The sequence below is a fragment of the Streptomyces sp. NPDC055966 genome, assembly GCF_042269865.1.
Taxonomy (GTDB): Bacteria; Actinomycetota; Actinomycetes; order Streptomycetales; family Streptomycetaceae; genus Streptomyces.
The window spans coordinates 57672-173014 of the sequence record NZ_JBHJYK010000007.1 but is presented as its reverse complement, the minus strand read 5'-3'; the positions used below and the strand labels follow the sequence as shown (position 1 = coordinate 173014).

97 protein-coding genes and 6 pseudogenes (1 of these 103 only partly in view) are annotated in these 115343 nt (G+C 69.4%); 56 read left to right on the top strand and 47 right to left on the bottom strand.

Annotated features, from left to right (window positions below):
- Window positions 1–806 precede the first annotated feature (806 nt).
- Complete coding sequence (locus ACFC8N_RS17120) at window positions 807–1436, top strand: hypothetical protein (RefSeq protein ID WP_376288628.1); 630 nt, start codon at window positions 807–809, stop codon at window positions 1434–1436.
- Here the strand turns inward: ACFC8N_RS17120 and ACFC8N_RS17115 are convergent.
- Window positions 1412–2377, bottom strand: coding sequence for a hypothetical protein (locus ACFC8N_RS17115; RefSeq protein ID WP_376288627.1), 966 nt, complete (start codon window positions 2375–2377; stop codon window positions 1412–1414). The two genes, ACFC8N_RS17120 and ACFC8N_RS17115, sit on opposite strands and share 25 nt — an antisense overlap.
- 539 nt (window positions 2378–2916) lie before the next feature.
- On the opposite strand from ACFC8N_RS17115, the gene ACFC8N_RS17110 reads away from it, so the two are divergent.
- The 4 genes from ACFC8N_RS17110 to ACFC8N_RS17095 are packed head-to-tail and all read left to right on the top strand — an operon-like array spanning window position 2917 to window position 13098.
- Window positions 2917–6840, top strand: coding sequence for a PglY protein (locus tag ACFC8N_RS17110; protein ID WP_376288626.1), 3924 nt, complete (start codon window positions 2917–2919; stop codon window positions 6838–6840).
- Window positions 6840–9638, top strand: coding sequence for a BREX-2 system phosphatase PglZ (gene pglZ, locus ACFC8N_RS17105; RefSeq protein WP_376288625.1), 2799 nt, complete (start codon window positions 6840–6842; stop codon window positions 9636–9638). The genes ACFC8N_RS17110 and pglZ overlap by 1 nt, the downstream gene beginning before the upstream one ends.
- The gene (gene brxD / locus ACFC8N_RS17100) at window positions 9635–10969 is read left to right on the top strand and encodes a BREX system ATP-binding protein BrxD (protein ID WP_376288624.1); all 1335 of its coding nucleotides are present in this window, start codon (window positions 9635–9637) and stop codon (window positions 10967–10969) included. Before pglZ ends, brxD begins: the two co-directional genes overlap by 4 nt.
- Window positions 10966–13098, top strand: coding sequence for a DEAD/DEAH box helicase (locus tag ACFC8N_RS17095; protein ID WP_376288623.1), 2133 nt, complete (start codon window positions 10966–10968; stop codon window positions 13096–13098). The genes brxD and ACFC8N_RS17095 overlap by 4 nt, the downstream gene beginning before the upstream one ends.
- A 492-nt stretch (window positions 13099–13590) precedes the next feature.
- On the opposite strand, the gene ACFC8N_RS17090 is transcribed toward ACFC8N_RS17095, so the two are convergent.
- The 6 genes from ACFC8N_RS17090 to ACFC8N_RS17065 all read right to left on the bottom strand — a co-directional run bounded on the left by ACFC8N_RS17090 (window position 13591) and on the right by ACFC8N_RS17065 (window position 17806).
- A complete protein-coding gene (locus ACFC8N_RS17090; protein WP_376288622.1) occupies window positions 13591–14286 on the bottom strand; it encodes a contact-dependent growth inhibition system immunity protein in 696 nt (231 codons plus the stop codon).
- 36 nt (window positions 14287–14322) lie between these two features.
- On the bottom strand, window positions 14323–14622 hold the full coding sequence (locus ACFC8N_RS17085) for an RNase A-like domain-containing protein (RefSeq protein ID WP_376288621.1): 300 nt from the start codon (window positions 14620–14622) through the stop codon (window positions 14323–14325).
- Between the two features lie 15 nt (window positions 14623–14637).
- Complete coding sequence (locus ACFC8N_RS17080) at window positions 14638–15123, bottom strand: hypothetical protein (protein WP_376288620.1); 486 nt, start codon at window positions 15121–15123, stop codon at window positions 14638–14640.
- 90 nt (window positions 15124–15213) lie between these two features.
- Entirely contained in the window at window positions 15214–17001 is a 1788-nt protein-coding gene (locus ACFC8N_RS17075) for an RNase A-like domain-containing protein (protein ID WP_376288619.1), read from the bottom strand.
- A complete protein-coding gene (locus ACFC8N_RS17070; RefSeq protein ID WP_376288618.1) occupies window positions 17001–17315 on the bottom strand; it encodes a WXG100 family type VII secretion target in 315 nt (104 codons plus the stop codon). Before ACFC8N_RS17070 ends, ACFC8N_RS17075 begins: the two co-directional genes overlap by 1 nt.
- A 56-nt stretch (window positions 17316–17371) precedes the next feature.
- The gene (locus ACFC8N_RS17065) at window positions 17372–17806 is read right to left on the bottom strand and encodes a WXG100 family type VII secretion target (RefSeq protein WP_376288617.1); all 435 of its coding nucleotides are present in this window, start codon (window positions 17804–17806) and stop codon (window positions 17372–17374) included.
- 1126 nt (window positions 17807–18932) lie between these two features.
- Between ACFC8N_RS17065 and ACFC8N_RS17060 the strand changes: the two genes are divergently transcribed.
- The 6 genes from ACFC8N_RS17060 to ACFC8N_RS17035 all read left to right on the top strand — a co-directional run bounded on the left by ACFC8N_RS17060 (window position 18933) and on the right by ACFC8N_RS17035 (window position 26249).
- Window positions 18933–19487 carry a hypothetical protein gene (locus ACFC8N_RS17060; protein ID WP_376288616.1) on the top strand — a complete coding sequence of 185 codons (555 nt, stop codon included), beginning with the start codon at window positions 18933–18935 and terminating at the stop codon, window positions 19485–19487.
- Between the two features lie 1745 nt (window positions 19488–21232).
- A complete protein-coding gene (gene mycP, locus ACFC8N_RS17055) occupies window positions 21233–22546 on the top strand; it encodes a type VII secretion-associated serine protease mycosin (protein ID WP_376288615.1) in 1314 nt (437 codons plus the stop codon).
- A gap of 1 nt (window position 22547) precedes the next feature.
- Window positions 22548–22985 (top strand): hypothetical protein, encoded by a 438-nt coding sequence (locus ACFC8N_RS17050; protein WP_376288614.1) that lies wholly within the window; start codon window positions 22548–22550, stop codon window positions 22983–22985.
- 36 nt (window positions 22986–23021) lie between these two features.
- Entirely contained in the window at window positions 23022–25286 is a 2265-nt protein-coding gene (locus ACFC8N_RS17045; RefSeq protein ID WP_376288613.1) for a hypothetical protein, read from the top strand.
- The gene (locus ACFC8N_RS17040; RefSeq protein WP_376288612.1) at window positions 25286–25813 is read left to right on the top strand and encodes a hypothetical protein; all 528 of its coding nucleotides are present in this window, start codon (window positions 25286–25288) and stop codon (window positions 25811–25813) included. The genes ACFC8N_RS17045 and ACFC8N_RS17040 overlap by 1 nt, the downstream gene beginning before the upstream one ends.
- A 28-nt stretch (window positions 25814–25841) precedes the next feature.
- Complete coding sequence (locus tag ACFC8N_RS17035) at window positions 25842–26249, top strand: hypothetical protein (protein ID WP_376288611.1); 408 nt, start codon at window positions 25842–25844, stop codon at window positions 26247–26249.
- Between the two features lie 92 nt (window positions 26250–26341).
- Here the strand turns inward: ACFC8N_RS17035 and ACFC8N_RS17030 are convergent, their stop codons facing one another.
- Both ACFC8N_RS17030 and ACFC8N_RS17025 read right to left on the bottom strand, forming a co-directional pair.
- A complete protein-coding gene (locus ACFC8N_RS17030; protein WP_376288610.1) occupies window positions 26342–27043 on the bottom strand; it encodes a hypothetical protein in 702 nt (233 codons plus the stop codon).
- 122 nt (window positions 27044–27165) lie between these two features.
- Window positions 27166–28335, bottom strand: a complete 1170-nt coding sequence (locus tag ACFC8N_RS17025; protein WP_376288609.1) for an SGNH/GDSL hydrolase family protein — start codon at window positions 28333–28335, stop codon at window positions 27166–27168.
- 45 nt (window positions 28336–28380) lie between these two features.
- Here ACFC8N_RS17025 and ACFC8N_RS17020 point away from each other — a divergent pair, with 45 nt between their 5' ends.
- Window positions 28381–28833, top strand: coding sequence for a hypothetical protein (locus tag ACFC8N_RS17020; protein ID WP_376288608.1), 453 nt, complete (start codon window positions 28381–28383; stop codon window positions 28831–28833).
- 16 nt (window positions 28834–28849) lie between these two features.
- Here the strand turns inward: ACFC8N_RS17020 and ACFC8N_RS17015 are convergent.
- Window positions 28850–29620: pseudogene (locus tag ACFC8N_RS17015) on the bottom strand (IS256 family transposase); the annotation flags it as partial.
- Between the two features lies 1 nt (window position 29621).
- Here ACFC8N_RS17015 and ACFC8N_RS17010 point away from each other — a divergent pair.
- The 3 genes from ACFC8N_RS17010 to ACFC8N_RS17000 are packed head-to-tail and all read left to right on the top strand — an operon-like array spanning window position 29622 to window position 30527.
- Window positions 29622–29981, top strand: coding sequence for a hypothetical protein (locus tag ACFC8N_RS17010; protein ID WP_376288607.1), 360 nt, complete (start codon window positions 29622–29624; stop codon window positions 29979–29981).
- Window positions 29982–29987: 6 nt separating this feature from the next.
- A complete protein-coding gene (locus tag ACFC8N_RS17005) occupies window positions 29988–30365 on the top strand; it encodes a hypothetical protein (protein WP_376288606.1) in 378 nt (125 codons plus the stop codon).
- A 9-nt stretch (window positions 30366–30374) separates the two neighbouring features.
- Complete coding sequence (locus tag ACFC8N_RS17000) at window positions 30375–30527, top strand: hypothetical protein (protein ID WP_376288605.1); 153 nt, start codon at window positions 30375–30377, stop codon at window positions 30525–30527.
- Between the two features lie 470 nt (window positions 30528–30997).
- Here the strand turns inward: ACFC8N_RS17000 and ACFC8N_RS16995 are convergent, their stop codons facing one another.
- The 14 genes and pseudogenes from ACFC8N_RS16995 to ACFC8N_RS16930 all read right to left on the bottom strand — a co-directional run.
- Window positions 30998–32230, bottom strand: a complete 1233-nt coding sequence (locus ACFC8N_RS16995; protein WP_376288604.1) for an acetyl-CoA carboxylase biotin carboxylase subunit family protein — start codon at window positions 32228–32230, stop codon at window positions 30998–31000.
- Between the two features lie 30 nt (window positions 32231–32260).
- Window positions 32261–32761, bottom strand: coding sequence for a flavin reductase family protein (locus tag ACFC8N_RS16990; protein WP_362820339.1), 501 nt, complete (start codon window positions 32759–32761; stop codon window positions 32261–32263).
- A complete protein-coding gene (locus ACFC8N_RS16985; protein ID WP_362820338.1) occupies window positions 32758–34119 on the bottom strand; it encodes an LLM class flavin-dependent oxidoreductase in 1362 nt (453 codons plus the stop codon). The genes ACFC8N_RS16990 and ACFC8N_RS16985 overlap by 4 nt, the downstream gene beginning before the upstream one ends.
- Window positions 34120–34208: 89 nt before the next feature.
- Window positions 34209–35168, bottom strand: coding sequence for a D-2-hydroxyacid dehydrogenase family protein (locus ACFC8N_RS16980; protein ID WP_376288603.1), 960 nt, complete (start codon window positions 35166–35168; stop codon window positions 34209–34211).
- Between the two features lies 1 nt (window position 35169).
- A complete protein-coding gene (locus ACFC8N_RS16975) occupies window positions 35170–36207 on the bottom strand; it encodes a mandelate racemase/muconate lactonizing enzyme family protein (protein WP_376288602.1) in 1038 nt (345 codons plus the stop codon).
- The gene (locus ACFC8N_RS16970) at window positions 36204–37604 is read right to left on the bottom strand and encodes a DUF6025 family protein (protein ID WP_376288601.1); all 1401 of its coding nucleotides are present in this window, start codon (window positions 37602–37604) and stop codon (window positions 36204–36206) included. The genes ACFC8N_RS16975 and ACFC8N_RS16970 overlap by 4 nt, the downstream gene beginning before the upstream one ends.
- Window positions 37601–40168: an aconitate hydratase AcnA gene (gene acnA, locus ACFC8N_RS16965; protein ID WP_376288600.1), complete on the bottom strand. Its 2568-nt coding sequence runs from the start codon at window positions 40166–40168 to the stop codon at window positions 37601–37603. Before acnA ends, ACFC8N_RS16970 begins: the two co-directional genes overlap by 4 nt.
- Before the next feature lie 70 nt (window positions 40169–40238).
- Window positions 40239–41429, bottom strand: coding sequence for an ATP-grasp domain-containing protein (locus ACFC8N_RS16960; RefSeq protein ID WP_376288599.1), 1191 nt, complete (start codon window positions 41427–41429; stop codon window positions 40239–40241).
- Window positions 41426–42838: a citrate/2-methylcitrate synthase gene (locus ACFC8N_RS16955; RefSeq protein WP_376288598.1), complete on the bottom strand. Its 1413-nt coding sequence runs from the start codon at window positions 42836–42838 to the stop codon at window positions 41426–41428. The genes ACFC8N_RS16960 and ACFC8N_RS16955 overlap by 4 nt, the downstream gene beginning before the upstream one ends.
- Before the next feature lie 40 nt (window positions 42839–42878).
- Window positions 42879–44465, bottom strand: a complete 1587-nt coding sequence (locus ACFC8N_RS16950; protein WP_376288597.1) for an amino acid adenylation domain-containing protein — start codon at window positions 44463–44465, stop codon at window positions 42879–42881.
- Between the two features lie 192 nt (window positions 44466–44657).
- On the bottom strand, window positions 44658–45884 hold the full coding sequence (locus ACFC8N_RS16945; protein WP_376288596.1) for an MFS transporter: 1227 nt from the start codon (window positions 45882–45884) through the stop codon (window positions 44658–44660).
- A gap of 226 nt (window positions 45885–46110) precedes the next feature.
- On the bottom strand, window positions 46111–46806 hold the full coding sequence (locus ACFC8N_RS16940) for a response regulator (protein ID WP_362820328.1): 696 nt from the start codon (window positions 46804–46806) through the stop codon (window positions 46111–46113).
- A complete protein-coding gene (locus tag ACFC8N_RS16935) occupies window positions 46803–47264 on the bottom strand; it encodes a sensor histidine kinase (protein ID WP_376288776.1) in 462 nt (153 codons plus the stop codon). Before ACFC8N_RS16935 ends, ACFC8N_RS16940 begins: the two co-directional genes overlap by 4 nt.
- A 54-nt stretch (window positions 47265–47318) precedes the next feature.
- Window positions 47319–47453, bottom strand: a pseudogene (locus tag ACFC8N_RS16930) (Spo0B domain-containing protein); the annotation flags it as partial.
- 236 nt (window positions 47454–47689) lie between these two features.
- On the opposite strand from ACFC8N_RS16930, the gene ACFC8N_RS16925 reads away from it, so the two are divergent.
- Window positions 47690–48163, top strand: coding sequence for a hypothetical protein (locus ACFC8N_RS16925; RefSeq protein ID WP_376288595.1), 474 nt, complete (start codon window positions 47690–47692; stop codon window positions 48161–48163).
- 78 nt (window positions 48164–48241) lie between these two features.
- Here ACFC8N_RS16925 and ACFC8N_RS16920 read toward each other — a convergent pair whose 3' ends face one another.
- The gene (locus ACFC8N_RS16920) at window positions 48242–48919 is read right to left on the bottom strand and encodes an HAD family hydrolase (RefSeq protein ID WP_376288775.1); all 678 of its coding nucleotides are present in this window, start codon (window positions 48917–48919) and stop codon (window positions 48242–48244) included.
- Window positions 48920–49034: 115 nt separating this feature from the next.
- On the opposite strand from ACFC8N_RS16920, the gene ACFC8N_RS16915 reads away from it, so the two are divergent.
- From ACFC8N_RS16915 to ACFC8N_RS16900, 4 genes and pseudogenes are all read left to right on the top strand, one after another.
- Window positions 49035–49343 (top strand): helix-turn-helix domain-containing protein, encoded by a 309-nt coding sequence (locus ACFC8N_RS16915; protein WP_376288594.1) that lies wholly within the window; start codon window positions 49035–49037, stop codon window positions 49341–49343.
- A 242-nt stretch (window positions 49344–49585) separates the two neighbouring features.
- Window positions 49586–49972 (top strand): hypothetical protein, encoded by a 387-nt coding sequence (locus ACFC8N_RS16910; RefSeq protein ID WP_376288593.1) that lies wholly within the window; start codon window positions 49586–49588, stop codon window positions 49970–49972.
- Window positions 49950–50837 carry an ATP-binding protein gene (locus ACFC8N_RS16905; protein WP_376288592.1) on the top strand — a complete coding sequence of 296 codons (888 nt, stop codon included), beginning with the start codon at window positions 49950–49952 and terminating at the stop codon, window positions 50835–50837. The genes ACFC8N_RS16910 and ACFC8N_RS16905 overlap by 23 nt, the downstream gene beginning before the upstream one ends.
- Before the next feature lie 134 nt (window positions 50838–50971).
- Window positions 50972–51227 (top strand): annotated as a pseudogene (locus tag ACFC8N_RS16900) (transposase); the annotation flags it as partial.
- Here ACFC8N_RS16900 and ACFC8N_RS16895 read toward each other — a convergent pair.
- The 3 genes and pseudogenes from ACFC8N_RS16895 to ACFC8N_RS16885 form a co-directional block, all read right to left on the bottom strand.
- Window positions 51136–51510, bottom strand: a pseudogene (locus ACFC8N_RS16895) (IS1380 family transposase); the annotation flags it as partial. The pseudogenes ACFC8N_RS16900 and ACFC8N_RS16895 overlap by 92 nt on opposite strands.
- Window positions 51511–51797: 287 nt before the next feature.
- The gene (locus ACFC8N_RS16890; protein WP_376288774.1) at window positions 51798–52370 is read right to left on the bottom strand and encodes an HD family hydrolase; all 573 of its coding nucleotides are present in this window, start codon (window positions 52368–52370) and stop codon (window positions 51798–51800) included.
- 25 nt (window positions 52371–52395) lie between these two features.
- The gene (locus tag ACFC8N_RS16885; protein ID WP_376288591.1) at window positions 52396–53511 is read right to left on the bottom strand and encodes a helix-turn-helix domain-containing protein; all 1116 of its coding nucleotides are present in this window, start codon (window positions 53509–53511) and stop codon (window positions 52396–52398) included.
- A gap of 123 nt (window positions 53512–53634) precedes the next feature.
- Here ACFC8N_RS16885 and ACFC8N_RS16880 point away from each other — a divergent pair, with 123 nt between their 5' ends.
- The 22 genes and pseudogenes from ACFC8N_RS16880 to ACFC8N_RS16775 all read left to right on the top strand — a co-directional run bounded on the left by ACFC8N_RS16880 (window position 53635) and on the right by ACFC8N_RS16775 (window position 75206).
- Window positions 53635–54243: a hypothetical protein gene (locus tag ACFC8N_RS16880; protein ID WP_362820320.1), complete on the top strand. Its 609-nt coding sequence runs from the start codon at window positions 53635–53637 to the stop codon at window positions 54241–54243.
- A pseudogene (locus ACFC8N_RS16875) lies at window positions 54155–54616 on the top strand (ATP-binding protein); the annotation flags it as partial. The gene ACFC8N_RS16880 and the pseudogene ACFC8N_RS16875, both read left to right, overlap by 89 nt.
- A 595-nt stretch (window positions 54617–55211) precedes the next feature.
- A complete protein-coding gene (locus ACFC8N_RS16870; RefSeq protein ID WP_376288773.1) occupies window positions 55212–56426 on the top strand; it encodes a hypothetical protein in 1215 nt (404 codons plus the stop codon).
- The gene (locus ACFC8N_RS16865) at window positions 56384–57349 is read left to right on the top strand and encodes a lactate dehydrogenase (RefSeq protein ID WP_376288590.1); all 966 of its coding nucleotides are present in this window, start codon (window positions 56384–56386) and stop codon (window positions 57347–57349) included. Before ACFC8N_RS16870 ends, ACFC8N_RS16865 begins: the two co-directional genes overlap by 43 nt.
- On the top strand, window positions 57346–58482 hold the full coding sequence (locus tag ACFC8N_RS16860) for a hypothetical protein (protein WP_376288589.1): 1137 nt from the start codon (window positions 57346–57348) through the stop codon (window positions 58480–58482). Before ACFC8N_RS16865 ends, ACFC8N_RS16860 begins: the two co-directional genes overlap by 4 nt.
- 375 nt (window positions 58483–58857) lie before the next feature.
- Complete coding sequence (locus ACFC8N_RS16855; RefSeq protein WP_376288588.1) at window positions 58858–59349, top strand: ATP-binding protein; 492 nt, start codon at window positions 58858–58860, stop codon at window positions 59347–59349.
- Between the two features lie 200 nt (window positions 59350–59549).
- Window positions 59550–60092 carry a hypothetical protein gene (locus tag ACFC8N_RS16850; RefSeq protein ID WP_376288587.1) on the top strand — a complete coding sequence of 181 codons (543 nt, stop codon included), beginning with the start codon at window positions 59550–59552 and terminating at the stop codon, window positions 60090–60092.
- A gap of 281 nt (window positions 60093–60373) precedes the next feature.
- On the top strand, window positions 60374–60937 hold the full coding sequence (locus ACFC8N_RS16845) for a hypothetical protein (RefSeq protein ID WP_376288586.1): 564 nt from the start codon (window positions 60374–60376) through the stop codon (window positions 60935–60937).
- Window positions 60938–61160: 223 nt separating this feature from the next.
- Window positions 61161–61715, top strand: a complete 555-nt coding sequence (locus tag ACFC8N_RS16840) for an SAF domain-containing protein (RefSeq protein WP_376288772.1) — start codon at window positions 61161–61163, stop codon at window positions 61713–61715.
- Window positions 61712–62569: a hypothetical protein gene (locus ACFC8N_RS16835; RefSeq protein ID WP_376288585.1), complete on the top strand. Its 858-nt coding sequence runs from the start codon at window positions 61712–61714 to the stop codon at window positions 62567–62569. The genes ACFC8N_RS16840 and ACFC8N_RS16835 overlap by 4 nt, the downstream gene beginning before the upstream one ends.
- Window positions 62563–63915: a CpaF family protein gene (locus ACFC8N_RS16830; protein ID WP_376288584.1), complete on the top strand. Its 1353-nt coding sequence runs from the start codon at window positions 62563–62565 to the stop codon at window positions 63913–63915. The genes ACFC8N_RS16835 and ACFC8N_RS16830 overlap by 7 nt, the downstream gene beginning before the upstream one ends.
- A complete protein-coding gene (locus ACFC8N_RS16825) occupies window positions 63915–64829 on the top strand; it encodes a type II secretion system F family protein (RefSeq protein ID WP_376288583.1) in 915 nt (304 codons plus the stop codon). The genes ACFC8N_RS16830 and ACFC8N_RS16825 overlap by 1 nt, the downstream gene beginning before the upstream one ends.
- Entirely contained in the window at window positions 64826–65716 is an 891-nt protein-coding gene (locus ACFC8N_RS16820; RefSeq protein ID WP_376288582.1) for a type II secretion system F family protein, read from the top strand. The genes ACFC8N_RS16825 and ACFC8N_RS16820 overlap by 4 nt, the downstream gene beginning before the upstream one ends.
- Window positions 65717–65752: 36 nt before the next feature.
- Window positions 65753–65947 (top strand): hypothetical protein, encoded by a 195-nt coding sequence (locus ACFC8N_RS16815; RefSeq protein WP_376288581.1) that lies wholly within the window; start codon window positions 65753–65755, stop codon window positions 65945–65947.
- 3 nt (window positions 65948–65950) lie between these two features.
- On the top strand, window positions 65951–66364 hold the full coding sequence (locus ACFC8N_RS16810; RefSeq protein ID WP_376288580.1) for a TadE/TadG family type IV pilus assembly protein: 414 nt from the start codon (window positions 65951–65953) through the stop codon (window positions 66362–66364).
- Between the two features lie 50 nt (window positions 66365–66414).
- Window positions 66415–66795, top strand: a complete 381-nt coding sequence (locus tag ACFC8N_RS16805) for a TadE/TadG family type IV pilus assembly protein (RefSeq protein WP_376288771.1) — start codon at window positions 66415–66417, stop codon at window positions 66793–66795.
- Window positions 66792–67250 carry a pilus assembly protein TadG-related protein gene (locus ACFC8N_RS16800; RefSeq protein ID WP_376288579.1) on the top strand — a complete coding sequence of 153 codons (459 nt, stop codon included), beginning with the start codon at window positions 66792–66794 and terminating at the stop codon, window positions 67248–67250. The genes ACFC8N_RS16805 and ACFC8N_RS16800 overlap by 4 nt, the downstream gene beginning before the upstream one ends.
- 42 nt (window positions 67251–67292) lie before the next feature.
- Window positions 67293–70100: a BTAD domain-containing putative transcriptional regulator gene (locus tag ACFC8N_RS16795; protein WP_376288578.1), complete on the top strand. Its 2808-nt coding sequence runs from the start codon at window positions 67293–67295 to the stop codon at window positions 70098–70100.
- A 916-nt stretch (window positions 70101–71016) separates the two neighbouring features.
- Window positions 71017–72117 (top strand): AAA family ATPase, encoded by a 1101-nt coding sequence (locus ACFC8N_RS16790; RefSeq protein WP_376288770.1) that lies wholly within the window; start codon window positions 71017–71019, stop codon window positions 72115–72117.
- A gap of 84 nt (window positions 72118–72201) precedes the next feature.
- A complete protein-coding gene (locus tag ACFC8N_RS16785; RefSeq protein WP_376288577.1) occupies window positions 72202–74043 on the top strand; it encodes a VWA domain-containing protein in 1842 nt (613 codons plus the stop codon).
- 184 nt (window positions 74044–74227) lie between these two features.
- Window positions 74228–74704, top strand: coding sequence for a hypothetical protein (locus tag ACFC8N_RS16780; protein ID WP_376288576.1), 477 nt, complete (start codon window positions 74228–74230; stop codon window positions 74702–74704).
- A 40-nt stretch (window positions 74705–74744) separates the two neighbouring features.
- Window positions 74745–75206, top strand: a complete 462-nt coding sequence (locus ACFC8N_RS16775; protein WP_376288575.1) for a hypothetical protein — start codon at window positions 74745–74747, stop codon at window positions 75204–75206.
- Between the two features lie 539 nt (window positions 75207–75745).
- Here the strand turns inward: ACFC8N_RS16775 and ACFC8N_RS16770 are convergent.
- Window positions 75746–76717: a phosphotransferase family protein gene (locus ACFC8N_RS16770; protein ID WP_376288574.1), complete on the bottom strand. Its 972-nt coding sequence runs from the start codon at window positions 76715–76717 to the stop codon at window positions 75746–75748.
- A 718-nt stretch (window positions 76718–77435) separates the two neighbouring features.
- Between ACFC8N_RS16770 and ACFC8N_RS16765 the strand changes: the two genes are divergently transcribed.
- The 4 genes from ACFC8N_RS16765 (at window position 77436) to ACFC8N_RS16750 (ending at window position 84198) form a co-directional block, all read left to right on the top strand.
- Complete coding sequence (locus tag ACFC8N_RS16765) at window positions 77436–82325, top strand: RICIN domain-containing protein (RefSeq protein ID WP_376288573.1); 4890 nt, start codon at window positions 77436–77438, stop codon at window positions 82323–82325.
- Window positions 82326–82335: 10 nt separating this feature from the next.
- Window positions 82336–82962 carry a hypothetical protein gene (locus ACFC8N_RS16760; protein ID WP_376288572.1) on the top strand — a complete coding sequence of 209 codons (627 nt, stop codon included), beginning with the start codon at window positions 82336–82338 and terminating at the stop codon, window positions 82960–82962.
- 358 nt (window positions 82963–83320) lie between these two features.
- The gene (locus tag ACFC8N_RS16755) at window positions 83321–83542 is read left to right on the top strand and encodes a hypothetical protein (RefSeq protein WP_376288571.1); all 222 of its coding nucleotides are present in this window, start codon (window positions 83321–83323) and stop codon (window positions 83540–83542) included.
- A gap of 116 nt (window positions 83543–83658) precedes the next feature.
- Window positions 83659–84198 carry a hypothetical protein gene (locus ACFC8N_RS16750; RefSeq protein ID WP_376288570.1) on the top strand — a complete coding sequence of 180 codons (540 nt, stop codon included), beginning with the start codon at window positions 83659–83661 and terminating at the stop codon, window positions 84196–84198.
- A 2-nt stretch (window positions 84199–84200) separates the two neighbouring features.
- Here the strand turns inward: ACFC8N_RS16750 and ACFC8N_RS16745 are convergent, their stop codons facing one another.
- From ACFC8N_RS16745 to ACFC8N_RS16695, 11 genes are all read right to left on the bottom strand, one after another.
- Window positions 84201–84728 (bottom strand): NUDIX hydrolase, encoded by a 528-nt coding sequence (locus ACFC8N_RS16745; RefSeq protein ID WP_376288569.1) that lies wholly within the window; start codon window positions 84726–84728, stop codon window positions 84201–84203.
- Between the two features lie 150 nt (window positions 84729–84878).
- A complete protein-coding gene (locus tag ACFC8N_RS16740) occupies window positions 84879–85751 on the bottom strand; it encodes a helix-turn-helix domain-containing protein (protein WP_376288568.1) in 873 nt (290 codons plus the stop codon).
- 372 nt (window positions 85752–86123) lie between these two features.
- On the bottom strand, window positions 86124–87008 hold the full coding sequence (locus ACFC8N_RS16735; RefSeq protein WP_376288567.1) for an extensin: 885 nt from the start codon (window positions 87006–87008) through the stop codon (window positions 86124–86126).
- Complete coding sequence (locus ACFC8N_RS16730) at window positions 87005–87940, bottom strand: NlpC/P60 family protein (protein ID WP_376288566.1); 936 nt, start codon at window positions 87938–87940, stop codon at window positions 87005–87007. Before ACFC8N_RS16730 ends, ACFC8N_RS16735 begins: the two co-directional genes overlap by 4 nt.
- Complete coding sequence (locus ACFC8N_RS16725; protein WP_376288565.1) at window positions 87937–88926, bottom strand: replication-relaxation family protein; 990 nt, start codon at window positions 88924–88926, stop codon at window positions 87937–87939. Before ACFC8N_RS16725 ends, ACFC8N_RS16730 begins: the two co-directional genes overlap by 4 nt.
- Before the next feature lie 43 nt (window positions 88927–88969).
- The gene (locus tag ACFC8N_RS16720) at window positions 88970–91375 is read right to left on the bottom strand and encodes a type IV secretory system conjugative DNA transfer family protein (protein WP_376288564.1); all 2406 of its coding nucleotides are present in this window, start codon (window positions 91373–91375) and stop codon (window positions 88970–88972) included.
- The gene (locus tag ACFC8N_RS16715) at window positions 91372–93234 is read right to left on the bottom strand and encodes a VirB4 family type IV secretion system protein (protein WP_376288563.1); all 1863 of its coding nucleotides are present in this window, start codon (window positions 93232–93234) and stop codon (window positions 91372–91374) included. The genes ACFC8N_RS16720 and ACFC8N_RS16715 overlap by 4 nt, the downstream gene beginning before the upstream one ends.
- Window positions 93231–94181, bottom strand: a complete 951-nt coding sequence (locus tag ACFC8N_RS16710; RefSeq protein ID WP_376288562.1) for a PrgI family protein — start codon at window positions 94179–94181, stop codon at window positions 93231–93233. Before ACFC8N_RS16710 ends, ACFC8N_RS16715 begins: the two co-directional genes overlap by 4 nt.
- A 4-nt stretch (window positions 94182–94185) precedes the next feature.
- Complete coding sequence (locus ACFC8N_RS16705; RefSeq protein ID WP_376288561.1) at window positions 94186–96201, bottom strand: hypothetical protein; 2016 nt, start codon at window positions 96199–96201, stop codon at window positions 94186–94188.
- The gene (locus ACFC8N_RS16700; protein WP_376288560.1) at window positions 96201–96578 is read right to left on the bottom strand and encodes a pilin; all 378 of its coding nucleotides are present in this window, start codon (window positions 96576–96578) and stop codon (window positions 96201–96203) included. The genes ACFC8N_RS16705 and ACFC8N_RS16700 overlap by 1 nt, the downstream gene beginning before the upstream one ends.
- A 344-nt stretch (window positions 96579–96922) precedes the next feature.
- A complete protein-coding gene (locus tag ACFC8N_RS16695; RefSeq protein WP_376288559.1) occupies window positions 96923–97714 on the bottom strand; it encodes a hypothetical protein in 792 nt (263 codons plus the stop codon).
- A 469-nt stretch (window positions 97715–98183) separates the two neighbouring features.
- On the opposite strand from ACFC8N_RS16695, the gene ACFC8N_RS16690 reads away from it, so the two are divergent.
- The 3 genes from ACFC8N_RS16690 (at window position 98184) to ACFC8N_RS16680 (ending at window position 100499) form a co-directional block, all read left to right on the top strand.
- Entirely contained in the window at window positions 98184–98840 is a 657-nt protein-coding gene (locus ACFC8N_RS16690; RefSeq protein WP_376288558.1) for a hypothetical protein, read from the top strand.
- A gap of 22 nt (window positions 98841–98862) precedes the next feature.
- Window positions 98863–99816, top strand: coding sequence for a TRM11 family SAM-dependent methyltransferase (locus tag ACFC8N_RS16685; RefSeq protein ID WP_376288557.1), 954 nt, complete (start codon window positions 98863–98865; stop codon window positions 99814–99816).
- Window positions 99817–100067: 251 nt separating this feature from the next.
- Window positions 100068–100499 (top strand): hypothetical protein, encoded by a 432-nt coding sequence (locus ACFC8N_RS16680; RefSeq protein ID WP_376288556.1) that lies wholly within the window; start codon window positions 100068–100070, stop codon window positions 100497–100499.
- A gap of 13 nt (window positions 100500–100512) precedes the next feature.
- On the opposite strand, the pseudogene ACFC8N_RS16675 reads toward ACFC8N_RS16680, so the two are convergent.
- Window positions 100513–101375: pseudogene (locus ACFC8N_RS16675) on the bottom strand (IS5 family transposase).
- Window positions 101376–101575: 200 nt separating this feature from the next.
- On the opposite strand from ACFC8N_RS16675, the gene ACFC8N_RS16670 reads away from it, so the two are divergent.
- Complete coding sequence (locus ACFC8N_RS16670; RefSeq protein ID WP_376288555.1) at window positions 101576–102070, top strand: MarR family winged helix-turn-helix transcriptional regulator; 495 nt, start codon at window positions 101576–101578, stop codon at window positions 102068–102070.
- Window positions 102067–102525: a MarR family transcriptional regulator gene (locus tag ACFC8N_RS16665; protein ID WP_376288554.1), complete on the top strand. Its 459-nt coding sequence runs from the start codon at window positions 102067–102069 to the stop codon at window positions 102523–102525. The genes ACFC8N_RS16670 and ACFC8N_RS16665 overlap by 4 nt, the downstream gene beginning before the upstream one ends.
- A gap of 339 nt (window positions 102526–102864) precedes the next feature.
- Here the strand turns inward: ACFC8N_RS16665 and ACFC8N_RS16660 are convergent, their stop codons facing one another.
- Together ACFC8N_RS16660 and ACFC8N_RS16655 are read right to left on the bottom strand one after the other, a co-directional pair.
- Complete coding sequence (locus ACFC8N_RS16660; RefSeq protein ID WP_376288553.1) at window positions 102865–103707, bottom strand: patatin-like phospholipase family protein; 843 nt, start codon at window positions 103705–103707, stop codon at window positions 102865–102867.
- Between the two features lie 652 nt (window positions 103708–104359).
- A complete protein-coding gene (locus ACFC8N_RS16655; protein ID WP_376288552.1) occupies window positions 104360–105334 on the bottom strand; it encodes a helix-turn-helix domain-containing protein in 975 nt (324 codons plus the stop codon).
- 274 nt (window positions 105335–105608) lie between these two features.
- Here ACFC8N_RS16655 and ACFC8N_RS16650 point away from each other — a divergent pair, with 274 nt between their 5' ends.
- Entirely contained in the window at window positions 105609–105995 is a 387-nt protein-coding gene (locus tag ACFC8N_RS16650) for a peptidoglycan-binding protein (RefSeq protein WP_376288551.1), read from the top strand.
- Window positions 105996–106239: 244 nt separating this feature from the next.
- Window positions 106240–106728, top strand: a complete 489-nt coding sequence (locus tag ACFC8N_RS16645) for a carboxymuconolactone decarboxylase family protein (protein ID WP_376288550.1) — start codon at window positions 106240–106242, stop codon at window positions 106726–106728.
- A gap of 574 nt (window positions 106729–107302) precedes the next feature.
- On the opposite strand, the gene ACFC8N_RS16640 is transcribed toward ACFC8N_RS16645, so the two are convergent.
- Window positions 107303–108376 carry a pentapeptide repeat-containing protein gene (locus ACFC8N_RS16640; protein ID WP_351623407.1) on the bottom strand — a complete coding sequence of 358 codons (1074 nt, stop codon included), beginning with the start codon at window positions 108374–108376 and terminating at the stop codon, window positions 107303–107305.
- Between the two features lie 275 nt (window positions 108377–108651).
- Between ACFC8N_RS16640 and ACFC8N_RS16635 the strand changes: the two genes are divergently transcribed.
- From ACFC8N_RS16635 to ACFC8N_RS16625, 3 genes are read left to right on the top strand one after another with little or no spacing between them, the layout of a single operon-like run.
- Window positions 108652–110196 carry a circularly permuted type 2 ATP-grasp protein gene (locus ACFC8N_RS16635; protein WP_351607113.1) on the top strand — a complete coding sequence of 515 codons (1545 nt, stop codon included), beginning with the start codon at window positions 108652–108654 and terminating at the stop codon, window positions 110194–110196.
- Complete coding sequence (locus ACFC8N_RS16630; protein WP_356032514.1) at window positions 110193–111125, top strand: alpha-E domain-containing protein; 933 nt, start codon at window positions 110193–110195, stop codon at window positions 111123–111125. The genes ACFC8N_RS16635 and ACFC8N_RS16630 overlap by 4 nt, the downstream gene beginning before the upstream one ends.
- A 2-nt stretch (window positions 111126–111127) precedes the next feature.
- Window positions 111128–111982 carry a transglutaminase domain-containing protein gene (locus tag ACFC8N_RS16625; protein ID WP_376288549.1) on the top strand — a complete coding sequence of 285 codons (855 nt, stop codon included), beginning with the start codon at window positions 111128–111130 and terminating at the stop codon, window positions 111980–111982.
- A gap of 286 nt (window positions 111983–112268) precedes the next feature.
- Here ACFC8N_RS16625 and eutC read toward each other — a convergent pair whose 3' ends face one another.
- The 3 genes in view from eutC to ACFC8N_RS16610 are tightly spaced (at most 46 nt apart) and all read right to left on the bottom strand, a layout consistent with a single transcriptional unit that may run on beyond the window.
- The gene (gene eutC / locus ACFC8N_RS16620) at window positions 112269–113051 is read right to left on the bottom strand and encodes an ethanolamine ammonia-lyase subunit EutC (protein WP_376288548.1); all 783 of its coding nucleotides are present in this window, start codon (window positions 113049–113051) and stop codon (window positions 112269–112271) included.
- Entirely contained in the window at window positions 113048–114481 is a 1434-nt protein-coding gene (gene eutB, locus ACFC8N_RS16615; protein ID WP_376288547.1) for an ethanolamine ammonia-lyase subunit EutB, read from the bottom strand. Before eutB ends, eutC begins: the two co-directional genes overlap by 4 nt.
- Before the next feature lie 46 nt (window positions 114482–114527).
- Window positions 114528–115343, bottom strand: the 3' portion of a protein-coding gene (locus ACFC8N_RS16610) for an APC family permease (RefSeq protein ID WP_376288546.1). 744 nt of this gene lie beyond the right edge of the window; only the last 816 of its 1560 coding nucleotides appear in the window; the start codon falls outside the window, past its right edge — the gene reads right to left on this strand; its stop codon occupies window positions 114528–114530.

Genomic DNA, 115343 nt, shown 5'->3' with positions numbered 1-115343 from the left:
CGCCGACTCGGCAGGCACCGTCGCAGCCATGCGTGTGCTGGAGTCCTTCACCACACGTGCCGACAAGGCTCCTGCCAAGTCGACGCGGGCGGCCTGGCAGAGCCAACTGATCGAGCAGCTCTGGCACGGCTCTCGTACGGCGTGCCCACAGGGAGTCCGCCGGCGCCGTTCCGGGCAGTCGCTTGGACATGAGGCAGAACACCGCACGTGTCGTACGCGCCTTGCGCCACCGTGCCACACTCGTCCACGGCGGCGTCGAAGGTCAAGAGCGGCGAACTCGTGAGCGTGAACTCTGTCTGCTGATCTGCAGCATTCTCCAGTACAGCAGTCGCCCGCGGACGGAGGTCGTGGACTTCCGCGTAGTCGAGGCGGACTGGCTTGCCAGCGTGCCAGATGCAGTCCCTGAGGCGACCGAGGTTCCCTCTACGAAGGCTCGGGTGCTGGTCCCGCTTCTCTTCATCTGCGCTCTCACAGCCGTCGCCGCGGCCCTCGGCGTGACCGGTGCCGCAGGCTAGTTCACCCCGCCGATCGTCGTCGCGCTGGCCATGGCTGCCGCGCCCCTCGCGCGCCGTTTCGGGGTGACCGTCCTCGACGCCTTCGCGGAACCGCCATCTCCGCTTCCGGCTTCCCGGAGAGACGAGTCTCAGCGAGTGCCGGAGGCGGTGCGGCGGGCCGCGTAGTGATGCGCGCATGGTAGGGGGTACGGCGGCCAGGCGGGCACAATCCGCAGGCGGACGTGCTTGGGGTGTACGGGGCTGATAGACAACAGGAGACGAACCGGCTCCGACCGACAGGGACATGAGGAGATGCTGCTTGCCGAGCAGGCGCTGGTCGGTCTGAGGTTGCGTGGACAGCAGGTACAGGCCGCCGTCACCGTGTTCGCCGACGAGGCCCGCCGCCGCTCCCACGCCGGCCTCGGAGCCGTCGACAGCCGGGCTCTCCTCACCGTCCTCTACGGCTTACCAGGGGACCTCCCCGTACCGCTCGGGACGCTGGACGCATACACCGTGCGCATGCTCCACACGGCACCGCCAGGCGTCGTAGACATAGGTATGGACGAGAACCCAACCTCCGCCGTTCGGCGCCTCGTCCCGGCCACCCGAGTCGAGCTGGTCCTCGTCCACGGCCCCGGCGGAGTCCCACCCCGCCAGTGGGACTCCGCCGTCCGGGACGCTTCCCAGTTCGCGCCGTTCTGTGCGCGCGGGGTCGTCGTATCGAAGACCGCGGAATCGCAACATGACGCCGAATCCGCGTCCCCCGACCTCGACCTGTTCCTCCTCAAGGCACGCTTCTACGGCGTAGGCGTCGCCACCCAAAGCCCCCGGGGGCTGCGCTGGCTCCTGGAACCCGCCCCCTACCGCCCCCAGCGGCACTCACCCGCCCAGTGGCTGTTCCACGAGCAGGCCTGGCGTCAGCTCGGTCCGGACTGGTCCTGACGCCGAAGTTTCTCCGTCGTGGGCAACGGCAGAGGGCTCGGTCGGCGCCAGGCCTGAAGCACCTTCGGGAACGAGACCTCCGTGTCCGTCTGTGCTGCCAGTAGCCGGTGGTGTTCCCAGGAGTCCGCGAGTTGCTGCCGCCACCAGTCCTCGCGCTCGTGCCCCGGCAGCGTCGAGTCCAACTCGTCGTGCAGTGCATAGAGTTCGCAGACCGTGTGCTGCAGGGCCGCCAGCACGTCGGCGTCGCTGTCCGTGAACCGGGTGAGGGCCGCTCCCTTGCACACGGCGCAGTCGCACGTCCACGGATCGATATGGGCGAACCAGTCCTGGAGTGTCGCCACGCGCAGGTAGCGCAGCAGCCGCCGTACCAGCACCACCGTGTACGGCTTGTGCCCGCCGCCCCCGTTGTCGGGCCGGGGAGCCACGCCGAAGCGGAGCACGGCCGATGCCCCGATCGCCGCTCCCAGTGCCCCGTGAGCCATCGCATCGAAGGCGGCGAGGTCGGTCCGCCACAGCAGCAGGCGCGGGCACGACCGGCACAGCTGCCGTAAGCCCTCAGGTACATGGGATCGCTTGAGGGGATCCTCGTCCGCCTGCATGATCAAAGCCACCGGGTGCCGGCAGGCCCGTATCTGCTCCACGAGATGCAGCAGCGAAGCGCCCCGCAGCCACCGATAGCTGCACGGCAGCAGCGCCACGGTGTCCTCGCGGCGCAGCCGGTTCGCCTCCCTGATCACCGCCTTGAGCACCGCCGCGTCACCCGTCTCGTCCGCCGGGATGAAACACGTGGGCGTCACCGCGAACGACGCCTTGTTGTCGCGCTGGCCGTCCAGAATCTCGTTCAGGTCCTTCAGGTCCAGAGAGCGCCAGCCGTGGCTGCTCCTGAGACCGAACGGCGCGTCGGTCGTGGCGACCTCCCGGGTGTGGCTCTCGAGGTCCATGACCACGACCATGCCGGGGAATGCGTTGCGGATCTCCCTGCACCTGACCGGTGCGTCGGCGCCGGTCAGGACCAGCCCTCCTGTCCGGGGTCGGACGTGTGGCAGTACATCGATCGCCGACCGGTCCCTCACCATGATCAGCAAACGGTCCCGCAACAGTTCGTCGATCCCTTCGATCCCGCCCGCCATGAGATCGTCCCCCTCACGGTCATCAAGGCCGCCCCGCCGCTCCTCACTGTCAGAGCCGCGAAACGCGGCCCGCAAGACCGCCTGCCTGCGCTGGAGCCGTTCCAAGCCACGCCGCCGGTGCCGTCGGCACAGCTCCTTACGCGGCCCGCGCTCGCCGCATACACCCCTTTCGTCACGCACGGCGACCGCAGTCCGCCCGGTCATCGCCGAACGTGACTGAGGTGTCACTGAACTTGCTCCGGGCCTGGGCGCGAGGCATGCCAAGACTGGCAAGATTGGAGGTCGCGCCCGTGTCAGCGTGGTCCGAGTGCCGTCGAGGCCGTCGAGTGAGTAGAGGGAACGAGAGCCGGATGCCCACCAGTGAACTCTTCCTGCGGGATGTCATCGAGATCAAGGAAGACGTCCATGCCGGCGACTTCAAGATCGAGCTCTCCAGTGGGTTCACCGAAACCGATGCCCGGATCGCGGAGTATGTGGTCACCGACCAGCTCCAGGACGCCTTCCGGGACGCGCTCGGTCTCGTCAAGACGGCCGTCAGGTCGGGCAACTCGCACGCCGCGTATCTCCACGGTTCCTTCGGCGCCGGTAAGAGCCACTTCCTGACCGTGCTGCACGCCGTACTGAACAACCATCCGGCGGCTCGCGCCAAGCCTCGCCTCCAGGAAGTCATCGCGGAGCACGACGACTGGCTGCGCGACCGGCGCTTCCTGATGGTGCCCTACCACCTCGTGGGGGCGACCGACCTGGACTCGGCGCTGCTCGGCGGGTATGTGCAGGCGGTACGCGATCAGGAGCCGGGCAAGCCCACGCCTCCCGTCTACCGGGCCGACGCCATGCTGGCGGACGCCCGACGGCAGCGGGAGTTCCTCGCCGACGACGCGAAGTTCGTGCAGTGGCTGGGGGAGGGCGCCCTCGCGGTCGCCCCGGGCGGCGCCGTCGCTGCCGGGGAGGAGGACGAGGACGACCTGGAGGTCCTCGACGCGGGTGACGCGCCGGCCAGGAGCAGCTGGACCCCGGCCGACCTCGACCGTGCCTTCGAGGCCCCCGCCGGAGACCCGGACCGCGACGCGCTCGTCTCCGCCCTGCTGTCCGGGCCCATGGCCTCGTACGCCCAGGGTGCCCGCGGCGACAGGGAAGCCTTCCTGCCGTTGGAGAACGGGCTGTCGGTCATCTCCCGGCATGCCAAGTCCCTGGGCTATCACGGCGTCGTGCTGTTCCTTGATGAACTGATCCTGTGGCTGCAGGCGCACATGGGTGAGCAGGACTTCGTCCGTGAGCAGGTGCAGAAGCTGGTCAAGCTGATCGAGTCGGGAGACAGCGACCGGCCGGTGCCGATCGTGTCGTTCATCTCCCGGCAGCGTGACCTGTCGCAGCTGATCGGCTCGGACGTGGCAGGCGCCGACGTCCAGAACCTGGAACAGCAGATCACCTACCTTGCGGGCCGCGTCGAGGTCGTGGACCTCGAGGACAGCAACCTCGTGGAGATCATCAAGCACCGTGTGCTCGCGCCCAAGCCGGGGATGGAGCAGGTGCGCGACGACGCCTTCAAGATCGTGGAGTCGTCGAAGGACGAGGTCCGGCAGGTTCTGCTGGACGCCCACGGGCGCACCGACGCCGACTGGGACGACTTCCGCACGGTTTATCCGCTCTCGCCCGCGCTGCTCAACGTGCTCGTCGACCTGTCCGGTGCCCTCCAGCGGGAGCGGACCGGTCTGAAGCTGGTGCAGGAACTGCTGAAGCGGCGCCGCGACGACCTCAAGATGGGCGATCTGATCCCCATAGGTGACCTGTGGGACGTCATCGCCGAGCGCAAGGGCGAGGCGTTCACCGCCAAGCTGCGCAAGGAGTCGGAGATCGCGGACCGGTTCCACGCGCGCGTCCAGGCGCATCTGCTGCAGAAGTACGGATCCACTGATCATCCGCACTACCGGCGTGACGAGCGGCTCATCAAGACCCTGCTCCTCGCCGCGCTCGCGCCCAATGTGCCCGCGCTGGCGCGGCTGACCGGCGGACGCCTCGCCGCCCTCAACCACGGCACCATCAAGACCCGCGTCGGATCGGCCGGCTCGGTGGCGGCGAAGGCGCTGAAGGAGCTGCAGGCCGCGGAGTTCGGTGAGCTGCGCAGCGAGGGCGACAGTACGGGCGACCCCGTCTTCCACCTGCACCTGTCGGACGCCGACGTCGAGCCGCTGCTGGAAGAGGTGCAGGGCAGTGCGGACCAGCCCGGTCTCAGGCGGCAGTGGATCAAGGACCAGCTGTGGGCGGCGCTCGGCATCCGGGACACCCAGGCGTTCGTGTGCGAGCGCGACATCGTGTGGCGGGGGACCAAGCGGACCGCCGAGTTCGTCTTCGGCAACGTACGGGACCCGCACCTTCCGGACGAGCAGTTCCAGCCGCAGACCGACGGCAACATCCGCTTCGTGCTGGACTACCCCTTTGACGACGGCCAGCACTCGCCCATGGACGACGTGCAGCGCATCGAGACGCTGCGGCGGGCGGGCAAGGACGAGGCCACCGTCGTATGGCTGCCGGACTTCTTCTCCGAGCAGAAGCTGACCCAGCTCGGACGACTGCTGAAGATCAACTACCTTCTGGAGAGGGACCGGCTGGACGAGGCCACCGCCACCCGCTCCGCCGACGAGCGTATCCAGATCCGCCACCAGCTCAAGGCGCAGAGCGAGAACCTCACCTCGCAGCTCACCGCCGTATTGCAGCAGTTGTACGGCATTGCCAAGGCGGATGCGGCGAACATCGGCGCGGAGGTGCCCGAGCGCCAGCACCTGTGGTCCCTCAAGTCCGGCTACACCAGGACGCGGCCCGAGGCGGGGGCCGGCTTCGAGCAGAACCTGTTCATCATCGCGGACGAGCTGTACGCCGTGCTCTACCCGAAGCACCCCGACTTCGACCCGGGTGCGGCTCCGGGGCCCGCACGCCGTGCCGTCACCCCGCGCGAGCTCAAGACCGCCCTCGAATGGATCGGGCGCGCCATGGAGGACGGCTCCCGCCGGGTCGTCGTGGACGGGCACCAACTGGCCACCGTCCGGAAGATCGTGCACGCCCTCGGACTTGGTGAAGTCCACGACGGGCCGCTCAACCTGACCTTCGACTGGCGGCTGCGCATCAACCAGAAGGCCGCCGACGCCCAGGCCGGACCGGACCTGTCCGTCGAGGACATCCGCACCTGGATCCGTGAGCTCGGCTACACCGGCCTGGACAAGAACGTCGTCAACCTGATCATCGCGACGTACGCGCTGCTCGACGACCGGACCTGGGTCTACCAGACCTCGCCGCTGCCGCAGGCCCCCGAACTCGAACGCATCGGCCCCGGCTATGGGCTGCGGGCCGTGGAACTGCCCAGCGAGGAGGAGTTCGCCACGGCCCGGGAGCGGGCCGGGAGGATTTTCGGCGTCCCCGTGCCCCCGGTGCGGTTCGCACGGAACGTAGCCAAGCTGGCCAGCGGGGTGCTCAAGGAGGCCGCGGAGTACCGCGAGCACGTCGACGGCATGCGGACCTCGCTGCGCAAGCACGCGGAGGCTCTCGGCCTGAGTGGGCCGCACGGCGCCGACGCCCCGCGCATGAAGTCCACTGACGCGGCCGCCGACCTCATCGCCCGGCTGGTGCGCCTGGGCGAGTCCACCGCGGTCGTACGCGAACTCGCTGCCGCTGCCTATGACGTGACGGACCAGGAAATCGGGACCGCCCTCAAGCAGGCGCCCGAAGTGCTGCGCGCCCTCGACGGCACCAACTGGCGGCTGCTGGCGAGCGTGCGTGCCTTTGCTGAGCGCGACGACAGCGTGGGGGACCGGGCGGCGCGGCTGATCGAGGCCGTGCAGGACACCGCGAACGACCATGAGCAGGTGCGCTCTCTCGTCCCCGTACTCGACCGGCTCCAGGAGCAGGCCCTCGGCCTGGTCAACGAGGTGGCGCGGCTGGCCCAGGTCGCCCAGCCGGTACCGCCCCAGCCCCAGCCGACCGCAGACGACGTCAGCTTCACCCAGCACGGGCAGCCGACGGTCTCCTCCGACCCGGGTGTCATGTCCGACAGGCCGCGGCAGCCGACCACACACGACGAGTCCCAAAGCGGCGGTGCCGTGCGGACGCCGAGCCCTCGCACCCCGCACGTGGTGGAGTCGACGCGGCTCGAAGCGACCCTCGCGGCCACGCTCGCCGACGTACAGGACGAGATCAGGCTGTACGTCGAGGCGCACCCCGGCACCCGGATTCAGGTCTCCTGGCAGCCGGTGCCCGCCGAAACCGAGGAGACCGGGCGCTGATGGCCGCAACCCTGCCGCCGGTCGGCCGCCGTACGGTCGAGGCTCTCCTGACTGCTTACGCCAAGGGCTTGAAGGACCGCAGGCTCGTCCTGGTGCACGGACGGTACGCGGACAATGCTCCGCCCGAATTCAGCGTCAAGCTGGGGGATGAGACCCGGCGGGTTCGGGTGAGCCATCAGTCGTCCGTCCTCGGCATCCTCGGTGAATGGGCGGAGCACCAGGAAAAGTCGGCCGACGCCGATCTGCTCGTCGTGACCACCGGGGTCGATGACGACCACCTCGGGTGGGACCTGCGCGGTCATGCGGTGAAGCGGCAGACCCTCACCGTGGACAACGCCGAGATCGTCATGCAGCGGTTCGGCGCCACGAGCCTCGACCCGCGCATGTACGCGCGTGAGGAGGCATGGCTGCTCGAAGCCCTGCTCGAGGCAGAACCCGGCCAGGGCTGGGAGCGCGGCCGTGCCGTCCTGACCCGCGACGCCGCCGTGCGCGCTCTCGTCGTGGCCAGACTCGGGCTCGGCGGCGACGGGAACGTCGGTACGGCGGGGCAGGACGTCGCTGTCGACGCGGACACCCTGCTCGCCTGGTCCCGCACGCCCGCGGGTCCTCTGCGCTTCGCCGAGCTGGCGCAGACCGAGCGCTCCGAGATCAAGAAGTGGCTCGGCGAGACCGCGGGCCAGGCAGTGCCCGTCCTCATGTCTCTGGTGGAGGCCGGGTGCGGGCAAGACGCGATGGCGCTCGGGCTGCTCGGTGCCGCCCTGCGCGACCCCGCCGCGAGCCCGGACACGGTGCTGGCCCTCGGCGGGCTGTTCGGCCAGGTGATGCCGCGCCGCGGTGAGCTGCAGGCCTTCACCGAGGCGGTCGAGGGAACGCTGATCCGCTGGATCGGCGAGGCGCGTGGCAATCCCGCGGCGCGTCAGCGGGTCTTCGCCGTCCTCGACCGCGCCGACCAGCTCGCCGCGGACGCAGGGCTGACCTCCGGGCTTGTCTCCAACCGCTTCCTGCCGTCGAGTTTCACGGCACAGCTTCGCCACGTCACTGCCGCGGCACGGCAATCACCGACAGCGGCTCAGGCCGCACTCGACGAGCTGAGCGCACACGCGCTCGTGAAGCTGTACGCGGACCGCCATCGGGCAGCCGCCATGGCTGTGCGCATCGCACGCTGGCTCGCTCTCCCCAAGCCCCGAGTTCCGTCTGCCGCGGCAGGCGTGCAGACGCAGCTCGCTGACTGGGGGTGGGTCGACCGGGCGCTGGCCGTGCTGTGGGCCGGCGACCCTGGCGGCGATCATGGCGTGGCACAGGACTTCCGCGTACTGTACGACCTGGCGCAGGCCCAAAGGGAGCGCCTGGACAAGGAGTTCGCCGGGCGGCTGACCACTTGGACGGAAAGCGCCACGGCTCAGTTCCCCAGCGGCTGCCTGGTCGTCGAGAACGTACTGCCCGAAGTGGTCAAGCCGATCGCCGCCACGGGCGCGGCACCCCTGGTCCTCGTCCTGGACGGCATGAGCACCGCGGTTGCCGTCCAGCTCGGTGAGGAAGCCGAGCGCGAAGGCTGGACCGAGGCCGTTACCAGGCCCTCCGAGGGGCAGGCCCTCCGGCGCCTGGCAGCCGTGTCGATGCTGCCCTCGGTCACCAATATCAGCCGCGCCTCGCTGCTCACGGCTTCAGCCACCAAGGGTGGCCAGGCGGCGGAGAGTTCGGGGTTCGCCGCCTTCTGGAAGGCGCAGCGCAGAGAAGCGGTCCTCTTCCACAAGGCCGGCATAGAGGGAGACGCCGGGCGCTATCTGTCCGAGGACGTCGTGGCCGCACTCGCCACCGACGAGGTCGTCGGCGTCGTACTGAACACCATCGACGACGCGCTCGACAAGGGCCAGCAGGGGCAGCGGACTCGCTGGAGCCTCGACGACATCACCTATCTGCGCGAGTTGCTGGCCGCGGCCAAGGGATACGGCCGCCCCGTCGTGCTGGTCGCCGACCACGGCCATGTGCTGGAGCGCGGCATGAGCCATGGTCCGGCGAACAACGGGGGAGCTGCGGCAGCGGCCAGGTGGCGTACGGGGACGGCCCGTGACGGCGAGGTTCAGCTGGCCGGTCCTCGCGTGTGGGAAGGCGGCGGCACCATCGTCGCTCCGTGGCGTGAGGACATCCGCTACACCGGCCGCAGGGCGGGGTATCACGGCGGGGCGTCCCTGGCGGAAGTGACCGTGCCGGTACTCGTACTCCTCCCGGACAAGGCACTGATGCCCAAGGCATGGGAGGTGCTGCCTCGCGAGCAGGCGACGCCGGCGTGGTGGCAGTCGTCGGTGCCCGAGCCGGTGGTCGAGCAGACGGTGACCGTGGTCGAGGAGAGGCCGAAATCCGCGGTCAGGCCCAAGTCCGGCACGAGGCGGGCGCGGCCCGAGGGTGAAGGTCTCTTCGCTGAGACCGACCTCGACGTGGCGGCCAGTGAAAAAGCCGGCGCGCGCGAAACCGCCACCACTCTTGGGGCACGCGTCGTGGCCAGCGAGGTCTACGAAGCCCAGAAGGAATACGTGCGGAAGGCGCCCGAGGCCAACGTGGTGGCTGCCGTCATCGACGCACTGGCCGAGGCAGGCGAGACCATGTCACCGGCCGCGCTCGCCTCTGCCGTCTCCGCGACCGGCCGGGTACGGCGCAACATCGACGGTTTCATCACGACCCTGCAGCGACTGCTGAACGTCGAGGGATACCCCGTACTCGGGTTCATCGACGCCGGGCACACCGTCCGACTCGACGTGAAGCTGCTGCGGGACCAGTTCTTCCCGAAGGAGAGAAAGTGAGCTCCGCACCCGAGGTCAGCGCGGTCCGGCGACGGGAAGTCGTCGACGCGCTGCGTCGTGGCACCGTGCCGCACTCCGGCCTCGACCTCTTCGCCGTCGGTCTCGACCGGTTCACCGGCGCCCTCGAGGGGGACGTGGCCACCGTGGCGCGGGGCGGGGCCGCCTTCCACGCCATTCGCGGCGAGTACGGCTCCGGCAAGACCTTCTTCGCACGCTGGCTCGCCGAGCGGGCCAAACGCGCCGGGCTCGCCACGGCCGAGGTGCAGATCTCCGAGACGGAGACGCCGCTGCACCGGCTGGAGACGGTGTACAGGAGGCTCACGGAACGGCTGTCCACGGCGACGCACCAGCCCAGCGCCCTGCGCGCGATCGTCGACTCCTGGTTCTACACGTTGGAGGAAGAGGTCCTCGACAACGGTGGCGTCGATGAGGAGGACGAGACGGCGCTGGGTGAGGCCGTCGACGTGCTGATGGAGCGCAGGCTTGCCGAAGTCGCACGCACAACACCGGCATTCGCTGCGGCCCTGCGCGGTTATCGGCGTGCGGTCACCGTCGGGGACGCCGTGATGGCGGAAGCCCTCATCGCCTGGCTCGGCGGACAGAAGTCCGTCGCCGCCTCGGCTCGCAGATCCGCCGGTGTGCGGGGCGACCTCGACCACTTCGCGGCGCTCGGCTTCCTGCAGGGACTGCTCACCGTGCTGCGCGACTGCGGCCATCCCGGCCTGCTGGTCGTCCTCGACGAGATCGAGACCCTGCAGCGGGTGCGCGGCGACGTACGGGAGAAGGGGCTCAACGCGCTGCGGCAGCTTCTCGACGAAATCGACGCGGGTCGCTTTCCGGGGCTGTTTCTCGTCATCACCGGAACTCCCGCCTTCTTCGACGGCCAACAGGGCGTGCAGCGGCTTCCGCCACTCGCTCAGCGGCTGGCAACCGACTTCACCACGGATCCGCGTTTCGACTCCCCGCGCGCAGTCCAATTGCGGCTCGCAGGCTTCGACCTGGAGCGGCTCGGCGAGTTGGGCAGGCGTGTGCGTGATCTGTACGAGGGGGCAGCCCGGAATCCGGAGCGAATCGGGCAGCGGGTGGACGACGCGTATCTCATGGAGCTTGCGACGTCCGTCACCGGCGGCCTCGGCGGCAAGGTCGGCATCGCCCCTCGTGTCTTCCTGCGCAAGCTCGTCGCCGATGTGCTGGACCGGGTCGACGAGTTCGACGAGTTCGATCCGCGCAGGCACTACGCGCTCACCATCTCCGACGGTGAGCTGACCGAGGTGGAGCGCAACGCGGCGGTGGGCGCGCGTGCCGACGACATCGACTTGGAGATGCCGTGAGCGGCATCGACGACCTGGAACCCGCGCTCGTCCACCACATTGTCAACACGCTCGGCTGGCCCGGACTGCGTCCGTTGCAGGAGGAGGCCATCGGGCCGCTGCTCGCGGGCGAGGACGCGATCCTGCTCGCGCCCACCGCGGGCGGCAAGACCGAGGCCGCGTCGTTCCCGCTGTTGTCGAAGATGGTGTCGCACAAGTGGTGGGGGACCTCGGTCCTGTACGTGTGTCCGCTGAAGGCGCTGCTGAACAACCTGCTGCCCCGTTTGGAGACGTACACCTCGTGGCTCGGACGCACCGCCGCCCTGTGGCACGGGGACGTCACGTCGACGGCACGGAAGCGGATTCTCGCCGCGCGACCCGACGTACTGCTCACCACGCCGGAGTCGCTGGAGGCGATGCTGGTGAGCGCCAACGTCGACCACGCCTCCTTCTTCTCCGGATTGCACACCGTGGTCGTCGACGAGGTACACGCCTTCGCCGGCGACGACCGGGGCTGGCATCTGCTCGCGGTCCTGGAGCGGTTGCAGCGCGTCGTCGGGCGCCCCGTCCAGCGCGTGGGACTGTCCGCCACTGTCGGGAACCCGGAGGAGCTGCTGGAGTGGCTTCAGGGATCCGGAGCGGGAAAGCGACCGTCGACGGTGGTGGCACCGCACCTGGCCGAGCCGAAGCCGGGGACGTCGGCAGCGGCGGCACCATCCGCGGTGGACATCCAGCTCGACTACGTGGGTTCCGTCGACAATGCCGCTACCATGATCGCGGCCCTGCACGGTGGCGAGAAACGACTCGTCTTCTGCGAGTCCCGCAGGCTTGTCGAGGAACTGGGCGAGAAGCTGCGCGCCAAGGGCGTGACCACCTTCCTCTCGCACGCCTCCCTCTCCGTCGACGAACGCCGACGTGCGGAACAGGCCTTCGCCGAGACCCGCGACTGCGTCATCGTCTCCACGAGCACCCTCGAACTTGGCATCGACGTCGGGGATCTGGACCGGGTCATCCAGATCGACGCCCCACTCACCGTCGCCTCCTTCCTGCAACGGCTCGGCCGAACGGGACGCAGGCCCGGAACGTCACGCAACTGCCTGTTCCTGGCGCTGGACCGCGGCGGACTCCTCGGCGCGGCGGCTCTTCTCCTGCAGTGGTCGCGCGGCTGGGTGGAGCCCGTCCTCGCCCCGCCGGAGCCGCGGCACATCGTGGCTCAGCAGCTTCTCGCGCTGTGCCTGCAGGAATTGCAGGTCGGGGACCGTCTCTGGCAGGAGTGGTGGAACGGCCTCGGACCGTTCGGCCAGTCTGCGGAACCGATCGTCCGCCACCTGGTCGACAACGGCTACCTGGACCAGGACGGCGAACTCCTGTTCATCGGCCCCGAGGCCGAACGGCGTTTCGGGCACCGACACTTCATGAATCTCACGGCGGTCTTCACCGCACCGCCCCAGTTCACCGTGCTGAACGGGCGCAGGGAGATCGGCAGGACGGATCCGAGCCTGCTCACCGAACGGATCGACGGGCCAAGGCGATTGCTCCTGGCCGGGCGGAGCTGGCAGGTCACGTACATCGACTGGAAGCGCAAGCGGTGCTTCGTCGAACCAGTCGACGGCGGCGGCAGAGCGAAGTGGAGCGGTGCCGGGCTTGACTTCGGCATTTCCTTCGAGCTGACGCGCGCGGTACGCGAGGTGCTCCTCGGGGCGAATCCGCCGGTGGACCTCACCGCGCGTGCGGAGAAGTACCTGGCCGAAGCACGGGAGTATTTCATGGAAGAGGTGCACCCCGGAGGCACAGTGATCACCCGCGGCTCCGGCGGATACGTGAGGTGGTGGACATGGGCAGGCCATCGGGCAAACGCCACACTCGCGGCGACGCTTGCCGAAGTCGCCGTGCCTGCCCAGCAGATCAACGACTGCTGGATCCGGCTGCGTGAGGACCTTGCCCCCGACGCTTGGAAACAGGTTTCGGCCGCCGCCCCCGACCATCTGTGCCTGCCGGAGGTCGATGAGCGGGCGGTCAGAGGCCTGAAGTTCGCGGATGCACTGCCACCCAGGCTCGCCGAATCGACGCTGGCGAGGCGGCTGGCGGATCTGGAGCCGGCAGCGCAAGTGCTCTCCGAACCTGTGCGCTTCGTTATGCGTCCACTATGAATACCCGGTTCCTGTAAGGAGTCGCGTCGCGTTGTCAGGCTGCCCTCGCGCAGATCGTTCTCGCGAACCCGTACAGCCCGAATCGTCCACTTTATGCTCTTGACTTGGAGATTTACCTAAGGCAGGTTCATTTTTGTTGGGCGGGGGTTCCTGTGCTACCTGCGAGCACCTGGGAGTTCATCCCAGCCACTGCCGATTGCTCAGCACGCAGGCTCCCACCTGCAGCGATGACTTTGCGAGCCCCACAGGTTGGGAGAGGTCACAGGTTCGAATCCCTGGTAGTGCGTCTGGCTGGGGTTGAGAGAAGTGGTGTACGGGCTCCCACCTGATCCGGGCGTTTGCCCCGGCGTCGGAGTGCGCCACTGTTCGAACTCGGACCGTGACGGGAGGCCCCGCACCAGGCAGGCTGCGCCCGTGCGGGAGGCACGCGGATGCGGCCAAGCAGCGGGCGGACCCGCCAGGCCGTGTTCACCCGCGCAGGGGACACCGGGCTCAGCCAGTGGCTCCCTGGTCCGGAGGCCCGTACTCGGCACGCGGCCCCCTGAACCGCTCCGCGATCACCGCGAGCCAGCCGCTCGGCGAATACGGTGCCGGCGGGTCGACTTCCATCCCCAGCTCGGCGACGGCCAGGGCGTAGTCGGACTCGTCCAGGTCGAGCGCGAGCAGCTCATAAAGTTCCCCGACGAGGCGAGCCACGAGCTGTGGGGCGGCGGAGGTCCGGTAGTCGTCGGCGGCCGCGTCAAGGTCGTCGAACTCGTCAGGCATGTCCTGGGAGAACCATCCGCTGAGGAACTGGCCCAGCTCGGGGAAGCGGGCGTGCCATTCCCAGTGGGTGGCGGGGGCGGCCGGGGGCGGGACCTCGCCTTCCACGATGCTGTGCTTGATGTGGTCGGCGAGGCAGGACAGCCATGGCTGGATCTCGCCGTCGGGCAGGCCGATGTCGGGGAGCGCGTAGAACTCGCCGAGGCGCAGACGCAGCCGGCCCGGCGGATTCTCGGCGTACTCCCGCAGCTGCCGCTCCGCGACGGCGAGCGCCCAGGGCCGACTCTGCCAAGTCTGCCGCAGGTAGGCGGTCAGGGCCTGGCTGGGTTTGTCCGGAGTGTCGTCGGCCGGCTGTCCGGCGTAGGCACGCATCACCTGGTCGAGCTCGCCGTAGCGGCGGTCGTGTTCGAGGGGGCTCAGGGGCACGGATGATCAGCCTCTACGGATCGTCGCTACAGGTGGCTACAGATAGACCGGGAACGTGGCGTGGATAGCGAAGCCGTGCCGCCGGGATGTGTCGCGCTTCAGGACCACCCGGGTCGCGCGGACGTCGACCGGTTCCCGGCCGGCCAGCATCATGGCCTGCAACAGCACCCGCCCGACCGGGTCGGGCCGGGACGGCCAGGACGCCTCGATGGTCAGTCTGGGGCGCGTGGACTGGGCGAGCCAGCGATGAATGACCTGCTCGTTGGCGGTGACGACCTGCTGGGTCGCCCACTGGGCGGTCTCACGGTCGGGATAGGTGGCACTTCGGGTACGCACAGTGTCTGGGCTCCGTCAGATGGGGTTGAACGACCAGAAGACGCCGACCTCGTCCGGTGAGACGACGACGACTCCGTAGTCGCCGTCGTATTGCGTGACTGGTTTCCAGCCGGTGACGCCGGCTGTGAGATCGGGGGAAGGGGACGTGCGGGCTTTGGTGATGTTGCTGTAGCAGGAGATGGCCTCGCCGTACCGGTCGAGCAGGATCCGAGCGTCGGTGAGCGCGCCCGCAGTCTTGTCCTCGGGCTCGGGCGGTCCCCATTCGTAGGTCATGGTCACCAGCAGGCGAGCTGCTGTCTCACTCGTGACCGGGTACAGACACTCGGCCAGCGCTTCGCGGGATAGAGGGAGAAAGGGAAAGGACGGTCTGCTCGGCGTCCGCTCCTCATTCTCCTTGTCCCAGTCGAGTGTGCGCCATCCGCGTGGATCGTCGACGTCCCGGTTCATGACCGCCAGCACATCGCCACGCCAGTCGGAGTGTGTTCGCGGACCGGTCGCCACGAAAACGTAGAGGTCCTCCAGGAGACGCAGGGCAGCTGCCTCCCACGCACTTTTGGTAACAGTTTCCATTCCTGTTCCAGACGGAATCGATCAGCGCGCCGGCATGGAAGTGATGACGACGAACGGGGGATTGAGGTTGGAATCGTACTTCAGGCGCGTATCGATGTTCTTCACATCGACGACCTTGGCATTCATCCCGCCCTGCTTGAAACCGCTCAACGGATCCTGCGGGTCGTACGGTTGCTTCGTGACGCTCGTGCCCGTGATCTCTCCGTTGGGGCCGGGGCCGACGAACTTCTCGACATCTCCGTCTGCGGGCGGAGGCGGGCCCTTCAGCCACGCCGTGATCTGAGCGGAGTGAGCATCGATGTTGTACTGCGTGAACCGCTGTGCGCTGTCGAGGTCCTTGAAGCTGGAGGCACCCCCGATCGAGGGCTTGCCGTGCGGCCACGACTGGGTCGGCGGATCACCCTGGTCGCGCAGGCGTTGTGCGAGTTGCTGAGGGGACTTTCCGACGTGCTTGTCGAGGGTGTGTCCGCCGTCGAGCCACTCCATGCTCGCCAGGTCGATCTTGTAGACGCCGTTCTTGGTGTCCGCCGGATCGGTCCACTTGTACTGATGTTTGAAGGCGTCGAGTGTGCGTGCGCCGAAGGCCTCGGCCCTGGCTTCCTCTGCCGTGAACTGGGGCGCGCTTCTGAGCGCCTCGTCCAGTTCCCATTCCAGGCCGAGGAGTGTGGTGGCTGCGTCGCTGAACTTCTGCTGGTAGATCTCGACGGCCTTGTCCGCGGCCTCCCTGTCCATGTGCCTGCGGAAGGCCATCACCAGCTCGCCGAACATGTCGGTGGCCGCGAGTTTGAGGATTTCCAGCGGGTCGAGCCGGACCGTCAGGTCCTCCACCATCCCCTTGGCCGCCGTCTTGGCGAGGTTTTCGGTAGTCGTCCGGCAGGTGTTCGCGACCTGCGCGAGGTCGTCGCAGGTCTTCTGGATGGTGTCGGCGGTGTGGTGCAGCACCTCCAGGAGAGGGCGGCGCTGCGCGGGCGCCACGTCCCCTGCGGTCTTCCAGCTGCGTCCGCCCTGTTCGTCGATCTGCCCCTGCGCGTTCCGGGTGCGGCCCCAGGCGGTGGTCCCCCAGATCGACTGGCAGAACGCATTCATCGCGCTCTGCCATTCGCTGTGTCCCTGAGGGGGTGTCATGTAGCCGATGGCGGAGGTGAAGCCGTCACCGGCCTTCAGCGCGGTGCTTGCTGCCTGCCGCCACGCGGTGGCCATGCCCTTGAGGTCCTCCTCGCGGGCACCCGGGGTGATCTCGTGCGTCTTGCCTAGGTTGAGCCCGTACTCGATGGCCGGCCGGATGACGCCTGCGAGGAAGTCCGGGATCTCGCCGAGCACGCCGGAGATCGCCCAGGAGTCGGCGTCCTGGCCGGTCCCGGACCACTTGATGTCGTTGATCTTGCCGTAGTCGGGCTCCTTGTCGATGACGACCGGAGGAGTACGGCGCGGCGGCGGGCCATACATACCACGCGAAGACCAGTCCGCCGACTGGTACTTGTTGGCCGTCACGGTCAGACCCACCGCGACGCCACCGACGCTCACCACGCTGGCTGCCCAGACCTTGATGAACTTCTCGGCTATCTGCATGTAGACGTGGGCGAAGGAGTCCGGGCCCCAACCGGTGCCCGCCGACTGGCTGTACTCGTTGAGCGCACTCACCAGTTTCGTGGCGCCCTTGTCGTAGTCGAACTGCCCGTCACGCACAACCGCCGACGAGTAGTACAGGTGCGACGGCTTCACCTCGAACCCGCCACCGGCGTCGGGCGCCGCCGGTTTCAGCTGGTCCCGTTCCTGCTTGCGTTCGGCGTCGCTGGGACGTTCTGCCATCAGGCGGCACCCCAGCCCCGCAGCACCGCCCGGTGCGCCGCCGCGTAGTTGGTGTGGCCGGTGGTGACGTACTCGTGGAGCCACTTCTGGGCAGCCTGGAGGTCCCGCGCCGAGTGGTCCCACTCGTCCAGCTTGTCGATGAAGACCTCGCGGGCCTCGCCCTCCCAGGACAGCACGACCGGGACGACACGGTCGTAGAGGCCCTCCAGCTTGCCGTTGAGCTTCTTGAGGATGTCCTCCAGCTCGGCGGCGAGGTCGTGAAGAGTTGCGAACGAGACGGCTATGTGGTCGTCGGCGGCATCCTCGGTCGACATGATCCCCCTTGGTGTCCAGCAAATTCGGTTATACGGCGGGCCTTGAGAGGCCTTCGTCAGAAGGAGTCCAGCCTGCTGCGCGGAGTCGCGGGCGGCGACGCGGCTGATGCCGCCTCCGGGTTCGGCGTGGAGAGTCTGGACACCTCGCTGGCCACGTCCACGTGGATGCGCCGCATCTTTGCTAGCACGTCCAGCTCCTGCTCCGTGAAACCACCCCGGCTCAGCCGCACGGCCTGTTCCAGGTGCTTCATTACGTCGCGGATGCGTACGGCGTCCTCTGCCGCCGCGCGGTGGAACTCGCGGTACGCGTTCGCCGCCGGGCCCCGCCAGCCCGCCTCAATACGGTCCACGAAAGCGTCCATGCGCTTCACCTGCTGGTCCAGGTGGTCCTGCATGTCGTCGAGATCGTCGGCCAGCTTTTTCAGATCGTGACTGGACACCCGCAGATCGGTATGGCTGCCCTTCTCGGCGCCTGCTCCCTGCGCTCCCATGACGCACCCCCGTCCGTCCCTGTCCCTATCACGTCGCAAGTCCCGTTGCGCTCAGGGAAATCCTACGGGCGGGGGCAACGGTGCGTACGACGGGCCTCTCAACGGGTGCTGTCGCCCGCATCGCCCTCTTCCGTCTCCTCCGCGGGCGCGACGAATCCGGACGTGTGCAGGTCGAAGTCGAAGGCTCGTTCGTGTTCGGCGTGCTGGCGGCGTTCGGTGCGCAGGGCGTGGGCGGGTTTCGAGGAGGTCGGCGGAGGAGCGAAGCCACGGGCGATCTACTGAACGCGCACAACAATGGCCAGGTCGTCTTCCTGGCCGGCTTCACAACTTCACTCGCGCGACTGGACCCACCGTTGTTTCTGCGCGAGCAGGTCGGGTTGCGGGCGGGGGCGATCACACTCCGCGCCCACACCGGCCCGCTCCTCGGCCGTGGCACCGGCTTCGATACCCGCGACCTCGCCTCCCCCGGCGACGCCGGCCTCCGCCCCGGCGAACGCCTTCGCACCGGCGTTGAGGCCGTCGAGACCTGCCCCAGCACTAGCCTGGGGTTCGGCGTCGTCGAATCCGGTGCCCCACGTAGGCGCCGCCGAGATAGCGGTACTCAGCCCCGCCCTTGCACGAGGGCCCGTGCTCCCGCAGGCGTCTCGATGGATCCGGAGATGCCCTTGTCCGTCACGGCGCCGGATGCCGACGCCCGCGTCAGGTCGATGCCTGGGCGTAATGGCCTGACTGGGTGGTGAGGCGATCCCTTCAGCCGATGGCTACGCTCACTATCTCGCTGGCCGGATTTCCCGAACAGTGGGGTAGCGGAGTCCCTTCCAGCGCCGGGACCCGGTGCCGTTCCGTACCAGCCATTCGCAACATGTCCTGTCCGACGGCGGACAACGCACCTGCCTCGTTTCCAGGTGCACCAAGGATATGGATGGAGGCAGCGACGTAGCTGTGACGTACGGCATGGTCACTTTCCAGTCAGTCGCGGGCTATGGGCGGCGTCAAAATTCCGTGACCAGGCAAGATCACGACTATCGTGCCTGGGTTGCTTCTGTTACGGATGGAGATGGCAGGGGCACCACAAGCGAGTGGCTAAGGTGCTACTGAGGGGCTGACCGCACGGGGGGAGGACTCGATGGCCGACAACACGGGGGATCCGCAGGCAACTGCGGCTGCGCTGGAAGCGGCTGCTGGCGCGCTGGCCGCGTCCGGCATAGGCCCGATCGCAAGTGCCGGTGCCGTCATGGCCCAGGAACTGCGGGTCGAGGCCGAAACTCTGACTACCTTCAAGAACCGGGTGAACGACCTTCTGACTCAGCTGGAGAAGTCGAAGGCCGCCCCGCAGAGGATCGCGGACGGCGGCCTGCCGACGGGGCGGTTGGGTAACTTCGACGAAGCCGACGCGCTCCACGGTGCCTACACCCAGGTGCATTCCCAGCTGGAGCGCCTTTCCAAGCTGCTGGCGCTGCAGATCGAGGGGCTGATGGTCACGGTCGATGCGTCGAAGAGCAACTATCACAATCTCGACGCCGACGTTCGCGATCGCCTGCACCGCATCCGTGTCGAGGCCGACAAGCTGGCTGTCAATGAGGCCCGGCCGGAAGTAAAGGGACACGTTGTCGGCGGGGCGGGTGCGTCCAGCCATGGCCGACACGGCTCCACGTCGGACTCGCAGGCAGGCGACTTGTGATGTCCGTGGTGATGAGACAGTGCGACGGGATGGTTTCGACAGGGAAGGCGGTGGGGGTCCATGTCTGACTTTGTCAGCGGCATGTGGGAGACGGTCAGGCAGGAGCGGTTCCTGGTCCAGGACCCCGAACAGCTGTGGGCCATGGTCGAGTCGGCCGACGGGCCGACGGCCAGCGGTCTTGGTGAGCTACTGACGGAGGCCGCCAAGACGATCAAGGAGATCGGCAGCGATCTGCGGACCCACAGCATGGCGGTCGAGTGGGAGGGCGAGGGCGGCGCGGCGTTTAGGACCTGGTGTTACCAAGCAGCGCTGACCACGCTGAGCCTGGGCGATTACAGCGAGAACGCGGGCAAGTGGCTGGGCCACGCGGCGGACACGCTGCACGAGGTCAAGCCGCAGCTGGAGATCCTGCGGAAGCAGAGCGCGGGCCCGCGCTCGGTGCTGGAGGCGCACGCGGCGAAGGCGACGAACGTCGGCGATCACGGCGGCGGTCCGTCGGACTCCGAGGTGACGAAGGCCAAGACCCAGTACGCCAACACGCGTGCCGAGGCCGGCGGGCTGATGATGAAGCTCGCCCAGTCGTACACGGCCTCTACGGAACAGATCCACGCGCTGCAGGCACCGAAGTTTCCCGAGCTGCCGCAACAGTTCGTGCCTACCAATATCCGTGATGGAGCCCCTGTTGCCGTCCCGACCACGCAGGGGAACGCGGGTTCGGCGACTGTTGCCCGCGTGGAGCGGAACGCCCGTGAGGCGGCGGTCCGTTCCCGTTCCGGCGCGACCGGCTCGCTACCTCAGCCATCCACGACGCATCGTCCGAAGGATCAGGTCGACGTCCCTCGTCATGTGCTGCCGAACGTTCATGTGGATGTACCGAACACGGTGATCGACAGCACTGGAACTCTTCCGCCCGCCCCGACGGTGCCCCCCGCCCATTCGGCGCCGCCGGCTGGGCCGAGCGGCCCGGACGTAAGGACGCCGTCAGCGACCGGTGTGTTCCCACCCGTTTTCGGTGTCGGAACAGTGCCGACGCCGGGTGTTCGGGGAGGCGGTGAGCGTCCCGTGTACGGAGGGCGGGGTTCATTTACCACACCATCGGGACCGGGCAGTTCCGGGAGTCCGCGCGTCCCGGGGCGTGGGCCTTTCGGTCCCAACGCGAATGGGAGCGAGCCTGACCCTGAGCGCGGGCCCCTCAGTCCCCTCCCCGCCCGAGGAGCCAATGGCATCACAGGCGGCCGCCCGGTCTCACCGTCGGCGGGAAGGCCCCCCGGCGGGATTCCGCGTGGCAACATCATTGGGGGTACTCCGAACGAGCAGCAGCCTCCAAGGGGCCGTGGCACGACGCCCGGACGCCCTACTGCAAGGACCACGTCGACCCGCGGCGACGACCCCGTCGTGAACCGCGAGGGCGCACCGAGGGGGCGCATGCCTGCCTCGTCCAACGGCATCGTAGGGGGACAGCCCAGACCCTCCCGAGACCGCCGACGGGCAGGGACCACCTCGCAAGGCGTACGTCCCGCTGGTGAAACAACCGCAGACGAGTCACTGCCGCGCCGTGGTGGCCCATCCCGTGGCGCCTCCGCCTCCGCCCGGAAGCGTGATGACCGCTCCTCTCGCGACAGGCGCTCTGACAGCCGAGCAGCCGACCGGGCAGAGGCCAGGGATTTCCGGGAAGAAGCCAGGGAGAGCAGACCGACCCCGCCGCCCCTGCCCAAAGGGCCCGATGGAGACCTAGGACGAGAAGAATGACCATGCGCAGGCGCCGCGAGTGGGCCGGATGGCGCGGCCGGGCCGTGTCCGCAGCCGTCGGGGTCTTGTTGGCGAGCTTCGCCGTCACCCCCGCCCACGCTGAGACCATCAAAGACCAGCAGTGGCACTTGAAGGCCATGCAGGCCGAGCAGATGTGGAAGGTCAGCACAGGCAAGGGCATCACGGTCGCGTTGATCGACACCGGGGTGCAGGCCGACATCCCCGACCTGCGCGGTCAGGTCGTGGCGGGCAAGAACTACTCCAGGCATCCTGGGGACGAACGCAGTGACTACGACGGTCACGGCACCGGTATGGCCGTCCTCATCGCCGGCACCGGCGGGCGAGGCACCGCCAATGGCTCGTACGGCCTGGCCCCAGGCGCGAAGATCCTGCCGATCCGCATCCCGGACTTCATCGAGCAAAGCCGCCCCGACGGCAACCCGGACGACTACCCCACCTACATGGCCAAGGCCATCCGGTTCGCGGCCGACTCGGACGCCCAGATCATCAACATCTCGCAGGGGAGCACCGCGCACTCCAAGGAGCTGACGGACGCCGTCGCCTACGCACTGTCCAAGGGCAAACTGATCTTCGCGGGCGTGGGTAATGACGGCGACGCCCTCAACGAAGTCAATTACCCGGCGGCGACTCTTGGCGTAGTGGGTGTTGGGGCGATCGACGAAAGCGTCAAGGCGACGAAGGAGTCCGAGCACGGCCCCCAGGTCGATCTGGTAGCGCCCGGTGAGGACATGGTGGCTGCGTGCATCGAAAGCAGCACAAAGGTGTGCAAGACGCACGGCACCAGCGACGCCACGGCGATCGCCTCCGCCTCCGCCGCACTGATCTGGTCCAAACACCCGAACTGGACCAACAACCAGGTCCTGCGGGTCATGCTCAACACTGCGAGCAAGCCGACGAGCGGCAAGGAGCGCACCGACTACCTGGGCTACGGCGCCGTCCGCCCCCGCATCGCTCTGACCAGCCCGGGCGACCCCGGCCCGGCCGACGTCTATCCGCTGCCCGACTTCAAGCAAGCCGTGTCCAAGGCACCCAACGGGTCGGCCACGGCCTCCGGGAAGGATGACAGCGGCCCATCGCCGGCAGCATCCGCATCTACGGGTGACGGCTCTGCACTGCCATGGATTCTCGGGGGTGCGGGAGTTGTCGTGGTTGCGGGTGGCGCTCTCGCCGCTGGGGCGGTGCGCAGGCGCCGACGTGCAGCGGCGGTAGCCCAGGCTCACGTAGCCATGCCGCCTGGGCCGGCGCAGACGCCGTGGTACGGAGACAGCAACTACGGGGGGAGGTCCTGAGATGGCGTGGGACGAGTGGGAGCAGCTGAAGGCCGACGCGATGGCCCGTCGGCAGAACGGGATGCAGCTGGACAGTGCTGCGGGTGTGGGAGGAAGCGGCGCCGTGGGTGCCCCTGATCTGAAGACGAACAAGGCGGGGAACGACGCCGCAGTCAAGGCCTTGCAGGATGAGATACCGCGGGACACGGACAAGGCGGGCAGTCACGCCGACGAGTCCACAGCCACGGCCGTGCGGGAGTTCAGCGGCTGGCAGACCGGCTCCGGGCTCAAGGACGCCCACGCGGAATGGGAGTTGCAGGTTAAGAACCTGAAGGGGCGCCTGGAGCAGGACAAGGAGGCGTTGGAGGGCAGCCACCAGCATCTCCAGTACGTCGACTACGGCGTCGGCAGCCGGACGGCGCAGATCAAGGCCGGGCCTCACCAGGGGCGCGAGGTCTAGGAAACCGGGGAAACGGGGACGGGGAGAAGGACGGGCATGCTCAGCTATCAGGACGTGGTCACCATCAAGCTCGGTGCTCTGACAACGGCGGCTACCGACTGGGACGACATGGCCGGCGGCTTCGGGGACCTGGAGACCCTCTACGCCGCGAAGGTGGAGTCGGCCGCGACCGAGGACACGGCAGGCCTCACTGCCGCGGCGAGGGCCGCGCAATTGGCGGCCACTCGGCAGCAGTTCAAAGACGCGCAGACAGAAGCCCGCGCCATCGCCTCCATCCTGCGCGAAGCCCATCAGGAGTTCTCCAAACTGATAGGCCACGTGAACGACGTTGTCGATCAGGTGAAGGCGGACCATATGTCCGTCAACAGCCAGGGCGAGGCGGTCTACGACTTCCGCAAGCTCACCCCCATGCGACACGACGAGGACTACCCCAAGTACGTGTCCCGGGCGAAGGCCGCCGAGGCGGCCTGGACGAAGAAGATCAAGGACGCTGTGCAGGCGGTGGACGACGCCGACCAGGGCGTCAAGCACGCTCTCTACGAAGCGGCCGGCATCAAGAGCTGGATCCAGCGTGCGTTCGACGAGGCGACGGGGCAGGGCGGTCACACCTTCAACGGCTCCGCCATCGGGGACATCGTGGTGTACGAGGCCCGTGAGGCCAAGGGGTACGCGAACGTGATTCTGGCCGGCGACAAGCTGGACGGCGATGACCTGAAGGAGTGGCAGCGCCTCATGCGCGATCACTCCCATGACAAGTTCTTCAGCCAGACCCTCCTCAACTCCCTCGGCGCAGACAAGACCCTCAAGCTCACCAACAAGATCGACGACCTGGCGTACTCCGACGACACGAAGGACAAGAACGCCTACCTGCAGATCAACGGAGGCATAGCCGACTCGCTGGCGACCGCCACCCGTGTCCCGGACTTCAAGGACACGAACGGCAAACACCTGCCCTTCGGATCAAAGGGCTACAACGACGCCTTCGACAACTGGCTGCGGACCGACGACGCCCAGTTCTACGTCAAGTTCGGCAACGACCTGAGAGAACACGGCACCGACAAGTACGACCTCAAGACTGTCGGGGAGGTCGACAGGGTCGCCAAGGAACACGGACAGCAGGTGCGCGGCTACCAGAGCCTGGTCACCCTGATGCAGCAGGGACACAGCAACTACTCACCGCAGTTCCTCTCCGACGTCACCGACGGCGCGATCGCCGCAGAGAAGGACCACCCGCACATCTGGAACCTCTACGGCAACTTCGACAGCAAGCACGGCGACGGCTGGTTCGCCAACGACCCGGTTGACGGTGCCCTGGGCATCATGAGCCGTGACCCTGAGGCGTCCACCGCCTATCTCGATCCGCACGCTGACGGCAGCAACGACCGCCTTCACTACCTCCTCAAGGACCGAGACTGGAACGTCGTCAATACCATCGAATTTCGGGGGGAGCATGAAAGCGACGGGCCCAATGCCCTGGACACGGACGAGCGCAAGGGATTGGGCGACGCCCTGACCGCGGCAGCCACAGGTATCGACCCCCACGGGCCCCGCCCGATGGGAGTGACGTCGCACACGGACGCCAACAACAGGGTGTTCGTGCACGCGCTGGATGACCTGTCCAAACAGGGCGACCACATGCCGGCGTCCCTACGTGACGACATGGCGAAGATCATGACCAATCACGGTCATGAGACGTATGTGGCGATGAGTGATCCGAGCGGCGATCGGCGTATTGCCGACGGCCCGAACCTGAGCCGTGACCAGGTGCTGGAGATGACGAAGCAGATATCGCGGAGCCAGGACTCCTACAACCTGCTTCACACGGGCATGAACTACGCGATCATGGACGACATTCACGACTCTTCGCGGCACCCGGAAGACACCCTCCACGCGGCTGGCACCGCGGTCGGTTTCATGGAGGAGGGGCGGTACCTGGCACTCAAGGGCGACCAGCACGACTACACGTGGGACAAGGCGTGGAGCTACCACCTCACCGGTGGCATGTTGAACTTCGTCCCCATCTACGGCGATGCCTTGCAGCGCGGAGCCGACGTCATCACCACTGCCTGGATCATGGACGAACAGCAGCATCAGGCGGACAAGCTGACCAGCGACAGCCAGGCGACCTTTCACCATCGCCAGAACCAGCTCAACGCCATTGCACACCAGTGGTACGCGACCAACTCCCACTGGGCCGACACCCACACCGACTACTCACACGACCAGGGCATGTACGATCAGATCAACACATCGGCCAATAACGGCAACGCACGGGCCCGCGGCATGGCGGGAGCTCAGTGATGGCGAATCCGAGGCGTAAGGTGGCGGCCCTGTTGTGCGGCACCGTCATGGCAGCGGCGGCGGGCTGCAGCACCCACGCCACCGTCCCCGCGGACTTCTGCAAGGTTCCGGTGCCAAAGGCGGCCTTGTCACCACTCATCCCGGACAACGGATCCGTGAAGCAGACGTACACGGCCTTGGAAGCACAGCAAGGTGCGGGCTGCGCCCTTAGCGTCGGCGGTCACCGAGTGCTGTACGTCGACATCATGCGGTGGGACCGGGCCCCGGACCCGGCGGACTGGAGTGGTGCGGATGCACCGTTCGAGTACGCCGCCGAGCGGTCTGTGCCCTTCCCGGGACACGCGGCGATCGGAAGCAACGGCGCCACGGTACGGGCCACTTGCACCTCTCGGACCGCATACATGACCTTCGGGGTCTATTTCTTCGGCGACCGCGTCGAGAACACCCCCACCGGCTACAAGAAACTCCAGCGATTCGTAAACGACTTCGTCCCTCGCGAAACCAAGAAGTTCCACTGCACCGATTAGGTGGCATGGGATGAAGCCCAGAAGGACCATGCTGGCGAGCAAGGAAGAGATGGCCGTGAATGAGCGAAGGCAGACGCCACCGCCACCCGGAAAACCGCGCGACGAGCAATGCCTGCGAGACGCCGACCGAATAGAAAAATGGTCGCTTGTCTGGGCGCTCGTGACGATGGGCATGTGGGGCTGGTTTCTCTACCTACTCCTTGTCGGGTACGAGGCCGGCGGAGTCGAGTGCCGAGCGCCACTGTTCCATGCCGCCCAGGATTACAGTCCCTGCGACAGCAGCATGCGCCAGTGGCCCGTGCTTCTTGGCGTGCTTGCCCTGGCAGTGATTCCGACTGTCATTGCAGCGTTCACAATGGTGTACGCGAAGCTCCTCTGCCGTATCGCCGGTCCGTCGAACCATAACGCAAACTCATCTGCGGGATCGCCTTTGTGAACTCCCGGGCGAGTGCTTGAACCTGGACCCACCGCGCGACGGTCGTGTCTACGTGTTGAGTGTGGCGTCTACGTAATAGCCATTACTTCCGGTTAGTGCTTCTTCATTATTTTGAAGTAGGTTGTGCCCAGGTTGAGCTGGAATACCATGCCGTACTGTTTGCGGATGGCGGCCACCGTAGCGGAAGACGGTTCGCGCAGACACCGTTTGACCGGTGGATCATTTTCACACGGGCCTGTCGGTTCGCTGATGAAATTGGGTTTCCATTGGCGGTCGCGTACCGGATCCCACTTCAGACTCTGGCTTACGGCGTCACGCGAAGGCACTTCAGGATTGCGTTTGTCATACGGCTTCCGGTAGTAGTCGATGAGCGCTCCGTATGCTGCATGGTTGAACTCAATGCCGGGTACGTTCCGGTCGCCGGCTGTGAGGATCCCGTCGAGGACGGACACGATGTGTTTCGGGTCGGCGCCGAAGTAGGCGGTGACATTCACACCGCAGCTGATCTTGTACAGGTCGCTGTCCCTGGTCTCCAGCCATCCCTTCGCTGTTCCGCCCCAGCAGTTGTCGCGGACCACGACCAGGCCGAGCTTCAAGGGCGTGTGCTCGACGTACGCCTGAACCACTTCTCTGAGCCCAGCTTCCGACTTCTGCCTGGCGTTGACCGCTTCCGGGGTTCCGGCAAGTTTGCGGACGGTCTTCTCCGGTACAGCCCGGTCCTCTGCCGAGCACGCGGACACCGCCAGGGCCAGAAGCATCAATGCCGCTGCCTTGACCTGCTTGACCCGCTTCATGAACGTGGCCTCCTACCGTCTGACCTCAGCATGCGGCGCACGTGCGGCCGGCAGCATGAGTATGTGTACTCAAAAACCGTGTGGGGAAGCCCTGTTGGACTTCCCCACACGGTGTGGCCGGGTTACTTCTTGGGCCAGGAGCCCAGCGCGGCCTCCAGGGTGTCCGCGTACAGTCGCGCCCCGGCGATCTTCGGATGGAACGACTGCGCGGAGATACCGAACTGGAAGAACGGCCAGTCGATCTTCGGTTCGTCGCTGTCTGTCAGATCGGTGACAATGCCGTGAATGCTTTCGGGGTCACCGCAGACGGCCTTGCCGTGGAAGAACGCCTGCGGGTTGGCATAGCCGACGTCCACCCCGTGCTTCCTGACGAGGTCGGCGGTCTCGAACATCGTCTGTGCCAGGTAGTCGGCCACGCCGTTGAGCCACTGCGATTCCTCCGGTGAGATCCCGACGAGAGGGATCTTGTTGAGGCAGGAGGCGTCGTTGGATAGCAGCGGCGGGTAACCCATGAGGACGATCCGGGCATTCTGGGACTTGCCGTGGATTGCCTCGATCGTCTTCTGGATGCTGGGTGCGACGACATCGCTGATGAGGTCCGGGATGGCTTCCGCGAGCGGCTTGCCCTGGTAGGGGCCGTCAGGGACGCCCTTGCCTTCGGCGTTGTCGAATTTCTTCTCCTGGCACGGATTCCCTGGCCCCATGCACTGGGTGATCACGTAGCCGAACCGGGAGTCGTTGCCGCCGATGGAGATGGTGACCAGGTCGGTGTTCTGGTCCAGGTATCCCTGCTCGATCTGCGGCAACTCTCCGCTGTTGTCGTATGTCCCGTCTTTGTTGTCGGCCGGAGCGATCACGTTGTAGGTGCGGGATCCGGAGCAGGCGATGAGGCGGTAGTCCATCCGCGCGCTCCAGTTGTCGTCCAGCTCGCCGATGGAGAGCTGTTCGCCGGGGAGCTTTGCCTGCCGGGACCACGCGTAGGTGGAGCGGTGGCAGCCGTCGCGGTCTCCGCTGACCTTGTTGCGCCAGTTCGTCTCCGGGTAGTAGTCCCGGTGGCCCTCGGAGGCTCCCTCACCACTGGAGAAGGAGTCGCCCATCGCGACGACCGTGTGGTTCGGTTTACCGGGAAGGCCCTGGAAAGCGACCGCGCCCCAGGCAACGTCCTCGTCGCCGCTCCCGTCGGCGGTGGTGTTGGTCAACGTCACGGACGGGGTTCCGGGCTGGAGGTGACCCTCAACTGCATCGGCGACCTCGTTGCCGAGACCCGCCGGGTCCTGGAGGACCACGGCCACCAGCCCGGTTACGCCTCCAGCCGGTTCACGACGGCGGACGCTCTGATGGCCTACCTCGACACCGACCAGACCCCGCCACGCACCTGGATCATGGAAATCCTGTCCCATCCACGGCTTACCGGCATGTCCCGTGCGGAGCTCGACGAGCTCACTCGCCGCCTCGCACCACGCCAGGCTGCCCAGGTCGAACGTGCCTCCTACCAGCGCCGGGGCGCCGATCGCCAGCCGGGCAACCGCGGCGGCGTCTTCCCCCAGAAGCTCGGCGACAGAGAGCGTGTCGTGGTCGCCATCCTCTACCTGCGGAAACTGTGCACCCTGGATGTCCTTGCCGACGCGCTGGGGGACGTGAGCAGGTCCTCGATCGGGAACTTCGTCCGAGAGATCCGGCCCCTGCTCACGGAAGGCGGGCTCCTCCCGCCTCCGGCTGCCACCCGCTACCGCACCGCCCCTGATCTCCTTGCCGCTGTCGGCGAAGAAGCCGTCACACCGACAAGTTGATTCTTTACGGCTTCAAGTGAGTGCGGCATCGCTGCCGGGAAGAACCGGGCAGCACTGCTCCGATGGCGTCGACGAGGCCGGCATGGGCGTCGGAGACGACCAGCTGGACACAGGTCAGGCCGTGGGCGATGAGCGAGCGCAGGAAGGCGAGCCAGCCGGCACCGTCCTCGCAGGTGGCGACGTCGATGCCGAGGATCTCGCGGTGCCCGTCGGCGTTGACCCCGGCCGCGATCAGCGCGTGGACGTTGATGATGCGGCCGCCCTCGCGGACCTTCTGAGTCAGCGCGTCCACCCAGACGAACGCATAGGGACCGGCATCCAGGGGCCGGTTACGGAATGCGGCGACCTGCTCGTCCAGATGCCGGGCCATCGGGCTGACCTGGGACTTCGACAGCTGGGTCACGCCGAGGGACTCGGCGAGCTTCTCGACCCGGCGGGTGGACACTCCCAGCAGGTAGGCGGTCGCGACCACCGAGACGAGAGCCTGCTCGGCCCGGCGACGGCGTTCCAGGAGCCAGTGCGGGAAGTAACTGCCCTGCCGCAGCTTGGGGATGGCCAGTTCGACGGTGCCGGCCCGGGTGTCCCACTCGCGCGGGCGGTAGCTGTTGCGGTGGTTGACGCGTTCGTCGCTGACCTGCCCATATTCGGCGCCGCATAGGGCGTCGGCCTCGGCGGACATCAACGCGTCGGCGAACGTCTTGACCATCGCGCGCAGCAGATCCGGACTCGCCGCGGCGAGGTTGTCCTCGGCGAGGGCGTGCAGGGGCACACTGTCAGGTGCGGTCATCGTGCTGATCTCCTTCGAGCTTCGACACCTCGAAGATCAGCCGGTGGCCGTTCGTCTATGCGGTCCTCACCCCGACGCCGGAGCAAATCCCCGGATCAGGTCGAACCCGTACACCATCTCCATGGACGCAACCACACCGCAACCCGTGCAAGGGCAACAGCTCGATCAAGCCGCCGAAGAAGCCGGAGCGGAAGGCTCGCGCCCTGGGAGCAGGATCGTCTCGACGCCGTACAGGAGAGCACTGGCCGACCGTTACCGGATTGCGCTCGACCTCGGTGTCGGATGGGGACTCCGGCAGGGTGAGGTGTTCGGCTTCAGCCCTGGTGATGTTCAGGGCGACTTCGTGCACGTAGAGCGGTAGATCCTCATGTACAAGTCGCGGCTGTACTCCGGCCCACCCAAAGGTGGCAAAGAGCGGGACCTGCCTCTGCCGAAGGTTCTCGCCAAGCGGCTCCTCACCCACCAGAAGCGCTTCGAACCGATCAACGTCATCCTGCCGTGGCTGGACCCCGAGGAGCCCGACCTCGTACGAGAGGACCGGCGTAAGGTGACCGTCCCGCTGCTCGTGTACACCGGGTGGCGCGGCGCGATCAATCGCACCACCTGGAACACCAAGGCGTGGAAGCCCGCGCTTGCTGGCGTGGGAGTGATCCCGCCGCTGCCCGAGCAGCAGCCGGGGGAGAAGCCTTCGCGTGTATGGGAGCCGAGTCGCGAGCACGGCTTCCACGTCTTGCGCCATACGTAGGCCTCGGTGATGCTCGAAACCGGTGAGTCGATCGTCTCGCTCGCGAATTGGCTGGGGCACTCCGACCCGGCGTTCACGCTCCGGACGTACACGCACTTCATGTCGCAGGCCGGCGCGCGGGGACTGTCCGCGATCGAGGCGTGGTTCACGGACCTCGACTGAAAGTCCCTGAGAAGTCCCAGGGGGCTGGGACAGCCGCCGGATGTCCGTAAACATGCAGGTCAGAGCGTGATCGCTCCCTGAGTGACACAGAACCCGGCGTACAGTCCGACTCGTCTGTCATTGGGGCCCTGACCAGGGGAAACTACCTGGTCAGGGCCCCAATATGTCAGACCGGATTTCCAGCCGGTGCCTGCGGTTTCCCAGGAGTTCCCGCGCGGTTGTGCACGGGATGTGCACGGGATCTGGGTGTCGTCGGTTATGTCTCCGGGCTGTTAACGGATCGCAGGTAGGAGCCCTGGGAGGGAGCCGACGAACATGCGAAGTGGAATCGCCGCGGACGCGGAGCGGGACGTTGGCAGTGACGGTGGCCTTCTCGCTCTGCCCCCGGCGTACAGCCCGACTCGTCTGCCTTCATGCCTCTGACCTGGGGATTTACGCAGTTGAGGGTCGTCATTTGTTAGAGCTGCAGGTCAGAGCCAAGAGGTGTGCAGGTTCCACCACTCGGTCAGCAGCGTGAGGCGCTTGCGGATCTCCTGGGGCGAGTCCCCGGTCACCAGAGCCCCGGCCGCGGACTGGGCGGCGTACTCCAGACCCGTGCACTCGGTGCCGGGCTCCAGGTGGACGATGAGGTCCACGCCGGGCACCGGGCACGGCTCGACGGGCGGTGCGAAGCGGCCGTGGCCGGGCGGGAAGAGGATCCAGCCGGTGGGCGGCTCGGGGGCGGCAGGCTGGCCGGCGAGGGTGAGGGCGCTGCCGCACTGGGCCCGCAGCCCCTCCTTGGCCAGGTGGACACCGAAGGCTCGCTCGTAGGCGTCGGCGATCAGACCGCCTCCCGCGCGGCTGGCGATTTCGCACACGATAAGCCTGCCGTCGGCGCCGAGCCAGGCCTCGAGGTGGAACGCGAGCGGCAGGGGGGCGGGGGGAAGGGCCGCGACGACGTCCTGCGCGAGGGTGCGCAAGCCGGCCGTACGCTCGTCGTCCGCGGCCAGCAGGACGCTGCTGAGCTGGGTCTGGCCCTGCAGGTGCTCAGCGACGCCGCTGTTGTACTGCGAAGGCCAGCAGTGCACGATGCGGCCGTCCCGCATGATGCCGTCCACGTGGAAGAAGTCCCCGTGGACGAAGCCCTCCGCCATCCACTGACCGGCCAGGAATGGCACCTCCGAGGACTTCTGGCGAGCCAGGAAGGCCTCCAGGTCCGCGGGGGAGCGCAGCACGCTCACGCCCTCGGCGCCAGCGCCGGAGCGCGGCTTGACGACCACCGGGCCGTCCTCGGTGTCGAGGAAGTCGAGCAGGTCCAGCGGGCTGTCGACCAGGGCGAAGGACGGCACGGCCAGGCCGGCGTCCCGCAGCAAGGTCTTCATGACCGCCTTGTCGCGGTAGGCCGTCGCGCTCGCAGTCCCCTGGCCCGGCAGCCCCAGGCGCTCGCGCAGCCGAGCCGCCCGCAGGACGTCGTCCTCGCTGGTGCTGGCCACCAGCTCGGCGCCGTGGGCGCGGGCCGCCTCCTCGGCGGCCAGTTCGGTGGACCACGCGTAGTAGTCGTCCACCAGTCGGTGGGCGGGGAAGTGCGCGTCGAGCACGTCCTCCGCGCCGGCCGCCGCCTTGTGCGTGGTAAGCAGCACGACGCTGTCGGCGGTGTCGTCCAGCCACTGCTGGAGAGGACGCTTGGTCAGCGGCTGTCGGGAGTACAGAAGTACCTTGGGCATGGGTGGTGCCATCCGTGAGGTCGTGGGACGTCAGAGAACCAGTGAGGTGGGGGCGGCGGTCACGGGACGGACCTGTCCGCGCAGGTGCACCAGGGCGTCGCCGGGCGCGCCGGAGCGTGCGTGCTCCACGGCGCCGACCACGAGGTGGTGGTCGCCGATCCGGAACTGCTCGCGGCGGCTGCACACCAGCCAGGCCAAGCAGTCGTCGAGCAGCGGCACGCCGTGCGGTCCGGTGTGCCAGCGGGTGGGTGCGGCGAACCGGTCGGTGCCGGGCGCGGCGAACCGTTCCGCCACGTCGGCCTGGTCCGCGCCGATCACCTGGATCCCGAACCAGCGGCTGTCCCGGATCCGGGCCCAGGTGGAGGAGGTGTCGGCCAGACAGAAGGAGACCAGGGCCGGATTGGCGCTGACGGACGTGAAGGAGGTGATGGTCACTCCGGCGGGCCCGTCGGCGCCGGGGGCGGTCAGCACCGCAACGCCCGAGGCGTGCGCGCGCAGTACGGAGCGCAGGGTGCGGCCCTCGACGGTCACGAGCGGCGCTCCGACGGGCGGCGGGCCGCGCCGAAGGCGGGCCGGGGCAGGCCGAGGTTTGCGCGCAGCGTGCTGCCCTCGTACTCGCTGCGGAACAGTCCGCGACGCTGCAGCTCCGGGACGAGCAGGTCGACGATGGCGTCGAGGCCGTCGGGCAGGTAGTCGGGCATGATGTTGAAGCCGTCGGCGGCTTCCTTGACGAACCAGTCCTCCAGCTCGTCGGCGATGGACTCCGGGGTGCCGAGCAGGAACCGGTGGCCGCGCCCGCCCGCAACCGACAGGTAGAGCTGGCGGATCGTCAGACCCTCGCGCCGAGCCTGCTCGTAGATCAGCTGCTGCTTGCTGGTGGAGCCCTCCGTGGGCGGGAGTTCGGGCAGCGGGCCGTCCAGCGGATACCCGGAGATGTCGACATCGCCGAGCTGGCCGGTGAGCAGACCGAGCCCGACCACGGGGTCGACGAGGTCCTGCAGCGCGGCGTACTTGTCCTCGGCCTCGCCGTGCGAGCGGCCGACCACGATGAACGTGCCGGGCAGGACCTTGACGTCCTCCGGGTCGCGGCCGTGGTCCGCCGCCTGCTTCTTGATGCCGCGGTAGAACGTCTGCGCCTGGTCCAGGGTCTGCTGCGCGGTGAACACCACCTCGGCCCAGCGGGCGGCGAAGTCCTGGCCGTCGGGGGAGGAACCGGCCTGCACGATGACCGGATAGCCCTGCGGCGGGCGGGCCACGTTGAGCGGGCCGCGCACAGAGAAGTGCTCGCCCTTGTGGTGCAGGATGTGCAGCTTGTCCGGATCGAAGAAGCGGCCCGACGCCTTGTCGTACTCGAAGGCGTCGTCCTCCCAGCTGTCCCACAGCCCGGTGACGACATCCATGAACTCGCGGGCCCGGTCATAGCGCGTGGCGTGGTCGGGCTGCTGGTCCAGGTTGAAGTTCCGCGCCTCGGCGTCCGTCACGGAGGTGACCACGTTCCACCCGGCGCGTCCGGAGCTCAGGAAGTCCAGGGAGGCGAACTTGCGGGCGATGTTGAAGGGTTCGTTGTACGTCGTGGAGGCGGTGGCCGTGAGGCCGATGTGCGTTGTGTGCACGGCCAGCGCGGACAGCAGGGTCAGTGGCTCGAAGTGGACCATGCGGCCCTGCCGGCTCAGCTCCTCGGCGTCCCGGTAGGTGGTGCGCACACCGGCGCCGTCGGAGAGGAAGACCATGTCGAACTTGCCGCGTTCGGCGGTCTGCACCAGCGAGCGGTAGTAGTCGAAGTCCAGGCCGCCGTCGGGGCGGGCGTTCGGGTGCCGCCAGGCGGCGACGTGGTGGCCCGGCGCGGGCAGGAAGGCGCCGAGTTTCATCATGCGGCGGGACGGGCTCACGGTGGTGGTCTCCGATTCAGCGGGGAACGGTGGGCGGGGTGGAGCGGAGCCCGGCGGGCGCGGGGCCCGCCGGAGCTCACGACGGCACGTCAGCCGAGGACCCGGACCGGGTCGCCGTCGAGGTAGGCCTGGATGTCCTCCACGGCCTGGCCGTAGTAACGCTCGTAGTTGGCGCGGGACACATAACCCAGGTGCGGGGTGGCGAGCAGACGCGGCGCGGTGCGCATCGGGTGGTCGGCGGGCAGGGGTTCGACGTCGAAGACATCGAGGCCGGCGCCGGCGATGCGGCCCTCGTGCAGCGCGGTGAGCAGCGCGTCCTGGTCGACGATGGCGGCCCGCGACGTGTTGATCAGATACGCGGTCGGCTTGAGCAGGGCGAGTTCACCGGCTCCGAGCAGACCCCGGGTGCGGTCGCTCAGCTTGAGGTGGACGGAGACGAAGTCGCTGCTCGCGAGCAGCTCCTCCTTGGAGGGGGCCAGTGACACGCCGACCTCGTCGGCGCGCTCCTTGGTGAGGTTCTGGCTCCAGGCGGTGACCTCCATGCCGAAGGCGAGCCCGACCCGGGCCACCAGGGCGCCGATCTTGCCCAGGCCCAGCAGCCCGAGGGTGCGGCCGTGCAGGTCGGCACCGACGGTGGACTGCCAGGGGCCTCGTCCGCGCAGCGCGTTGTTCTCCTGGACGACGCCGCGGGCGAGGCCGAGGAGCAGCGCCCAGGTGAGCTCCACCGGCGGGGTCGAGGAGCTCTGGGTGCCGCACACGGTGACGCCGTTCGCCTGCGCGGTCGCGTAGTCGATCGACGAGTTGCGCATGCCGGAGGCGATCAGCAGCTTCAGCCGCGGCAGCCGGTCCAGCAGGGAGGCCGGGAACGGAACCCGCTCGCGCAGGGTGACCACGCAGTCGAAGTCGGCGAGAGCGGCGACGAGGTCGTCCTCGCCGGCGAAGTGCTCGGTGAAGGTGACGACCTCGACGTGGTCGCCCAGTGCCGGCCAGTCGCCGAACGTGGTCGCCACGTCCTGGAAGTCGTCGAGTACGGCGCAGCGGAATTGCATGTCATGTCTCCCAGAGGTTCTGGCTGTCGGTGCACGGGCGGGCGCCCAGTCCGGGGTCGCCCGTCAGCACGATCCTGCCCCGGTCGATCACGGCGCCGCAGAACGGGTCGTCCTCGAGGCCGAGATGGCCGTCGAGATCCAGCCAGTCGGCCAGCGGAGCCAGTTGGGCCATGGCGGTCACCCCGAGGGAGCTCTCGGTCTTGCAGCCGAGCATCACCCCGAGGCCGGCCCGCCGGGCCACGGTGATCATGTCCAGGGCCGCGCGCAGGCCGCCGCACTTGGTCAGCTTGAGGTTCACCGCGGACACCCGGCCGCGCAGCGGCAGCACGTCCTCGGGCCGTGCGCAGTCCTCGTCGGCGACGACGTGCACCGGCGCGTGCCGGTGCACGTGGGCCAGGCCCTCGAGGTCCCCCCGGGCGACGGGCTGCTCGAACAGCTCCACGCCGTGCCCGGCCAGCGTGTGCGCCACCTCCACGGCTCGCCCGGGGCTCCAGGAGCCGTTGCCGTCGACCCAGATGCGGCCGCCGTAGACCGAGCGCAGCAGGCCCGCGCGGCTGCCGTCGTCGTCCGGCGTCAGCTTCAGCTTGAGGATCGGCCAGTCGGCCAGCTTCCGCGCGCTGCGCAGCAGTTCGGCCTCGTCGCCGGCGCCCAGGGAGAGCGCGGACGGGGCGAGCGGGAGCCCGGCGAGGCCCAGCAGCCGGTGCAGGGGCTGGCCCGCGGCCTTGCCGAGCAGGTCGTGCAGGGCCAGGTCGACGGCCGCGGCCACGGCCGGCCGGACCCCGGCGTCGCGGAGCGCGTCGAGGACACGGTGCAGGTCGTACGGCCCGGCGCCGGCGAGCAGGGGCGCGCAGGCCGCCAGTTCCTCGGCGTCGGCGGCGAGCGCGGTGCCGTAGCCGGTCAGGCCCTGCCAGTCCAGGCGCAGGATGATCTGCTCGACGTGTGTGGTGACGCCCCGGTTGCTGACGAACGGCTCCTCCAGCGCGATGCGGATCCGGCCGTGGGTGACCCGGGTCCCGGACCCGGTCGGGGTGTCCGTCATGCGAGCACCTCCTCGAACGCCGCGACCAGGGCCGATGCCTGGCGGAGTGTCAGTTCGCGGAAACCGTCGGGTTCCACGGGGGTCGCCGGCTCCCGCTGCGAACCGTCGTGCGGTACGCCGCTGCCGTCTCGGTACCGGTCGAGCAGGTACGGCGAGAGAGAGTCCCGGTTCTCGGCCAGCCAGTCCAGCGCCGTGTCGTACGCCTGCTCCGCGGGCGTGGACAGGACGGACTTGAACAGAGCCCTGAGCCGCTCGGCGTCCCCCGGTGAGGTGTCGGGCGGGCAGAGCATGAAGACGGGCGCGGGCAGCAGGACGAGGCACAGCGGGTGTGCCTCGGCGAAGTCCCGCACGAGCGGGCCCATGATGCCGCGCAGGGCACGGGCGGTGGACTTGCGGCCGAAGTAGCCGCCGCGGCGCGGCGGACAGCCGGCCATCGCCCGGGCGCCCCAGTGCAGATGGACCCGGAAGCCGTGCTCGGTGAGGCCGGGCGGGCGCCCGGTCGCCCCGCCCGGCTCCGTGTCCGGATAGTCGGCGCCGAACAGAGCCGACAGCGCGGTCGTCAGCAGGTGGGACATCACCGGGAGCACCGGCGGCAGGGAGGCCGCCCGGGAGAAGAACGCGTGCGGTTCGGTCAGCGCGCGCAGCGGGAGCAGGGCCGCCTCGGCGAGGGCGCGCGCCGAGGCGAACCGGTGGCCGTCGAGCACGTACCCGGTGCCGTCGGGGAGCAGTTCGCAGCGGCCGACCTCGCCGTCGAGCCTGGCCGCGTGACTGATCAGTTCGGCGTACGCCCGGCGCGGGTTGTCCTGGCGGGCGGCTTCCGCCAGCAGCACGCACAGCATGTCCGTCACCAGCGGGGCGTGCGCGACCAGCCGCGTGGCCTCCAGCTCGAAGCGGTAGCCGGTGAGCGCGCGCATCCGCTGCCAGTGCACCTCGACCAGCGGAGTGAGCGCACCGTCCACCTCGGCCTGCACCACGGGGCAGAACAGCGGGCGGGAGCGGTCGCGCCGTACGAAGGCCCGCCCGTCCCAGGTGTACAGCGGCAGCGGTCGGCGCCGGCCCCGTTCGACCAGGGAGCCGGGGAGGTACACACCGTCACCGCCCGACGGGTCCGCCTCGGTCTGGGTGAAGCCGTAGATCAGAGGGAAGCCGTGTCCGCCGCCGCAGACCGCGGTGTTGAAGTCCATCGGGCCGGACCGGCCGAGCGCGATGTCCCCCCAGTTGCCCAGGTGGCCGCTGCGCGGTGGCAGCAGGCCCGGTTCGGCGTGCACCGCGTCGAGCAGGGTGCCGACGCGCACGTCGCGGGTGCCGAGGTGGACCGGGGCGAAGTCACCGGCGCGCTCGGTGAGCGGCTCGGCGGCAGCGGCCAGGTCCAGCGCGCGCACCAGACGGCCGCTCATCGGGCTTCCTCCTCGCGGGCGATGCGGTCGATCAGGTGGGGCAGGGTGCCCCCCGCGCGCAGTACGGCCCACTCACCGGCGGACGTCACGTCGGCCCGGGCGTCGAACGTGATGCCGCGCGCCGTGACCGCGACGGTCCTGTTCTCGCCGGCCAGGTCCACGGCGAGGTCGAACTGCTCCCGTCCGGTCAGCCCCAGCGATTGCCAGGACGTGCCCTCGGGCAGCAGCAGCGGCAGGATGCCCATGGCACACAGATTGGCGCGGTGGATCCGTTCGAAGCTCTCGGCGAGCACCGCGCGCACGCCGAGCAGCCAGGGGCCCTTCGCCGCCCAGTCCCGGGACGAGCCCATGCCGTAGCTGCGGCCGGCCAGCACGACCAGCGGGGTGCCGGTTGCGGCGTACTGCTGGGCGGCCTCATAGACGGACAGGCGCTCCCCGCTCGGCAGGTGCAGGGTGTCGCCGCCGCCGTCCCCGTCCCCGAGCAGCCGGTTGACCAGACGCGGGTTGCTGAAGGTGCCGCGTGCCATCACCTCGTGGTTGCCGCGTCGTGATCCGTAGGAGTTGAGGTCCGTCACCCCGCGTTCGCGCAGGTGGCGGCCCGCTGAGGAGTCGGGTGGGATGGCGCCCACCGGCGAGATGTGGTCGGTGCTGACGTCGTCGCCGAGGGCGACCAGGACGCGGGCACCGGTCAGGGGGCGGGCGGCGGGGGCGGAGCCCGCGTAGGCGGGCGGGCGGATGTACGTGGACGTCTCGTCCCACGGGAAGACGTCGGATTCGGGAGCGGGCAGCGCGGACCAGCCGCCCGCCGGGTCCGCCGACACGGGGTCCGCGGCCTCGGCGGCGAACACCTCGGGGGTGACGAACGTGCTCTCCAGGGCCGCGAGTTCGGCGGAGTCGGGCCACAGGTCGCGCAGGTACACCGGGGCACCGTCGCGGCCGGTGCCGAGCGGTTCGCTCTCCAGGTCGGCGCGGACGTGTCCCATCAGGGCCAGCGCCACCACGAGGGCGGGCGAGGCGAGGTAGCCGGCCCGAACCTGGGCGTGCACGCGGGCCTCGAAGTTGCGGTTGCCGCTGAGCACCGCGCTGACGGTCAGGCCCTCCCGCTCCACCACGGCGCCGACTCCCTCGGCCAGCGGTCCGCTGCCGCCGTTGCAGGTCATGCAGCCGTAGCCGGCGACATGGAAGCCCAGCCGCTCCAGGTACGGCAGCAGCCCGGCGTCGCGCAGGTAACGCGTCACGGCGCGCGAGCCCGGGGACAGGCTGGTGCGGACGTGGGCGGGCACGGTGAGTCCACGTTCCACGGCCCGGCGGGCCAGCAGCCCGGCGGCCAGCATCGCCTTCGGGTTGGAGGTGCTGGTGCAGGAGGTGATCGACGCGATGACGATGTCGCCGTCGCTCAGCCCCTGCACGGTACGCGGCGGACGCGGGGACAGGGCCCGGAAGGAGTCCGGCAGTCCGGGCAGCGAGATCCGCTGGTCCGGGCGGCTCGGGCCGGCCAGGCTCGCCTCGACGGCGCCGAGGTCGACATCGATGACCCGCCCGAAGTGCGGCTCGGCGGCCGGGTCGGCGAGCAGGGCCTGGACGCGGCAGTACTCCGCCACGAGCCGGACCTGGTCCTCGTCGCGTCCGGTCTGCCGCAGGTAGCGCAGGGTTTCCGCGTCGACCGGGAAAAAGGCGCTCATGGCTCCGTACTCGGGCGCCATGTTGGCGATCGTGCAGCGGTCGGCGGCGGTGAGCGCGGCCACGCCGGGGCCGGTGAACTCCAGCATGAGGCCGCGGACGTTCTCCTCGCGCAGCTGCCGGGTGAGGGTGAGGACGACGTCGGTGGGGGACACGCCGGGGCGCGGTGCGCCGGTGAGCCGGACGCCGACGATCCGGGGGAGCCGGATCGGCTGGGCCAGGCCCAGCATCAGGGTCTCCGCCTCCAGTCCGCCGACGCCCCAGCCGAGCACGCCCAGGCCGCCCACCATGGTGGTGTGGCTGTCCGTGCCGATCACCGTGTCGGGGCGCAGCAGCCCGCCGGGGTCCCGGGTGACCACCGTGGCCAGCCGTTCGAGGTTGACCTGGTGGACGATGCCACGGCCCGGCGGGATGACGCGCAGTCCGTCGAACGCCGACTCCGCCCACTTCAGGAACGTGTACCGCTCCCGGTTGCGCTCCCACTCCAGTGCCTCGTTCAGGGCGAGCGCGTCCGGCCGGCCGGCGAAGTCGGTCTGCACGGAGTGGTCGACGACGACGTCGACGGGCAGCGCCGGCTTGACCCGGCCGGGCCGCGCCACCCGGTCGCGCAGCGCCGCCAGATCCACGAGCAGCGGAATGCCGGTGTAGTCCTGCACCAGGATGCGCGCCGGGCGGAACATCATCTCCATCTCCGGCGCCTCGCCCGCGGCCAGGCGCTTGCCCAGCGTCGCGGCCCGGTCCGGTTCACCGTCCCGCAGCAGCGACTCCAGCAGCACCCGGCCGCTGTGCGGCACGGCGTGCAGGGCGAACCCGGCGGCCGCGGCGAAGGCCGGAAGGTCGTACCACTCGGCGTGGCGGCCCGCGAGCCGTCCCCTCTCGATCACGGTCAGTCCGTCCCCTTCGTTCGCTTCGTCTTCGTCTGGTGCGGGCCGGTCGGCGGCAGCGGCGGCACGGTCATCCGGCGCACACCACCACGAACCGCAGCCGCGCGGCCCCCGCCAGGCTGCGGGCCACCGCCTGGCGACCGGTGTCGCCGGTGGCGATGACACAGGCGCCGGGGGCCTCCGGGGTGAGCGCGCCGGGAGTCAGGGAGCCCGGTTCGCGCAGCCAGTGGACGGCCTCGACGCCTTCGAGGGCCGCCGCCTCCTCCGCGCCGTAGCAGCGCTCCAGCAGGCCGGGGGCGCGCGGGGTGACGAACCGGACGGCGGCCGCGCGGCCGGGCCGGGAGCGCAGTTCGTCCAGGACGCGCTGCCCGCACACCTGGCGCACCCACAGGTCGTCCAGGTCCAGGCCCAGCGCGAGCGTGGCCAGCTCCACGATCCGGTCGTCGCCGGGCCGCAGATGGGTGCGCACCACGCGCGGTCCCGCGTCCGTCGCCACGATCCGGGTGTGCGTGGGCCCGTCCGTGACACCCAACGTGTCGAGCACCCGCGGCAGGAACGCCTCGACCTGCGCGCGCAGCCGGTCGTCGGCCGGCGCCGGCAGACAGTGCCCGGTCCGCACCCCGCAGACCGGGTCGAGCAGCGGCTGGGTCAGACACACGATCCGGTGCACGCCGTCCTCGGAGAACGCCTCGACCCCGTACTCTGTGCCGTCCAGGTACTCCTCGACCATCATCGGACGCCCCGGCTCCAGCGTGTCCGGCAGATCGCCGGCCGAGCGGAGCACCGTGGCGGCAGCGGGGCCTGTGGCGTCGACGGGCTTGAGCACCAGCGGGTAGCCGTACACGGCCGCGAACGCCGTGATGTCCGCGGTGTCGCGCACCTCGCTCGCCGCCGTGCCGTCCACGCCGGCCTCGCTTAGCCGGGCCCGCATCAGCGGACCGTGCGCGGTCCGCCGCACCACCTCGGCCGTGTGCCAGGGCAGCCCCAGCTCCGCCGCGACGACCGCGGCGTGCTCCTGGACCTCCTCGGCGAAGGCGCCCAGAGCGTCGACAGGATCGTGCGCGGCGACGGTACGGGCGGCCGCGACCCACTCGGTCACGGGGGCGGTGTCGGGCACGGCGACGATCCGTTCGTACCGCGTCAGGTCCTCCAGCGTGCCCAGGGCGGACACCCTGGTGAGCAGGGTCAGCCGCGGCCCCAGCCGGTGCGCCGCGGCGTGCCGCCGGTCGTCGGCCCCGACGAGCAGCAGATGTCCGCTCATCCGGCGGCTCCTGGGTACGGCAGACCGCGCGGGCCCACATACTCCAGCAGCGGCCTGATCAGCACGTTGTTGGACTGCTGCTCCAGCGCCTGGGCGACCCAACCGGCGGTCCGGCCGACCACGAAGAGGGGGACCGCCAGGTCGTCGGGCAGGCCCAGCAGCCGGTAGGCGAGCCCGGCGTACAGGTCGACGTTGGGGGCGACCCCGTGCCTGCCGTACGGCCGCATGGCGGCGGCGACCGCGTCCAGGATCTCCAGGCCGCTGTGATCCCCGCGCTCCTCGCTCAACTCAACGACGGTGTCCCGCAGATGGCGGACCCGGGGGTCCTCGGTGCGGTACACCCGGTGGCCGAAGCCCATCACCGGCCGGCCCTGCCTCTGGAGTTCGGCGACGTACCGTTCGGCGTTGCCGGGCTCGCCCACCTCGTCCACGAGCCGCACCGCGCGTTCGGCGGCGCCGCCATGGACGGAGCCCGCGAAAGCGGCGACGGCGGCGGTGAGCGCGGCCGCCATGCCGGAACGGCAGCCGATGGCGATCCGCGCGGTGAACGCCGAGGCGTTGGAGCCGTGGTCGGCGTGAACGATGAACCCCTTCTCGATGAACCGGACCGCCGCGGGCGAGGGCCGCTCGCCGAGCAGCGCGGTCAGGAACGTCTCCGCGTACGAGGTCTCGCCGGCCGGGATGGTGAACTCCCGTCCGCTGCGGAAGGCGTGGTGGGCGGCGACCAGCAGTGGCACCCGGGCGATCAGGCCGATCCCGGCCTCCAGCGCCTCGTCATAGGTCTCGTCGGCGGCGCCGCGTGCCGTGTCGAAGGAGCCGAGCGCGGAGACCAGGGTTCGCAGCGCCTCCATCGGGTGGGCGCCGGCGAGGGAGCGGGCGAGGCCGACAACCGGTGCGGGCAGGTCCCGCCGGGTGCGCAGCTCTTTGCCGAATGCCTCCAGGGCGGCGGCGTCCGGGAGTTCGCCGTGCACGAGGAGATGCGCCACCTCCTCGAAGGAGGCGTTGCCCGCCAGGTCGTGGATGCTGTACCCGCGGTACTCCAGGACGCCCTCCGCGCCGTCGATCCGGGTGAGGGAGGTGCGGTCGAAGCTGACGCCCTCCAAGCCGCGGTGGACGGTGGCGGTCCCGGTGCCGACGGGGGGCGCCGGGGCCGGGGTGACGGTAGGCGCCTGGTCCGCTCCGGCTGCGCCGCCGCCGCGCTCCGCGAAGGCACGAATGGCGGCCACGGTCCGCAGTTCCAGGATGAGTTCGTCATCGACGGGTATCCCGTAGGCCTCTTCGAGGGCGACCATCAGCCCGACGTGGCCGAGAGAGTCCCACTCCCGGATCGACTGGTACTCGAGGTCGTCGGCGACCTGGTCCGGTGCGATCCCGAGAGTGCGCGCGATCAGCTGGTCGACGCTGCTCATGTGTGTTCTCCAGCGGGTGCTCGGTGGGAGGTGGCTGAGGTCAGGCGAGGGTGGCGGTACGGGTGCCGAGCCACTGGCGCAGGGCGCCGCGGTCGATCTTGCCGTTGGCGTTCACCGGCAGTTCGTCCCGGACGTGCACGGCCTTGGGAACCATGTAGGCGGGCAGGGCCCGCGCGGCCGCGTCGGCCAGGTCCGACGCCGGGAGGGGGCCGGTGACGACCGCGGTGACGGCGGAGTCGTCCGGCCACAGCAGGCAGACGGCCTCCGCGGCGCCGGCCCGGCGCAGCACGGCTTCGATCTCGCCGAGTTCGACGCGGTGGCCCCCGACCTTCACCTGCTGGTCGTTGCGGCCGAGGCAGACCAGGTCGGCGCCCTGCCGGCGAACCAGGTCGCCGGTGCGGTAGTAGGTGCGGCCCGCGTGCTCGAAGAACCGCTCCGCGGTGAGCTCCGGGGCGCGCCAGTACCCAGGGGAGGCCTGCGGACCGGCCACGCACAGTTCGCCGGTGGCGCCGTCGGCCACGGGTGCCAGCCCCTCGTCCACGACGAGTCCGTGCAGGCCCGGGTAGAGGCGGCCGATGGGCACGTTGTCGTGGACGCAGTCCGCGGGGCTGGTCGCGGAGTCCCAGCGGTAGGCGGAGCAGGCGATGGTCAGCTCCGTCGGGCCGTACAGGTTCTCCACGACCGAGTTCGGCGCGGCCGCCTGCCATTCCTCGGCGGTGGCCCGGGGCAGGGCCTCGCCGCAGAACAGGCTCCAGCGCAGGGTCGGCATGGTGTCCGGCTTGAGGCCGCCGCGCCGGCGCAGTACCGCGGCCACCGACGGCACGGAGAACCACACGGTGATGCCGTTGCGCTCCAGGTATTTGGCGGGTGCGAGGATCTCGATCGGGTCCATGGCGCACACGCGGGCGCCGTGTTCCCAGGCCATGAACAGGTCGAACACCGACAGGTCGAAGGTCTGGTCGAACGTCTGCGAGAACCGGTCGTCGGGTGTGATGCCGTACCGGGCCTGGTTCGTGTCGAGGAACGCGCGGACGTTGCCATGGGTGACGGGCACCCCCTTGGGCGTGCCCGTGCTGCCGGAGGTGAACAGCAGGTACGCCAGGTCGTCCGGGCCGGTCTCGGGCAACTCGCGTAGTTCCGGCGCCCTGCCGAGGTCGGCCGCCCCGAGGACGGGGACACCGAGGGCGGAGGAGTCGGCCGGGCTGTCGTCGCCGGGCAGCAGGAGCGCGGGCGGCCGGGCCATACCCGCGAGCAGTTCGGGGAGCTGGGCGGCGGAGGCCCGGTCGACGATCAGCGCGTCCAGGTCGGCGCGCTCCAGCATGGTCCGGGTCCGGCCGAGAGGAAACTTCCTGTTCAGCGGTACGAACGCGGCTCCCGCATACAGCGCCGCGAGGACGCCGAGGTAGGCGGGCTCGCTGCGGTGGGCGAAGACCCCCACGCGTCGGGGGCGCCCGTCGCCGTCGCTGCAGGCCTGCAGCAGACGGGTTGCCCAGCGGCGGGCCGTGGCGTCGGCCTCGGCGTAGGTGACGTGGCGGCGGCCGATGGTCAGGGCGATGCGGTCCGGGTGGACCGCGACGTGGCGGCGGAAGCCGGCGGCGAGGGCCGTCGGCTGCGTCGTGGCGGTCATGGTGTCCTTCGGTTGCGGGTGCGGAGGGGTGCGGCGCGCCCGCGTCGGCAGGCGGTACGCGCGCTCCGTCCGGGTGGCTTCGAGGTCGGGCGCTGCGGCCCGCGCGGCGGCTCGGCGCCGTCCGCGGGCGGTGAAGGTCTGGTGAGGCGGTTCCCGGGCGGGTGTGGCGCTCCGGAGGTCCGGGCCGGCGTCTCAGGTCTCGGCTGTGGCCAGGGCGCCGACGCGGCTGCCCGCCGTCAGGGCCACCCGCTCCGCTGTCACACCGGCCACCGCGAAGACCACGGCGGCGCTGATCCAGCCGGCGGTGCCGGTGCCGAGCAGCAGGCCCGTGACGACGATGGGACCGAGCACACGCTGGCCGTTGATGCTGAGGTTGAAGACGGACAGATAGCGGCCCCGTGCCTCGGGCGGGGCGAGTGCGATGGACAGGTCCCACACCGCCGCGTTGGCGATGACCTCGCCCAGCGAGAGGGCGAGCACCGCCGCGGCCAGCCAGGCCACTGAGGTCCAGCCGGGCGAGGCGCCTGCCGCGGCGAAGCACAGGCTGCCCACGGCGAGCACCGCGCCGGTCCAGGTCAGCATGCGGCTCGTGCGCCGCAGGCCGTCGGCGAACCGGCTCACCGGGATCTGCAGGACGACCACCAGCACGGTGTTCGCGGCGAACAGGACCGACACCATCACCCGCGGCGCGTCCGTGTACTCCAGGACCCACACCGGCATGGCGACCAGCAGCAGCGCGTCGAAGAACGACAGCAGGAAGTTCAGCCCCGTCAGCGCCAGGTAGCGGGCGTCTGGTAGGGCCCGCTGCCGCGGCGCCTCGTCCTCGCGGGATGCCCGGGCCCGTGGTGCCGCCGCGCGATCCTCGTGGACGCGCAGCACCAGGACGGCTCCGCACAGGAACGCGCACGCGATCGCCGCCAGGACGACGCGGTAGGCGGTCGGCGTGTCCGAGACCAGAGCCCCGCCCGCCGCCATCGCCCCGATGCCGAGCCCGCAGTTGCGGACAACGTTGACGACCGCGAGCAGCCGGGTGCGTTCCTGCTGTTCCGGTACGGCGTTCGCGACGAGGGCCTGCAGGACCGGCGGCCCGGCCCGGTCGCAGGTCACCGCGCACAGGGTCACCGCCATGAACTGCCAGAAGGAGGTGACGAAGGCGTAAGCCCCGCAGCACACCCCGCGGCCCACGTACACGGCGGCCAGCACGCGTCGCGCCCCGTACCGGTCGGCGAGCACACCGCCGTAGAGGGAGACCAGCAGGGCGACCCCGCCGGCCGTGGCGAGTCCGGTGGCGACCTGGTTGGGCGTGAGCCCGACCTGCCGGGTGTAGAACGCCATGGAACTGGCCATGAACAAGCCGATGCCGAGGGATTGCACGAGTGCGGCGACAACCAGCCTGCGGCCCCCCGCGGTCAGTTTCATCCCGTCCGTCCCCCCGGATAGCTCGGTGATCAGCCCTGGTGATAAATGGCGAACGGGTACGGGGAATGGTCCCGGCGAATGGCGAAAGGATTCGGCCATTCGCCGTCGGTTTTCTCCGGAGGGCCATTCACCCTCCCGTCCGTACACCGCAGCTCGGGGAAGACGATAGATCAGGCGGACGCGTCAGGTGCGATTCTGGGCGCACTGCGACTTCCGTGCGGAAATCTCATTCTGTGCATTCTGCCAAGGCCGGGCGCAACTTGTAGTGATGCTCCGGACGGCCCGCGTCCCCGTACTTCAGGCTCAGTCGGACGCTGCCCCGTTCCTCCATGCGCTTGAGGTAGCGCTGGGCGGTGGAGCGGCTCACCCCTGCCCGCTCGGCCACCTCCTGCGCCGACAGCGGCCCGTGCGCCTCGCGCAGGATCCGCCGGATCAGCTCGGTGGTCGGCCCCGCGAAGCTCCGGGAGCCGGAAGCGGGAGCCGCCGCCGTGTCACGGGCTCCGAAAATGCTGTCCAGGCCCTCCTGCTCCAGCTCGTCCGTCCCGTCGAGCCTGCCCCACTGGGCGGCGTAGGCCTCCAGCTTGGCGCGCAGCGCGGGGAAGCTGAACGGCTTGACGAGATAGTGCAGAACGCCATAGCGCCGGGCGGACCGCACCGATGCGGCGTCCCGGGCGGCTGACACCATGATCACGTCGATGGGGTACTCGCGCTGTCGCAGCTGGTGCACCAGGCGCAGCCCCGTCTGGTCCGGCAGGTACTGGTCGAGGAGAATCAGGTCGATTCCGCCCCGCTCGACCACGGCGAGCGCCTCGCCGGCCGTGTGTGCCCGAGCGGACACCCGGAATCCCGGAATCCTGGACACATAGGCGGCGTTGACCTCGGCCACATGGAAGTCGTCGTCGACGACGAGCACGTCGATCACCGGGTTCCCACCGCCGCGGGGGCGAGCGCGCGCGGCAGCAGTACGGTGAATACGGCGCCCCCGTCGGCGCGTTCACCCACCGTCACGGTGCCGTTGTACTGGTCCGCGATGCGCTGGACCTGTGTGAGCCCCACGCCCCGGCCGTTGCGCGGCTGCTTGGCGGACCAGCCCTCCAGAAAGACGAGGGGACGAGTGTCGGGCGGGACCCCGGGCCCGTTGTCGGCGACCCGGAGGACCGCGGTGTCGCCCTCCGCCCACACATCGACGTCGACCCTGGGATCCGGGGCGGGGCCGGCCGCCACGGCGTCCAGGGCGTTGTCGATCAGGTTGCCCAGCACCATCATCAGGTCGTGCGGAACCAGCGCGCGGCGCGGGAGGTTGGTGCTCGTTCCGATGCGCAGGGTCACACCGCGTTCGGCGGCGACCGCACTCTTGCCCACCAGCAGTGCGCTGAGCACCGGCTCACGCACCTGGTCGGCACGCCTGGTTCTCGTGGTCCGGGCGCGGGTCAATTCCGCAATGAACTCACTCGCCCTGTCGTACATTTCCATGTGCAGCAGCCCCGCGACGGTGTGCAGGCAGTTGGCGAACTCGTGATGTTGAGCGCGCTCTGTCGTTATGAGAACGCGGCCTGTTTCCGACCTCATACCCCGTTTGCCCCGTATGTGTTTATATCGTTCGGTCGCAAACCTGTGTATCAGGAAACAATTGTGTCGACAATCAATTTTTGGCAAAGGCCGAGACGGGGGGGCGGGGCCGAGCTGGGAGAAGGCGGACTACCGGATAACGGGCCAGAAATAGCTGGCGAAGAAACGCCGTCGCCCAGTGCGACGCCCTCCTGGACGAGGGACGATTCGTCCAGGCCGCAGAAGTACTCCAAGATGTGACCAGTCCGGCCGCCGCCGGACCGGGTGCCGAGAACCCGCGCGTACTATGGATCCGCAAGCGCCGCGCCGCTGTCCTGATCATCGGCGGCGACTTCCGCCGAGCGCTCCCCGAGTTCGATGCACTCGCCGCAGCGTACGCGCGCACCGCGGGCTCAAGCAGCACGGACGCCCTCGAATGCCGACGCCAAGCGGCTTATTGCCGCGCCGAAATCGGCCAGTCCGCCGCCGCCCTGAAACAGTTCCAGGCCGTACTCGACCAAGTCCGCCAGGCCGACGGCGACGCCTCCCCGGAAGCATTGGACCTGCGGCGCAACATCGGCATGCTCCTCCTCGCAGAGAACCGTGTCCCCGAAGCGCTCGAAGTCCTCCAGCCCCTGCACGAGGACCTGAACCTTGGGTACGGACCGAACCACGAGGAGACCCGGGAGATCGCAGAGATCCTTGCCCGTATCCGGTTTGCGGAGGGGTGACTGGCACCCTGGGCGGTATCAGGGGTGGTCGAACGGGCTTCCAAATGACAGGGCTCCACAGGGACCGGTGGGCCGCACCTACGGGTTGCTCCCGGTGACCAGCTTCAACAGGCCCTCTGTGTCCGTCAGGTCCGGGATCACAGCGTGGGCACCCGTCGCGCGCAGTTCCTCAGCGGAGCTGCAACCTGTGGCGACGGCGATAACGCGGACGCCGATGGCGAGACCGCCCTCGACATCGGCGGGTGTGTCACCGATCAGAATGGTCTCCGAGGCCGCAACGGATGAGCGAGTGAGCGTCAGTTTCACGAGTTCTGGCCGAAGGTCGGCGTCCCCGCCGTAGGCGCCACCGTCCCAGTGGATGTGGGTGTCCAAGCCGAAGACGTTGAGCTTGATCTCGGCGACGGCGCGTACGTTTCCGGTGACGACGGTCTGTCGGAGTCCGGCGGCGGCTAGGGCGTCGAGGGCGGCTGCGGCGCCGGGCAGGGCGTGACCTTGCTCGCGCAGTTCGCCGGCGTGCCGGATGTGCTGGGCCGTGAGTGCCGCCGCGAACCGCTCGAAGTCGGCTCGGTCGGTGGTGAGGCCGTGGAGCTTGGCGGTCTCCCGGAAGATGACGGCTTCGGTGATCCCGTCGATCTTGGCTTGTTGGCGCATCGCTTGACCGGTCACTTCCTCGAAGGCAGCGGCGGACAGCCTGCGTCCGACGCCGCGCGTGTCGATGAGTGTGTGGTCGATGTCCCACAAGACGAGCTGTGCCATGCGGCGAGCCCTTTCGAACTGAACGTCCAAGCGGATGCGCTGAGTCCCCCAATCGTTGCGGAAGGTGTCCGCGACGCGGAAGACAGCCCTACCCTGACGGAATATGGGAGGACCGATGGTCGATTCACCGAAGCTGCCCATCGGGCGGCAGGTCAGGCACTACAGGCGTAAGAACGGTAACCGCTCGCAGGCCGCCATCGCAGGCCTGTGCGGGATCACCGAGCGATACCTGTCCCTGATCGAAACCGGGAAGAAGACGCCGTCTCCCGATGTGCTGACCCGGCTCGCGCGAGAGCTGGGGGTGCCGGTGTCTGCGCTGCTCTCGGATGAGCCTCCGGCCGAGTCCGGCGTCTCCCTGAGCACCACGCCCGACATCGCTCGTGCCTTGATGGGGTACAAGGGAGCCCAGCCGGGGCGGCCGTGACTCCGGCGGAACTCCGGGACCGCGTTGAAGAAGCCTGGAGGATCTGGCAGTCCAGCGAGGAGCGATTCAGCGAAGTCGAGCAGGTGCTCCCGCAGCTGAACGCTGATGTCGAATGCGCCCTTCGCGCATGTCACACAGGTGAGGAATCCGGATCCCGCCGCGAAGTGCTACGTACTTCCGCGGACTTGTACGGCTTGCTGCGGTCGTATTGCCGGCGCACGGGACGCCTGGACCTTGCGCTCATGGTTGCGGACCGCGCTCGCCGTGCTGCGGAGGACGCGGACGACCCGATCCGGCTGGCCGCGGCACACTGGGATTTCGGGCACTGCCTGCTCTCCCAGGAGGGCGGTGCCGGTGAGGCGGCGGAGGTCGCCGAGTCGGCTGTCCAGCAACTGCAGGATGTTCCGGACAGCGATGAGAAGGCGGCCATGCAGGGCGCCCTGGAGCTCGTATGTGTGGTGGCTGACGCTCAGAGCAGGCGGTGGTGGCATGCCCGCCAGCGGCTGGAGGAGCGGGCGGCTCCGTTGGCCCTGCGAGCGAGTGAGGCCAACATCCAGTGGACGGTGTTCGGACCTACGAACATTCATCTCCCCCGCCAGCATCGAGATGCTGGCGGGGGAGAGCGCTGAAGGACTTCGTCTGGCCGACGAGGTGGACGTCTCTCGCCTGCCAAGCAGGGAGCGGCAGTTCACTTTCACTCTGGAACTGGCGCGTTGTTATGTCCTGCGGCGCGATGACGCCGCGGTCCTTGTGCACCTTCTGGACTTGGAGAAGCTGAGTCCGCAGGACATGGTGCGCAGCAAGTTGGGCACCGACATGGTGTTGGGCCTGCTCGATCGTGTTCGTCCCACGTATCGCCGCCAGGTCCTGGGACTGGCGGAGCGCCTCGCCGTTGGCCGCTCTGCCGCTCATAAACCCACCTGGGACACGTTGCCGCAGCGCAAGTCTGACTGTGCCCCGCGTTGGCGAGCGATGATGGCCGAGGATGGGGCGCCGGTGATGTCGACCTGCTTGCCGCGCGTGGGCGCGTCAGTGCCTATCGCGCGGCGGCTGGTCCGTGAGGCCCTGGTGGACTGGGACTTGCCAGACCTGGCGGACGCTGCCGAACTGGTCGTGTCGGAGCTGGCCTCCAACGCCGTCCGGCATACACGCCATTGGGGGCTCAGGCTGACGATTCTCCGTCTTGCCGGCCGGGGCGTAAGAGTTGCCGTGACCGATAAGAGCCGGGTGCTGCCGGTGAAGGTTACCTCATGCGCTGAGAACGTCACCGGCCGGGGCTTGGCGCTCGTCGACGCCGTGTCGCAGGAGTGGGGGACCGTCCGCCTTTCCTGGGGAAAACGCATCTGGGCCGATGGCGCGGCGGCCGACGTTCTCGCCGACATCAGCCCCGCCCTCGAGGTGCGTGTGTTCGCCACCCCGACAGCGCAGATCATCTACGTGCTCCTCGTGGTGGCGCTCGCAGCCTGGCTCGGCGTACTGATCGTCGGCGGGTAGCGGCGGTGAGCCGGACCTGCCCACGGGGGCACGCATGGGTCTGCTGCAGGTTTGGGTGACAGGTTTGACCTGCCCCACCTCTCAGGTTCCAGTTCTGCTGGCCAACTGACGGCCTTCACGAAAGGCTGCCGGACATGCCTCGCGCCTACCCCGCTGAGTTCCGTGCCCGTGCCATCGCGCTGGTGCGGGCAGGAAAAGAACAGAAGCAGACCGCCGTTGACCTCGGCATCCACGGTCACGTTGTCGAAATGGTTGCGCCAGAACGACATCGACAACGGCCGGCGCCCCGGCAGGGCTCCAGCCGGTAGCGGCGTTTCTTCGGCTCGGCTGTGGCCAACTCGCCGTCCAGTAGCAGTGTTTGAGTCCAGGCGAGCAGGTCGGCGCCGGTCAACGCCAGCTCCGGCCAGGTGGTGTTGACCTGGAAGTGGCGGGAGGGGAAGCGGCCGAGGCCGGTGGTCTTGCCGCAGCGGATGCGGTCCTCGACGCGGGCGTGTGCGCGATGGCGGACCTCCAGGTGCTGCAAGGAGCCCTCGCTGTAGGGGGTGTCAGTGAGAAGGACCTGGTGGCGCATGCCTTCGTCCAGGTCGAACAACGAGAGCTGGGCACCGGGGTACGGACTCTCTCGCCGCACGATGACTCGCGTGCCGCGGCCGCCCCAACACCAAAGACCAGTGGCCGACCACAACTTCACTCCAGGAACGCCCAACTCCCTCGGGCCGACTCCCACACCCACAACCCGAGGCCAGGGACCCACTGCGCTTGACAAGCCCGGCCCTCATGGGTGCGGGAATGCTTCGAGATCCCGACTATGCCTTGTTCACAGACCCCGACATACGGCCGCCGTCCTGCTCGCCGGCCTGCGGGCAGGACCCGTCTGGGGCACTCGTGCCGTCCCGGGGATGGGACGCCGTGAAGACTGACGGACTACGCGCCAGCACACGAGGCCGTTCGGGCTGGCCATCAGCGCGATGTTTCGCCGAGTGCGGCCCGGAGCCAGTCCAGCGATCCTGTCTCTAGTACGGCGTCGGCGAGTGCCTGTCCGCTCTTGGTAGTGATCCGGCCCCGGCTGTTGTCGATCCACCGCTGCGCGTTGGCGTGGCCCTGGTCGCGGTACTCGATGCCCTGGATCATGCACTCCAGCTTGTCGGCGTCCCGGGCGCAGATGGCCTCCGGCGACTCCTTCGCTTCGTATTCGCCGACCAGGGCGCGGATGGCCTCGGCCAGGCCCTCGGGCATTCCGGAGACCTGGTCGGCGGTGATGTCGCGCGGGTCGGCTTCGCCCTGGCTGTACTTCTTGCCCAGATGGTTCACGTCGCCGGTTCGGGTCTCCTGGGAGTCGTGCCATACGGCGAGGAAGGCGGCGCGGGCCGGGTCGGCGCCTTCGAGCTGGGCGATGATCGTGGCGATGAGAGCAGTGCGCCAGGAGTGGTCGGCGACGGACTCGGGATCTTTGACGCCGGCCATCCACCAGCCGCTGCGCTTGGTTTGCTTGAGCGTCCCCGCCTCGTACAAGAAGCGCGCCACCGCGGTCATGTCGTCGGACACCGTCAGGCTCCTCTCACGCCTCGGCGAGGCGAATTGCGTACCGGATGCTCTCCAGCTCCCGCCGCGCGCGCGACGAGAGTTCACTGCTATCCAACATGATCGGAAGTCTCTCGCGTAGAGCGCGGGCCGCCTCGCCTGAATGCAGAAGGTTGGGGCGTACCTGGAGCAGGGCCCACACGCTGTGGATGTTGAGGTCCACGTAGCCGTGCTCGGGTGCGATTCCATCCACAAGGTGGCCGAGGAGCTTGTCCCCGTTCCAGGGGCCGAGGGAGCCGTCGGCGATGAATTCGTCGGACAGCTGCGGGACGGGAGCCTCACCGATCCAGTACGCCCAGTATGCGAGGTTGGCGGCCTCGCCGGCATCGTCGTCCTGAAGTGCAGTGTGGATGAAGTGCTCCATCCGGTCGCGGTCGCCGTGCCGGGCGGCGACCGCGGCCACGGAGCGGTTGTTCAGCCACGTAGTGAGCCAGTCGTCCGGCCGTTCGGTGCGTTGCTGGTGGGCCAGCCAGTCCGAGGTGTCTGGGTCCCGGTCGTACCCGGAGAGGTACAGAGCCTGTCGGCGCAGCAGGAATTGCTCGGGCCTGCGTGACTGCTCGGCAGTGCTACGCATGCGCGTGAAGAAGGCGTGGCGCTCTGCTGCTGTCAACTGGGGTCCGGACGGGGCCGGGCCCCGGCGGGGTCGCGCAGGCCGGGGCAGCGCTCGAACGGGACGGGGGGCAACCCCGTTGAGGGGCCACACCAGGATCTCGGCGAGTTCGCGCTGCATGACCATGGCACCGAGCGGGCTCTCCTCCACGGGGGTGTCCTCGTCCAGGACGCTGGCGAGGAGGACGTCCGCCTCCAGCGCACGTGCCAGCGCCAGGAGCAGAGTCGGAGAGGCGCCCATCTGCATGAGCTGGTGACGTAAATGAAGCATCTGGCCGACCGGGATGGCCGTGAGCGGCCGGCGACCGGTTTCCCACCCGGCGATCGTGTCCGGGGACACCTTCAACCGTTCGGCGGCCTCGTCCTGGGTGTAACCCTGCTGCTCGCGGATCACCCGCAGGACGTACCCACTGAGCAAGCCTGTCCGGGTCCGTGAGCCCTTACTCGTACCGGCGGTCAGGGTTTTACGCGAGCTTGGCCGCATGGGAGTCCAATCCCGGTGGTCTGCGGGCAAACCACCTGTACTCACGGTCACTTCAAGGGCGTTACCCGACTTTCTACTGTCGTGGACGTCCTTGATTTGAGCCTACTTTGGAGGCCACGAGACATGGGCTCCGTTCCGCACACTTACCACCCGACGGGGGCACCCCAGGCCACGTCTGATCTGGATGGTGAACGCCAGTCGGAGGCGGTGACAAGACCTGAGATCCTGAGCGGTGCTGAGCGTCGGTTGGCCGTCGAGCACTGGCTGCTCACGGCTGCCGAGGACTACGCCCGGGCTCGCCAGGAGTGGCGGACGGAGGGCGTCGCCCTGCTCCGGTGCGGCGGCGTCTTCGGCGTCGTCCGGATTAGCGCGGAGATCGTCCGCGCGGCAGCCGGAACCGAGGACCTGGCCACCGTGGACCGCTTCTTGGCCCGGGCTCTCCTTGGCGGCCCGGTGTTCATGGACCAGGGGCTCCTCCGGTACTACGCCCTGGTGGGTTCTGGTACGGGGCGCCGGCCGGAGTGGAAACGGGTTCGCGACGATGCCGAGTTCATGGGCGTCGGTCACTACCTGGGTGTGCCAGCTGCGGATGCCACCAGCCCGAAGATGCGTCGCTACTGGTGCGTGGGGATGGACAGCGCCGGTGAACTCGCTCCGGCTGACGCTGTGGCTCAACTCGTGCACGCTGGCCGCTTCCAGCTTGTGGGCAGGGAGAGGCAGCTCGGTGGGTAACGCGAGGCTCAGGAGTAGCCATCTCGGCCCTGGCCGGCGAGAGGTGGCGGAGGACGGGTCGTCGGTCGTCACCGCCTCGCTGCAGCGTGTGCCTGAGTCGGTGTCCGATGCCCGCCGTCTCGTGCGTCACACCTTGGCGGCCTGGAGGCTAACGGGCCTGGTGGACGCTGCCGAACTCGTCGTGTCCGAGCTGGCCTCTAACGCCGTCCGGCATGCACGCCATGGATCCTTCAGACTGACCATCCGACGTCTCGCCGGCGGGAGCGTACGACTAACCGTGACCGACAGGAGCCGGACGCTGCCGGTGAGGGCGACCGCGAACACCGCGGACGTCACTGGCCGAGGCTTGGCACTCGTAGAGGCCTTGTCGAGGCAGTGGGGGACTGACCCTCTGCCGTGGGGCAAACGAGTCTGGGCAGACGTGGGACCTGCCGACGGCTCCGTACTGGCCGATGACCCCGACCCAGCCGTTACCCGCTGCGTGCGGTCTGTTCCTGCAGCGCAGATCACCTACGCGCTCATGGTGGTGGCGATGGCCGCCTGGCTCGGCGTACTGATCGCCGCCGGGCAGAGGTGAGTCACGAAGAATGGAGCAGCATACGCCCGAGGGCGAACACCGTCCCCAAGCCAGCTACCGGACTTCGAGCAGATGCACGGGTCCAGCTATCCGAGCCCGAGCCGATGGCCGGGCTGGACCGGAAGCCTGCCGGCTCACTCGTCGGCATCACGCGGGCTGGCGTGGGTTGCCTGACGTACGGCGCCGTTCGCGGCCATGGGCGTCCCCAGCGTCCCGCTATGACCAGCAGTTACGCCCCAGCTTCTCGATCCACGCCCCGGCCGCGCACTGCCTGGGACGACCCCAATGATCCCTCCCTCCCCGTTACCCCGTCGGAGAGAGAAGCCCGCCCTCTGGAAAGCAGAGCGAGGGCCTGCACCGATAGACGCAGCCATGGGAGGCGTCCGTGACCATGAACACCGTTGCCGTTCCGACTCGTCGTGATGCGCAGCCCAGCGTCGCGGACGTCTTCGTGTACGCCGCCGCGCACATCCACAGGGCTGCCGCAGCCATATGGCCGGACCAGTCCGTGTCTCTGGAGTGCCACGTGCCCAGCGTCACCGGGTACGTGCAGCAGGCTCGGATCGGCGAACGCTTGCTGTACGCGAAGACATCGCTGCTTGGCGTCTCCCTGGTGTCACTCCTGCGAGGTACGCGCGGAACCTGGTCCACCGTGCTGGAGGCACAGCAGGAGTACCAGAACCGCCAGGATGGGCTGCTGCACCGCGAGGCCGCACAACTGAGGCTGCTGGCCGAGATGGGCGGCCCGAGGACATGTCGGTTGGCCGCCCTGAGAACTGGCGTGATCTTCACCGAACCAGTGCCCGGCCCGACGCTCGGCGAGCTGCTGCTGGAGCATCCCGGTGACACGGCGGTCCTGCTCGACCGCACCTTCACCGAGCTGCGACCGCTGCACCGGCCTGGTGCCGCCCGTCAGCTGGCAGCCGTCGGTGTGATCGAGGAACACAGCATTGCCGGCACGTTCCTCCGCAAGTTCAACGGCTTATCGGGGACGCTCTACATGGACCGACTCGCTGAGTGTCGAAACAAGGCGGAGCAGCGCCAGGAGATGCTGCAACTGGTGCACCGCTCCGTGGGCCGTCTACGGCGCCTGCGCATGCGTCTGCCCTTGGCGGATGGCACATCCCTCGCCTATGGCGACCTCAAGCCGGAACATATGACGTTCCCTGACGGTATCGATGGGCGGCCCGTATTCTTGGACCCGGGGCTGCTGCGAGCGAGCCGCATGGTGGACATCGCGAAGCTGGTCAGCCGTACGGTGCTGACCCTCACCGCCCACCGACCGGAAGCGTCCGTCGTGCACCAAGTGCTGCACGGCCTGGACGTCTTCGTGAAGTCGCAGGTCCCGACGCTGTCCGGCAGGGAACGGCTCCTCTGGCTGCAGAACCTGATGACGCTGTGGCTGTTGGACACCGTGAACATCATGACCACGTATCTGTCCGCGCCCTCGGCGCTGCCTCTGCCTCGCGTCGGTACGGCCCTGATGGACCGGGTTGTGCCCGTCTTCTCGATGGTGGCGTCGATAAGCGCCGACCTGGAGAGCAGCACGACAGTGCGCGGCACATGGGAAGGCGCCCTGAACGATGCCCTGGTGGTGGTCTCATGACGCCCCCTGAGCTGTGCATCGGTGTGGTTGGCGCCGGGGCAGTCGGTCAAGCCGTCGGCGCGACGTTGATCCTCGCTGGACTGTGCGACCAACTGCTTATCGCTTCCCGTGTGGTCGAGCAAGCCGCAGCGCTGGCGGCAGACCTGGACGACATGCGCTCGGCGACCGGTTCGCCGGTCGTCCCGTACGCCGTCGAAGTGCCCCGGCTGTGGGACTGCGACGCCGTCGTGATCGCAGCACGGGCTCAGTTCACGAACCCGCGAAGCAGCGACATCCGTATGGGCGGCCTACACGCCAATGCACGTGTGATCGCCGGGCTGGCCCGGGAACTGAGCCACTACACCGGCACAGTGCTGATGGTCACCAACCCGGTGGATCTCATGACGAGGTTGTTCGCCGAGCAGTCCGGATGCCCGCGAGTGTTCGGGATCGGCTCCAGCCTCGACACCGCCCGCTACCGGCACACTCTTGCTCGGCTCATGAACGTGCCCGTGGACGCGGTCCAGGGGCACGTCGTCGGCGAGCACGGAGACAACGCCGTGGTGTGTGCCTCTTCCACCACCGTTCACGGCAGGCCGGTCACCGTCCCGGTCGAGCAGATCCGGGAGGAGCTCGCGCTGCGGCCAGGACGGATCAACGCCGGCATCGGCCGCACCCGGTCCGGGCCTGCCGGCGCCGTGGTGTCCGCGCTGCGCATGTCCCTCGGCCTTGCCGACGGGCTGGCCGAACTGTCGACCTTGTACTGGGGCGGCTACCTCGGTGTCCCGCTCCGGTTCTCCGGCGGCCTGCCGCAGCCATGCATGCCGCCACTGGACGAGGACGAGCAGCGGCAGCTGCACCTCGCCCGCAACAAACTTCGCACCGCCTACCAGGCCGTGTGTGATGCCCTGTCCAACTGCTCTCCAACAGTGAGGAATCCGTGACCAGCCACGCCACCCGACTGCATGCCGCCGAAGCGGCCGTGACCGTCCTGTCCGCCGACAAAGCCGTCACCGATTGGTCCACCCGGTACTTCGGACCGTGGTGGAACGCGGTCGACGCGAAGCCCGAGAGTATCTGCGAGGGTCCGCTCGTGGTCGCCGAGGTCGACGAAGACGCCTACGACGAGGCGTCCCTGGCGGTCACCCAGGCTGCGCACACGAGCACTACCTACGCCAAAGCCCAGACGCTGGTGGCCCGCCACGACGCCGCGGGCGTCATCAGGGCCGTCTCCCCGGGAGAACTGCTGGCCTACCGGTCTGAGCCCGCGTCGGGGAAGCTGACGATCTGTGGCTGCGATACCGAGACAGTGGCAACGGCCACGGCGCGCCTGGCCCGGGAGATGGTGCGCGGGGTACTGCTGCGGGCCGGCTGGTGCGTGCTGCATGCCTCGGCAGTCGTCCAGGGCGGCCGCGTGGCCCTGACATTCGGCAGGAAGGGTGCGGGTAAGACCACCACCGCGCTGGCGCTGGCCGCACGGCACAGGTGGGGGCTGCTGGCCAACGACCGCGTGTTCGTCCGCCCCAACGACCGCGACGGAGTGGACGTTCTGCCATGGCCGTCGGCCGCCGCCATCGGCCTCGGGCTGCTCGATGCCCTGGACTGGTTCGAAATGGCGCGGGAAAGGCTGCGGGCCGGCGAAGCCCTGCACCCCACACAGGACCCGCGTGTCAGCCAAGCACTCCTCGCAGGTGCCCGGACGCCACTGTGGGACAGCGGCAAAGAGCTGAAGGCCCAGGTCTTCCCCGACCAGTTCGGCGGCTGGTTCAACATTCCGCTGGCCACCGGGGGAGAGGCCGCTGCCCTTCTCTTCCCGCACATCGTCGCTGGGGCGGCTCCCGCCAAGAAGGGACAGGCCCGCGGCCTGGACGACAGCGACTTCATGAGCGGGGCGACCGAAGACCGCTACCCGGACATCTTCGACCTGGTCCGTGTCGACGGTGGCGGCAGCGAAGACTCTCGGCACGAGGTCGCGCACAGACTGGCGGCGCTGCCGCACCACGCCATGGTCCTCGGGCATGACGTCGCCGCCAACGCAGACCTCCTCGCCAAGCTCGTCGACGTGCAATCGTTCTGAACCGACCCAGCCCCACCTCTGTCGCCCCGGCCATGCCTCGGCCGGGGCGCGATTCCGGCTCTGCTTTCTGGGAATCAGTCAGGACCGCTCAGGGACTCTGGCGCCCCCGCTTGGGCCGTCGTTGAAGTACTCGAAAGACCTGGTGAGAGGGGTATTCCGCTCTTCGTAGGTCCACGGTGTGGTGGTCGCGACATAGTCGCGATCACCGGGAGGTTCTGCCGTGGCGCCGATTCTATTCACCGCTGTGCTGCTGCTGCCGTTTGTCACAGCAGCAGGCCCGTTCGCGCTGTGGGAAGCGCGCGACTGCGCCCGCCCGGGACCTGGCCGTCACCGCCGCGTCATGCGCGGGCGTCACGCGGCCCGGGGAGATCGGCGATGACCGCAAACGGCGCCACGGGCGCCACCGTGTGTGTTCTGTTGCGCTGGACCAGCTGTTCCCCCGACGCTGTAGCCAGGGCTCGCGCCACCCTGCGGTGTGCCCTCGATCAGCTCGGCTACGACGGCGAGGTGATCAGCGATCCGGTGCTGGCCGTCTCGGAATTCGTCACCAACGCCACCGCACATGCCGTCGGCCCGTACGAGATGCGCCTGCGCCGCACCGATGTGGGGATCATCTGCGAAGTCGAGGACCATGATCCGCGCATCCCAGAGGTACCTGACTTCCCCGCAACTGCGCCGTACACCCCTGCCGAGGAGAACCGCGGGGGCGGCTTGGAAGCGCTCTGCACGCTGCTGTCCGAGCACGGGCGCGGCCTGCACATCGTGCATCAACTCACCGAGGGAGCATGGGGATTCCGAGGGCAAAGGAGGACAAAGACGGCATGGTTCGCGCTCCCGGCCGTCTCGTGGACTTCGAAGCGTTCCTGAAAGCAGGGCTCGCCGAATATAGCCGGTGGCCGCCGGGACCTTCATGGCGAACCGTCATATGAGCAGCGCGCCGTCACGCCGTGGAGCGGAATTCACCCCACCCGTGGGGATTGCTCACCGCAACGGCGGGTAACTCCAGTCGCAACCGATCACTTAGAGTTGTCGCCCCAGTGTTTTGGGTGACGGAAAGTGGGGGCTGGGTGAACACGCAAAGGCGGGCGGCGGCGCTGCTGGCGGCGGCAAGTGCGGCTATCGCAGGGCTGTTCCTGGGTGGCTGCGCGGACGGCTCATCAGATGCCAAATCGCCGCCGGAGAAGACGGTTGGGACGACGGTTTCTCGAACGCCGAACGCGCAACACGCAGAAGCGGTGGATGCATACCGGGCCATGTGGGGCGACCTTGCTGCCGCTGCGCAGACATCGGATGCCAAGTATCCGCGCCTGGAGGCGCATGCCTCGGGAGAGGCGTTGGAGCTCCTGCGTTACATGATGACGCAGGACCGAAAGAAGGATGTTGTCACCAAGGGGCAACTGCGTCTTGACCCCGTCGCGGAGAAGCGTGATGCCACGACGGTCGTCATTCGGGACTGCGCAGATGCCACCGATTGGCTGCACTACGCCAATGACGGCAAGCGGGAGGACGATGTGCCTGGTGGTCACCATCGCGTCGACGCGACCGTCCGACAGCAACACGGGGCGTGGACTGTCGAGCGTCTGTACATCGACAGGGTTGGAACGTGTTGAGGCTCAGCACCGCTGTGCCGACGGTGATGGCGGTGCTGTGCATCGCGGTACTGCTCGCTGCACGTGATACTGCCGCCGATGACGGGTTGAGCACAGGTTCCGCAGTTACGTGCGCACCTGGGGTTTGCGATGCCGAGGCACAGAGCGTCAGAAGGAATCCGGGCAGTTCGGGTAATGACAGGCCGGTGACTCATGGCGGGGCGGCGAAGCCCAGCGGTGGCGGAGGTGGAGGAGGACCGGAAGGGCCGCCGACGGTCACATCGACCGGCTGGGACTACGACTTGGGCAATGGCATGGGGATCTTGCCGCGTTTCGATGGCGACAAGGCGAAAACGCCGAAGCTGGGTGGTGGCCGGCAACAGGTGCCGGTAGAAGTGGTCGTCCAGGAGGCGGTGAAGCGGCTGAAGTTGCCGAAGCCGGTGATTCACACAAGCCCTGGCGAAGACTACGCCCAGGTCGTTCACGTGCCCACGTGGATGTGGGTGGAGCACTCCACGTGGGGGTCGGTGTCAGCGTCGGCTGCCGTAGAAGGCGTGAGCGTGAAGGCGACGGCTCGGCCGCGGACGGCGGTGTGGTCGATGGGCGAGGGCGGCCAGGTGGTCTGCCAGGGGCCGGGGACGCCGTACTCGGACGCCTACAGCCCCAAGGCGTCGTCGCCGGACTGCGGTTACACCTATCAGAGAGCTTCGCTGTCCGCACCGGGCCGGGCGTACAGGGTGTCGGTGCACGTGACCTGGGATGTCGAGTGGCAGGGAGGCGGTAGGAGCGGGGTTGTGCCGGGTCTGGTGATGGCCGCCCAGCGGCGGCTGGTGGTGGATGAGGTGCAGACCGTTGTGACGCGCTGACGGCTCGGAGCGCGGGCATGGTCCTGGCGGGCGGGCCGGTCCGATGGATGTTGGAACTCTTCTGATAACGAGGTGAGTTGTGGGTACCTCCATGTCTTCGGCAGGTCTGAAAGGCAGCGGACCGCGGGTGCCGGGAGCACGTCGGTCCGGCCCGGAGCAGCAGCCGGTGGTGACGGGCGCCAGGCGGCGCAGGGTGGGCTGGGTGTGGGCCGGAGTGGGCGCGGTGGTCGTCTCGGCGGTCGGCTTCACCCTGGCCGCGCAGACGATGGGGGAGCGGGCGCAGGTTCTGGTGCTTGCCCGCGATGTGCCGGCTGGACAGGTGCTCAAGCCGGGTGATCTACGGGTAGTGAAGGTGGCCGCGGAGACGGGCGTGGTGCCCGTCGCGGGCCGGGCCACGGTGCTGGGCCGACGAGCCAGCGTGCCGCTGGTTGCCGGATCACTGCTGGCCCCCGGTCAGGTGGGCACCAGCGCTGTCTTCCCGCCGAAGGGATTCTCACAAGTGGCGCTCGCCGTCGAGCCCGGCGGTGCGCCACCGGATCTCGCTCGTGGAGAACGGGTCGCCGTCCTTCCCGGCCCGGCCGACGCCGGAGCGCCGGGTGACCAGGAGCAGGCGGCCTCAACGGTGGCCGGGACAGTGACGGATGTGCGGGAACCGGAGTCGGCGGGCGGCCCGCGCGTGGTCTCGGTGCTGGTAGAGACCGGGGCGGCGCGGCGGGCGGCGCAGCTGGACCATCCGCGTGTGGTAGTGCTTCCCGCCGAAGGGCGTGAGACACCGTGAGGCGCCTGATCGTCATGGGGTCGGTCACGGGGGCGCCGGGGGTGACGACGACGGCGCTGGCTCTCGCCGCCGTATGGCCGCCGGAGGCGGATGGCGGGGTGCGGCCGGTGATGGTGGAGGCGGATGCCTCCGGTGGTGACCTGATGATCCGCTTCGGTCTGCCGTCGGCTCCTTCGCTGCTGGATGTCGCGGCGGCAGCCAGGCAGCCGTACCCGGGTTCCTTGCTGGGTGCGGCGAGCGAACTGCCATGCGGGGTGCGGGCGGTGGTTGCGGTGCCCGGCCGTGGCCCGTGCCGGGAGGCGGTGCGGCTGCTGGCGGGTGAGGCTGGGCGGCGCGTGCTGCTGGGAGACGAACATGACCGGGGCACCGTCCTGCTGGACGTGGGGCGCCTCGGCGAGGACGTCGAGCCGCTTCTCGAAGCCGCTGACCGCATCGTGCTGGTGGCTCGGGGTGGGGCGGAGCCACTGACACATGTGTCCGCGTACGGCCTGGATGTCGACGCGTATGCCGGGCGGGTGTCGCTTGCCGTGGTCGGGCCGTGTCCGTATCCGGCCGAGGAGATCGCGCACACGCTGGGGATTGAGTCGGTGGTCTTCCTGCGGTGGGACGCCAAGAGCGTGGCCGCGATGAACAGTTCCCGACGGGGCGTGCTGCGTGCGTCTGGCTTCCGGCCGCCACCGCTGATGACCGCCGTACGAACACTTTCCCGTCGGTTGGCCTCGCCGCCGACGGACGAGATCAGGACGGCGGATGCGGATCGTGGGCACGTGCTGGAGGGCGGCCGTGAGGCCGTGACGGGGTGCAGCTGGGGCGGGCTGGTTCAGGTATCGGGAGTCGAGGAAAGCGGATGGTGAGCGAGCAGCTGGTGGCACCGGGGATGATTCCCGGTGGTGGTGAGCGGGCGCTGGCGCAGCTGGTGCGGCAGCGTGTATCGGCCCGGCTGGCCCAGTACGCGGGCGAGCGCGAGTCGGCAGGATTGCCGGCGGAGGACGAGTCGGCGCGACGGGCCACCGTAGGGCTGCTGCTGGCCCAGGAACTGGGCGAACAGCGCCGCCTGGCCCTCGCCCAGGGCGGCCCGGTGATCGATGCCGAGGCGGAGGAGCGGATCGCGCAGGCGGTCAAGGACGAGCTGTTCGGCACGGGCCGCCTGGAGCGGCTGCTGGCCGATGAGCGAATCGAGAACATTTGCGTCAACGGCTGCGATGCGGTGTGGATCAAGGACGCGGCAGGCGCATGGCGCCGTGAAGCACCGGTAGCCGCCTCGGACGAGGAACTGGTGGAACTGGTCCGCACACTCGCTGTCCGCACGGGCGGGGAGGAGCGCCGCTTCGACCGGGGCATGCCCCGCCTGAACCTGCAGCTGCCTGACGGGTCCAGGTTGTTCGCCGTGATGGCGGTGACGGGCCGTGTGTCGCTGACGATCCGCCGCCACCGTTTCCCGGCTGCCTCGATGGCGGAGTTGGTGCGGCTGGGCGTGTGCGACGGGCAGCTCGCCGGGTTCCTGCGAGCACTGGTGCGGGCACGCAAGAACATCGTGATCGGCGGCGGCACCAATGTCGGCAAGACCACCGTCCTGCGGGCCTTCGCCCACGAGATCCCGCCCGCAGAACGGCTCGTGACCATCGAGGACACCTTCGAACTCGGCCTCGACACCGACCCAGTGGCCCACCCGAACGTGGTCGCCATGCAGGCCAGGGAGCCGAACATCGAGGGACAAGGCGGCATCGATCAGGCGGAACTGGTGCGGTGGGGACTGCGCATGTCCCCGGACCGGGTCATCGTCGGCGAGATCCGCGGGGCCGAGGTCATCCCGATGTGCAACGCCATGAGCCAGGGAAACGACGGGTCCCTGTCCACCATCCATGCATCCACGTCGCGTGGGGTGTTCACCAAACTCGCCTCTTATGCCGCCCAGGCGCCCGAACGCCTCACGTTGGAGGCGACGAACCTGATGGTGGCTTCCGCGGTCCACTTCGTCGTCCACCTGGGCTGGGATGCTGCGGGACGCCGGGTCATCGACTCGGTACGCGAGGTCGTCGACGCGGACGGGGCCCAGATCGTCTCCAACGAGGTCTACCGCCCGGGCCCGGACGGGCGTGCTGTGCCTGCCACCCCACTGCGCACCGAAACCCTCAATGACCTCGTCGCGGCCGGACTTGATGCCCGGGATGCCGCCTGCCAGTGGTGGGGAGCGGCCTGATGAGCAGCCTGGTGGGCTCCGGTGCCTGGACCGGGATCGCGGTTTTGTACGGGACAGTCTTCGGCCTCGGCCTGGTGGCCATCGCCTACGGCGTGGTACGGCGAGCCGTGCACGAGCAGCGGACCGGGCTATGGCGTGCGCTGGTGGCGCGGCTGCCGGGGGACTGGACCGCGCGGCGCGTGGTCATCGCTGTCTTGGCCGGGTCGGTTGCGGGCGCGTTGACGACGTGGCCGGTGGCGGCGGTGCTGACCACGGTCGGCGTGCTCACTCTTCCCGGGCTGCTGGGCCCGGACCGGGACGCTGCACGGCGCACGGAGCGGATGGAGGCGCTGGCCACGTGGACGGAGATGCTGCGCGACACCCTCTGCGCCGCGGCCGGTCTGGAGCAGGCGCTGCTGGCCACCGCGGACATCGCTCCCGCCGTGCTGGAGTCCGAGATGAGGGAGTTGACCGCCGCGGTCCGCGCCGGACATCCTTTGCCGGCTGCGTTGCGGGCGTTCGCCGAACAGGTCGATGACCCGCTGGCCGATGTGGTGGTGGCCGCGCTGGTGATGGCGGCCGAGCAGCAGGCCAGTCACCTCGCTCCGCTCCTGGGGGAGCTGGCGGAGTCGGTGCGCGAGCAGGTGGCCATGCGGCAGCGCATCGACGCCGGACGTGCGAGCGTGCGCACCGGAGTGCGGGTCACGGTGGTCGTCACCCTGGGGATGGCGGTGGGGCTCGTGGTCTTCAACCGCCCCTACCTGGACCCCTTTGACACGCTGACCGGGCAGGCCGTGCTCGCCGTGGTCGGTGTCCTGTTCGCCGTGAGCTTCGCCTACCTGACCGCGGTCGGCAGCATTGAGGAACCCGTCCGCCTCATCAGCCCGACCGCTCCCCGCGCCACGTCAGGTATCGCACTGGGAGGCAGTAGGTGATCGTCATGCTGCTTGGCGCGCTGTTCGGTGCCGGAGCGACCGCTCTCGTCTACGGACTGCGTCCGCCCCGGCCCACCCTGGCCGACGTCCTCACCGCACTCAACACACCTGCGCCGCCAGCGGTTTCACAGACAGGTGAGGCGGAGTGGGCTACCCGTCTGGGCAGGCGCGCCGTACCCCTGGTGCGTGCGCTGGGTTTCCCCACCCCCTCACTGCGGGCGGACCTGGCCGTCTGCGGCACCGACGAGGAGCACCACCTGGCGGGCAAGGCGGTCTGTGCGACGGCCGGCCTTGTCGCCCCCTGGACGGCCGTGCTCCTGCTGCGCCTGGCAGCCGGTATCGAGGCGGGCTGGTGGGTGCCGTCAGCGGGCGCACTTGCTCTGGCCGTTGTGCTGTTCTTCGCCCCCGACTTGGCCGTACACCGGCAGGCCGAGCAGCGGCGCCGCGAGATGCGCCACACCCTCAGCCTGGTCCTGGACCTGACCGTGATTGCGCTCGCCGGCGGCGCAGGGATCCAGCAGGCCCTTGCCCAGGCCGTGGACGCGCCCCAGGGGTGGGCGGCAGCGAGACTCCGGCATGCCCTGCACGTCGCGCAGCTCACCCGTACCAGTCCCTGGCCCCACCTGGGCGATCTCGGACGGCACCTGGCCGTGGCCGATCTGACCGAGCTGGCCTCGACATTGACTCTGGCCGGCAGCGAGGGCGCCAAGATCCGTACCTCGCTTGCGGCCAAGGCCCGGGCGATACGGCGGCGCAGGATCGCGGAGGCCGACGGAGCCGCCCAGGCCGCCACCGAACGGATGTCGCTGCCCGTGGTCGGCCTGTTCGCCGCGTTCCTACTGCTGATCGGCTACCCGGCCCTCGCCCACGTCATGTCGATCACCTGACCAACCAGCCACACCAGCCCCAGAGAGAGCACGGTCATGTTCCCACTCGACACCCTGATCCGCCTGGTACGCGCCCACTGGGCCGAACTGCGCCGGCAATCCCGCTCGGACGCGGGATACACCACCGAGACCATCGTGGTCACCGCCCTGCTGGCGATCCTGGGCCTGACCGTCGTGGGCATCATCGTCGCCAAAGTCACCGCCAAGGCCAACAGCATCGACCTGGGCTAGTTCGTGATCACGTCCCGTTGCAGACTGCGCAGTGACCAGGGCGCGGCGAGTACCCAGCTGGTGCTCGTCGTCCCGGCGCTGCTGCTGATCGCCTTGTTGGTGGTGCAGTTCGCGTTGGTCTGGCACGCACGGCATATCGCCCAGTACGCCGCCCAGCGGGCCCTGGCCGCCGCCCGCGCGCAGGGCGGCACTGCGGGGGACGGCCGGGCTCAGGCGCTGCGCAGCCTCGCCGCGCTGGGCAGCCGCGTCCTGACCGCGCCATCCGTGACCGCCGAGCGCACCGCCACCCAGACCACCGTGCGCGTGGAGGGGACGGCGATGCGCGTACTGCCCGTTCCCGGACTGGTGCTGCACGCCTCCGGTACGGCCTCCGGCTCCACGGAGAGGATCACCACCCCTACCGGAGGCCAGCCGTGAAGTCGCAGGCCGGCCGTGCCCTTGGCCATAGAGAGCAGGGTTCGGCAGCGGTGGAGATGGTGCTCGTCACGCCACTGCTCGTCCTGGTGTTCCTGGTTGTCGTGGCCTTCGGGCTGCTCGCCGATGCCCGCCTGGTCGTGGTCGACGCCGCCCACCAGGCCGCCCGTGCTGCCTCCCTCGCCCGCACCGAGAAAGAGGCCCGCGCCCAGGCGGAGCGGGCGGCCGGAGCGGCACTGCGCGAGGCAGGGGCGTCCTGCACCCGCCCGAGCGTCCACTTGGCCACCGGCGGTCTCAGGCCGGGTGCCACGGTGACGGCACGCGTCTCTTGCATCGCTGACCTGGGCACTCTCACCCACACCGGGCTCCCCGGTCACGTACCGCTGGACGAGACCGCCTTCTCCGCCGTCGACACCTTCAGGAGCACGCCGTGAAGCGACGAGCGCGACGAGCGCGAAAGCACCCCACGCAGGTCCTCGTACGACTGGCGGCCGGGGACGACCGGGGGCAGGTCACGGCGTTCGTCGTCGGCGTCTTCGCGGCGCTGTGGTTGTTCACTGGCATCGTCGTGGACGGCGGGCTCGCTCTGACGGGCAAGTCACAGGCCCTGGACGTGGCACAGGAAGCTGCCCGCACCGGCGCCCAGCAACTGGACGTCGGCCGACTGCGGCGCGGAGAAGAGGTCCGCCTCGTACGGGACAAGGCCGCAGCGGCGGCCCGCGCCTATGCCGCCTCCACCGGAGACAGCGCCACCGCCTCCGTCAAAGGCGAAGCCGTCACTGTCCACGTCACCCACCGCCAGCGCACCCAGATCCTGCAACTGATCGGTATCCGCACCCTCACCGTCCATGCGACCGGCACCGCGCATGCCGAACGCATCACCCCATAAGGATCGTTCACCCCTGCTCCGGTCAAGGAGAGCCAACCGGCGATGATGCACCCTCCGCAGCTGCGCCAGCGCCTGACCGCGGCTGCCACCGCCGTCGGCACCCTGGCCGTCACGCTTACCCTGCTGGCCGCGATGCCCTACATCCTGTGGCGAGCCGCCGGCCTACCCTGGCCCGAACACGTCTCCTCCCTCAGCGAGTTCGAGCAGCGGCTGATGCAGCCCGTCAGTGACCCCATGGTGATCGACGTGCTGGCGCTGGTCGGCTGGGTGTGCTGGGCCACCTTCGCCTACACCGCGGTCCGCGAGACCGTCTGGTACGCCACCCATCTCCCGCAACTGCTGCGCGACCGGCACACACACCACGAGCACCTGGCCGCCCTCTCGGTGAAAGGCTCGCTGGCCGCGCTGTGCATCGGCACCCTCGTCGTCGCCCTGATCGGCCTGTGCCGCCCCCAGACACTCACCGGCCAGCAGCCGTCTCCGAGAGAGGCACGGCCGCACACGGTGGCGACAGCCCCCCTCCTCCCCTCTCAGACCCTGCACCCCGCGGCTGCGCTCGTGGCCGAGACAACACCGATCCAGAAAACTGAGGCAGCACCCACCCCGGCACGCGCTGCGCCACCCGGGGAAACGGAAACGGTCCGGCACATCGAGTACACAGTCATCGAGGGCGACACACTGTGGGACATCGCTCATGCGCACATGGGTGACGGGCTCACATGGCCACGCATCTACGCACTGAACAAGCACCGCGTCCAAAGCGACGGAGCCCGACTCACCGACCCGGACCTGATCCGCCCCGGCTGGCACCTGACCATCCCCGTCCCCCGCGAAGCCACACCGCCGCCGACACCTGCTCCCACCCCGGCACATCAAGCGCCGGATGCCACACCCACAAAGAAACCCACCGAGGGCCCGTCGGCCCAGCCAACTCCCAGCCAACACAAGAACGTCGGCCAGCAGGACCGCGGTCGACACGCCCGCTCGCACGCCGACCGGCACAACGAGGTCACCCCTCACAAGACGGTTACGCAGACAGGCCCGGCCACGATCGGTCTCGGAGAGGCGAGCCTGATCGGAATCACCACCGCGGCCGGCCTGCTGGCTGCACGCCGCTATTGGTACTGGCACCAAAACCGCCGACGTGACCCGGGCCAGGAGACGGAAATCCCCTTCTTGAGCCCGCTGGTGGACAAGGCCGCCCAGGCCGCCCACGCAGCCACACTGCTCTCCCAGCCAGAGGATCCCGACGTCCTGGCTCCCCGCCGTATCCCACCTCAGCCGCCCCGCGCGAAAGGCACGGTCACCATCGGCGTTCGGCAGGACGCCGAGGTCCCCCTCGATGAGCTGGCCGTGCCCGGAGGCTGCACATGGACCGGACTGGGTGCCGAGGGTGCCGCCCGCGCCCTGCTGGTCGGCGTCCTCACCGCCGCCGAATGCCGGCGCCCCAGCCCTGCGCACGTGACGGCGGTCGTCCCCCACGACGTGGCCGAGAGCCTGCTGCCCGGACTGCCCGCCCAGTTCACCGCCCTCAGCCAGAGTGCCGACCTCGCTGAGGCGATCCGAACCGCCGAACAGCACCTGATCACCCATGCCCGCACCCACGACGAACTCAGCACCATGCCCGCGACGACCGGGCAGGCGAGCGCCGACTTGGCCCCGGAGACCGAGCCGGGCACCCTTCTCCTGATCGCCGTGCCGGACGCCGCCCACGCCGGACAACTGCAGGCCCTGGCCGCCCGCAGCAGACCCGGAACGCTGATCGTCCTCACACTGGGCGCTCCGCTGCCCGATGCCACCGCCTGGCACATCGACGCCGACGGCTCCACCACACCTGCCGGACCGCCCGGTCAACACCCCGGCACACTGAGGCTGTTCCACCTCACACTCGATGCCGCACGCGACGTGACCGACGTCCTCCTCACCGCCCACGGCCAGCGCAGGCAATTGCGCATCCTGCCCACACTCGGCGGCCCCCACCCCGGCACCGACCAACCTGACACCCCGGCCGAACCACCGCCGAAGGCCGCACCGGCGCACGCGAACGCAGTCGAGACCTCCCGGCCGGCTCAGGCCAAGCCCGTGCGCCTTCACGTCCTCGGCCCCGTCACCCTCTACGCCCGCGACCACCAAGACCCCGTCGGCACCAACCTGCGCGGTGAAGTCCACGAATTCCTCGCCCTCCTGGCCGCCCATCCCGCCGGACTCCTCGCCTCCGACATCGCCGACAAACTCCACCTCGCCCCCGGCAGCGACCAGAACGCACTGAAAAACCTCCGCCGCGCAGTGAGGCGCGCACTGCGCACCGCGACCGGAATCACCGCACAGGAGTTCATCCTGCTCCAAGGAGAACTCCACAAACTCCATCCAGAACTCGTGGAAACAGACCTAGCGGATTTCAGTCGAAGTCTGAAAGACGCGTTCTCGGCGTCCGATGGAGAAGAAGCCTGGGATACTTCCCTCTTCGCTGTACGCGAAGCCCTGTCCCACTACCGAGGACCCTTCGCCCACGGCAGCGACTATCTGTGGGCTGACGCAATCCGCGAGCACCTCGCCATGAAGGCCACCGATGCCGCCGTCCGCCTGGCCCGCCAAGCCGAACGCGCCGGCGCCACACCACGCGAGCTGGACGCCGTCCTTGCACTCCTGGAGCAGCTGGGCGCCATCCACCCCGACCACGAACGCCTCGCCCAGCACACCATCCGCCTCTACCAGGCCGGCGGACGTCAGGACGCGGCCCGGCACACCTTCGCCCGCCTGGCACGGCACCTCGCCGACCTCGGCCTCGAACCGGAGCCTGCCACCCAAGCGCTCGTCTCACCTCGGAGCCACTCCCGCCAGACACGCTAAAGCCGCAGTTCACCGCACCTGCGCGTGGCATTGCTCGGCCTGGTGACCGCTTGGCGTCCGCCCCGTCGTATCCGGCGTCACATCCGCCGTCGCTTCTGCGTACGCACTTGGATGCGACGCCCCCAGCATGCCCGAAAGGGCAGCTCAGGGGCCCTGCGAGCCACCGGCCGGCGAGGGCGACTGTATATCGGTGCAGCAACGCATCCCGATCTCCACCAGCCCGGCGGCCCGCCTCCCTCCTCGCATCCCGTCACTTCCGTTCACTCACCTCACGAACACAAGCTTGCTGTTCATCTGCTGCTTCACGTCATCTCTCGCCCGAGCCGGCGCTCGCGGCAGGGCTGGCCAGCTCGTGCGAGGAGCCGGTTCCCAGGCGCGGGTGAAGGCGCCCTGGCCCGGTCCACGCCTGCAGGCGGATCCCGCGCGCACAGGCGAATGTGCGGGTTTCACACGGCCCGTGTGCCTGTGCTTCGGTCGTAGGTACCACAGGCCACGACGCCTTGCGTCGTCCAGCCGAGAATTCTCCTGAAATAGCGTCGTGAATTCCCGAAAATTCCAGCATTATCAAGGCGGAATCCGACTTCAGGTGGAGCGCCGGTCGAGCTATATTTGAATTGTTCCCGGGAAAGTCGGGAAAAGGAAATCCCTCCGATGGGGTCCGCCCGAAAACGGATGACGGGTGGAGTATATCCAAGGGGCGGTCATTTCCGAATTCGAATAAGCCGGTTCTGGTCAGGCAGCGAAAGGAATTCGCCCGATGACGAGCCCTGCGGCGCCCGCCCCCGCCCCCACACCCGCACCGTCCGCCCCGGTATCCGGGCAGGCGGCGTCCGGCCCGCCGAGTACACCCGCGCCCCCGGCGGGACCCCCGCCCGGCCCGGTCGGCAAGGCCCGCCCGGGCGAACTGCGGGCGAGGATCGCGCAGATCCTGGCCACCAACCCGGGCACCGGGTTCACGGTGACCGAGCTGGCGAAGGCTCTGGGGCATTCGGGCGGGGCCGTCGGCAACGCGTGCGAGACGCTGGTGTGCCGGGGCGAAGCGGAACGGGCAGGGGACAAACCCCGTACCTACCGCGCGACTTCCACGACGGACGCCGCAGCCCGACAGGCCTCGGGCCCTGCTCCCGCGCTGAGCCCGGCTCCCTCGCTGCCGCACCAGTCGGTCGGGCAGGCCCCAGCCCAGTCGGCCGGGCAGGCCCCAGCGCCGCCGCTCGGCGGACGGCCGGAGCCGATCACCCGGCCGAACGGCCAGAAGTACCACCCCAGGGCGTTGGCGCAGCTACCGGATGTGGAAGCGCTGCGCAGGCTGCGCGAGGCCCAGGTGGCGGTGCTGTTGTACGGCCCGCCGGGCACAGGCAAGACCTCACTGATCGAGGCGGCCTTCCCGGACCTGGTCACGGTGGCCGGGGACGGCGACACCACGGTCGGCGACCTGATCGGCGAATACACCCAGGACTCAAACGGCGGCTACGAGTTCGTCTACGGACCCCTTGTCACCGCCATGCAGGAGGGCCGAGCCCTCCTCCTGGACGACGCCACGCTGATCTCCCCAAAGGTACTGGCCGCCCTGTATCCGGCGATGGACGGGCGCAGGCAGATCCAGGTCAAGGCACACAAGGGCGAGACGATCACCGCCGCCGACGGTTTCTACGTGATCGCCGGACACAACCCCGGCGTCCACGGAGCCGTACTGACCGAAGCCCTCTCCAGCCGTTTCAGCGTGCAGATCCAGGTCGGCTCCGACTACGACCTGGCCGCCTCCTTGAACATCAACCGCGCGGCCGTACGCATCGCCCGCAACCTGGCCGCCCTCCAGCAGGCGGGCGACATCGGATGGGCGCCACAGCTACGGGAGTTGATCGCCTTCCAGAAGATCGCCGACGTTCTCGGCGCCGAGACGGCCTTCGCCAACCTGGTCGGCATCGCACCCCTGGAAGACCGCGACACGGTCGCCGAGATCGTCACCAAGGCCACCGGCCGCCCGGTCACCGCCCTCGCCCTGGGCCGCCAGCTCTGACACATGCCCCGGGGCCAGGACACATACCCGGCCCCGGGCACCCACCCCGCCCACCGGCACCTGCTCGGAAGGGACCCAACCGGCATGCCCGCACCCTCTCACCTCCTGCCCACCCGCCCGGCCGTCACCGACACCGAACAGGCCCTGGCCCGCTGGGAGGACGACGGCGGCCCCGCCTACGAGGCCACGCCCCGCCCGCAGGACGATCACTGGCTGCGGATCGCCGCCGCCCTGGCCGAACGGCTCCCGGAACTTGCCGGGCGCGACGACGTGATCGTCACCTGCGAGGACCAGACCCGCTCCGGCGCCCCGGCCGCCTTCTTCCCCGCCACCGCCCAACTCGAGATCGACCGGGCCCTGTTCGCCCCCCTCCGCCCCGCCGCCATCAACCCCAACCAGGCGGGCGACGAAGCAAACTACCCCGTCGCCTGGGGCGTGTTCACCCACGAAGCCGCACACGCCGCCCACAGCCGCTGGTCCACCCCGCCACCCCTACGTGGCAGCGCCCTCGATACGGCAGCCCAGCTGCTGGAGGAGTCACGGGTCGAACACGCCCAGATCACGCGCCGCCCCGCAGACCGGGCACACCTGCGGACCGCGATCCAGCACATGGTGATGGCGGACTTCACCACCAAGGGCCCGGCCGACCGGTGGGAGGCGGCCGGGGCGGCAGGCCTGATCCTGGCCCGCCGCGACGCCGGAATCCTCGACCCCGACGAGACCGAACCCCTCCACCACGCCGTGCACCACATCCTCGGCGAGGAGACACTCGCCCAGCTCCGGATGATCTGGACGGCCGCGCACGCCACCGCCGACGACGACGCATCCGCCATGCTGGCCCACGCCCGCGCCTGGTGCGAAGCACTGGGCGCAACACCTGATCAGCCGCAACCGATCCCGGTCCCCAGCAGCGGCCCCGGGAACGCCAGCGGCGGCGGTGAGCTCGCCGCTGCGGTCGGGAAGGTCGCCGCCACGGTCGCGGCGAACGAGGCCACCGAACGAGCAGCCCAGGCCCGGATCACGGCCGCCCGCGTCTCCCGGACCCGGGCGAAAGCCACACAGGCTGCCCAAGCGCGGCAAGCGGCCGGTATCGCCGAGAAGGTCTTCGGCCCCGGCAAACGCCCCTATACCCCTGATAGCCAGCGTGCCCGGGGCCGACTCGGCCGTGCCGCCTCCCCGGTGACCGGCACCCGCCCGCCCACGCCAGCGGAGAAGTCGGCGGCCGGGCGCCTCGCCCGCGCCCTGCGCACGGCGGCCTACCGCGAACGCACCACCACAGTCACCGCCTCGGCGGTTCCGCCCGGGCGCCTGAACATGCGCGGAGCACTGGCCCGGGACGCACAGAAAGCGGCCGGTGCCCTGCCCACCGCCCAGCCTTGGATCCGCACCCAGCGCCGCCAGGGCCCCACCCCGCCCCTGCGCGTCGGCATCGCGGTCGACGTCTCCGGCTCCATGTGCGCCGCCGCAGCCCCGATCGCCTCGGCCGCCTGGATCGTCGCCAAGGCCGCCGCCCTGACCGACGCCGACTCACGCACCGCCACCATCGCCTACCGCCGCGCACTGACCGCGATCACCCAACCGGGCCGCGTCCCCTCGAAGGTGACCGAATTCGACGCGGACGGCGGCGGGCACAGCCTCGCCGAGGCCACCGATGCCCTCAGCGCCGCCCTCGACCTCACCACACCGGGCACCGGTCGACTGCTGGTGATCGCCTCCGACGGCCACTACCGCCCCGACGAGGCCGCCCGCGCCGCCGACCGCATCACCGCCCTGCGCACAGCCGGGTGCGCGGTGTTGTGGCTCGCCTTCGACACCGACCCTCGCCCCCTGCCCGGCGCCACCCTCCTGGAACTCACCGACCCGGCCCAGGCCGTCACCGCGATCGGCCAGGCAGCTGCCGCCGCCCTCGCCGCAACCACCGCCTGACCCGCCAGGTGGCGCCCCCGGCCCCGCCCGGGGGCGGCACCCAGCCGCGCATCAACCACTACGCCGCTCAGCCAGGCACCGGCACCCGCGCCCGAACAGCAGCCCGGCCGCCCGTCCCTACGCCGCGGGCCGCCTCCACCCCGACCACCCACCCGCCACGACCGCGAAGGAGACCACAACCGCCATGACCTCACTCGCCGAACGCGCCCACGCCGCCGCCGTGTTCATCCGCCACAACACCGCAATCAGCCCGCACGGCCCCTACCGGGGCGAGGAACACGCCCGCACTGCCGTACGCCTGGCTGCCGCCCTAGGACTCGGCCTGGACCAGATCACCACCGCCCCGGACTGGCAGCGCCGCCGCACCAGCCCCGCAGAGCCGGTCCTGGCCACCGCCACCTGTCCCGACACGAACGAGCAGTACGTCTTCCTCTCGCGCTTTCCGATCTACGACGACGAAGCATTCGAACTCCTCGGTCCCTGCCCCGAATGCTCCGGCCACGTCCCGCTCGCCCTGGTCCGTCACCTCGCTGACCTCGGCACCTATCTCGCCCGCCCGCCGCTCACGCCTGGTGACATCCCACGGCCGGACACGGTGCCGGACACCTTCAGCGTCGATGAAGGGCACAGCCGTACCTGCCGCTACGGCGAAGTCCTCTGACGCAGCAGAACCCACCTACCGAGAAAGGAACGCCGCTGCCATGACCGAGCACCTCACCCCCGGGAGCCGGGTCCGGGGCACCGCCGCCCGCAGCAGCCCGCCGGACAAGCCGGCCTGCCCGACACCTGATCCGCAGATCAGCCCGGCACCGGGCACCCAAGCCGTATACGGGGTCCTCGGCGACACCGGCTACTGTCGCCTCGACGATCTGTGCCTGCAGCGTGGAACCGTGCTGGGCGCGCTGGCCGTCCTGGTACGGGATACCGCCCGAGAGGCGGACCGGCTCCACGGGAAACTGCGCCGCCACGCCACCCGTGCCCGTGACTGCCTCGACAACGCCCTCAACCCGCCCTCGGGTCCGGCCTTCGTCCCGGTCACCGGCCTGCTCACCACCACCGGCCACACCACCGACCTGCACGCCGCACGATTCGCCCAGCAGATGAACCAACTCGCCCTCGTCCTGGAGACCTACCAGGCCGTTGTGCGGCACCCCGAGGCGTGACCGAAGGCAGTTGGCCATGTGGGGGCGCGCGACCGGCCCCCGGCCCTGCCCTTCTACGAATCCCCGACGGCGGGTCGGCATCGCGGCACCGGCCCGCCCGGTCCCTACCTGCTCGTACATCAGCTCCTCCACCGTGCTCATCCCCCTCCGCGCGACTGCCGACAACGGCCAGGCCGCCGCTCGCCGACCTGCAGGCCGTATGGCGGAGCACCTGCTGGCCAAAGGCCGCCCCGACCTCGACGCGCCCACCCTTACCAGGGCCGTAGCGGAGCGGAGGCCGCCGTATAGGTGCTGGCTTGCACGCGCCCCTCTGTCCGCCCGCAGGACACACACCTGATGCACTGCTTCCGGGCTCTCGATCAGCCGGCCCACGCGGCTCGTACCGGCCTGCCGTGCGCCGCAGCGCCCCAGACCTCAACACCCCTGCGCTGACCACTTCACACTGATGGGGATGCCGAGATTCCCCAGGGTCTGCTCGACTCCCCACTTGGTTGAGCAGTAAACGACGAGGCCGAGGCCCGCGCCCGGACCGCCTTGGCTCAGCCCAGCGCGTCCATCAGGGAGGTGACATAGGCATCCAGCCGCTCTTCCATGGCTCGTGTCGTCAGCTCGGTCCGTCCTGCCTCCCGCCACGGCTGCGCCACCGACTGCACTTCCTCCGAGGACGCCAGTGGCTCCCGCACCTGCCAGTACAGCCGCTCGTCCGCGGCCGCGGCCAGCCTCCCGCCGGCCTCCTGGTACGCCTCGGTGAAGCGCAGGCCCCACGCCGGGCCGTGCAGCAGCGCGAGATTGGTGGAGCAGTGCGCCACGTCGAGGTCCGCCGGGCCCCAGGAGGCCGCCGCCCAGTCGACGACGCCGGTGATCCGGGCACCGGCGGCACCGGCCGGGTCCTCGGGCGGCAGGTCGAACAGCACGTTGCCGGGCTGGAAGTCCCGGTGTAGGAACCGCCCTTCGTAGCGCGGCACGGGCTTGCGGATCACGTCGATGGCGGCGGCCCAGACCGCGGCGTCGGCGCCCTCGGGGGTCACGACCGTGTCGGCGGTCGTCAGCGCCACGTACTCCCGGGGCCGGACGGCCGGCCGCACCGCGTGGACCGCCACGAGTTGACGGGCCAGCAGGGGCAGGCGCGTCTCCAGCCCCTCGTCGTCGAGGACCGTCCGGCCCGGCAGGTGGGTCATGAGGAGCGAGGGGTACTCGCAGTGCGCGGCGGTCGGGTCGACGGCGACGAGTCCGGGAGCCGGCACGCCGGTGCCGATGAGCGTGGTCAGGGCGTCGGCCTCTCTGTGCAGGAGGTCCTCGGCCGGCCCCTGCCGGGTCGGGCCGACAAAGGAGCGCAGCACCAGGTGCCGGGTGCCTCCGTCCCGCGTGCCGATGGTCAGCCTCCGCATGTCGGCGGTGGCGCCGCCGTGCAGCGCCTCGGCTCCGACGATCCGCTCGCCGGCCTCCAGGTGCCGGTGCACCCAGGCCAGTGTCAACGGTCGGACAGCCGCTGCCTCATCATGATTGGTCACCGTGCCACCTCATCATCCGGACGGCGGCACGCGCGAACCCTTACGAGCCTGTCCGCAAGTCAGCGTGCAGGTGGTGGGTGGGGAAGTTGGGCGAGCAGGTCTGTCCGCACCCTTTCAAAGAGCCCTATCAACTCTTCACCAAGAGCCGCAGCCCGGCGTCCAAGCGCTGCGTGGCGGGTCATTGTCGGAATCCCCGCAACGACGGTGGGTTCTGCGGCGGCTGCGGCCAGGCAGGTTGAGGGGGCGGCGATGAACTGCACCCAGGCGTGATCGGAGGGCGAAAACCAGCCATCTCTTGTCAGTTGATGGCCCTGCATTTGCCATTCATGCACACAGGAACTCCACGAGGTGATCGCGAAATCTCCTTGCAGGGACGGACTCTTCCCGCCTTCTCCGGTGGCTGGCCAGCCTGGCAGATTCAGGCCAGCCTCTTCGTCCGCCCGGACATGAACATCTGTACGGGCGGTCTGTGTATGCGTAGGGTAAAGCCGCGCGTGACCGGATCATGACCAATCCGCGTCCGTGCGTGTTGACCAGCGGCCGGGGGAACAGCGTCGCTCACGGGGAGGGGTAGCACCGTCATGCCGTCGTACCTGCCGTCGGAACGCCAGAAGCGTCCGTAGACCGCAACGCGTACGGGATCCAGCCATCCCGGCATGCCGTCAGGGATGCGTTCTGCTGCTCCCTGTTCTCCGGCCTTCTCCCGGCCCGCACTCCCATGAACGCAGAAAGGGATGCTCCTGTGCACCCCAGACCTTGGTTCCGCCTGCCCGGATCACGAAGACCACGGAGACTGCCTTCCGCCGTCACCGGTGTCACGGCGCTAGCGGTTCTGGCCGGACTCGCGGTCCAGCCCGGCTCGTCCGGGCCGGCCCCCGAACCGGCCGCCGACTCCTACCCCTGGTACCAGGACACCACTGCCGAGCAACTGCGGCAGGACCAGTGCCTGATGACCGACGTGCTGCGGCTCGGCGGCCCGACGATGGCCACGACCGCCCAGGACGGCCTCAACCAGAGCGCCGACAAGCTCCATGTCCTGGCGGACCGGAAGAACTGGGAGCAGACGCCGCTGGCCGTCGCGTACCAGAAGGACCGGGACGCGGCGGGCAAGGAGATGGCCGGGCTCGATGCTCTCCGGGAGGGCTGGAAGAAGCCTCTCGACGGTCTGGCGACTCCTGGGGGATTCACCGACACCGCCTTTCACCTGCCGCCCGACGGCGAGCAGAGCTTCTACAGCCAGACCGGTCTGAGCACGTGGGTCGCCGGCCGGTTCTGGAAGAACGACAGTGACTTCTACGAGGACGCCACTCCGGCGGCCGACACCGCGACGCTCAAGGCCGTCGACGCCGTGGGCAACCCGGTCTACGGTAAGGACCCGGACCCGGCGGGGAAGTCACAGCAGGAGTGGAACCGGGCGCTGGCCGAGCACGACGCGTTCCAATGGATGCACGGCGGCCCCGCGAGGAACGCCGGCGCCGACGACGCGCGAGTCTTCCTTTCCTCCGGTGGCTTCCCGCGCACTGCTCCGCAGCCGGGAACGCCGGAGTACCGCATCGCGGTGGAGGACGTGAAGTCCCGCTTCGCGGCGTGCGGTTGGCGTGACCCGCTCGACCCGAACAACGTGCTGGGCGATGTGAGCACGACCGCGGCAGGTGAATGGCAGCAGGAGGTAGCCTCCCAGGCCACCCAGCGCAACCAGATCCTGGACGCGAACAAGAGCGCGGTCGACGCCCTGGCCAAGGGCGCGAAGGCGCTGAGCGGCATGCTGGGGAACTCCTGGGTCGCCGACCATCTCACCCGCTGGCAAGACTACTGGTCCCCGGGTGGCGTCGGCTGGATCGGCGATTCCTCCCTGGTGATGCGGGTGGAGGCGGCCAAGGGCAAGTGCCTGGACGTCCAGGGCAGCGGAACGGCCAACGGCACCCCGGTGCAGATCTACACCTGCAACAACAGTGCCGCCCAGGAGTGGAAGTTCTGGGGCGCCTACGACGGCGGGTACGCCCTGTACAACACCAATGCACGCAAGTGCCTCGATGTGAAGAGCGGCAACGACGCCAACGGCACGAAGATCCAGATCTGGACGTGCAACGGCTCCCCGGCGCAGCAGTGGCAGCTCGATGTCCGCGCCGCCGGCGAGCTGCGTAACGCCGTGACCGGCAAGTGCCTGGATCTGCACACGTTTGACAACGGCAACGACACCCAGCTGTACACGTGCAACGGCACCGACGCGCAGAAGATCCGCGTCGTTCCCCAGGGCCACGACGGCACCGACAGCCTGTCGTACCCAGACAAGGCCCAGTTCACGAGGGCCACCGCCGGCATCACCCTGGCCCAGACGGGTGCGAAGAGTCAGCTTGCCGTGCTCAAGGCGGGGTTGGCGGCCGCGCAGAAGGCCGCAACCGACTCCGACAGCGCACTTCAGGCCGCCTATGGCATCGCGGACGCCAATGGGGCGCCGCGGGGCCGCGGTCTGCTGGTGGGTGAGCAGAAGGCGCAGGTCACCCGGGGAGCCGCCGCCGCGCTCGCGGCGATGGAGAAGGCGGGTGAGACGGCCGAGGCCGCCACCCGCGCCTCCGCCGGTGACAGCGCGACCATCGCCCAGCGCGCCCTGGCGCAGGCGGCGCAGTCGAAGGCCGAGTTCCGCAAGGAGGCCGCGAAGGCCGCCGAGGAGCAGGCCAAGGCCGCGGCCGACGCGGCCAAGGTCCACCGGGACAACGCCAAGAAGGACAAGGAGACCGCCGAGGCCAAGCTCGCCGATGCCGTGAAGGCCGAGGGCGACGCGGAGGCGGCTGCCGCCGACGCGCACGCCAAGCGGCTGGACGCACAGGCTCAGGAGAAGACGGCCAAGGCGGAGAAGGAGACGGCCGCCGCCAAGCAGGCCGAGGCCGCCGACGACAGGAAGAACGCCGAGGCCCAGGCGACCCGGGCCAAGGACGCCAAGGACAAGGCCGACACCGCCGAGAAGACCGCCGAGGGCAAGCGGGACGACGCGAACACGGCCCGCGACAAGGCCAAGGCCATGCGCGACGACGCCTGGGACGCCGAGCAGAAGGCGGACGCGGCCCGTGCCAAGGCCGACGCCAAGGACGCCTACGCCGACAAGCTGGACTCCGGGGACGCCGCAACCGCCGCCCGGGCTGCCGCCGATGAGGCGGACAAGGCTGCCGACGACGCCGACACCGCGGCGCAGAACGCCCGCGCCGCTGCCGACGCAGCCACCCAGGCGGCAGCCGACGCCGACGCGGCGGCCACCCGCGCTGAGGCCGCGGCCAAGCGGGCGCGCTCGGACGCGGACGCCGCGCAGGCCGACAAGGCGAAGGCGGACGCGGCGGTCAAGACCGCCACCAGCGCCGCCGCCGACGCCATCAAGGCCTCCCAGGACGCCGCCACCGAGGCCAGGGCCGCGGTCAAGCTCGCCGACGAGGCCGAACAGCACGCCAAGGACGCCAAGACCCAGGCCGACGCCGCCAGCACCGAAGCCGGCAAGGCACTCGACGCCTCGGCCAAGGCCGCCGGATACGCCCATGTCACCGCGCAGGCCGCCGTGGACGCAGGCAAGGCGGCCGAGAAGGTCGCCGACCCCGCCAACGACGCCATCCAGCTCGGCTCGCCCTACGTCGAAACCGACTCCGCCGCCGTCCTGGTGGTCCTGACCGGACAGGCCTCCAAGTCCATCGCCGACCAGCAGCAGGCCGTCGCCGACGCCCATGCCAAGAACGCCCAAGCCGAGGCGGACGCGGCCAAGAACCTCGCCGACCAGGCCAAGGGCGACGCCAAGGAGGCCTACCAGCACGCCGCGAACGCAGCCCAGTACGCTGCGGACGCCCGCACCTACTCCAAGGAGGCTCTCGGCTACGCGGCCGACGCTGCCAAGGCCGCCTCAGCAGCCGCCTCGTCGCTGGCCCGCACCATCGACTACGACCAACAGGCGGCCGACGACGCCGCGGCCGCCGACAAGGCCGCAGGCAACGCCGAGGGCTACGCCAAGGACGCCCGCGACTCCGCCGACACAGCCGAACTCGACGCGGCGGCAGCACGCTCGGCAGCCGCCCAGGCCGAACAGGATGCCAAGGACGCCCGTGCAGCGGCCGACCGCGCCGACACAGCGGCGACCGAGGCCGAACAGGCAGCCAAGGACGCAGACAAGTACGCCAAGGAAGCCCAGACTGCCGCCGACCGCACCGAACGGGAGAAGGCCAACCAGCAGGTGCAGACGGGCGCGACGACCGGTGTCGGCGGAGTCTTCTCCGTCATCGACGACATCAGGCAGGACGGGGACCCCGAACAACTGCCCAACGAATGCCACAACTTCAACTGCAACACCATGGTGTACATCGCGCACTTCGACGCGGTGGTCAGCTACTACCTGTGCCTGAACCCGGATGTGCCTGCCACCGAGTCCGGCTGTCCGGCCGAGGACACCGTCTTCCTCAAGACGGTGACGATCAAGGGCCTGAGCAAGAAGGTCAAGATGTCCGCCGTGGACGTGGCTCTGGACCTCTGGAAGGGCATCGCCAAGTCGATCACTGGGGACTTCACCGGTTGCTACCACAAACTCGCCGGTGACGGCGACGGCAGCCTCGGTGACTGCGCCTGGGCCGCCACCTGGCTTCCGCTCGGTGGTCCGCTCGGGAAGATCGCCGAGGCGATCCGAGGCATGGACGCCGCCTTGCGTTCCGGGGAAGGGGTCGCCGATGCATTGAAGGCCCTGAAGACACTGGATGTTGACGCGGAGACCCTGGCGGACATCGAGCGGTCGGTGAACGTGTACAAGGAGGCGCGGACGGCCTGCTCGGTCAACAGCTTCCCCGGCACCACCCAGGTGGTCCTCGCCGACGGCAGCCGCAAGGCGATTCGTGACGTACGCACCGGTGACCTGCTGCTCGCCACCGACCCGGCGACGGGACGGGCTCAGGGCGAGCCGGTCACACGGACGTTCCACCACACCGCGGTCGACCTGGTCGATGTCGCCCTCACCAACGGCGGACACCTCACCAGCACACCCGGACACCGGTTCTTCGTCACCGGACACGGCTGGACCCTGGCATCCGACCTGCGGCACGGAGACACCCTGCGCGGCCCGGACGGAACCGCCCGCACCGTGGCCGCACTGCTCGACGAGCACCAGGCCGCGCCGCGGACGGTGTACGACCTGACCGTGTCCGGCCTGCACACCTTCTACGCGATCGCCGGCAGCAGCCCGGTCCTGGTCCACAACTGCAATAACCTCGTCGCCGATGCCGGTGAGTTCCCTGGACAGGCTCACGCCCTTGACGAGCACACGGCCGGCCCCGGACTCGTAACCGAGGAGGACGCCAAGAGACTAGCTAAGGCGAAGGGAGTCAACGGGGTGTTCGCTGACGTCGACACGGCACAGGCCGTGGTGGACTATGCACTGTCTACCAAGGCAGCCGAAATCCAGCGCTGGATGCGCGGCACCCAGCGGGAGAGGGCGTTGACGGGGACCTATCCTGGGAAGGACTCCCTCGGCTACGTGGCACACAGCGACGGAAGCATCACACCCGCCAAAAATGCCTTCCGGATCGTGCTGAAGAAGGCCAAGGGTCATAAGAGCGGTTACTACGTGTTCACTGCATTCCCGATGTAGGAGGTGATGAGTGAAGCGATTCGACGAGTCCGACTTCGGCCTGACATGGCTCACCACCATGTTCCACCAGGACTGGACGCACAACGGAGCCACGGGGGCCGAGGCGGTCCGGTATCACTTGGCCCCGGACCTGGAGCCTGAGGCAGTGCTGCTCATCCGCCGGGATGCCCAGGTCCTGCTGGACAGCCTCGACTCAGCGACCATCGAGACCCTGTGGCAGGCCGCGACGGATCCGGAAGGCGCCTTCTCCGACCCGCCCAGGGGCTTTACCTCGGGTACAGCGTGGATGGAGACCCTGGTCCAACTCTGTGACGACTGGCTGGCCATCGCACCGGACATCTCGCCGCTCACCGGCAGCGATGCCGACGACGGGGCCGACATGGCGGATGAGGTTCTGGCCGAGATCGACCACACCCGCATCCTGCCGGACGCCATCCGAAAGGCCCTGGCCCTGTGTGCCAGCAGGTGCACGCCCGACCTGGCACTCAGACTGCTCCTCAGAGCGATCTGCGAGATCGGTATCCGATCTGGCACGGCGCTCTCCCAGGACCAATACACGCGACTGCAGGCGCTGGGCTCGGCTCTGCACTACGGAGAGTTCCTCGTGGCAGAAGTGGAGCCCTTGGTCACCAGCTAGAACTTCAGTACGTTAAAGGACTGCCGCACCCGTGGTGTGCGGCAGTCCTTCGCGTTCCAGCCCCTCTTGTGCCAGTGCCGCGGTTGTCGACGCCCGCGTGCTCGGCCCGGGGCAACCCCGTGCGGGATGCGAGTTCGTACGCTGCGCGTGCGAAGGTTGCGCGCGCTGAACGCTGGGTCCAGTACGCTACCTACATCGCGACCGCCGCCGAGACCACCCCCGCGATCATCCTTAGGACTGTCATCGGACTGAGATCTCTGGGGCTAGAGCCTGTCCGGGCGATCATGTAGACAACGCCGGTACTCGCTGACCGAAATGCGCATGCGGATTGCCGGCTCGAGTGCCTACTATCCCGGTCATGCCAAGACCCTTCGGATTCGCCTATGCCCAGCGCCCTGATGGCACCGTGACGATCACCCGCCAGGGCCGTCCGGCGGGCACGTTGCGCGGCGCGCGTGCCCAGAAGTTCCTTGCGGGGGTCGAGTCGGGGGATGCCCAACTGGTGATGGCCCGCTGGACAGGGGCCTACAAGCACGGCAATGAGCGCACCGCGCGCAACCACCCACGCAACCGGTCGTAGGGCCTGCCCATCGGATCTTCGCGGTGCCCCTGTCGCCCATGCTGAGGCGGCCATTCCCGGCCACCTCGACCCAGTCAAGGAGAGAGCAGCTGACTCCGCATTCCCTCGCGTTCTACGTGGACGTGGTCATGTCTGGAACGGTCCTCGGTGCCAAGCCGACGGACAGCCCCGACCAAGTTAGCGCGATCTTGAGTTCCGACTTCGCCGAGAACTCCATTGACGACTACAGCATGTGGCGCGACTACGGATTGGTCGAGTTCTTCTGGGACCGGGAATCGCCCGACCACCCATGGCAGGGGCACCACTTCACCCTGCAGGTGCATCGGCTTTCGTATTGGGGCAGCAGCATTGTCAACAAGGCGATTCGCGAGCGGTACGGTCGCTTTGACCGTCACCTCCGCTTCGACAAACTGCAGCGGCTGCTGTCGAACCGCGGCGTGTGCCTGGAGGACGTCCCGGACGCCAATGCCCCGGCCTTCACCCTGCACTGGCAGCCCGCTTCCCAGGTGTCCGTCATGGCCTTCCGGGAACGCGAGTGGGGGCGGCCTCGGCGGCGCGGCAACGACCTTGTCGGCGACGTGCATAAAATCTCGTCACCACTGACTGCCGAGCAAGTGGCATGGAACAGAGCACGCTACGGCCGTCAGGACGCCTAGAGTCAGTCCGGGCGATCTTGTAGGGCCGTGGCGATGAGGTCGTGGATGAGGTACTCGCCGGGGGCTCGGTTCTCCTTGAGGCGGGAGAGGTCGTTGGGGCCGAACCAGTCGCAAGCGGTGTGCTTGGACCAATCCAGGGTGGGGTGCTCCAGGTCGCCGTCGACCTCGACGAGGTAGTCGGCCTCGTGCCGCGTTCCGTTCCCGTCGTCGCCGGTCCAGGTGGTGATTCCGAGCAGGCGTCGTACTCGGCGCAGGCGCCAGCCGGTCTCCTCTTCGACCTCACGGGCGAGCGTATCCAGGAGTGATTCGCCGGGCTCGACGTGGCCGCCGACGACGTCCCAGCAGTCGAGGAAGAGCCGCCTGTGGGGGCTGCGTTTCTGAGCGAAGGCCCTGCCGTCCTGGTTGAGGATGACCGCGCCGATCGCCCAGGTCTCGCCGTCGGTGGGAACCGGGGCCTGGTCCGGAGTCCAGCTTCCATAGCCCTCCGGGCCGCGCCAACGCCAACTGGCATGCCGCCATCCCCGAGCCATGAGACCTCATTCTGATTCCAGCCCTTAGCCAATTTGCCGCCGTACCCTCGCTGTTCCCGTGGCCACTAGCGTGGTGTGGGAGACTCGACCAGTTGCCGGGCTGGTTCCCAACTCTCATGGGAACCAGCCCGGTTCGGTGCTTCCGGTCGGCTACGCGTTGCCGTCGGGCGTTGCCATGCGGTAGGTGCGCGGCCGGTCGCTCATCTGCTCGGCGATGCCCTGCTGCGCCAGACTGACCAGGGCGTTGGCGATCGCTCCTGAGGACCGCTCGATCACTCGGCTGATCTTGGTGGCAGTGAATGCTTCGTCGGGGTGTGCCTCCAGGTGGTTGATGACCATCTGACGGAGCGATCCCGGGGCGAGCCGCTTCTTCTCGCCGGACTGGACAGTCATCAGCAGACGTCCCGGCGTCGGCTTTCCGGACCTTGCATCTGCAGGAGGGGCATCCTCGGCCGCCGAGTCGTCGTCGCTGGGGTTGTGACGCCCGCTGGCCTCCTCAGCGGAGTCCGCCCCGGGCTGCTCACCTTCTTGGTGCAGGGGGTTGTGTGGTGTGTCGTCTACCGACACGTCCGTGACGCGCGCACCTGAGTCGGCGCTCGTGTCTTCGCTTGCGGTTGCGGTTGCGTCGACCGGAGTGCTCTCGCAGCCCGTGCACGGGGATTCTGGCTCGGCTGTGTTGGTGGTGGAGGGCTCAGGGGTGGTGGGGGTGGGCTCCGATGGGCATGAGTTGTCGCTGCTGGTCTCGTCAGCGCGCGTGGCGCGCCAGCGGTCGGGGGTGCGGCGGGGGCCGTCGTGGCCGCCGGGGGTGCGGATGGCCAGGCCGTGCTTCTCCAGGGTGGTCAGGGCCTTGCTGGTGGTGGATCGGCCCAGGTCGGCTGCGAGCGCGAGTTCGGCGGCGGTCGTTTCCTCGTCGGCGGTGAGGGTGATCAGGTGGGCGAGGACGGAGGCGGGGGGTCCGACCAGCTGGGCGGGCTGGTCGGGTTCGGCGTGCTGCGTGCGTGTGTCGTTGGTGGTGTCGGACATGAGGGAACCTCGATTCCGTCGGAAGTCGGTTGGGCGAGGTCCCCGGCCGGGGGTGCAACCGCAAGGGTGCGGTTCGCGGATGTTCGCCGGGCGCGTGCGCATCGCGTGTTTCCCGGGCGAACGTGGCCATGGCACGGGCGGGTCGGATTCCTTGTTGGCTCGCCGGGTGCATCGGCCACGACCATGGACGCTCCGCTCCGGCGCGAAGTCAAGCGGGTCTGGCGCTTGGGGTACGGACCAGCTCAGAGCGGTGGGTCGGTGGAACGTGCAGTGCACCGGTCCGTGTGCCGATCGGCGAACGGGGAGGCCTGAACTCCCGACCCAGACCCGATCAGTCCCGGCTCTGTGCGATCGGGTGACGGGCAGGGCGGCTCAATTGACGGAGGGCGGCGATGGCGTGCGATCGCATGTCAGAAGCTGCTCGCGGATGTGCCGGGCACGCCGTGGCCCGATGCGCAGATCGGTGCGCAGCCGCCAGACGCTGACCGGCTTCCCGGTGGCGGCGCGCGATGCCTCGTTCAACGCGATGGCGCGAGGCCACACATCGGCGTCTGTCGCCGTGTCGTCGGCTGGTGGGGGATCAGATGCCAGCAGGGGGTGATGGCGCCCGTCGTCGCCCGTGTGGGGCCGGTCGTGGCCGGTGTCCGCGGCGGGGATGCTGATGGAGAAGGGCGCCGGACCGGTTCGGTCCCTTTGGTGGGCCACCGTCGATGAATCGGGGCGGCCGGTTTTCGGGTCGGCGCTGGTGCCGGGCGATCGGGATGTGCCCGGGGTGGGCAGAGAGCGCTGTTCGGGAGGATCTGCGATGGTGATCCGGTCCATGAGGTCGGTGACGGTCCGTCGGTAGGCGGCGATCGTTTCCGTCAGGGCGATCAGGAGCAGAGCGGGAGTCAGGTGCAGGAGGACGGCTGCCGGATCGGACTGGTGGGGCCAGCCGATCTGCCCGTCGGGCCACAGGCTCTCCCAGGAGTTCATGAGAGCGGCGGTGCATCCGGCGCTCCAGCGCAGTGCGGTCGACCAGATCGGCGGGCGAATTCCCCACGAGGCGAGGTGTGCGTCGACGTAGAGGACGCCGGCGAGTGCGGTGCCGATCATCGGGTCGAGGAGGACCGCGATCGGCAGAGGGATGTCGCGGCTGGTGGCGAAGCGGGTGACGTTGACCGTGGTGAAGACCAGGGCGAGGAGCCCGACCGCGCACAGGACCCAGGTCATCATCCGCAGCAGGGCGACGGCTTCACGGACGGGGACCTGCTTCACGTGCTCGCGCCTCGTGCTGCGGGCCTGGTCGCGCCTTGGAAGGAGGGGGAGTCGGTGTGCGCCGGGCCCTGACGCACGACGGCTCCGGGGTGCGGCGCATCGATGGCCTGGCCGCCTCCGATGTAGAGGGCGACGTGGGTGATGTCGCGCGGGCCGGTGCCGAAGAACAGGAGGTCACCAGGGGCCGGCGCTGCTCCTCTGGGCACATGGGGGCCTGCGTCGTACTGGTCCTGGGCGACGCGGGGGATGCTGATGCTGGCGGCATGGTAGGCGGCTTGGGTCAGGCCGGAGCAGTCGAAGCCGCCGTCGGCCGGGCCGTCGCCGCCCCACACGTACGGGGTGCCGAGCTGGGCTCGGGCGAATGCAACTGCTCTGGCTGCCGACTCGGTTGGGGCAGGAATGGCAGCCGCGTACTGTTCGGCGATCTTGAGGACCTGGTTCACGTAGGCGTCGGAGTGGTTGTACTGCCAGATGGCGTGGCGGAGGTCGTGGCCGTTGCGGGCGCCGCTGGCGCACAGCAGCCGGGCAGAGGCGTAGACGGCGTCGACCGGATCCCAGGGGGTGAGCGGGTTCTTGCCCCCAGGCGGGACGGGGTGTGCGTACGTGGCGAAGGTGGGCGGGAGGAACTGCATGGGTCCGACCGCGCCGGCCGAGGAGACCATCTCCGGGTTGCGGGCGTGGTCGGTCTCGACCTTGCCGATCGCGGCGAGGATCGTCCAGGAAAGGCCCGGACACTCCAGGGCGGCGCGTTGGTAGAGGGCGAGCAGGTTCGCGGGGATGTCCGCCAGTGCCAGCCTGCTCGGCGCGGCTGCCACACTGCCGCCGGCGGACAGCCCGCCCAGCAGTGCGGCGATGGCGAGCGCCGGCAGCAACGGCAGGGCGAGGATCGCGCAGCCGATGCCGCCGGCGGTCTTGGCGAACAGCGAGCTCACGCTCTGGCCTTGGGCGTGGGCGGAAGGGGGGACACGGGCAGGGTGAGGGCCGTGTCGGCGTCGGTCGGCTCCAGTTCGACGGCCGGACCGAGCCGGGGCCAGCGGGTGGCGAGGTTGGTGAGGGTGGTGCGGCGGGTGTCCCCGGGGCCGAGAGGACTCCACCAAGGGCCCCATGGCGTGGTGGTGGTGAAGTCTGCGGAGGAGGTCGCAATGGTCAGCCCCAGTTCCCGTGCAGGGGCGGCGAGACGGCAGCGGAGTGCCTGGTCGCGGGAGGCGGTACGGGTGTGGATGAGCAGGGCCGGGCGGGTGTCGGCTGTCGTGGCGAAGGCGGCGTAGCCGGTGAGTTTGGCCTCGACGCGACCGAGGGTCTGGCTGCCGGTGTCGTATTCGAGGAAGAACGGCAGCAGGTGCTCGCCGTCGCACCAGTGTGCGTAGGCGTCGGGACGGACCAGGTCGCCCCAGCGGCGGGCGCAGGAACGCTCGGACAACCAGAGAGTGAGCCCGACGCCAGGAGTGTTGCGGCCGTGGGCGGCGAGGTGGGTGAGGAGTTCGTTGACGCCGAGGTCGTGGCCGAGGGAGGGGGAGTAGGCGATGCGGCCGGTGTGGCTGGGGCGCCAGCCGAGGTCGGCGAGGTCGCGTCCGGCGTGGGCGGCGAGGACGGCGGCGCCGGCGGGGCCGAGGGTGTAGTGCTCGGGGGCGGAGCCGGTCTGGGTCAGGGGGCGGAAGGAGTCGAGGACGGTGTGCTGGTGCAGGGTGCGCAGGCGGCGTTGGGCCGAGCGGAGCGACGTGTAGGCGAGGCCGGCGATCTGGTGGGTGGTCAAGACGCGGTGCTCATGGAGCATGCGCGCCAACCACAGGTCGCGGGCGGTGAGGGTGCGGGAGAGCGCAGCGACGTCGGTGTGCCGGGCGGGGCGTGGGCGGGTCGTCACTGCGCGAGCGGTGCAGCGGGAGCCGGGGCCCATGGCGGGGCGGGGCAATGAGGGCATGACGGGTCACCACCAGGTGTGAGGAGGATGGGGGAGGCGTGCTTCAGGGGCGTGTGGCCGGACGTGGCCCGGTGCGTCCGCCCGCCGCCGCCCGCAGGTCTTTCGCCCGGCCGGGCACCGGGGGCGGCAGGGGACGGGTGGTGAGAGTGAACGCGGCCGACTCCGCGCCGCCGGTCAGCAGATGAGCACCGGCCTGGTACGGGCCGAGGTGAGCGAGATCGTGCGCGGCCAGTGTCGGGAGCGTGTGCCGTTCCAGCGCGCCGGCGTCTTCCGGGGAGGCGTTGAAGAAGATCTTGTTGCGGGCGTTGGCAGAGATGCCTTCGCGCAGGTCGCGGGGGAGCTGGGCGAGGTGCTGGTGGGCCAGCAGCATGGACAGGCGGTAGCCGCGTGCCTCGGCGAGCATGTCTTCCAACGGATATGGCAAGGTCAGGAAGTTGTGCGCCTCGTCGATGCTCAGCGTGGCGTCGATCCGGGCGTGCTCGGGTGTGCGGGCACGGGCCGCGGCAGCCTGCCAGGTGCCGGCGACGATGAACGAGCCCAGCAGCCGGGCGGTCTCCTCGCCGAGCGCTCCCTTGGGCAGACGGGCCAGCAGGATGCCGCCGTCGAGGACGCCGGCGAGGTCGAAGGTGGAGGGGCCGGCGGCGATCGCGCGTCGGGCGAAGTCACGCAGCAGGAAGGCCCGCAGTTTGTTCATCACCGGGCCGACCACGGCCGCTCGTGAGGGCTCGGACATGGACTCGTACCAGTCCCAGAAGCCCCGCAGCACCGGATCCTTGAGCGCGGGGATGATCCGCAGCCGGTAGGCGGACTCGCCGAGCAGCCGGGGGACATCGGCGAGGGTGACCAGCTGGCGGGTGCGCTCGCGGTGCTTGAGAAGCGTGAGACAGGCCGCGCGCATCACGTCGTCGGTACGCGGGCCCCAGAAAGCGGTGAAGATACGGCGGAAGATGCCGGTGAGGTTGTCGACGACGACGTCGATGTCCGTGCCCTCGAGGACGTTCAGACAGGGCGGGGTGTGCGGGTCGTCAGGGTCGATGAGGACCAGGCGGTCGGCACATGTGTCCGGGAGGCGGTCCAACAGGTCGGTGACCAGGTCACCCTTGGGGTCGATGACGATGACGCCGCGGCGATGGCACACATCGTCCAGGACGAGGTTCGCGACGAGGGTGGACTTACCGGAGCCGGTCGCGCCCATGACATGGAGATGATGTCGGGCATCAGCGACCGCAAGCCCCACGCCGCGGCGGGCACCGGTGTCCGAGCGGCCAAGAGGTTTGACCCCGCTGCCGGGCACCGGCTCGGGAACGGTGGGTGGGGGCAGAACGGACCGGGCGCCGGCCCGCCGCAGTCCGGGGGCGTCCACGTCGGCCGGGAGATGGGCCAGGGCGGCGAGTTCCGGGACGGACAGCAGCGCCGGCCGCGAGAAGGGGAAACACCGGGCACTCAGGTGCGGTTCGGGCTGAGGCAGGCGGGTGCGCGCGAGATAGTTGCGGTCGGCGTACAGGCCGAAGGCAGACGCAAGCGCGTGGGCCCGGCCGCGCGCCACATCTTGCGCACGCTCCACCTCGGTCGAGCAGGTGGCGGCGTAGGTGATCACGCACTGCCACTGCGGTCCGGCGAGCTTCGTGGCCGACTGCCGTACAGCTGGGCCGTGTTCGGGATCCTGTTTGCCGGTGGTGCTGGGCTGCGCACGGTGGAGAAGGAGCGCCGCCAGGGCGACCGGCCGGGTGGGCACGTGTCCCGCTTTCAGCCTGCGGGCCTGGCGACGGGCCCGGCGTAGGGCGCTGCCGGTCGCAGGGCGGGCCAGGACCTGTACGCACGCGGATTCGTCCTCGCCCATACCGGTGGCGGCCTGGAGCAGGGCCCGCAGCGGGTCGGTGGCGTGGTCGGTGCGCAGCGGCAGCACGTCAGGACGGGTCGAGCGCAACCTCCCAGCGGTCACGCTGTGGCCGGTCGGGAGGAGCGGGGTCGGCTCGGTGACGCGGGTCTGGGCGCCGGGCCAGGCGGCCTCGACAGCACGGCGTACCAGGCCCAGCGGCACGGAGCCGGGCAGCCACAGCCGGATCGACAGCCCGGTGTGGGACCAGGCGTATTCGAAGGCGAGGTGTGGCTGGCCCGTCGTGATCCGGTGCCACCAGGGGCGCAGGAGACCGGAGAGCTGCGCCCACAGAACTTCACCGCCCCGGGCAGCGACCACAGGCGGTGCGAAGACCTCCACACAGCGGGCGCCCTGGGCGAGGCGCTGTTCGCGCCGCAGGCGCAGGCGATACCGGAGCACGGAGCCGCCCGCCAGGGCGACGGTGACACAGGGAACGAGCACGAGAGCATGCGCCCAGAGCCAGCCGGCGCCGTTGCCGCCGATCGTGCTCCACAAGCCGTCCGTGCCGGTGAGGAAGTCCACCAGTGGCCCGCCTGACCGGGAGTGAGCATTCGGGATGTATGCCGTCATGATGCCCAACCAGCGTCGCGGTCGAAGGGCTCATCGGTGGAGAGGCCATCGGCCTCGGGATGCCCGGCCGTCAGGTATTGGGCGGCGAGCTCGCCGGGATCCGTGGTGATCACTTCGTGTTCGCCCGGTGCGGCGACGCTGATCAGGGCGACCTTGTGGCGGCGGTCACCGGTCAGCAGCAGGGCCTCGCCTCGGGTCGCGGAGAGCAGGAACTCCCGCTCGCCGTGACAGAGATGGAAGTTGTCGCTGATCACCTCGATGGCCTGCGGGGCCTGGCGGAGCAGGATCTGGGTGGCCGCGTTGGAAACGATGGCCCGCCCGAGCGGGGAGGCGAGGACATCGTCGGCATCCGAGGTGACCATCGCAAGACCTGTCCAGCGTTTGCGGGCGGTCTTGGCCATCCGGAACAGGAAGCCCGCTCCGGCGCCGTCGCGCATCAGCAGCCATGCCTCGTCCACCACGACCAGATGCCGGCCCGGCTGCGTGCGATGGGTGACCTGCCGCCAGACCGCGTCCAGTGCAAGGAGCATGGCCGGTGGCCTGACCTCTTCCGGAAGCTGACGCAGGGCGAACACGACGAGGTGACCGGTGGTGGAGGCGGTGGTGTGACCGTTGAACAGCGCTGAATGCGAACCGGTGGTGAAAGGAGCGAGCCGATTGGTGAGATCGGCTGACGCCTCGCTTCCTTCTTCGGCCAGGACGGCCGCGAGATCGGCAAGCGTGGGCGGGGTGCGCTGCCACGTACGGGGATCGGAGGTGATTCCGGCGCGAGCGTATGCAGCGAGGATGGCCCGGTCCAGCACAGCTTTCTCGGCCGTGGTCAGGTCACTGCCCAGCAGGACCGCAAGGAACGTGTGCAGCAAGAGCACGCGCCTGGTCAGGATGTCCTCGCTGTTGTCCGCCGCTGCCGGCAGGTCGAAAGGGTTGAGGCGTACGCCGTCGGCGCCGAGCGCGACGACGTGCCCGCCGACGGTTTCGGCGAGCCGGACGTACTCGTTCTCCGGGTCGATGACCGAGGCCGTCACGCCAGTGAACATCAGCCTCAGCAGCTCCAGTTTCGTCAGATAGGACTTGCCGGCGCCGGAGCGAGCCAGGGTGATCGAGTTGTAGTTGTCCTGGGCGAAGCGGTCCCACAGCACCGGGGCACCGGACACCGCGTTCAGCCCGTACAGCACCCCCGACGCGACGCCGGCCTCGTCGGTGCTGATCGGCAGATCGGGGCTGGCGAAGGGAAAGCACGCGGCAAGCGCGGCGGTGTCGAAGGTGCGGCGGATTTTCAGAGTGTCGACGCCGAGAGGCAGGGTCGCCAGCCAGCCCGGCAGAGCCCGGTAGGTGGCCGGGGCAACAGTCATGAGGAGGGATTCGGCGACGGCCCGGACGGCGGCGGCCTGCTCGGCCAGGCTCTCCTCGTCCGCGGCATGCACGGTCAGGTAGAGGGCGACGTGGAAGAGTTTCCCCTCGCCCCGGGCGATCCGGTAGGCGAGTTCAGCGGCATCCGCCGCGGCGGCCTCCGTCTCCGGGTCGTCCAGGTGTCCCTTGTCGAAACCGGTGCGGCGGCCGGATTCCAGACGCGCGCGCTGCTTTTTCAGCCCGGCAGCCGCAAGAGCATTGGGAACGGGCTCGATGTGCACAGCGATGTCCAGATGCCCGGGGAAGCTCAGCAGCGGGACGAGCCAGCCGGCGCTGACTTCGGCCGGGTAGCCGGTGACCACGAGCGTGGTGGCCAGGTGCGCTCCGATGGCCAGCGCGCGGGCGTGCACCTCGATGGCCTCGGGACCGGCCACATCCAGCAGGCGGGCGCCGTCCACGATCGGGGCGTCGGCAGTGGTGCGAGGGGCGCTGAAGGGGAGCCGGATCATGCGAGGCTTCCTTCCGGATCGTCGTCGGGTGGGGTGGGTGTGTCGGGGTTGCAGGCCGCACTGACCAACTCGGCGCTCTGCTCGGCGTCCAGCGGGATGACCGTGATCTCGGCGGCGGCGAGTGCGCGAGCGGCCTCGGCCACGCGCTGACGTGCTCGTCCTTCGCCGGAGTGGCCTCGTATGCCGGGTGCTGCGGCTTCTTCGCGGGCGACCAGCACGATCTGCCGACCGAGCAGGTTGCCGCTGGCAGCGAGGTCGGTGAGGAAGCCGGCGTGCGCTCGGGCGGCACGCTCCAACGCGGGGTGCGGGAGCGCGGCGGCATCGTGCTGCAGGGTGTCGGCGAGCGGGGCGAGGTCGATGCGGTGGCAGCGGACCAGCAACTGGGTCGGGCCGGTCAGGGAGTTGAGCCAGCGCGCGAACGCCGCGGTCAGGGCCTGCTGCTCGGCCGCTGAGCGCAGCTCGAAGTTGACCGTGGAGCACGTCGCCAGGGCCGCCCTTCCGTCCCGGTTCAGGTCGAGCACCCCTTCCGGTGTGATGCCGTCGTACGGCATACGCATCGCATCCGGAGGCGAGCCTGCGGCTGTGGCCCAGCGGCCGGGAACGACGGCCGGCAACGCGGGCATTCCTTCGGGGGCGTGCACCTGGCGTTTCGACGCGCGGGCATGGGCGAGCGCGGAGAGCAGGAAGCGGTCCAAGCCGATGCCCTCCCGGCGGCCTAGCGCGAGGGCGGCCACCGCGCCGGCGACCGGAATGACGAGGACCACGTACGCGAGCGGGGGCATGAAGCGGCGTGTGGCCCACCAGCCGCCGTACAGCACGAATGCCGCGGCAGTGAGGATGCCTGTCTGCCTGGCGGTGAAGGGTCCCAGGAGGCGGTCGGGGCGGGAGATGTCGGCTGGAATGCGGGTGGTGTAGGGGGCGTCCGCCGTCTCGTCGGGCTGATGCACGGGGTTACCTCCGGGGTGGTTCGAGGGGCAGGCGCAGTTGCATGGGGCGAGGCGGCCGGACGCGGTCACGGCGGGCGGGAATGGGCAGGGCCAGTTGGCGGGCTCGGTTCGCGGGGGTCGGCCGGGTCGCCGGCGGTGGCGTGGCCGGCACGGCGCGGGCTGGTGAGGGCGGGGCCGGTAGGCGCTCGGCGCGGATCGGCAGCCAGAGCTGGGTAGCCCCTGCCGGCCGGGTCGGAGTGCGCGCGGCAGTGACGGGCAGGGGCAGTTGTCGGGTCCGACGGGCTTGGGCGGGGTAGATCACAGCGCGGGGACCTCTCGGCGTGCGGACAGCGGGAACCACACCGGGCCTGCGGTGCTGCGGCGTCTGGCGAGGTGGGACAGCGGGGACAGGAGTCCTGGCCGCGGCGGGAAGCGGTAGTGCGCCGACGCGGCGCCCGCCCCGTCCGGGCGGGGCACCGGGCGCGGGCTGACCCGCTGGCCGGGGGCGGCCACCGGGGCGTGGCGCGCCCGCTGGTCCGCCACGGCCTTGCCCGCCCCCACCCCCGGGGCCAGGGGCAGGCGGGCCGCCTCCACCCGGCCCGCGCCTGCCTCGTCCCGGCGGACGGCCTACTCCTGCGCCGGGGCCGCCCCGGCCCCGGCCTGCACCACCTCCACCACCTCCACCTCCTCCTCCTTCTCCGCCACCACCACCTCCTCCACCACCGCGCCCGCCAGGGCCGCCGCGGCCAGGGCCCGGCCCGCGGCCTCCTCCGCCTGGGCGGCGACGTGGTGGGTACATGCCTGGCAGGTAGTGGTTGATGAGCCGGTACATCGCCAGGTGCCTGAGCATCCGTACTCCGGGCGTGTGCGGTTGGTGCGCGGGGGTGCCGTGCAGGACGACCTGCAGCGTCCAGCCGGGAATCTTGAACAGCACCCAGAACAGGGCCACGCCGGCGAGCATGGTGCCCAGCTGGTCGGCCTTGGGAATGCCCAGGGCGGTGGCACCGGGGGCGAAGAACAGCTTCAGCGCGAGGACGAACGTCATCGACTGGGCGATCTGGATGACCAGGCAACCGGCCAGCCCGCGCCACCACAGGCGGGCGACCGGATCGGTCAGCGGATGCGCGTGACACGCCAGCATCAGGGGCGCGCCTGCGGCCAGCAGCGCCATCACCGCGACACGTACCAGGAAGCCGATCAGCACGGCGAGGACCAGTGCCGTCGTCACGATCGCCAGGATGAGCAGGTACAGCTGCAGGCCGGGGGAGCCGAACAGGGTGAAGGGCAGGACGCGTTCGACCATGCCCTGCCCGGCGTCCGACAGGTCGCTGGCCATGATCGCGTGGGCGAGGGCGTTGGACAGGCTGATCGCCTTGCCCATCACGGTCAGCGAGGCAGCCGCCGCGGCCATCCCGAGCAGCAGGCGCGGGGCGATCTGCCGCAGGGCGTAGCGGGTCTGGACGGTCTCGTAGCCCATCACCGTGATGCCGCCCGCGGTCACGAACAGCACATAGATCCCGGCGGTGGTTCCCAGCGTCCAGGTCCACAATCGCTTGATGTCCGTGTGCTGGGTGACGTCGGGGGTGGCGAGCAGGGTGTCGGCGAGGAACTCGCGGATCGGCTTCATGACCTGCTCGATCAGTGTGCCGAGGAACGAGGTGACCGCGTTCACGATCATCCCGGGGATGTCGAGAAAGCCCCAGCCGCTGTCCTTGTCGCAGCCGACGCCGGTGGCCTCGCAGGCTGACGGGCTGGGGCCCGGCGCCGGCTCGGTGGGGGACGGCTGTTCTGGTTTCGGCGCGGGACGGCCCGCAGAAGGGGTGGGTCCTGGGGCGGGATCCGGCCTCGGTCCGGGCTCGGGGGCGGGGGAGGGCGCCGCGGGGCCGGGCGCGGGCTGCGGTTCGGGCTGAGGTGGATCAGGGGAAGCCGGGCCGAAGGCAACCAGGTCCACGGCGTACGCGGAACCCGGCTGGGCGAGCGGAACGAACACGAGGGCGGCCAGGAACAGCAGCGGCAGGGCGCGGCCCAGACGTGAGCGCATCACCGCCCGCCCCCGCCTGCGCCGACGATGCCTTGCAACACTGTCACGACCACTGGCGCCAGGATCGCCAGCCCGTAGCCGATGGCCGCAGCCTTCAACCCCCGCTTGGCGGCCTCGACTTCCCCGGGATCGCCGCCGGCCATGAGGTAGCGCAGCCCGCCGAAGGTCAGGAACAGGGTGGCGAGTCCCGCGAGGATGCCGACGATCCAGTTCCGCAGGTTCGTGATGACGGTCGGGATGTCCGCGACCGCCCACACACAAGGCGGATCCGCCAGCAGTGCCGAAACGGTACAGGCAACGACGAACCCCAACCGCGAGAGCCAGCGGCCCAAAGGCCGGAGCTTCGGCTGGTACGGCCGACGGAGCTTCGCGGACATGGCAGCACACCTCCATCGGCACACAGAACTGGACAGAAAGGGGCGACCGAGACGGCAGTCCCACAGGCGTGTACGAGAAGCGGGTGCGGGGTGAGCAGAACCCTGGCCTCCGGGCCGACCTCCTCAAGGAGTGCGACGGGAAGGGTTTTCTCGGGTGTCAGCACGAGACGGTCGTGCTCACCCCGCACACTGCATCGCTCCGGCCCGTGACATCGGCCGCCAGCCGCTGCGCCGGACCGGAGCGGACGGCTCGGATCCCGATCCGAGCCGGGCCATCGTCGTGAATAGAGACGCCGGTGGCGGGAATTGACATTTCGCCACCACATGTCGCCCGGTCGGACGCCCTACAGCTCTTGCTGCAGGCGCCGCAGATGTGTGGCCAAGTGCTGTTCGGCGGCGCTGCGGTGCCGGTAGAGCTGACGTGCACTCATCCCGCGCTCGGCCGCGAGACGGTCCATGGGCTCTCCGTCGAGGCGGGTTCGGGCGATCAGCCGCGCCTCGGCCACGCGGATCACGCCGGCCTGCACGGCGCGGGCCAGCACCGTCAGCTCGTCCACCGGCTCTCCCTTGTCCACCTGGGGTGGGGAGTACGGGTGGTCGAGAGATCCTGCATATGCGGCGGTTTCGCGGGCGGCTTGGCGGCGCGCTGCGTACGCCAGTCGGTGCACGGCCCGGTCGGCCGCGCTGAACAGTTCCCGGTCCAACCGTTCCACGCCGGGGTCCACCGTGCGCAGGGCCGTGGCGACAGCTGCCAAGGCCTCCTGCTCGACCTCGGCGTGCTCCAGATGGACGGGGCGGGCCAGCCGGGCGAGCATCCGGCGCAGCACCGGCACGGTCATGGCCACGGCGACCACACCCCATGGCTCGCCGAGGTCGCGGGCACGCCGGACCACCTCGCGCCAGGTCTGCTCGCGCAGTTCGGCGCGGGTGGAGGAGTGGGCCAGGTGAGTGCGGATCCGGTCGACCGGCCAGGCCGCACGGTCGGGTTCGTCGCACACCAGGTGAGCGGGGAGGGTGAGGGGCTCGGCGCCGTGGGCGAGAGCGAGGAACGTCTGCTCCAGCTCTCCGAGCGGCGAGCGAAGAGTGCTCTGCGGGTGGGCGGCGGTGGGGCGGTGGGGGTGCTGACGGTGGTGCATGGCGCATCTCCCGTGATGGCGTGGACAACTTCCGCCGCCACCCCTCCCAGGCCCCCGAGTCACCGCGGGCCCACTCACATGCCAGTGCCGCGCCACCGCCGGTCGAATGGACCGGCATGTGCGATGGCCCGGCTCTGCTGCTCCCGCCATGGGCTGCCATGACGCCGCGGACGGAGCATCGCGATTCGAACACGGAACTTTTTCGGCATCGATCTGATCGCCGTCATAGGGGCCGCCTCTGATGGTTCGGTGGTGGCTCGCATATGGCACGCGACTGGCTCGTAAGGGAGGTGGCCTGCGTCAACGTGATAACTGGTGAGAAAGGCCAGTGCTGCCCGCCGTGCACGCGGAGCGAACGCCAAGGCAATCGAACACCCGTAAGGCGATGGCGAAGATCTGCCAGCGAGTCCCTATTACCTACGTCAGCACGAGCACGGCCGGACCCTCACTCCCGGGCCCCGCTCAGCCCATGCCGAACCTCGCTGCTCGCCGCCGTCGTACCGCCCACCTACTGCCGACGACGGTGTGGCTCCCCGGCCCGGACGAGCCCAACGTTGCTCCCATCCCGGGTGCGGTACTGCCCGCCTGGGCCCTCGACAAGATCCGCACCGACTTCGTCGGACGCCCTGCCGACCGGCCCGCCCCACTCCTCAAGATCGCCATCCGGGACACGGCACCGGCCATGGACGCCCGCATCCCGACCGCCCCCTTCACCAACCCGGCCGACGACGAGGACGGAGCGAAGAAGCCCTCCCTCCTGCTGGCCGAACTCCACCCCGACACCCTGCCCGCCCCCACCGACGACCTGCCGTCCGACCACAGCGGGATGCCCGGCGCCCTGGCGGACGGTTGGCCCGGCTTCTTCCACCGTGCCCACCGGCTCCTCCCCGACTACGGACTTCTGCTGCTGGCCACCCGCCAACGCCGGGAGGCCGGACAGCTCACCGACCCGCTGGGGACACTGATCGCTTGCGCCCGCACCGCCGGCTTCCGCTACCTCCAGCACATCGTCGTCGCCTACGCCCATCCCGTCGGCGACCACCTCGTACCCGTCCTTCCCGCGGACATCTCCCGTGGCGTCGCACACTGCGACCTGATCGCCCTGTCCGCGATCCGCCACGCCTAGACCCGGGAAAGAGGAGACCGCCGTGCCCTACCCCCTCTCGGTGTGGAACACCGCTCCCACCTCCGCCCCGGCGCAGCGCAAGGGCCGCTACGTACCCGGCTCCGCCGCCCACCCGGCCAAGATGCTCCCCAGGATCGCCGCCCACGCCATCTCCACCTACACCCGCCCCGGCGACCTGGTCCTCGACCCGATGTGCGGCATCGGCACCACCCTCGTCGAGGCCATCCACCTCGGCCGCAGCGCCCTCGGCGTCGAGTACGAAGGGAAGTGGGCCGACCTCGCCCGACTCAACGCAGCCTCCGCCACCCGACAAGACGGCACCAGCGCCGGCGCCGTGCACTGCGGCGACGCCCGAAACCTCACCCAGCTCATCCCCACCGCACTCCACGGCGAGGTAGACCTCGTAGTCACCTCACCGCCGTACGGAAGCTCCGTTCACGGGCAGGTGCGCTCCACCCGCGAGACCGGCGAACGCGGGGTGGTGAAGACGAACTACCGCTACGGCCACGACCCTTCCAACCTTGCCCACGTCTCCACCGACCGGCTCCTGGAAGCCTTCACCGAGATCCTTGCTCAGTGCCGGAGCGTCCTGCGCCCTGGGGGAACGGTCGTCGTCACCACCCGCCCGTGGCGCGAGCGGGGCGAACTCATCGACCTGCCCTCTGCCGTCCTCGCTGCAGGCCAGGCCGCCGGACTCACCCCCACCGAACGCTCCGTCGCGCTCCTCGCGGGTATCCGTGACAGCCGCGTGATCACCCGTCCGTCGTTCTTTCAGATGAAGAACGTCCGCGACGCCCGCCGACAGGGCCTCCCGCTCGCGGTGATCCAGCACGAGGACGTACTGATCTTCACCAAGGCGGTGCCAGGCAGGCTGTGCGACGGCGCATCGGCGTCGAGCAGGTCGCGCTGCGGAAACCGAGCGAGCCGGACGCGCAGGACCGTAGACACATGTCATGTCTGCACCCGCGGGAGGTGAGACGTCCGCAGTGGCCACCGCTCCTTCGGACAAAGGAGATCGCCCGCATTCGATCAAGGGTGTGAAGGCGCTGGCGGCGGAGACATCGGCAGACCCGGGCACCGCGAGCTCGGCTGTCCGCAACGAGGAACGAACAAACTGACGATGTACGCCGTCGTGCCGATCCTGCCCGCCGGCCGGGATCGGCACGGCCGGCTCCCTGGGGAACTAGGCCGTGTATCGGAAGTGAGTCTTGCACATAGGGTGTCGGCATGTCGCTGAGCCACATAGCCCTCTCATCCGGACGTTCAATCGAGCTCACCGAGCTGCGAATGTCTTCGACCTATGGAGGGATGCTGGAGGGCTACCCGTGCAAGCCCATCAACGACATGAAGGTCAGGAGCCTTCAGCGGCAGGCTGAACGTGCGTTTCCCTCCACGCCGGTCTATCTGGTTGCCCCCTCCCGCGAGTACCCGGACCAGACTGCCGGCGCCTTCGGCCCCGTTGAGGTGCTGCCTTCCGTGGCCTGCATCGGCGCCTTCCGCTCGACAGCGGTCGCCTTTGAACTCGACCCGGTGCTGCACCGTTCCGCTCTCACCGTGATCTGGTTCCAGACCGGCTTGGACGTCCCATCGGGCAAGGACGCCGACCTTGTGCTGCGCAGCATTCGCTGGGAGGAGCTGGCCCAGGACTACGAGCTCTAGCGACGGGTACCGATCACAGCCACTCGTTGATAGCAGCGATCAGGACAGTCGCCTCGTAGCGGACCGCGAGTCGTATCGCGTGGCGACGGCGCGGTCTCTCTTGAGGCGGTTGATCCCGCACTCGACCGCGTGGCGCTTGCGGTAGTCGGCCGGGTCGAAATGTGGTGGTCGGGAGCCGAGCTTCTGGCGGTTGCGGGCCTGGTCGGCCTTGTCCGGGATGGTGCAGCGGATCCCGCGGCGGCGCAGGTAAGCGCGGTTCTTACGGGAAGCGTACGCCTAATAGGCACGCACCCGATCGGGACGGACGCGTGACCGGCCCGGCCCAATGCGGGGCACGCGGACTTTCTCCAGTACGGGTTCGAACTGCGGCGAGTCTCCGCGCTGCCCGGCTGTGATCACGATCGACATGGGCTTTTGGCCCTGCTCGACGGCCAGGTGCAGCTTGGTGGTGAATCCGCCGCGTGAGCGTCCCAGTCCGTGGTCTCCGGGCTCGGCGAAGACACCGCCCGGCGGTTCCTTCTGCAGGTCGCCCTGCCTTCGGGCTCCGGCCGCGTGCTGGTGGGCGCGGCAGACTGTGGAGTCGACGCTCAGGTCCCACGTGATCGCACCCTTCGCGTCGGCCAGGGACTGGAGCCGGGTGAGGATCCGGTGCCAGGTGCCGTTCCGCTGCCACCGGCGGAAGAGGTCGTAGACCCGGCCCCACGGTCCGTACTCGACGGGGACGTCCCGCCACGGAACACCTGTCCGGACTCGGAACCGTATGCCGTCGATCAACCGCCGCCGGGACCAGACGGGCGGCCGCCCCGCCTTCATCCCCTTCGGCAGCAACGGCTCCAACACCGCCCACTGCTCGTCCGTGAGATCACCCCGCCCCATGAACTGTGATCATTCACAGCACAAGATCCACTTTCGATCCAGGGCCTAGTAGGGCCTGTATTTGGTCTTGATCGTGTGACGGGGCGGAGGCGGTCCCGCTGGAGGCGTTCCCTCGGCCCGTCGCGGCGCCGAGTCGATTGCGCCGTCACATCCGCCGAAAATAGTAGCCATGGACATAGTAGCCATGTAATCTATTCGCCATGAGCAAGGGTTCACCGGGCCCCACGCCCGGCTTCCTGGTATGGCGGCTCGCCAACAAGTGGCGCGTCGCGGTCGACCGCGCGGTGGCTCCGCTGGGTCTCACCCACGCACAGTACGTATTGGTCGCGTCGCTGCACGGCATGCAGCGCGCTGGCGAGCGGCCCAGCCAGCGCCGGCTCGCCGACCACACCGGCCTGGAGGCGCTCTATGTCTCGAAGCTGGCGCGCGTCCTGGAGTCGGCCGGTCTGATCGAGCGCACCCGCGACCCCCGCGACCCGCGCGCCGTACAGCTCGCCCTCACCGAGCAAGGACAGGCTGTCACGCGGCAGGCCATCGCGGTGGTCCAGGGACTGCTCCAGCAACTGCTGGAGCCGCTCGGCGGCCTCAACGCCCCGAGGACGCGCGCGTTCACCGCCGAGCTGACGGCCCTGCTCGACGTACCTCTCGCTCCATCCGTACCGAACGACCAGAGCACCCGGAGGAGAACGCCATGACCACCACCGCATCCACCGCTACCGCGCCCGTCGCCGATGCCCGCGCCCTCGCCCTGGCCCACTACGCCGCCCGCAGCGTCCTGGAGCACGTCCTGGCCCGGTACGGCGCCACGTTCCAACAGCAGGTCGCCCTGCGCGCCGCCATCACCACCGAGACCCCGCAGACGTCGGACGATCTCATCACCCAGGTCCAGGGCTCCCTCAAGGCCGATCCGGCCGACATCCGCGCCACCCTCGACGAACTGCTGGCCAAGCAGCTGCTCGTCGCGGACGGCGCGCACCTTCGCCCGACGGACGCTGGGCGCGAGCTGCTCGCCGCCACCGGCGCGGAGACCGCCCCCATCTCCGCCCGCATCTGGGGCGGGATACCCGCCGAGGACCTGACCGCCGCCGGCCGCGTCCTCGCCCTGGTCACCGAGCGCGCCAACGCGGAGCTTGCGGCGCTGACCGCCTGACCTCGCGACCAGTCCTGTAACTGGCTGTGATCACAGGCTGGTTCGGGTGAGGTCGTTGATCCAGATCATGGAGGCGCGGAGATGCAGCCGGCGTGCAGTCCATGGGCCGAGTCGGATCTTGTTTCGATAACGCAGTCAGCCAGGCGTTCAACAGCGTGCTCAAAGTGGAGTACGTGCACCGTCACACGTTCCGCACCCGCACCGAGGCCCGGAGCAGACTGCCGACGCTCTCCTCGTCGCGTTTGAGGCCGGGAAGCCCCGCCGTCTGCCCGAGCTGTTGGTTGGCTTCGGCTCTGAGAGCTGATGTTGTCGGCGACGGCCACCCTGTCGCGTCGTGTGCTACGCCATGCTCCACAGCGTGGCGATCTCCTGCGCGGCCGCCCGGCCCTGGGTGAAACCAGCGTGGCCCGCAGGGGTCCTGCTGGCAGGGGACAGCGGGTCGGTGCCGAAGGCGGCAAGAGAGGCCTCGTCGGGGGTGATGACCTCGACGAGGCCGCCTCGCCGGGTGATCGAGGCTGCGTCGGCATCGAGTACAGGGTCGGGCATCGGAGCGATGACGAGAGTGCGGGCGTAGTCTGCCGCGAGATCGAGGTTGGTGAGCGAACGGACGCCGCCGTCGATGTAGCGGTCGTCGCCGACTGTCGCGGCAGGCCACACACCGGGAATGGCGCAGCTCGCCGTCACAGCGTCCACCAGGCCGACGCCGGAGGTACGGTCGAAGACCCGGGTCTCACCGCTGACAGCGTGCACGGCGATCACCAACAGATTGCGCTCCGGCCACCTGTGGGACGGCAACCGGGCCTCGATGACGGCCCTCCGGGCGGCCTCGGTCACGGTCTCGGCGGCCAGAGCCATCTCACCCATCCGCCGCAGGCGTTCCACCGGGTCGGTGACCTCGGCGTCGACTTTCGCGGCGAACTCGAAGGCCTCGACGAGCGCGCCGTCCCGCGGCGTCAGCTCCTCCTGCTGCAGCGCGGGGTCCACCTGGGCCCGGAACAGCGCCGGCAGCTCTACACCGCTGGTGAGCTGTGCGGCCACCGCCGACCCGGCCGAGGTCCCGAACAAGGCGTCCGCGTCGGTGACATCTACCCCGGCGTCGGCAAGACCGGCCAGCACGCCCGTAGCCCAGGCTATTCCGGCCACTCCGCCACCGCCGACGACCAGCGCACGTTCGTTCTTCATCCCTACCCCCAGCTGCTCATCCGGTTGAACGTCACTGCAAAGCCCCAGGTGGGCAGGGATATTCCTCAGCGCAGCGTTCGCCGATAGACAGACACCAGCCCGCCCAGCCCCCTGCCGCATCCGGTAGCTGGCTGAGCCCCGATTTTCTGTAACGGTCTGCGGAGGAGTCCGCAGACCGTTTCCAGACCCAGCAACTGCGCTCATCGACTGGGCCGGAACCCCGTGTGGCCACCTTGTCACCGCCGCTCGAATCGCTCGGTGTGTGCGATGGCTCGGCCGTAGACCGCCCTCGACGGCCTGCTGCGACGGCCCGGCCGGAGTAACGCGAATCGAGCCCAGAGGTCTTCGGCGTCGTTCCGAGCCTTCGTGGGACGGCCGCTCTCACTGGCTCGGTGGTGGCTCGCGAGTGGCTCGCATACGAAATGACCTGTGCAAACGCGATGCTCGGTGAGGACATACCCAAGGCGCCCCGCACGCGCGGAGCAACCACCGCGGAGATCGGACACGCAAGGGGCGATGGCAAAGACCGGCCGACACGGCCACGCCGGCTGACGCGCACCGGTCGCAGACCGGCACGACGACGGCCCAGCCCAGCCCCGGCCGCCGGTGTCGAGGGCGACCAGGAGGCAGCCGTCGGCAACCATCGCGACATCTACCGCCGAGTTCCGTAAGCCCCGCTTGCGCGAGCGGTATCGAGGGCTTGGCGGCGGTAATCGCTGGGAGTTCTGCCGTACGCGGCGCGGAACGTACGGCTGAAGGCGGTGGCGCTGGTGAACCCCCAGCGGGCGGCAATGGTTTGCACCGGCTCGTTGCGCAATTCGGGGCGGGCCAACTCACTGCGGCATTGTTCAAGTCTCCGCCGCCGAATCAATGCGGCGACGCTCTCCTCCTGACCTTGGAACAGCGCGTACAGGCTGCGCAATGAGAGGTGATGACGGTCGGCGATAGCGCCCGGGGTCAGTTCAGGGTCGCACAGGTTGTGCTCGATGAAGGCGGTGATCTGACGGAGCAACGCGTGACTCCGGAGCTCCGAAGGCACTGCCCTCACGGCACCGAGCCGGTGCGCCAGGCACGAGGTAGCCAGTTCCACTGCCATGTTCCCAAGTCCGCCCAGTTCCTGGGGCCGGCAGTCGGGGCCGTTGCCGGCGAGCGCGACCAGGAACTGGGCCAGGATCGCCCCCATGCCCGTGCCACCGGGTATGCGCTGCGCAAGGAGCCGGTCAACCTGCTGCGTGGGCAAGAGCATCTGCGCCTTGGGTATCTGCAGAACGAACGCCTCGACGCTGCTGCCGTCTGTTCCGGAGCCGGACTCGTAGGGGCGGGATGTGTCCCACAGCACCATGTCCCCGGCCTGCAGCACCGCCTCGCCACCCTGTTGCGCGAACCACGCGGAGCCTTTGGTCACCAGCCCGAGTTGGTACTGTTCCGGGTCTCCCCTGCGGATCAGCGTTGGTGTGCGTCGCGAACGGAGCGGGGAGTAGGAGAACCTCGACACCTGGGCGGTTCCGAGGTCCAGCACGGCGCCCTCGGCATAGAACCCAGCGGCGTCCTGCGGAGTGAGCGCCGACGGCATCAAGGCACTGGACACCACGTCGGCGAACCAGTCGAACCTGTCTGCTGCCGGCACCGCTCCTGCGGAACCACCCTGCCACATCGTCAAATCCCCCCGATATCCCGCTTCTCACCGCCGGTGCCTGCACCTGCAGTGATCAGAAGTCCGACGGACGGGGCGAGGCACTGCCATCACGACCGACTCCCGGTGCGGGGGAGCCCTTCTCCCCGCTGCACGCATTGTGCAGGAGGACTGCATGGCATGCACACAGCAGCAGGCTCTCCGTTCATAGGCTGCCTCCCGCTCGACTCTTCTCAACCCGATCGGGGGAACCTTGAACATCAAGCGGATGGCCAAGCACTTCAGTGTCGCAATCGCAGTTCCCATGCTGTTCGCCGCCACCACCGGCATCGCCAATGCCAGCACCACCGCGCCATACGTCGGCTACGGATACTCCACCAAGTACAACGCCGTGTTGTGCGTCCAGCACAACCTGAACTACGCCTTCCAGAACACGCCCCTCGCGAACCAGAACCCTCCGGCGCAGCTGGCCGAGGACGGGATTTGGGGGAACAAGACCTGGGGCGCTGTCGAGTGGTTCCAGAGCAAGACGAACATCCAGGTGGACGGAATTGTCGGCCCGAACACCGGGGACTGGCTCGCGGGCTATGGCGACCCGAGCTCCCTCGGCTCGCCCTACCGCCCCTGCTACCCGTACATCCCCACCTCGTGGTGACGGCGTCGAACAGGAAGGCCGCGCACATGAACATCGTGCGCGGCATCACCAACGATCTCTGACCGCCTGCAACCACTGAGAACACCCGGTTCACCCAGCCAAGGCGCGACCCGGGAAGGACAGGGTTGTCACCAGGTCCGGAGCACGTCAGAGATCCTTCCCGGATTCCTGTCACATCTGCGTGCGCCGATCCGTCAGTGCGGTGAAGACGCCAACCAGGCCGATACGAAAGAGAACAAAAGCCATGACGAACAGCTCTATCTCCCGGATGCCCAACCCGGCCGAGTTCGTGCCCGAGCTCAACGACATCAGCGCCGCCCTTTTCCGGGCCACGGGCAACCACTCGCTGCCACGCACCACGATGAACCTCGTCCACCTGCGCGCCGGGCAGATCGTCGGCAACACCTACCTGACGATCCTGAACACCGGCTTCCTACGCAAGGCCGGGGAGTCCGAGGAGCGCATCACCGCCGTCTCCTCCTGGCAGGACGCCCCCTACTTCACCGACGCCGAACGCGCCGCCCTCGCCCTGGTGGAGGCCACCCTCCAGCCCGCCCCGCACGGCAAGGAGCGCGTCTGCGACGAGCTGTACGCCGAGGTGGCGAAACACTACGACGAGAAGGCGCTGGCCACCCTGACCATCGCGATCGGCCAGATCAACTTCTTCATCGCCCTGGCCGTCATCGGCAAGCCGCAGCCGGTCACCTCCCTCGCGGACGAGCAGTGGGACTGACCTGTCCGTCAGCGAGGTCGGCCGACCCGGCCACGCGGGTCCGCATGGTCGTCGACGAACACCTACAGTGCCGCTAGGAGGGCGTCCGCTTAGGTTCTGTGACCGCGTTCGCCGGGTTGGCCATGCTGCGCAGGGGAGTTGACGGCGCGCGTATGGTGGAGAGGAAACGCATCAACGCCCGCCCCGGGTTATGAGCCGGGCGGGCCGAACGGGGGAAGAAAGGTGCGTGCCCGATGACGATCGGGCTCCTCTCCACGATCGCTACTGTGTTCTACGGGGGTACGGTCTCGATCCTCGCTCTTACTGCGACCTTTGCTCCGCGTCGCACGCTGCGGCGTGAAGCGCGCAGCACCCTTGCTGTCCTGGTACCGGGGAGGGCGGTGGAGTCGCAGCAAGTAGACGGCGTGGCAGTAGGCCCAAGCAGCTGAGCGGTCACGGCGAAGTCAAGTGCTGATCCGTTCTCGGCGCCCGGGCACGCCAGCGCCGGGGTTGGTCAGGCTGCCGTTGTGAGGGGGCGCCCGCCCCCTCGACTCGGCGGCCTTATCAATCCAGTGCGATGAAGTCGAACCAAGCATCAGGCCGACAGCAGGGGCGGGATTGGCCTCGTGATCGCGGCAGCCGGCAGCAGAACGTCAGGTTCGGCGCCGGGATCCTCGGCGATGACGAGGCTGGCCGCGTCGATGTCGAAGCCGTTTGGCCAGATGGTCAGGTCGCTCGCCAGTGCGCCTTCGAGTCTCGCGTGCTGCAGGTCGGCACCGCTGAGGTCGCAGCCCCGCAGGTCAGCCAACCGCAGATCCGCACGGACGAACACCGCCCCATGGGCCCGAGCCTTGCGCAGGTTCGCCTCCCTGAGGTCCGCACCGGAGAAGTCCGCCTCCCGCAGGTCGGCCTTGACCAGGCGTGCGCCGCGCAGATCGGCTTCGAGACAGCGGACCTGATGGAGAATCGACGTCCCGAGTTCGGCATACCGCAGGTTGGCTTCGATCAGTGACGCCCCGCTCAGGTTGACCTGGTACACGCTCGCCGCTTCCAGGCATGTGGCGTCGAGGTTGACACCGTTCAGCCACAGCCCGTCGCAGTCGGCTCGACGAAGGTCGGTGAAGCTTACGTTGAGCCAACCCGGGCTGCGTTCCTGGCCAAGGACTCCGAGGCAGGTGAGCGCCACCTGAGCATCGGCGGCACGGGTCTCCAGCGGGCGTACCGAGTTGATGGACGCGTCCGCCGCCGGAGCGCCCGGCTCCTGTGGCGGCCACGGCAGATGTGTCCGAAGGTATGCCGCCATGATCGAGACGACGGCTTCGTGGTCGCGGGCGGAGTGGTCCGCGATCCGCCACAGTGCGTAGATGCCGCCGATCCGCACGTCCAGTTTGTCACTGCCGAGCTGTTCCACTGCCCGGCTGAAGCGATCGGTGACATTGCCCTCCCGGGTGGCGTTCAGCCCGTCCTGGCTGACACGCAACTGCCGCCAGGTGGCGTAGGCGCCGAACAAGACGACCGCGCCACCGACCGCCTGCAGCAGCGTGGTACGCACGTTGTTCACCGCGTTCATCCGGTCCGCGGCAGCAAGGTGGCCGCCAGCGAGATCGTGGTCCACCACCATCCCTGGAAGGACCAGGAGCACTACGGACAGCACGGCCAGTGCGGCCACCCCGACCAACGCCACGGCCACCGTGCGAGTCGCGCGCCAGCGGCTACGAACACTTTCCCCCATAGCCATCGGATCCTAGAGCAAAGCCGAACCCGGCGAACCTGAGCGGTCAGGGCCGGCCCCCGGCGCGGTCACCCCGCACACCCCGGACATCCGGCCATCCGCACTCCGGGTGCGCCCGAGACTTTTGGCACCCCGCAGGCTGGCGGCCGCGAGTGCGCTGCCGGAAATCACGTAGAGATCGTCGCGTTACGAGCCGCACTTAATGTCCCTTCATGGCGGATATATTTGACGCGTACGCGTTGGCCGACGCGTGGGACGAGATGTTTGTGCGGCCGGGTGAGGTCAGGACCGCCTATGAGCCGGTACTGGCGGCGCTGCAGCCGATCGCACCGAGTGAACTGCGTTTCAGAGCCGACCAGATGGCCCGGGCGTTCACCGACCGTGGTGTGACGTACGCCTTCGCGGGCGAGGAGCGGCCGTGGCCGCTGGACCTCGTGCCGCGCATCCTCGACGCCCTCGAATGGGATCTCATACAACGCGGCGTCGGCCAGAGAGTCAGGGCCCTGGAGGCCTATCTCGCCGACGCCTATGGTCCCTGCCGTGCCTTCGAGGACGGCGTCGTGCCCTGGCGGCTGCTCCTCAACTCCCCCCATTTCCACCGCGTCGCGCACGGAATCGAGCCTCCTGGGGGCGTGCGCATCCACGTCGCCGGCATCGACCTCGTGCGCGACGAGGCCGGGGACTTCCGGGTGCTGGAGGACAACGTACGGGTGCCCAGCGGGGTGTCGTACGTGATCGAGAACCGGCGTGCGATGACCCGCATCTTCCCCTCCCTTTTTGCCGAGCAGCATGTGCTGCCCGTCGACGGTTACGGGCACCGCCTGCTGGCTGCCTTGCGCGCCGCCGCGCCCGACGGCACCACCGACCCCAGGGTCGTGGTACTGACCCCCGGGCCCAACAACGCGGCCTACTTCGAACACGCCCTGCTCGCCCGGCTGATGGGCGTGCAGCTGGTGGAGGGACACGACCTGCTGTGCCGGAACAACCGCGTGTGGATGCGGACCACGCGCGGCGAGGTGCCCGTCCACGTCGTGTACCGGCGTCTGGACGACGACTTCCTCGATCCGCTGCACTTCCGGCCCGACTCGGTGATCGGATGCCCGGGGATCATGAACGCGGCGATGGCCGGCAACGTCACGCTCGCGAACGCCGTCGGAAACGGGATCGCGGACGACAAGCTGCTCTACACCTACGTCCCGGATCTGATCCGGTACTACCTGTCCGAGGAACCGGTCCTGCCCAATGTGGAGTCCTACCGGCCCGACGAACCGGGGCAGTTGGAGGCGGTCCTCGACCAGATCGAGCAGCTAGTCGTCAAGCCCGTGGACGGAGCGGGCGGTCAGGGCATCGTCATCGGGCCGAAGGCCGATCCCGACACCCTCGAACGCACCCGCAAAGCCGTCATCGCCGACCCGCGCGGCTTCATCGCGCAGCGGCCCGTCGCCCTGTCCACCTCCCCCACCCTCGCCGGCGAGGGGATGGCGCCGCGCCACATCGACCTGCGCCCGTTCGCCGTGCACGACGGCAACGATGTCTGGGTGCTGCCCGGCGGCCTCACCCGCGTCGCCCTCCAGGAGGGCAACCTGATCGTCAACTCCAGCCAGGGCGGCGGCTCCAAGGACACCTGGGTACTCGCCGAGGGCCCCGCCGAGCGGCCGGCCTCCGTCGGCTCCGGTGATCCGCCCGAGGTCGCTCCCCGCCAGCTGGGTCCCGACGGCACCACCACGGTCGTACAGGAAGGGGCGCAGCAGCAGTGAACGACGTGATCCTCTCCCGGATAGCGGAGGCGCTGACCTGGACCGGGCGGTACGTCGAGCGGGCGGACGCCACCGGCCGGATCCTCGACGCCTATCTGCACCGCATGCTGGAGGACCCCTGGCGCGACGAGGACGTGGCCTGCCGGTCGCTGTACGCGATCCTCGGCGTGGACGCGGGGGCGGAACCGGTGGACATGCAGCAGGTGCTGGACCAGCTCGCGTTCGACGCCCGCTCGACCGGTTCCATCGAGGGTGCGCTGGGCGCCGCCCGGCTCAATGCCCGCAGCGCCCGTGAGGCCGTCTCCTCGGAGATGTGGGAGTGCCTCAACTCCACCTGGCACGCCCTCGCCGACCAGCGGCTCGCGGCCCGCCGTACGGGCCCGTACGCCTATCTGGAGCTCGTCCGGCGCCGCGCGGCCCTCTTCTTCGGGCTCGCCGACTCCACGATGAGCCGGGACGACAGCTGGCGGTTCGTCATCCTGGGCCGGAGTCTGGAGCGGGTCGACATGACCGTACGGCTGCTGAGCGTGCGCGTGCTGGACGCGGCGCACGCACCGGACTGGCCGACGCTGCTGAGCGCGAGCGGCGCCGACGAGGCGTACGCGCGCGTGTACGGCGGTTTCGGCGACACCCCGCGCGTGGCCGAATTCCTGCTTCTGGACCGGGACTTCCCGCGCTCGGCGCTGCATGCGCTGACCACGGCCGAGGAATGCCTGACCGCGCTGGGCCGCCCGCGCCAGGACCCGGCACGCCGCCCGATCGGCCGCCTGCGTACCCGCCTTGAGTACCTGGACTCGAACGCCCTTGAGGAACAACTACCGGTACTGCTGCGGGACTTGCAGCAGGCTTGCATGACGTCCGCCGACGCGGTGGCGGAACGGTTCTTCCCGTACCAAGGGGCCGTCGAGTGGGCCCAGGAAGGGGCGTGAGCGTGACCAGCAAGGGAATCCGCCGCCTCCGCATCCGGCACGTCACCCGCGTCTCCTACGCGCAGGCCGCCGTCTCCTCGCACAACGAGGTCCGCATGACCCCGCTGACGCTGCCCGGCCAGACCACTCTGGACGGCCGGGTGACCGTCGGCCCGGCGGCCGCGACCTGGTCGTACTGGGACTACTGGGGCACCCAGGTGACCGGCTTCGACCTGATGGACCCGCACTCCGACCTCACCATCACCGCGTCCAGCCTGGTCGAGACGGCCCCGCCCGGTCCGCTTCCCGAGCCGCCCGGCTGGGCGGAGGTGGCCGAACGCACCACGCGCTCCCGTCTGCTGGAGTTCGCGAACCCGACGGTGCGTACGACGGTCCCGGCGGAGCTGATCGCCCACGCGCGGGACGTCACGGCGGGCCTCGACCCGCACGAGATAGCCGTCGCCGTCTCCTCGCTGGTCGCCGACCGGGTGTCGTACCTGCCCGGCACCACCGGCGTGACCACCTCCGCCGCCGAGGCCTGGGAGCAGGGCACCGGCGTCTGCCAGGACATCGCCCACGTCACCATCGCCCTGCTGCGGGGCCTGGGGCTGCCGTCCCGCTATGTCTCCGGCTACCTGCACCCGGAGAAGGAGGCCGAGCTCCACCGCCCGGTCGCCGGCCAGAGCCACGCCTGGATCGAGTACTGGGCGGGCGGCTGGTGCGGCTACGACCCGACCAACCGCACCCGCGCCGACGAGTCCCACGTGGTGGTCGGCCGCGGCCGCGACTACGACGACGTGCCCCCGCACAAGGGCGTGTACCGGGGGGTGGCGGGCGGGCCGCCGGAGGTGACCGTGGAATTCACACAGGTTGCCTGAACGCGACAGAGGGCCGGGAATCACTCCCGGCCCTCCGGCCGACCCCTTCATGACGCGTCACCCGACACCGAGCACGTCGGGCGAAGTCCGCTGCGGTTCGGCAGCCCCCTGAAGGGGCGCGGGGCTGTGTCTGATATGCCCCTTGCAGCCGGGCGAAGCCGTGACCATCTGACGAGCCCCGCCCTCCAAGACGACGGATCACCCGCGACCCATCAGACAGGCCCTGGCCACGACGGCGCCACAGACGATCGGCGGCACATCGTGGCACGTCCAGCTGGGCGCTTGGTCAGCTCTCCAGTGCAGCGGCCTCCTTGACGGCCACTCCGCTCCGCCCTTCGGCCATCAGCGTATCCACCAGCCCGACGATCCGGCTCGCGGCTTCCCGCACCGGAATCCCCGCGCGGTGGATGTTGGAGAGGAGGTTGCGGTCCGCGTCCGTGTGCCCGGGACGCGGCCGGTACGCCAGGTACGCGGAAAGGCTTTCCGCCGTCGCCAGGCCCGGGCGTTCACCGATCAGCAGCACGACCACCGCCGGGTCCAGCAGCTCGCCGATCTCGTTGAGCACGCCGACCCGGCACTGCCGCACCACGATCGGACGGCCCACCGACCAGCCGCGCGCCGCGCAGCCCTCGTGCAGCAGCGGCAGGAGAGACGGCACCTGGGCGAGTACGGCGGTGGAGGACAGCCCGTCGCCGATCACGAGCTGCACGTCCGGGCCGGGACCGTGCTCGGCCCGGATCGCCTGCCGCGCCTGCGGGGTGAGGCGCCGGCCCAGGTCGGGGCGGCGCAGGTAGCGGTGCCGGGAGTCGGCCATGGTGGCGACCACCGTCCAGGGGAAGCGGTCGGCCAGCGCGGCCATCCCAGGGCCGTCGAGGTCCAGCGGTGCCGAGACCGCGTCCCGCGCGGCCGCATGGTCGCCGCGCAGGGCGAGCAGGGTGGCGGTGCGGTAGGAACTGCCCGCCCGGCCGGCGAAGATGCGGGCGGGGGTCGTCGCGCGCAGCCAGGCAGCGGTTCGCTCCGCGGACGTCGGTCCGGCCGAAGGGGCCCAGAGCTCCAGGTGCTCCGTCACGCCACACCCCCGGGAAGGAGTTCGCGCAGGGCTCCACTGCCTTCCAACGCGGAGGCGAGCTCGGCCGGGCTGGTCGGCAGGGCGTGCGCTTTGCCGCCGGGGCGGCCGTCGGAGGAGATGCCCATCTCGGCCAGCCAGAACTCGAACTCCGGAGCGGTGCGCAGGCCCAGCGTCCGGCGGACACTCACCACGTCGTGGTAGCTGGTGGTCTGGTAGTTGAGCATCACGTCGTCCCCGGCCGGGATGGCCATCACGAAGGTGCACCCGGCAGAGGCGAGCAGCACCAGCAGGTTGTCGTTGGAGTTCTGATCGGCGTCCGCGTGGTTGGTGTAACAGACGTCCACGCCGGTCGGCACGCCCATCAGCTTGCCGACGAAATGGTCCTCCAGGCCTGCGCGGGTGATCTGCACCGAGTCGGCCAGGTACTCCGGCCCGATGAAGCCGACCACCGAGTTGACCAGGAACGGGTCGTAGAGCCGGGCCACCGCCTGCGCCCGCGCCTCCAGGGTGAGCTGGTCGACGCCGTGGTGGGCCTCGGCGGAGAGCGCACTGCCCTGGCCGGTCTCGAAGTACATCACCTGCTCGCCGGCGAACTCGCCCGCCCGTTCGGCGTGGTGGGCGAGCACAGCCTCCCGGCCGCGGGCGAGCAGGCCGAGGTCGATGCCGAAACTCGCGTTGGCCGCCTCCGTCCCGGCGACCGACTGGAAGAGCAGATCCACGGGTGCGCCCGCCTCCAGCGCGGCCAGCTGGGTCGTGATGTGCGCCAGCACGCAGGACTGGGTGGGGATGCCCAGCCGGGCGATCAACTCGTGCACGCCGCGCAGCACCTCGCCGATCACCGGCACGGACTCGGTGGCCGGGTTGACGCCGATCATCGCGTCGCCACAGCCGAAGGCCAGGCCGTCCAGCGCGGACAGCATGATGCCGCGCACGCTGTCGGTGGGATGGTTGGGCTGGATACGAGAGCCGAAGACGCCCGCACCGCCCATGGTGTTACGGCAGCGGGTGGTACGGCGCAGCGGGGCGGCCGCCACCACCAGGTCCAGATTGCTCATCAGCTTGGCGCAGGCGGCGGCGATCTCCGGGGTGATCGCCGCGCGCAGCCCGCCCGACCACCGCCGATGGAAGTCCGGCTCCAGGACCGACTCGCGCAGTTCACCCACGGTGAGCGAGGCGATCTCCGCGAAGCGCGCCGGGTCGGCGGGCACGGAGACCGCCTCCGTCACGGCGTCCTCCACGACGGGAGTCGCGGCGATCTCGGCCAGCCGTACGTCGGCCAGGGCGAGCTTGGCCGCTACTCGCTCCCGCTCGCTGCGTGCGGCGAGTCCGGCGAGCTGGTCACCCGACTTCACCTCGTTCGCCTTGGCCAGCAGCTCGGGCAGCGTGGCGAACGTGAACCGCTCGCCCCGCAGGGTGCCGCGGTAGACCATACTGTCAACCTCTCCGAACTCTCTCTGCGGTACGCATGAGGGGCTTTCAGCGCTCGTGGGACTCGGCCAGCACGGTGCTGCCGATCTGCTCGTAGCGCGCCCGGTCGGTGGACCGGAGCACCAGCGCTGTCACCGCGCCCAGCACGCCCACACCGATCACCAGGTAGGGGGTGAGCGTGTAGACGGGGCTGTTGGAGGCGGCGCCCGCCGCGAAGGAGAGGTTGCTGAACAGCAGGTAGACGACGTAGGCCATGCCCGCCGCGCCCACCGCCGGACAGAGCAGGGTCCGCCACCAGCTACGGGTCTCCGGGTGGCGCTTGCCGCCGTGGAAGTACCAGATCACCGAGACGGAGCAGATCGCCTGGACGATGAGGATCCCCATCGTGCCCATGATCGCCAGCAGGCCGAACTCGTAGTAGTACGGCACGTCCGGCGCGGCTTTGCTGGGGGCCTGGAAGAGGAAGAAGTACAAGGTGATGAGCAGGGTGATCACGGACTGCACGATCGAGGCGACCCACGGGGACTTGTGCTTGTCGTGGGTGGCGCCGAGCGGGGTGACGGCCTTGTGCAGGCCCTCGCGGCCGATCGCGTAGAGGTAGCGGGAGGCCGAGTTGTGGAAGGCCAGCGCGCAGGCGAAGGAGCCGGTGACGGTCAGGACCTGGTAGAGGTCCTTGGCCCAGACGCCCACGAACTTCTGGGTGATGCCGAAGAAGAGATCGAAGGGGTTGCCGGTACGGCCCTGGGCGATGGTGACGGCGTTGTGCGCGCCGTTGCCCGCGATGGTCATCCAGGAGACGAAGGTGTAGAGCGCGCCGAGCGCGATGACGACGAGCAGGGTGGCGCGCGGGATGATCCGGGTCGG

Coding starts and splice junctions, on each gene's coding strand:
- ACFC8N_RS17120 (WP_376288628.1), top strand. CDS start 807: ATGCTGCTTGCCGAGCAGGCGCTGGTCGGTCTGAGGTTGCGTGGACAG.
- ACFC8N_RS17115 (WP_376288627.1), bottom strand. CDS start 2,377: ATGGACCTCGAGAGCCACACCCGGGAGGTCGCCACGACCGACGCGCCG.
- ACFC8N_RS17110 (WP_376288626.1), top strand. CDS start 2,917: ATGCCCACCAGTGAACTCTTCCTGCGGGATGTCATCGAGATCAAGGAA.
- pglZ (WP_376288625.1), top strand. CDS start 6,840: ATGGCCGCAACCCTGCCGCCGGTCGGCCGCCGTACGGTCGAGGCTCTC.
- ACFC8N_RS17075 (WP_376288619.1), bottom strand. CDS start 17,001: ATGGCAGAACGTCCCAGCGACGCCGAACGCAAGCAGGAACGGGACCAG.
- ACFC8N_RS17070 (WP_376288618.1), bottom strand. CDS start 17,315: ATGTCGACCGAGGATGCCGCCGACGACCACATAGCCGTCTCGTTCGCA.
- ACFC8N_RS17065 (WP_376288617.1), bottom strand. CDS start 17,806: ATGGGAGCGCAGGGAGCAGGCGCCGAGAAGGGCAGCCATACCGATCTG.
- ACFC8N_RS17060 (WP_376288616.1), top strand. CDS start 18,933: ATGGCCGACAACACGGGGGATCCGCAGGCAACTGCGGCTGCGCTGGAA.
- mycP (WP_376288615.1), top strand. CDS start 21,233: ATGACCATGCGCAGGCGCCGCGAGTGGGCCGGATGGCGCGGCCGGGCC.
- ACFC8N_RS17050 (WP_376288614.1), top strand. CDS start 22,548: ATGGCGTGGGACGAGTGGGAGCAGCTGAAGGCCGACGCGATGGCCCGT.
- ACFC8N_RS17045 (WP_376288613.1), top strand. CDS start 23,022: ATGCTCAGCTATCAGGACGTGGTCACCATCAAGCTCGGTGCTCTGACA.
- ACFC8N_RS17040 (WP_376288612.1), top strand. CDS start 25,286: ATGGCGAATCCGAGGCGTAAGGTGGCGGCCCTGTTGTGCGGCACCGTC.
- ACFC8N_RS17035 (WP_376288611.1), top strand. CDS start 25,842: ATGCTGGCGAGCAAGGAAGAGATGGCCGTGAATGAGCGAAGGCAGACG.
- ACFC8N_RS17030 (WP_376288610.1), bottom strand. CDS start 27,043: ATGAAGCGGGTCAAGCAGGTCAAGGCAGCGGCATTGATGCTTCTGGCC.
- ACFC8N_RS17020 (WP_376288608.1), top strand. CDS start 28,381: ATGGCCTACCTCGACACCGACCAGACCCCGCCACGCACCTGGATCATG.
- ACFC8N_RS17005 (WP_376288606.1), top strand. CDS start 29,988: ATGTACAAGTCGCGGCTGTACTCCGGCCCACCCAAAGGTGGCAAAGAG.
- ACFC8N_RS17000 (WP_376288605.1), top strand. CDS start 30,375: ATGCTCGAAACCGGTGAGTCGATCGTCTCGCTCGCGAATTGGCTGGGG.
- ACFC8N_RS16995 (WP_376288604.1), bottom strand. CDS start 32,230: ATGCCCAAGGTACTTCTGTACTCCCGACAGCCGCTGACCAAGCGTCCT.
- ACFC8N_RS16980 (WP_376288603.1), bottom strand. CDS start 35,168: ATGCAATTCCGCTGCGCCGTACTCGACGACTTCCAGGACGTGGCGACC.
- ACFC8N_RS16975 (WP_376288602.1), bottom strand. CDS start 36,207: ATGACGGACACCCCGACCGGGTCCGGGACCCGGGTCACCCACGGCCGG.
- ACFC8N_RS16970 (WP_376288601.1), bottom strand. CDS start 37,604: ATGAGCGGCCGTCTGGTGCGCGCGCTGGACCTGGCCGCTGCCGCCGAG.
- ACFC8N_RS16960 (WP_376288599.1), bottom strand. CDS start 41,429: ATGAGCGGACATCTGCTGCTCGTCGGGGCCGACGACCGGCGGCACGCC.
- ACFC8N_RS16955 (WP_376288598.1), bottom strand. CDS start 42,838: ATGAGCAGCGTCGACCAGCTGATCGCGCGCACTCTCGGGATCGCACCG.
- ACFC8N_RS16950 (WP_376288597.1), bottom strand. CDS start 44,465: ATGACCGCCACGACGCAGCCGACGGCCCTCGCCGCCGGCTTCCGCCGC.
- ACFC8N_RS16945 (WP_376288596.1), bottom strand. CDS start 45,884: ATGAAACTGACCGCGGGGGGCCGCAGGCTGGTTGTCGCCGCACTCGTG.
- ACFC8N_RS16920 (WP_376288775.1), bottom strand. CDS start 48,919: ATGGCACAGCTCGTCTTGTGGGACATCGACCACACACTCATCGACACG.
- ACFC8N_RS16915 (WP_376288594.1), top strand. CDS start 49,035: ATGGTCGATTCACCGAAGCTGCCCATCGGGCGGCAGGTCAGGCACTAC.
- ACFC8N_RS16910 (WP_376288593.1), top strand. CDS start 49,586: ATGGTTGCGGACCGCGCTCGCCGTGCTGCGGAGGACGCGGACGACCCG.
- ACFC8N_RS16905 (WP_376288592.1), top strand. CDS start 49,950: ATGCTGGCGGGGGAGAGCGCTGAAGGACTTCGTCTGGCCGACGAGGTG.
- ACFC8N_RS16890 (WP_376288774.1), bottom strand. CDS start 52,370: ATGACCGCGGTGGCGCGCTTCTTGTACGAGGCGGGGACGCTCAAGCAA.
- ACFC8N_RS16885 (WP_376288591.1), bottom strand. CDS start 53,511: ATGCGGCCAAGCTCGCGTAAAACCCTGACCGCCGGTACGAGTAAGGGC.
- ACFC8N_RS16880 (WP_362820320.1), top strand. CDS start 53,635: ATGGGCTCCGTTCCGCACACTTACCACCCGACGGGGGCACCCCAGGCC.
- ACFC8N_RS16870 (WP_376288773.1), top strand. CDS start 55,212: ATGAACACCGTTGCCGTTCCGACTCGTCGTGATGCGCAGCCCAGCGTC.
- ACFC8N_RS16865 (WP_376288590.1), top strand. CDS start 56,384: ATGGGAAGGCGCCCTGAACGATGCCCTGGTGGTGGTCTCATGACGCCC.
- ACFC8N_RS16855 (WP_376288588.1), top strand. CDS start 58,858: ATGACCGCAAACGGCGCCACGGGCGCCACCGTGTGTGTTCTGTTGCGC.
- ACFC8N_RS16830 (WP_376288584.1), top strand. CDS start 62,563: ATGGTGAGCGAGCAGCTGGTGGCACCGGGGATGATTCCCGGTGGTGGT.
- ACFC8N_RS16825 (WP_376288583.1), top strand. CDS start 63,915: ATGAGCAGCCTGGTGGGCTCCGGTGCCTGGACCGGGATCGCGGTTTTG.
- ACFC8N_RS16815 (WP_376288581.1), top strand. CDS start 65,753: ATGTTCCCACTCGACACCCTGATCCGCCTGGTACGCGCCCACTGGGCC.
- ACFC8N_RS16795 (WP_376288578.1), top strand. CDS start 67,293: ATGATGCACCCTCCGCAGCTGCGCCAGCGCCTGACCGCGGCTGCCACC.
- ACFC8N_RS16785 (WP_376288577.1), top strand. CDS start 72,202: ATGCCCGCACCCTCTCACCTCCTGCCCACCCGCCCGGCCGTCACCGAC.
- ACFC8N_RS16780 (WP_376288576.1), top strand. CDS start 74,228: ATGACCTCACTCGCCGAACGCGCCCACGCCGCCGCCGTGTTCATCCGC.
- ACFC8N_RS16775 (WP_376288575.1), top strand. CDS start 74,745: ATGACCGAGCACCTCACCCCCGGGAGCCGGGTCCGGGGCACCGCCGCC.
- ACFC8N_RS16765 (WP_376288573.1), top strand. CDS start 77,436: ATGAACGCAGAAAGGGATGCTCCTGTGCACCCCAGACCTTGGTTCCGC.
- ACFC8N_RS16755 (WP_376288571.1), top strand. CDS start 83,321: ATGCCAAGACCCTTCGGATTCGCCTATGCCCAGCGCCCTGATGGCACC.
- ACFC8N_RS16745 (WP_376288569.1), bottom strand. CDS start 84,728: ATGGCTCGGGGATGGCGGCATGCCAGTTGGCGTTGGCGCGGCCCGGAG.
- ACFC8N_RS16740 (WP_376288568.1), bottom strand. CDS start 85,751: ATGTCCGACACCACCAACGACACACGCACGCAGCACGCCGAACCCGAC.
- ACFC8N_RS16725 (WP_376288565.1), bottom strand. CDS start 88,926: ATGCCCTCATTGCCCCGCCCCGCCATGGGCCCCGGCTCCCGCTGCACC.
- ACFC8N_RS16720 (WP_376288564.1), bottom strand. CDS start 91,375: ATGACGGCATACATCCCGAATGCTCACTCCCGGTCAGGCGGGCCACTG.
- ACFC8N_RS16715 (WP_376288563.1), bottom strand. CDS start 93,234: ATGATCCGGCTCCCCTTCAGCGCCCCTCGCACCACTGCCGACGCCCCG.
- ACFC8N_RS16705 (WP_376288561.1), bottom strand. CDS start 96,201: ATGCGCTCACGTCTGGGCCGCGCCCTGCCGCTGCTGTTCCTGGCCGCC.
- ACFC8N_RS16700 (WP_376288560.1), bottom strand. CDS start 96,578: ATGTCCGCGAAGCTCCGTCGGCCGTACCAGCCGAAGCTCCGGCCTTTG.
- ACFC8N_RS16695 (WP_376288559.1), bottom strand. CDS start 97,714: ATGCACCACCGTCAGCACCCCCACCGCCCCACCGCCGCCCACCCGCAG.
- ACFC8N_RS16690 (WP_376288558.1), top strand. CDS start 98,184: ATGCCGAACCTCGCTGCTCGCCGCCGTCGTACCGCCCACCTACTGCCG.
- ACFC8N_RS16680 (WP_376288556.1), top strand. CDS start 100,068: ATGTCGCTGAGCCACATAGCCCTCTCATCCGGACGTTCAATCGAGCTC.
- ACFC8N_RS16670 (WP_376288555.1), top strand. CDS start 101,576: ATGAGCAAGGGTTCACCGGGCCCCACGCCCGGCTTCCTGGTATGGCGG.
- ACFC8N_RS16665 (WP_376288554.1), top strand. CDS start 102,067: ATGACCACCACCGCATCCACCGCTACCGCGCCCGTCGCCGATGCCCGC.
- ACFC8N_RS16660 (WP_376288553.1), bottom strand. CDS start 103,707: ATGAAGAACGAACGTGCGCTGGTCGTCGGCGGTGGCGGAGTGGCCGGA.
- ACFC8N_RS16650 (WP_376288551.1), top strand. CDS start 105,609: ATGGCCAAGCACTTCAGTGTCGCAATCGCAGTTCCCATGCTGTTCGCC.
- ACFC8N_RS16645 (WP_376288550.1), top strand. CDS start 106,240: ATGACGAACAGCTCTATCTCCCGGATGCCCAACCCGGCCGAGTTCGTG.
- ACFC8N_RS16635 (WP_351607113.1), top strand. CDS start 108,652: ATGGCGGATATATTTGACGCGTACGCGTTGGCCGACGCGTGGGACGAG.
- eutB (WP_376288547.1), bottom strand. CDS start 114,481: ATGGTCTACCGCGGCACCCTGCGGGGCGAGCGGTTCACGTTCGCCACG.